Below are 115,343 nucleotides of genomic sequence, written 5' to 3'. Positions count from 1 at the left end.
AAAAGCTGAGATTAAGGAAACACAGTTAATTAAAGAAACTGTTATGCAACTGGAGGAATATTTTAAAGGGGAACGGCAACAATTTTCTGTAAAACTGAATCCTCATGGTACTCCATTTCAACAGAGTGTATGGAAGGAATTATTGCAGATTCCTTATGGAGAGACAAGAAGCTATAAACAGGTGGCAGAGAGGATAGGGAATCCTAGTGCCTCTCGAGCAGTAGGAATGGCGAATAATAAGAATCCGATTTTTATTATCGTTCCCTGCCACCGTGTAATCGGTGCTACTGGAAAATTGGTCGGTTATGGGGGTGGACTTGATATAAAAGAGAAGCTTTTGGGACTGGAGTTTGAACGGATTACAAATTAAAGGTGATTCGAGCAGATTGCATTGATTCGTTTAGAATCAGTTTTATTTTGGCTTATAAACGGTCTTTGATAGTCTATAATGAAGTATATCTAATTGCATGAAAGAGACAATAAGGAGTCAGAAATGGAGAAACAATATTTTTTGATTGGTGAAGTGTCAAAGCTTACAAATACATCCGTTCAAACACTACGGTTTTACGATAAGATTGGCTTATTTAAACCTTCCTATACCGATCCTGATAACCAATACCGATATTATAGCAATACGCAGCTGTTTTATTTGGATATCATTAAATCACTGAAGCATGTCGGAGTCCCGTTGAGTGAGATAAAATCTGTATTACAGTTATCAGCGGGGGAGATGGCTGAATTTTTAGATGCGCAGGAAAGTAAAATTGAGCAGCAGCTGCGTCGGCTGGAGGATGTTAAGGCCATTCTGCGTTATAAGAAGAAGCAAATACTAAATCAACCCTCTCCTGAACAATTAGAAAAAGTGTATATAAAAAAATATGATAAACAGCGTATTCTTACTTATAATCAGGCACCTTCATCTGCCACTATTATTCCAGTAAAAGAATACGGCCATTTAATGAAAGTATTAGAAGACCATGGGACGGTATTTGATAGTGTCTATTGTGCGACGTATCCATTAAAAAAATATGATTCTATGCTAGATTGGCAATATACATCTATCTTTACACCAGTTCTCACGGACGAGGAAATCACGGTCTCAAATAAATATATGGAGATTGGTGAATTACCTGCCGGTGAATACGTATGTATTGCCTTCCATTCAGCAGAAGGAGTATATGAATCCTCTTATGAGACGCTTTATTCTTATATTATAAACAGAAAAATACCAACTGAAAAAATCGTCTATGAGTTGTATATGCCTTTTACCGATACGGCAGTCAATGAAGATGATTTTATCGTTGAATTGAAAGTACGAATAAAATCTACTTGACCCTATAGTAACTATAGGGTTTATTTTTATTAGTAGGAATTATAAACTAGTATACAAGAAAAGGAGTAAAACGATGTCAGGCAGCAAGAATCAGAATAAAGTACTTATCCTTTTATTAAGTAATATGTTTATTGCATTTTTAGGGATTGGCCTTGTAATACCAGTTATGCCTACACTTATGCGAGAACTTAACCTCGATGGCACGATTATGGGCTACCTCGTTTCAGCGTTTGCGGTCGCACAGCTCATTTTCTCACCATTTGCAGGGAAATGGGTGGATTTATACGGACGTAAGCGTATGATTATAATCGGTATGTTTTTATTTGGCATATCAGAGTTGATATTCGGTTTGGGAGAACAGGTATGGGTACTGTTCCTGTCCAGAATTTTAGGTGGAGTTAGTGCGGCATTTATTATGCCTGCAGTAACAGCATTTATCGCAGATATTACCACAATGAAGGAACGTCCAAGAGCATTGGGGTATTTATCAGCAGCAATTAATACAGGCTTTATCATTGGACCGGGAATTGGTGGTTTCTTAGCGGATATAGGTACGCGAGTGCCTTTTTATTTCGCCGCTGGACTAGGGATTTTCGCGGGAATCTTCTCCATTTTAATGTTGAAGGAACCTGAGCGCACAGTAGAAACGAATTCTTCAAAAGAAGTACCTGGCAAGAAAGGATATCATAAGCTATTTACGATTATTTACCTTATTCCGTTCCTAATTATCTTATCATCTTCACTTGGTCTATCTACCTTTGAATCTATGTATAGCTTATTCGTTGATCAAAAATATGGCTTCACTGCTAAAGATATAGCGATGCTCATTACGGTTAGTGCCATATTAGGAGTCATCGCACAAGTATTTTTATTCGAGAGAATTACAAGAGTAATCGGGGAAATATGGCTGGTTAAGCTATGTTTACTGGTAGGAGCTGTTTTTGCGTTCCTTTTAACAAGAGCATCCGCTTATTGGAGCGTGTTGGCGGTAACGTTTATGGTATTCCTTGCTTTTGACTTAATCAGACCGGCAATAACGACTTATCTATCTCGTATAGCCGGAAAAGATCAGGGATTTGTCAGTGGTATGAACTCAGCATTCACGAGTGTTGGGAATATTATCGGACCGGCAATTGGTGGGATTTTATTTGATATTGATCTCATCTACCCATATATTTTTGCGGCTATATTATTGGGAATTAGCTTGCTGATTTCCTTTGTATGGCGTGAAAGGACAACGGAAGTCCAGTCATAGATTGATTGTATTAGAGGCAAACCAGCTGTGTTTTTTTGCGCGGCTGGTTTTATTTTTAAAGTACTTATGGGCAATATCACTGTATTGATTTTCTTAAAACTCATTTTTCTATCTCCTTCAGCATATAATCGTGTAGTGAAGGAGGTCCGCCCAATAATCGGACAAGCATTTTTGAGGTATTATAAAGAGACATAGATAGTAATCGACGTTTCAGTTCAATCGTAAGATTAAGATATAAACTTTTTCAAACGTGATTCACAGAGAGTTTGTCCCTGAATAAAAGCTATACCTTGTCTATTAACCTGTAACCAGATTTATTAAATTCGCAAAGGAGTATGCGATAGATGAAACTACAAATTCGATTAGCCAAGGATTCAGAAACCATGGAGATTATCGAACTATTAAAAGGGGCTGCGTCATGGCTCAAATCTGAGGAAATTGATCAATGGTCTTATTTATTGTCCGGAGGAGAGGATCTCGATATAGAGCGTGCTATTCTCAACAATGAGACCTATGTAGCAAAGTATGAAAATAATCTAATAGGGACCTTTACTTTATCATCTATTCAAAGTGAATGGGATCTCGATTTATGGGGGAATCAAGAGGATAGTTCCTTATATTTACATCGCCTTGCTGTAAATAATGAATATAGAGGGCAGGGACTGGGGTGTAAAATAATTCGGTGGATTGAAGAGAAATTTTCCGGTCGATATATGTATTTAAGACTAGATTGTGTGTCCAATAACCCCAGACTTAACCAGTTTTATCAGGATTGTAGATTCAAATTGGCTGGATCCACCGAAGAATTTAATAAATATGAAAAGTGTATTTAAAAAGGTAAATCAAGAGGAAGCGGTAAAAAGGATTGATAATAAAAGATATTTAGATTTAAAAAAGTTTAAGTATCAAATGTTTGAAGAAATGGTTACGGAATATAGGAATGTTAATTAATGAGTGAACGTATTAATAAGACATTTTTCTGGAAACTAGCCAACTAAAAAAGGACACCCAAATAGGCATCCTTTGAAAAGTTATTACTACCACGGAAATATGAGATAACACAAACATGCAATTATAGCTAAAACTAAGTTATAAAATATGTATTTATATTTTTTTTGTAGTACAGATATAATTGTTGAAATAATAGCAACTACCACTGCCATAGGAATAGTGAATAAAAATACGCCAAGAAAAAAAGTATCGATATAAACTAGAACAGTAAGTATGGCTGTGATGCTTGTCCATAGGATTGGATTTTTAAGCATAATTTAATCCTCCTCGTATAACTTGGTAATTATTATTTCAATATAATATAATATCGAAAACATTACTTCAATAGATTTTTGAAACCAATTTAAAGCTATTTCGTTATATACTACATACAATAATCTATACATAAACAGATATAGAAAAAGAAGGGCACCAATAAATAATAGGATTGAAAACATAATTATTATGCCCCCTTAACAGCAGAATCACTTCTCTTCGATATTCCATAGATGATACCGACAAGTCAGGAAAGAAAGGGAGTCAAATACGTATCGTGATTTACTCATAGGTTGCATAAATATATCTGCTGAGTTGAGACCCTATAATGATAATAATGATAGACACCAGCAGTAATTTGGAAATATACATCTATATGTTTTTCTTCCTAGCCTATATTATAGGAGAGGCTAAGGGCATTTATTTTACTTTCTCCTAGCTTTATGTTGATATTGTATAATGAAGATTACTATGATTGTCCAAAGAAGGAATATTATGATAGTGCTTTAAAGGTATTTCTGATTGGTCATAACACATAACTGATACATAGAAAGGATGGTCCAATTGGAGTCTTGGATAATGGACTTGATGAATCAATTTGGTTATTGGGGAGTGTTTCTCCTAATTGCTTTAGAAAATGTATTTCCTCCTATTCCGTCTGAAGTGATTTTAACGTTTGGAGGATATATGACACATGAAACTCAGTTAACGGTAGTTGGTGTCATATTGGTATCTACAATAGGTTCGGTTTCCGGTGCAATCATTTTATATTTCATTGGCCGATTGCTTGATGTCAGTCGTTTGGAAAAAATAATTGATCGGTATGGGAAGATCCTTCGTCTTACAAAAGAAGACATTTATAAGGCTGATGCCTGGTTTGATAAGTATGGTATTTGGACAGTCTTATTCTGCCGTCTAATTCCCTTAATTCGGAGCCTAATTTCTATTCCTGCAGGGATGTCCAATATGAATTTTCCATTATTCATTTTGTTTACAACAATAGGGACAGTTGTCTGGAATACCATCCTGGTCAACCTGGGAGCAAGTGTGGGAGAAAATTGGCATGAGATTGTAAACTATATGGACACTTTCTCAAATGTAATCTATGTCATACTCATTGTGCTATTTATCCTGTGTATTGTTTGGTATATTCGAAAAAGAAAAGAACGGAAGTAAACTTGAAAAGCCCTTATTCTCCAGATGAAATGGAGGACAAGGGCTTTTATTATTTGTTTGGCATATAGTTTGTTAAAAATGAACTAACTTTTTCTTCATACAATGCTGGATTTATATCATAGGCATTGCCATGCTCTGCTTTCGGTACTGAATAGAGGTCTTTTTCTGATGGAGTAGCCTCATAAAGCTCATGTACCATTTCAACTGGAACAAAGGTATCAGCTTCACCATGGATATAGAGGATGGGTAAATTTGTCTTCTTGACCTGCTCGATAGCTGAAGCTTCTCCAAAAGAGTACCCTGCCCGGATTTTTGTTAACAAACTAGTAGTTTGGATAATTGGGAAGCTTGGAAGATGATACATTCTTTTCAATTGATAGGATAGAACATCTTTGGCAGACGTATATCCGCAATCGGCAATAATTGCTTTTACTTGATTTGTCAGCTCTTCGCCGCTTGTCATTAAGACAGTAGATGCCCCCATCGAAACACCATGCAGGGCGATGTTTGAATCTTCTCCTTTACGATCGATTATATAATCAATCCATTGAAGATAATCCTTGCGCTCTGGCCAACCAAAACCAATATAATCCCCTTCGCTAGCACCATGTCCACGCGCATCCGGCATAAGCACATGATAATTTAAAGTTTCATGATAATATTTTGCGTATGCAGCCATATTCTTAGCCTTGCCTGCGTATCCATGCGCAATAATAACGGTTTGATTGGTTGGTTCATTAGCTTCCAAATAATAGCCTTTTAATTTCAGACCATCCATAGAAGTGATTGATACAGTCTCAAAGTTTGATTTGCTCATCCATGAAAGTGCCTGTTCCAGTAGAGAGTTGTCGGTTGAGACATCTAAATCTGGATTATCATCTAGAAAATCCTTATCAGAACGATAAACGGCTACTTTATAAAAGTAGAAGCTGGCTGCAGTCAGAATGGCTAGTATGAGTATGGTGATAATCGCAATCCACTTTTTCATAGTCCACATCCTTCTTCTAAGTTGTCATAACAACTATCATACATCGAAAGATGACTTTTTGGTATAAGGTTTCTTTATCTATAATTACCTCAATTATCTATAATGCAGTAAGGATTATGTACCAGTGCGCGACTGAATAAGTGGAAGACCTGTTTGAAGGAAAAAATTGAACGTTATCACAGATAGTAGATGTTAAATTTTCCATAAATAAAATGTTCAAACAACCTGTTAAAATATAGATATACAATTTACAAGTCAAATAGGATTTTATAAAGGAACTGACAATGACTCATACAGATAAATACCAACTACGACTTAAAGAATACTTAAAGCAAGCTGGCAATCCTTTGCTTATCAAATTACTCATCAATGGTTTAACAGTAGAAATGACATATCAAAATGGACTTCTTAATAAGGTAATCATGGTTGATCAAAACCATTTTGAAGTGGATGTAACTCAAGTGGTTCGAATCAGTGTAGATGTCCCTGACAAGATTTTGTTTAAGGGATTATTAAAGGTGAGGGCACATGTCATTCACACCTTCTCGGATTTTGAAAAGTTGAATCGAAATGGCCTGTATTTACATCATAAAGATTTAACGAAAAAAATACTCCAGCAGCAGATGGATTATGAGCAAAGAAAGCTAAGGGTCATTGTTTCAAATATTGTTGATATATTCGGCTTGGATAATGACAGTGGTTATAATGAGATTGAACAGGTAGAGTTTCTAAAGAATCAAGGATTTCACGTGGTCTATTATGAGCAAATTGAAAATAGTATTGAAGGAATTCATTTATTTTACGAGACTTTTATGGAGTATCACCGTCAAGAGATAGGCTATTCCGTATCAGGTCTGCAAATACTTTCTGCTGATTCACATGACTGCAACGAAGGGTTCATATTACCTTTTTCATCTGATGAAGCAATTTTAACAGTTGATGATATTTGTCCTGAGGTAATTCCATCTGGAAGGATTGAGCCTATTGTCAGAATAAAAGCGATTGATCTAGCAGGAGAACGTTATTATTCCCTTCGGATGCATGGATTCTCTTTAATCAAGTTAATGGATATTCGAATTGGCGACCAGGTTTTGATGTCGGATGTACAAACTATTATAGGGGTGGAAATAGAAAAACGGACAGGTACAGAAACTTGCTTTGTCCTACCTGAATTTTGCCCTAATTGTGGGGATAAAGTAAAGAATGATGGTGAGCAACTATATTGTACAAATAGCGATTGCAGGAATAAACCGGTATTCAATCGAGAGCAGCATGGAATAAAAGGTAAGACTGTGGTTATAACTGGTACACTTTCAATAAGAAGATATGATTTCAGGAAATTAATTGAACAAGCTGGTGGAGTACTGGCGGGAGCGGTTACGAACCAAACAGATTACTTATTAATGGGGTCAAAAGGGGTAGGGACAGTCAAATATAGAAAGGCAAAATCTCTTAAAGTGCCTATTATAACGGAAGAACAAATTAGATTGATGATTGAATAGGTGAGGGACCAATGAAGCTCATTGGTCTCCTTTATTAATTTATGCGAAGGTTTGAGTGATTTTTCTGGAATAACCAAGAGTGTAAACGCGGATATAGGATAATTCCAGCTATTGATAAAGGCAACCATAATAGAGCATAGGGTACACAAATTTGTCCATAAAGATTAAAAGGAAGGGCACTATAATCCCATATAGATAGCTTTAGCCATATATTTAAAATAAGACCGGCGCATAGCTCTAGGAAGGTCACTAAAAGAGTACCTGCCAAAGCTTTCAGATACAGCGGGATCTTAATTAGAGTCAGGAACCCAAACAGAGTGAAGCAAATACCACCAAGCACCCCCATTGTCCAATGAGTATGTCCCCTCCATATTAGCTCTACTAACAAATAAAGAGCGCCGCCAATAATCCCGAGGTGTAAGGTTTTCATGAGAGTAAAAAACATTTGGACGCCTCCTGAGAAGAAGTTTATATAAGCTACAAGATTATTGGTCTTTTCGTGCTTCATCAGCTGTGTCCAAACGCGTAGAACCATTATTATGTAGTGCTTGATCACGGTCAGATTCAACGCGCTTGCTGTTTCTCAGCTTCTTTTCTTGTCGGTCTTTACCCATATTACTCACTCCTTTTCGTGGATTAAGCTTAGGGTAACCTTTCTTTGGTTTTTCATTACTATTTTTAAAGGGAAAATATACAAGTACAAGTTAGGAGAAATCGTAGGAATAGGGATCGCTAATTTTTATAAAAAAAGATAGGATTCTTGGGTTATCTCCATGAATCCTATCCGAGGTAATTATTAAATAAATAATCCTACAATTGTAGCAGACAAGATAGATGCCATTGTAGCTACGATGAATAGTTTGAAACCAAATGCGCTTACTTCTTTTGCTTTTGCACCATTGATCGCTTGGATAGATCCGCTAATGATACCAATAGAAGAGAAGTTAGCAAATGAAATTAAGAATGTGGAAATAACAGCAACTGCTTTCTCAGACATGTCAGCCATTAAAGGTTGGAATTGTAAAATCGCAGCAAATTCGTTTGCTAACAATTTTGTACCCATTACAGATCCAGCTGTGATCATTTCGCTTGCTGGAATACCCATAATGAAAGCGATTGGAGATAAGAGATATCCTACAATTGTAGTTAAATCAACTCCAACAATTCCGCCAACAATACCATTTAAAAGTCCTAGGATTGCTAAATATGCAACTAGCATTACAGCAACAATTACGACTACTTTTCCACCGTCTAATGCTCCGGCACCAATGGCTTCAAATACATTTTTTGTTTGAACCATATCGTTAATATCGATTTCAGTATCTTCCTTCGTTGCTTTAACTGGTGTCATGATGGAAGTAATGATTAATGCACTGAACATATTAAGGAAAATAGCGATTAATACAAATTTCGCAGGCAGCATTGTCATATAGGATGCAATCAACGCTGCAGATACGCTTGCCATTGCTGATGTTGAAACAATAAATAGTCTGTTTGAATTTAGCTTACCAATTTGACTTTTAATTGCAAGAATTGCTTCTGATTGACCGAAAAATATAGAGTTAACAGCATTGAAGCTTTCTACTTGAGGTAAACCAGTGATTTTTGAAATAAGTCCGCCAATATATTTGATAATATAAGGAAGAATTTTGTAATGTGTAAGTACAGATAATAATGCAGATGTAAAAATAACAGGCATTAAGACATTTACAAAGAATGGAGAACCTCCTTCAGGAATCCATCCACCAATTACGAATTCGATACCTTCCTGGGAGTAACTTAATAATTTATTGAACGCTCCAGCCACTGCATCAACTACCTTTAAACCGACAGTTGTACCTAGTAATAAGAAAGTTAGAACTAACTGGAAGCCAATCATGATGGCAACAGCTTTAAAATTGATATTCTTTTTATCATTGGAAAATAAATAGGAAATTCCTATTAGCAATGCGATTCCGAGAATACCGAGAATAATGCTCATTAAAAAAACCTCTCAATCTTTTTATTTATTTACAATCATTTTGCTCAATGGCAATAAAAATAACCATCAGCCTTGAAGAATTATACTTATATAACAAACTGACTTACAAGGACATATGTCCCAATAATGACTTTAAAATAAATATAAAAATTTTCTAAAAAGTGAGACCGATGATGGAAAATGCTTTGAATCATGTAAAAGAGGTAGAAGTCATTTATAATAAATTTATAAATAGCATCGAGGAGAGAGGGCATTACATGATTAAATTAATAGCAACAGATATGGACGGCACATTTTTAGATGATCATAACCAATTCCCTGAGGATTTTTATGAAGTTTTTTATAAATTAAAAAAGAAAGGGATTATTTTTGGAGCAGCCAGTGGGCGTCAATATTATAATCTTGTAGAGAGATTTCATGATATAAAAGAACAAATGCTATTTATTGCTGAGAATGGAACATATGTTGTATATAAAGGGGAAGAGTTATATTCTCATACACTAAACCTTGAAGAGGCAAGAAAATTTATAAAAATAGCAAGAACCATTGAGGGAGTACATATCGTCCTTTGTGGGAAAAAAGCAGCCTATATTGAAAGGTCGGAACCAGAGGCACTTGCAGAAGTAAATAAATATTATGCCCGATGTGATTTGGTTGAAGATTTAATGCTTGTAGAAGATGAGATTTTAAAGGTAAGCCTTCTTGATTTCAAGGGGGCTGAGCAAAACAGTGCAACCTTCTTTACTTCATTTAAAAAGGATTATCAAGTGACGATCGGTGGCTATTTTTGGATGGATATTATGAATGCGGGTGCCAATAAAGGCATCGCCATAAAGCGAGTACAAGAGCTTTTAAATATACACCATAATGAAACAATGGTATTCGGTGATTATTTAAATGACCTTGAAATGATGCAAAGTGCTTATTATAGCTTTGCGATGGGAAATGCCCATGATCAAATAAAGGACATAGCCAGATTTGAAACAAAAACAAATAATCAGTCAGGCGTGATCGAAACGATTAAAGAACATATACTGATTGCATAATAATTTGATAGATTTAAAGTAGAGTGACTTTGGTAGAAAAGGTCACTCTTATTTTGGTTGGAAATGATTATATATTTACCATCTCAAATATAAAAGCTATACTTCTACTCGTAATTCGTGATGGAATAGGGAAGATTACTGACAAACGAAGGTTAAATAATTGAAGGTGAAACATCTGATGCAAAAAGCTGAAAGAGAGAAGTTCATTTTAAAGTATCTAAAAAAATATGATATGTGCGAGATTTTTTCTGGCATTGATTTAAATGATATTGATGTTGTGCAAATAAAAAAAGGACAGTTGATTTGTTCTAAAGGCGATGAAATCAATGATATGTATTTTCTCGTTGAAGGAAAAGTTAAAATATATACCATAACCCCTGATGATAAACGCTTAATATTGCGGTTCCAAAAATCATTAGGAATTATTGGCGATATTGAATATATACAAGGTACGCTTGTACTTCATACGATTGAAGCTAGTACTGATTGTCTGGTGTTAAAAATACCGTTTCATACCATTAGACATACTGTAGGTAATGACGCAAGGTTTCTGTCATTTTTACTAGACGTGGTTACACGTAGATTTCGTGCTAAAACTGATGCAGCAACATTAAATCTTTTATATCCTGTTGAAGTGAGATTAGCTAGTTTTTTATTATCAACAACTACAGATGGTGAGCGTCCGGTTTATCATGAAGAAGCTGTAGGTTCAAGTTTAAAGGATATTGCGGATATGGTTGGAACAAGCTACCGACATTTAAACCGTATAATAAAAACCCTTTGCAATGAGGATATAATCAGTAGATCGAATGGTAAATTATTTGTTAAGGATCTCAATAGGCTAAAGGAAATAGCAAAAAATAATATTTATGAATAATAAGTGAAGAGTATATTCAAATGAAATATACTCTTTTTTATTTTTGAAAAGCATACATAAACATAAACAGGGAAACCTTGAAGCTTTAGCGTTAAGTAAAGATCGTGTGTATAATACCGAACATTTTTCCAGGAAGCAATAGCAAAAAACGCCGTAATACTAACCGATTTAATGGAAGAGGAAGATTTAATAGGCCACAAATGAATACTCATATATTCGAACGGCTAATAAAGCCGGCCCTTCTGCATCAAGGACAGTATAGAAGAAATATTAGAGCACATACTAAAATAAAATGGGTAATTACCTTATGTAGTGGAGGTAGGAATGATGACTGTTAAAGCAACAGTAAGGATATGCCTGGCAAATCTTGAAGGAATTGAAGCTAGTCTATCAATTTTAGCGTTAAATACAGAACAAAAAGAGACTGCTGCGGATTTGCATCAGGCAATGTTGCTTGTTGGAGAGATTGTTACAGATATTAAAAAAAGAGTCGAAATATTAACAAGCTAAACTCTTTATCATTCGGAGGATGTGTGTTGGAAATGCCAGAATGGTTAGATGTCATAGTAAGATCCGTTCTTTTTTTACTAATTTTATTCTTCATCACCAAAATACTCGGGAAAAAGCAAATAGCCCAGTTATCCATGTTTGAATATGTCACAGGAATAACAATAGGAAATATTGGAGCTGAAGTTGTGACAGGCCTGGATCAAAAAATCCATCTGGGAATCATTGCGATTGTTGCAACAGCAGCTGTTCCTTATGTATCAGGCCGGATCACTCTAAAAAGCAAGAAGTTGCGTGACTTTGTTGATGGCAATGGTACTGTTTTAATGCAGGATGGTAAGGTTTTGGAAGGTAATTTAAAGAAAGAGAAAGTTACTACTGATGAATTACTAGAGATGTGTCGTAAGAATGGTGTTTTTGATATTTCAGAAGTAGATTATGCTGTATTAGAGGCAAACGGAGTATTGAATGTCCTATTGAAAAAAGAAAATAGACCATTAACAGCAAAAGACTTGAATATGAAGGTTCCAAAAGAAAGAGAGCCACAAACGGTTATAATGGATGGAGTAATCTTATCTGAACCACTTATACGGATTGGCAAAAATCAGTCATGGCTGAACAATGAATTAGCTAAAATGAATGTGACATTGGATAATGTATTCATCGGACAAGTAAATACATATGGTGAACTAACAGTCGATTTGTTCGACGATAAGATTCGTGTTCCATCTCCTCAGGAAAGACCCCTATTATATGCCACGATGAAAAAATGCCAGGCAGATTTAGAATTATTAGCACTATCATCAGATGACAATGAAGCAAAACAGATGTATCTAAAAAATAGTAAAAAAATGCAGGAAGCAATTAAAAAGGTCGCTTATATATTAAAGCATTAAGGACAAGGGACATCCAAAACGGAAGTCCCTTGTTTTATTTTTGATATATTTCACAATAAATGTAAAGGGGGAGGGTGATGATGCAAGTAGTAACTAACGAATTAGCAAAGTGGATTGAAGAAGTTGAAACTGACGCATTCTATTCGAGATTATCAAGAATAGAAAAAATTCCGGATAATCCTATGGGTATAGAAATACGGAAGTTCGGTAATGCGATAGCTTTTGTGGCTCAAAATATCCCAGGTCCAGCATTTAACAAAATAAAAGGAATAATGGATAAAGATATTCCTTTATTGAATGAATTGATCCAATTATACAACGATAAAGGGGTTCCAGCGAGATTTGAAATTACCCCTGCACATGCAACATCCATTCTTTATTCGGCCCTTGCAAACCTTGGCTATTTACACACCGATTTTTTAACCAATCTGTATGCTGATCCACAAAAGTTATTAATAGATGGAGATGAAAATTCATCAGTTTCAATACGCGAGTTTAAATCAAACGAATTTGATTTATTTGCAGAGCTGTATATAGACGCTTTCGATATGCCGTTATTTTTAAAGAAAATATCGCCCGCAATAATGAAATACTGTATGGTATGCCTGGATGGAAATTTTATTTAGCTAATTATAAAGATAAACCTGCGGGCATAGGTGTACTATTTATGGGAGAGAGGGGGGCATACTTAGCTGCAGCAGGAACTATACCGCAGTATAGAAATAAAGGAGTTCAGGGAGCTTTAATACAACGACGGATTATAGAGGCAAAACGAAATAATTGTAAGGTAATAGTTGGTCAGGCGAGCTTCGGCGGTATCAGTCAAAATAATATGGGAAGAGCAGGGTTGAAAATAGCCTATACAAAGTCAGTATGGACTCATCAATCATAAGCTATATTGGAGGCACAAATTTGAGCCTTCTTTTTTTATTACCCGGGAAATGTTATTATAATATTTTTTGAAGAATATGGATTGAATGTATGAATAAATAGTCTATAAGTTTAAATTTTAGGGTATAGGGTAATATGCTGTCTTTCCAGTGCAAACTGGAAAGAAAAAGGCAAAAGAGAAGATGGTGAGAGATGAAGAAAAACATTTATAATCATTTAAATGGCAGAAAAATCTTTATTACTCTTTTACTCCTATTTGCTATTTTCTTTTTTGTTCAAATACAGGAAATTACCCTTTATAAGGCCATTATAAATGGTAATTACGAATATATAAAAACAGCTGTATTGGACTCCATTCTATATGTCTACGTTTTCATGCTGTTTATCATGATTATCCAGAACTCATTTACAATTATTCCCCTGATTCTCGTGATTACTATCAACATTACTGTATTTGGATTTTTTAAAGGCTTTATTTGGAGCTGGCTTACAAGTGTTCTGGCGGCAATGATCATTTTTATCTTCATTAGGTATCTATTCACTGATCGTTTTTCGTCGAAAATTTCTCCTGAACAATTACAAAAAATTGAAGATAAAGGTGTTTCTTATATATTGGTTGCTAGAGTTACTCCTTTTATACCAACCAGCATCATTAATATAATTGCAGGATTAAGTTCAATTACATTGCAAAAGTTTATATTAGGTACGGCCGTTGGAAACTTTATTTATTTTTTTATCTTGGCCCTTATTCCAGCAGGTTTATATTCTAGTGGAATCAATGAATACGTGATAGTGGCAATAATCATTTTACTCATGTCTGCATCCTACTTGTTCTCCAAGATAAGAAATAAAAGGAAAAATGATTATACTAAATTAATGCGTAATAAATATTAAAAAGAGGGAAGATGATATACTATCCCTCTTTCTTATTACCTTTTTTTCGTTAATCATTATTAGTGTAAAAGGATTTGTTATTTAATCATAATTAATTGTTTTATGCAATGGCTCTAACTGATATTGTCTATTTTTCGTTGAACCAATTGAGGGGATATTTGGGTGGATACGGAAAAGTCGCAACAAATCCAGCCAATTACTACTCGCCGAGGGAAAAGAGAGAGTCCTTTTTTAAAGACAAATGAGGACATATAACATGCAAATATCTTTTACAAAGCAATAAGGAGGAACAAACGATGATATTAATTGTTAATCGAATAGAAGGTAATTTGGCAGTCTGTGAGAAAACTGATAAAAGTATGGTGGATGTTGAGTTGAGCAAATTGCCTGTTGATGTAAGGGAAGGAGATATCCTTATTGAAAAGGATGGTAACTATAAGCTTGATTTAACGCAGACTGAAAGAAGGAAAAAACGTGTACAAGATCTTTTGGAAGACTTATTTGAATAAATACCTATTTCACTATCTTACGCCGAAAAAAGCTCAAAGCATTTTGCTTTGAGCTTTATTTCCGTGTACAACTACATATTTACTCTGCTAAAGAGGATTCCCTAAACTCAATATAAAACAGATGAGGAATGGGGTTAATTCTCCATTTACCTTAAAACCAGCTTACTTCATCGATTAATCGGTTATGCTCATTGGAGTCTTAATCTCTGCCTCAGTTTCAGGATGTATCCTTCTGTCGAGAGCAGGAACGATCTTGATAAAAATAACAATCCCAGCTACACCGATACCAGTAATAAAAATGGATGTAGCTAAATTGGATAGATACGCACTTAATGTAATCGTTAGAGAACAAATTAAATTGGCCACATTATAGGTTAATCCGTTTACAGCTAAATAAGAGCTCCTCGCATGTTCAGGGGGCAAATTAGCCATATAATTTTGCTGGACGGGCACACGCAATACTTCAGCAACAGTTGCGATGAACATTGCTCCGAATAAGAACCAGATATTATTAGAGTAAGAAATCACAGCATAGCCGGCTACAAAGACAATGCAGCTGGTGATTAATACATTTCGGTCGTTCAAATTAGAAACAAGCTTTGTCGCAAACAGGGCTAAAATTACAACCAAAATCGTATTTTCTGTACGTAAGAACCCGACCATCTCAATCCCGCCAAATTCGATTCCTAATAGATTCTGAATGGATAGATCCTCTGACAGTCTAATACTCATATAGCTTGTTAATTGGAATTCCATTGATAGAACAAAGATTCCTGCTAATACGTATAAGACAAAGAGTTTATCTTTAAAAACAGAATGATAATTTGAAAATAATTGTTTGACATGTTGGGGTGGTGTTTTTTTCTCTGTTTTATTTGGTATGTAGCTTTCTTCAATAAAAAATGTAATTAAGGTCCATGCAATCAATGAAGTAATTGAAAGAGCGAGGAGTAATTCAAAGAAGTATTCTCTAAACATAAATCCGCCAATGGCACCGCCAAAAGCGATGGATAGATTATTTGCCCAATACATAATGGTATACATCGATTTTCGTTCCTCAGGACGGCTGACATCAATCAGCATTGCCTGATTTGCAGGCCCTGCTAAGCCCCAGCATATACTGTTAACAGTCATCATAAAGAATGTAATCAGCGGTTCTGTAAACCATGGTGAATTGCAAATCATCATGGTAACGAATGCTAAAAATCGAAGCGATTCAGCAAATACGATTAATTTTTTTCTGCCGAAGCTATCTGAAAAATATCCTCCAAAGAAATTTATCGCTATGCCGACAAACACATTAATCAGCAATAAAAGTCCCGCCATTTTTACCCCGAAATGTGATGATAAATAAATCGCCATGAATGGAAATATCATACCTCCAATGGCGGAACTTAAAAATGACTCTATAATACGTATTTTAATTGTACGGTGAAACTGTTTAAAACCCATGGTTGACCCTCCCCTTTTCCCATTATGTAATTTTATAACATTCTGATAATATTTCAATATAAATTAAGAAAACATGGAATATTGTTTCTATTTCTTATTCTATTTTTTAAAATGGAAGATTACATCCGTAATTTTACGGATAGAATCTACAACTTTCGATGGAGCATAAAAAAGCCAAATTCACAAATAAGTGAACTTGGCATAAGCATTTTTTTACTTCCTTTTTTCAAGCAAAGTGCAGTTATTCATCCAATGAGTGTACATTTTCAGCTATATCTTTATAAAGCGGATAAACGTTAAAGGCTGGCGTTTTGCTGCTAAGGCTGAGAATACCGATAAAATCAATATGATCCCAATTGCTCATGATAGGGTAGTAGTTCCATTTCCCTTTTTCTGCTACCCCATTATAGGCTTTTGCTGGTTGTCCAAATGGCGAAAAAGACGAAACCGTACTGACTAATCCATCGTTTGGCCACCAGCTTTTATCTATAATGGGTCCATCTTGTGGATTAGTTCTACTAAATTTCCCTAAGAAACTGGTAGGTTGATGGAGAAACAGATGTGTGTAAGCAGATGGTATATGCTGACCTGTCAAAATACTCTTTTTGGAGGTTTGACCGGTGTAGGAGAAATAATAAACATCTGATTTTGTCTCTACCTTTTGATTAAGTACAGCAGCCCCTGGTGTACTTAAATCATATGCACTTATATCAGTACTCTCCCAAATCTTACTGTTAATGACTTTGGAGAGATACGATTTAAAAGACTCCCCGGGTTCTCTGCGAATTCCCCAATGGTCCAATTTAAAATCATATACTAAGTTTTCTTGGCTGATCCCTGTAACACTGGCGACATTAATGATTAGATCTTTAACAAAAGATATTATTCTATTTTCATCATCTGCATATGTTGTACCGTTATGTGGGGTAGCAATGCTGCTCACACTGTGCACCCACGATTTATTGCCTTCAAAAAGAGAGGACATACTTTCATTCGGGTGGACCTGATGATAGTCACGTTCTTCTGCACTGCCGTCTTCTAGAAGATCAACTAAACTGCGTGTTGTTAATCCTCCCATGCTGTGGCCTACAAGGTGAACCGGATGATCAGCATCCCACTCAGGGTAGACCCCTTCATAGGTGCGCCCATAACGTGAGTGTCCATGCTGTTTGGCATGGGACGCTCCGTAATCTACCGTGCCGCCTTTAATATAATAATAGAGTTCTATTGAACGATCATAGTTGCTGGCTACTGGACTGACACTTGCTACAAATGTTTGATGGCCCATGCTTTCTAAGTACTCCGGAACATCCTTTAGTCCGCCCCAATAATTGTAACCTAAAAATTCGCCTTCTCCCCATCCACCTAAACCATGGACCAACACGATAGGATAATCATTGCCTTGGTTTTCAGCGGCACTCGCCTTTGTCTGTGGCAAAAAAGCAAAAAAGCTAATGATTAATCCTGTGACCAAAATAAGATTTGTTACTTTCGATTTCAAACCAATTCCTCCTTAAAATAAAAAGTAGTCCATGACAAAGCGACGGGGTTCGAGTTCTTGCGAAGGAGTATTTTGATAATTCTGTCAATTATTACTATATGTTAGCGCTTACATAATAAGCAAGTGAAAAATTATGAATTAAATATAAATAGGAAATTCAGCCTAACGTTTCCGGATAGGTAAATAAGGGTATTTTACAGCCATATAAAAGTAAAAAGATTCTATAAGGGTAGAAAGTGGGATATGTATGTCGGGAATATTACTAGCATTATTAGCTGCTGTATGCTGGGGCAGCTTGGTATTAATTAGCGTAAAACTTGGTGGAAATGCTTATAGCCAAACATTGGGAATCACATTGGGTGCATTTCTCTTTGCTGTAATTATGTTGTTTTTTTCTGAACCTGTATTTAATCCTACAGTTTGGATTGTAGGGTTGATTTCAGGAGGACTGTGGGCAATTGGGCAAACAGGGCAGTTTATTAGCGTCAAGTATATAGGTGTATCGAAAACAGTACCCATTTCAACGGGCATGCAATTAATCGGAACTTCTTTATTTGGTTTGATTGTTTTTAATGAATGGAGCACGAAGGCTCAAATTATTATGGGGATACTGGCTCTTTGCTGTTTGATTGCAGGCGTGATTCTTAATTCAGTCGGAAATGATAGCGATGAAGAAGGAAGTCAGTTAAAAAAAGGCTTAATCACTCTGACATTATCGTCATTAGGGTATATAGGCTATGTTGTTATTATCAGATGGTATGAAATTGATGGCTGGTCAGCTATTCTTCCGCAGGCTACCGGAATGCTAATTGTTGGTCTTGTAATAGGCTTTTGGAAGCATGCGTTTGATAAATATACAGTGAGAAATATGCTTTCGGGGCTTGTTTGGGCAACGGGTAATATTGCACTTCTTCTGTCAGTTCCAAAAATCGGAGTAGCCACAAGTTATTCTCTTTCTCAAACAGGTATTGTGATTTCCACGCTTGGGGGGATTTTCTTATTGGGTGAGAAAAAGGATAAGAAAAGGTTGATAATGGTCATCGCAGGCTGTCTCCTTGTTATTGCCGGAGGCGTTATATTGGGATATACCAAGAAATAAATAGTCGAGAGGAGAAACGTACTATGTATAAAGATTTAGAAGGTAAAGTTGTTGTTATAACTGGAGCAAGTAAAGGGCTTGGAAAGGCCATGGCCCTTCGTTTTGGGGAAGAGAAAGCAAAAGTAGTTATTAATTATCGTTCAACTGAAAAAGATCTAGATGAGATTGTTCGAATCATTAAAGCCTGTGGTGGGGACGCCATCACTGTTCAGGCGGATATTTCGAAAGAAGAGGACGTTAAAAGGTTAATAAATGAGGCAGTTGAGACATTTGGTATACTTGATGTCATGGTTAATAATGCTGGAGTTGAAAATGAAATGCCTTCACACGAATTAAGCCTTGAAGATTGGAATAAGGTTATTTCCACGAATTTAACAGGATGTTTTTTAGGAAGCAGAGAAGCCATTAAGTATATGGTTGAACATAAGATAAAAGGTTCCGTCATTAATATGTCATCTGTACATGAGCAAATTCCATGGCCCCATTTTGTCCACTATGCGGCAAGTAAAGGTGGGGTTAAACTAATGAGTGAAACGCTTGCCTTGGAGTATGCTCCGAAAGGAATTCGCGTAAATAATATATGCCCGGGTGCAATCAATACACCTATCAATGAAGAAAAATTTAATGATCCCGAAGCGAAGAAGCAAGTCCTTGAACTTATTCCGATGGGGTATATCGGTAAGCCTGAAGAGGTTGCAGCATGTGCAGTTTGGCTCGCTTCGAAGGAATCAAGCTATGTGACAGGATTAAGCTTATTTGTGGATGGTGGAATGACACAATATCCTGGTTTCCAGGCAGGCAGAGGATAAACATTCGGTAAAAAAAAGACCGAGCCCTTTGGATAATTAATAGACAATCGTACATACATTATTGGGATGGTATGTACATAGTCTACTGTATCTGAATATATAAGGGTGGGAGTATTATGCCGATAAGATCTGGTTTAGAATACATCGAAAAAATAGATAATCTTCATTCTTCGATATGGATAGATGGGCAAAAAGTAAATGGTAAAATTTCTGAACATCAAGCTTTTAAAGGAGTCATGAAAAGTCAGGCTGCCTTATATGATTTGCAATTAAAGGAATCCAACCGAGATATCATGACATTTCGTTCACCTGTTACTGGCAATCTGGTTGGGACCTCTTTTTTGGAACCAAAAACAAAAGAGGATTTAGAAAAAAGAAGACTGATGACACAAGTATGGGCTAAATCAAGCGGAGGGTTTTTGGGCAGATCACCAGACTACATGAATACTGTGATGATGTCCTTTGCGTCTGCCGCGGCCATTTTTTCTGAGCAGGATGAACGCTTCACTAAAAACATGCTGACGATATTTGAGAATGCCCGCGAGCAAGATTTATCTTTCACCCATACATTTATTAATCCACAGGTTAATCGCTCATCCTATTATGTTGAAAATTTCACCCAGACGATATCAGCACAGACGACAGAAATAAAGGATGATGGGATTGTTATAAATGGAGCCAGGCTTTTAGCCACACAGGGAGGAATTACGGATGAAATACTAGTGTTCCCTGCCAATGCCGCTGGGCATAATAAAGATTTGGCTTATGGCTTTTCCATTCCAAGCAACACGCCTGGATTGAGATTTATATGCAGAGAACCATTTAGCTACCGTGATTCGGCATTTGATCATCCGCTTGGTTCCCGTTTTGATGAAGTGGATTCCATTGTCGTGTTTGATCAGGTATTGGTTCCCTGGGATAGAGTGCTCTTTTATGAGAATCCTCTTATAGCTCAAAAAATTTATCAGGAAAGCAGCTTCCATTTACTAGCTGCACATCAGGTTACATGCAGAAGAATCATCAAGCTGGAGATGGTATTGGGAATTGCCCAAAAGCTAATTGATTCCATACAGGTGGGGGAGTATCAGCATATACATGAAAAAATAAGTGAAATATATGTCGGATTGGAATCATTAAAGGCTTTGTTGCTTGCATCTGAAGTAAATGCCAAGGCGGATAAGTGGGGAACAATGGTACCGGATGCAAATCCGTTACAGGCATCCATTTTATTGTTTGCTCGTTTGTATCCAAGATGTACGGAAATTCTTCAATTAATCGGAGCGAGTGGGCTTATGGCCATTCCAACAGAAGCTGATTTTTCATCAGAAATCGGTGCGGATCTTGATTTGTATATGCAGGGAGCCATCGTTGGAGCAGAAGAAAAAGTGAAGATTTTTCGGTTGGCATGGGATATATCCATGAGTGCTTTCGGAACGCGACAATCCCTGTATGAACGATTCTTTTTTGGCGACGCAGTCAGATTGGCTTCAGGGCTCTATATGAGTTACCCAAAAGAAAACTATGTTAAATTAATTGATCAATTTTTAGATGAATACTAAGAGGGAGGACAGTTATCGAAAAAACGATAGCTGTCTTTATTTTTGGCTGTTATCGTATAGATTGTTGTTCCTGTATATAAAGGAGTAAATATCCATTTAGTGGTACCATTAGATAAAGAAAGCTACTACAACAAAAGGAATAGATTTGTAGAGTGAGGGAGATTGGTAGGTGTACGAATCTCGATAATAATAGAGAAATATTTATTTAGAGGTGGCGCAATGTTTTTTAGAAAAAAGAGATTTTTTGTTTGTTCGGTATGTGGTTATGATCGTTTACCAGGGCCTTTATATGAAAAGGGTATTCCTGATGTAAGCCTTATTTGTGCTTGTTGTGGATTTCAACCAGGGTACGACGATGAAGATTTAGGATATACATTTGAAAGTTATCGAGAAGAGTGGATAGAAAAGGGGGCTAAATGGTTTTGGGAGAAAGAGAAACCAAAGCAATGGGAGCTCAAGAAACAGCTGGAAAATATTGATATAAAATAGAGCTTAAGGTCGAGTTTGTAAATTTGCATTCTTTATTCTTTATAGAACCGGTGAAGATTAACGGATGAAGGAAATGGAAAACACAAGTAGAATCTATTCAAAGAAACATAAGGGGGAGAATAATGAAAAAAGCACTATTGGTTATAGACGTTCAAAATGGAATGTTTCAAGAAGGTAACGTTGTGTATAAAGGAGATGTCCTGTTAAAAAACTTAAAAGGATTGATTGGTCGGGCACGATCTTCTAAGACACCGATTTTCTATATACAGCATAATGCATCTGCTGGACACCTATTAGAATATAGAACAAAAGGTTGGGAGAATCATCCTGAAATTAATCCAAATAATCAAGATATCATTATTCAAAAAACTACCCCTGATTCATTTTTTAATACTACTTTAGATGATGAACTGAAAAGACAAGGGATTGAACATTTAATACTTGCCGGAATTCAAACAGAAGCCTGTGTTGATACAACTTGCAGAAGAGCTTTTAGTATGGGATATAAAGTCACTTTAGCTTCAGATACACACAGCACTTGGGATCAGAAGACCTTACTGCCCAACAAATTATAAACCATCATAACGGTGTATTACGCTGGTTTGCTGATGTTTACTCAAGTCAAGACATTACATTTAATAGTGCATTGTAAACTTTCAAGTCTACATTAATCCATACATGGAATAGATTGATGATTAACTTGTAGAAAAAAGACTGATTTTTAATAACATTTAGTAATTAGTTGAATGACTTGCAATTCGATTAGGAACTAAATTAGTTATTATCTTAATATTATAGTAGGTATTGTAAATTATCTGTTTTTAATTAATAATTAGAGTATAATTTGTAACGACTTTTTATCGGAAGGGAACCAAATGAAAGTGAGCATTAAAGAGGAATATGAGAAGCTAGATGTTTCCATGGGACAGATAAAGTATGCAAAGAGAATACAAAAATTGTTATGCGAAAGATTGGATATGGAATTGCCAAGCGAGTATGAGCTATCTGAAATTGTGGTGGAACAGGCTTTGTTTACTTATATAGATATATTAGAAAAATATTATCGCTTGGATGGAAAACCGTGGGAAGAGTTTTATGCAATATATCATGGAGTAACTAATGTTCCTAGACAATTAGAGGACTTTAAAGAACAGAAAAAAGGGACTTTGCAACTTTTAAGAAAAAGGGAGAGCTAATCCTCAGCTGAAGTAAAACTTTGAGGAAAAAGAAGCACTTAGCTAATGCTAACTCTCTTTGTGAAAGATTAAACTGAAACTATCGGGAGTACCCGCTCCAATATCAGAGCTGTGATGTAGTGACCCCAATAAGTTAGAAATCTGACTTTTGGGGTGTAATACTGATCAGCTCTTTTTTTGCTATGCAGCTAGGGGCAGTATATTTCAATGGAGTATGGATATTTATGTTAAAGTGAACATGTAGGGAGGAGAGATAGTTGGTTTATTTCGCAAAGACTCAAAGAGTAGCATTATGGTATATAATGCTATTAATGATATTGACAATTTCAATAAATGACTTTTTCGATTGGTTATTATACTTCCAAATGATATTTTCTTTAGTTATTCTTGTTTTATTATGTATCAGATATAAATTTGTGATAAATAATGACTATTTGACGTATCAAATATTGTTTTTTAAATGGCCTTTATATAAAACAAGTATATTTCCCCATCAAATAAAACAGATTAAATTTAAACGAGTCAATTGGTATTCCAAAGGTGCTTTTATGCAAGTTAAAAAAGGACTTACCATCCGAATTGTAAATTTCAATCCCAACGACGTTTTCAAAGAATTAGTTGATTTTGCTAACAAACATGGTATTCCATATTCTAAAACGAAAGATTATATAATTATAGAAAAATAGTCTTATTCCCTAACGAGGGTATTACTTTCATATCAAGGGCTGGTTGATCAGCTCTTTTTTGCTATTCGGTTAAAGGAACAGATTAGTACAAGATGACCAAAGCTAATAAGTTATAAAATATGAGGTGGTAAAATGAAATTCCATCTATTGGGAGAAAAAGCTAAAGTAGAAATAGATATCATAGCTCGTGAATATCCGAATAGCTTTGATTATTGGGATGGAAACTGGGTTATTTCAAACGTGAAAGTTGAAATCCCTGGATATTATGTTGATTTTATTGCTAGTTTAAGAACTGATGACATTAGGGATTTTTTAAATGATTTGAAGTTAATGAATAAGGATTTATCGGGTAAAGCTATATTGAAAAATTTAGATAGCTTTATTTATTTTGAATGTGAAATGGATAAGTTGGGGCATATAGAATGGTCTGGAGAGACTTGTTATCCGACAGGAAGTGGTGCTGTATATCCTTTGAATTTGTATCAAATCAATCATATTTAGATGATTTGATTAAAGAATTAGAGAATATAATCTCTCTATATCCAGTTATAAGTAAACCGTAGCTATTGTATTAACAGGTCAATAGCAGAAAATCAAGGCTGTCATGTTGACGGTCTTTTTTTATGCTCCCCATTAGGTAAGACAGTTTGAAAAATCTGGCTTACCTAATGGGGAGTTTTTCTGTGCTCAAAAAAAAGAACGCTGTATTGATCACATGGGGCGATTCATTTTGGGGCACAGTAAAATAGAATAGTATTATTAAAAAAACGAATTTTAAAAGAGGCGTTAATAGCATCTGTAACAACGTTATCAATAGAGATTGAGCGGCAGAACCCCTTAGAATTCAGGGTTCTGCTTTTATTATATTCATTGTTTACTAGACAGGGAGCAGTTCAATACCGCAGTTGTTTAAGTGAATATTCCTAGCTTTCCAATACGTTCAATAGCTTCTATTAGCCGGTCTTCGTCTACTAATAAGCCGACACGAATGTAGCCTTCTCCGTATTCACCAAAGCCTTTTCCTGCTGCAACGGCTACATCTGCTTTTTCAAGCAAATAATCAGCAAAGCTCTCGCTCTTGAAACCGGCAGGGACAGGAAGCCAAGCAAAGAATGAACCAGTTGGGGCTTCGACTTTCCAGCCGATTTTATTGCAAGCGCCAATGAGGGAATTTCGTCGTCGTTCATAGCGTTCGATTAGCTCTTCTACGCAGGATTGCTCCCCTGTCAAGGCTGCGATTGCCGCTTTTTGTACAGCAGGGAAGAGGCTGACGTAAAGATGATCTTGAATGAGATTGAGTGCTTCGATGATAGCTGGGTTTCCGATAGCAAAGCCAACACGCCAGCCTGCCATATTGTAAGTTTTCGAGAGTGTGTACATTTCAATGCCGACTTCTTTTGCACCCTCCGTTTCAAGAAAACTGATAGGTTTTTGTCCATCAAAGCCAATAGCTCCATAGGCAAAATCATGAAGTACGGTAATGTTATTTTCTTTTGCAAATGATACTGTTTTTTCAAAAAAAGCATGATCTGCGGTAGCTCCGGTAGGATTATTTGGGTAGTTTAAATACATTAGCTTTGCATGGGTCCTTTGTTCTAAAGGGATGCTTTCATAATCCGGCAAAAATTGATTATCTTTTGTTAGTGGAAAAGTTTCATAGTTTACGTTTGCTAATACAGCTCCAGATAAATAGTCGGGATAGCCTGGGTCTGGCAAGAGCATTAGCTCTCTATCGTTGAGCAAGCACATTGGTAGCTCAACTAGTCCGGCCTTCGTTCCAAAAAGGATGGCAACTTCAGTTTTAGGGTCAACCTCGACGTCATATTGCTTGTGATAAAATTGTGCTGCCGCTTCTTTCAACTCTTCCAAACCCCGAAATGGAGAATATTTATGAGTTTGTGCATCTTCAGCCGCCACTTGCAGGGCTTTGACGATATGCGCAGGAGTAGGTTGATCAGGATTTCCTTGTCCGAGATTAATAATGTCTCTGCCTTCAGCTATAGCGCTGTTAACTTTTAGGACAAGTGTTGCAAAAAATTGGACTGGCAGTTTTTTTAAGCGTTCTGAATATGTCATATAATTCACCTTTACGAAGAGAATATAGTTTTGAATATTTAAATAATAGATAAAATTCTATAACCTTTATTTAGAAATGTCTATAGTGAGCTGAAAGAATTTGAATATAGCGGTAGTAAATGGTTATTAGATTTGCTGAGTCATAGATTATAGGGGAACGTTAGATGAAGTGGGTGTGGTAGCTTTTTCAGAAATGATTGTTTTTCGGAAAATGTGAAATGTGGAGACTATACATTAAATGAGCTTGTTTGGCAGATGAAAATAGTGAGCGATGAAAGTGTTATTCAGTCGGCTTGCGAAAATGTAGAGTTTTACATTATCGTCAGTTCAGCCCTACGAAGAAGAATGGGGAGTTTTTTAATCCGATGTATGTGGATTGGAATATTTTATTGAAATTGCAATGATGAAAGCGGTTCAACAGTTTACGTCAAAAAGGTTTTTGTTGACAGACTATTCTGAAGTCTGTAATATCATAAACAAATCAAATAAAGCTATAGCTTATCGAGAGCGACCGAGGGACTAGGCCCTATGACGTCCGGCAACCCCCTTAATAGGGAAGGTGCCAATTCCTGCAGAATGTATTACATTCTGAAAGATAAGTCGAGATAGATGTATTTCGATGCCCCTTTCAGATGAGAGGGGCATTTTTGTTTCAAAAAATGTGTAGAGATAGAGGTTGGCATATGATAAAAATTCAGAATATTAATAAGATTTACAAAACTAAAAGCGGTATAGTAAATGGAGTTGACAACGTTTCCTTAACAATTAAAAAAGGCGAGATATTCGGGATTGTCGGGTACTCAGGAGCAGGTAAAAGCTCGCTGCTACGCTGTATTAATTTGTTGGAGCGTCCAACATCGGGAAATATCACAGTTGATGGAATTGATCTGGCTAAGTTGAGAAGCAAGCAATTGCGTCATGCACGCTTAAAAATCGGGATGATTTTTCAGCACTTTTATCTTATTAGCCAGAAAACAGTTTTTGAAAATATAGCTTTTTCTTTAAAGGCAGCAAAAGTGCCGCAGACTCAAATACAAGACCGAGTAGAAGAACTGTTGAAAATGGTCGGATTAGCTGAAAAGCGTGAAGTGTATCCTTCGCAGCTAAGTGGGGGACAGAAGCAGCGTGTAGCGATTGCAAGGGCGTTGGCGAATAACCCGACAGTACTCCTTTGTGATGAGGCGACCTCAGCACTAGATCCGACGACAACGAAATCAATATTGAATTTGTTGAAAAAAATCAATAAGGAGCTCAATATTACGATTGTGTTGATTACACATGAGATGAATGTAGTAAAGGAAATTTGTAATCGAATGGCGATTATGCAGGATGGCAAGGTCATTGAGGAAGGCTCGGTGTATGATATTTTTGCTAAACCCCATGCCGATCTTACGAAGGAATTCATTAACAGTGTTGTTTCGTTCGATATACCTGACGCTATTTACCAAAGTTGCAAGGGTCCGATTGTCAAGGTGACGTTTAGGGGAACGGTTGCCGGTGAGGGAGTCATATCGGATACGCTTCAGCAATTTAATGTAAAAGGCAATTTTCTTCATGGCTCAATTGAATATATTCAGGAATTGCCTTTAGGTATTTTTATCATGGAGCTTCGCGGACAGAAGGAAGAGATTAATAAAGCGATATCTTATATAGAAAGTCGAGAGGCAGAAGTGGAGGTGTTCCAACATGGGCTTTGATTTCAACCACTTTATAGAGCTTATTCCTGAAATTAACACAGCATTTTTGCAGACGATTTACATGATTTCCATTTCTTTAGCTGTCGCAATCGTGATTGGTTTACCAGTTGGAATTCTATTATATGTGACAGAAAAGGGTTTATTTTGGGAAAACAAAACGGTTCAGAGGATATTAGGATTTGTCGTCAATTTGGTCCGATCAATACCATTTATTATTTTATTGGTTGCTCTTATGCCATTGACCGAATTTGTTGTAAAGACAACGATTGGACCAACAGCTGCTAGCGTATCGCTGTCAGTCGCAGCTATTCCGTTTTTTGCGAGAATCGTTGAAACGTCTTTACGAGAAATTGATAAAGGTGTTATTGAAGCCGCGATAGCAGCTGGTGCGACACCGTGGATGATTATTAAGGAAGTACTATTGCTCGAAGCGAGATCAGGTATCATTTCGGGTATTACACTTACATTAATTAGCTTGATTGGGTTTTCTGCTATGGCAGGAACGGTCGGTGGTGGCGGTATTGGTGATTTAGCGATTCGCTATGGGTATTATCGCTATGATAATACCATTATGATTGCAACTGTTATTATTTTAATCGTATTGGTTCAGGTTATCCAACTTGCCGGTGATTTCATCGCAAAAGTTATAGATAAAAGATAATAGAAAAGGGGAATTATTTCATGAAAAAGGGGTTAACAGCATTTATTTTATTCTTAGTGGTAGGTACATTGGCAGCTTGCAGCGGCAATGAAAGCATTGAGGATGCAAGCTCAGAGTCAAAGGATATTAAAATTGGAGCTACTTCTGGTCCTTATAGTGATATGGCAACGAAAGCAATCAAGCCAGGCTTGGAAGAATTGGGATACAAAGTAGAAGTGGTGGAGTTCAGTGATTATATTCAACCGAATAAAGCGTTAGATGGTGGAGATATTGATGCGAACCTTTTTCAGCATACTATTTACTTGGAAAACTTTGAAAAAGAGAACAGCATGGATTTGACAGGGTTAATTAAAGTACCGACTGCGCCGATGGGTATTTATTCAAACACGTATAAATCTTTGGATGAAGTGAAGGACGGAGCGACGATTACAATTCCGAATGATCCGGTAAATGCAGCTCGCGCATTCAATACACTTCAAGATGAAGGATTAATTGTAGTAGATGAAAATGCAGAACCCCTTAAAGTTTCTGAAAAGGACATAATCGAAAACAAGAAAAACTTAAAATTCCAGCCGCTAGAGTCAGGACAGCTACCTCGATCTATTGACAGTGCAGATTTATCAGCAGTACCAGGAAACTTCGCATTAGCTGCAGATATGGACTTATTAAGTGCATTAGCGCTTGAGAATATGCTTGATCCGTATCGAAATTTAGTGGCTGTAAAGGCTAATAATGATGATTCACAGCTAGCTAAGGATATTTTATCAGTGGTAGAATCTGATGAATTCGAAAAAATAATCGATGAAGAATTTGTCGGCTTCGGCAAGCCTGAATGGATGAAATAATAAGAAAAAATGTTCTCAGTTCTCTCTTTGTTTTATGTATAAATACTAAGGCTGTATATCCCTTAGATTAAACAACTAATTCGTAAACAATACAAAACCATAGAAGGAGCATGGCGGGTGTAAGGTTAGACATACAGAATATATAAAGATAACACTTCCCACTTTATTAATGTTTTTAACAGCAAATAGAAATGAGTGATGAAAATGACTGTTTTTTCAGTTCATGGTGCTCCAAGTGAATATATTTTGAAAGATAACGCTTTAGATTTATTGGAAGCTAAGCTGCTGGAACGCAATCTCCGCAGAGTTCTTGTGGTTCGTGGCAAAAAGTCCTGGGAGGCAGTAAAGCCGTATTGGCCGCAAATGGCAGAGGTAGAATTGGAAGAATATACGTACGGAGGTGAGTGCTCATTTGCCGAAATCGAGGCGGTTACTAAGCTGGTCAAGCATCATTCATTGGATGCGGTAATAGGTGTCGGAGGCGGAAAGATACTCGATCTTGTTAAGGCGGTTTGCGATGCGACTGAAAGGCAGTCCATTCTCATTCCGACATTGGCATCTAATTGTTCGCCATGGACGCCTTTAAGCGTTATATATGATGATTCCGGAGCTTTCATTCGTTATGATATATATCCGGTTTGTACCAGTCTGGTGCTAGTGGAGCCGCAAATTTTAGTTGATGCTCCAATAGAAATGGTAATTGCCGGTATTGGAGATACTCTTGCGAAATGGTACGAAGCGGATGTACAGATGGTTGTAATTGATAATAAGACTGTTCCACTGCAAATTGCTCATTTTGCTGCAAGAGAATGTAAGGATTTATTGCTAAAATTCGCCCGTGGAGCTGTTGAAGCTGCAAAGGCTGGGGAAGTAAATGATGATTTCGTCAAAGTAGTGGAAACGATTATTATGTTTGGTGGCATGGTTGGGGGCTATGGTGATTATTACGGTCGAATTGCTGGCGCTCATTCGATTCACAATGGTTTAACGGTACTTGAAGAAACTCATCACGCCTTGCATGGTGATAAGGTGGCATATGGCATTTTAGTTCAGCTAGTGCTGGAAGACAAATGGACAGAAATTGAAGAGCTTCGACTGTTTTATGAGGAGTTGGGCCTTCCATTATCCTTAACAGATTTAGGTGTGGAAGATATAACGGAAGCGCTGATTGCTGAGGTTGCTGAAAAAGCAACAGTTACGGGTGAGTCGATTCATGTAATGTCAATTGGATTGGTTACAGCTGAGAGGGTAGTGGAAGCAATTCAGAAGTTGGAGCAATTTGTTTGTGAGAGTGAGAAATCTTGCTAAAGTTGTTTACATAAACGGTCATCATCCACTCTAGGAATTAGAAGGTGTTTTAGGATTAGTTGATTGTGCAGGTTTCTTAGTAGACAGTTAAAAAGCTGTCTACTTTTTTTATTAGTCGTTAGCAATAATGTTTATGAAAACAGCCTTATCTTTACATGTAAATAAAGTTGTTTTTTCCTAATTAAAATGCTTATCTGGCTGCATAGTTTATTACCAAAATTATAAACTTGTTTATTTGTATAAATGAACCCTAAAATGGATAGGGAAATTTACTATTAAACGAAGGAAGTTGATTATGGAATTCACCAAGTATGCGAGTAAGAAACACACCGTACAGCAAATTGCAGAAGATCTGCTACATGTTACTCAACAGGCAGCTATTGCTTCATATCCCTGGATAGGAAAGGGAAATAAGATTGAAGCAGATGGTGCAGGGACAAGGGCTATGAGGCATCATTTAAATACAATCGATATGTGTGGAAGAGTCGTAATTGGTGAAGGAGAAATGGATGAAGCGCCAATGCTTTATATCAATGAAATGCTGGGAAATGGGAACGGTCCGGCAATTGATATAGCTGTTGATCCGGTGGAAGGTACTACGTTAATGTCTAAAGGGAAAAATCATTCAATGGCTGTGTTGGCTGCTGCGAAAAGTGGAAGCATGCTTCATGCTCCTGATATGTATATGAAAAAGATCGCAGTTGGGCCAAATGCAAAAGGATGTATTAATATAAATGCCTCCTTAAAAGAGAATATGCAATCAGTTGCGAAGGCCCTTGGAAAAGATGTAAGAGAATTGACCATTATGATTCAGGACCGCGACAGGCATAGTACTTTAATGGCACAGGTTCTCGAACTGGGAGCGAAGTTGAAGTTATTCTCTGATGTTGATATAACGGGCGCTATAGCAACTGGAATCGATGGAATGGATATTGATATGCTTGTCGGTACAGGCGGAGCTCCAGAGGGTGTCATCACTGCAACTGCACTAAAATGTCTGGGAGGAGATTTTCAGGGGCAGCTAGTTCCTATGAATCAGGAAGAATATAACCGATGTGTACAAATGGGTATTGAAAATCCAACTAAAATTTTCGAGCTGGATGAAATTATTCGTACAGATGATTGTTTATTTTCTGCAACGGCAATCACCGACGGTATGTTTTTGAATGGAGTCAGGAAGTTACCAAGCGGGAAAATGAGTACCCACTCCTTGTTACTGGTAGGCGCAAATACAAGAAATACAAAATTTATCCATACACACCACCATTAATGCTTTCTAAAAATAAAATCCTATAAAAGCAGTGATGATATGCTTTTATAGGATTTTTTTATTTCAAGGTTGATCAATACTTTCAAATCTTAATCCCGAATTAAATTAATCCTTTGCAAGAATCATTTTTGAGAGTAAAAAGGTAAAAGGAATCGCAATAATAGTAGCGATTATAGGTGCTATATTATCATGTATGGAAAGCAACTGGACTAAAATATAAATGGCAAGCGTGGACACTAAGATATTAACGACATAGGTTAATGGGAATTGAAGGAATTTTTTTAAAGTTGGTTTCGTTCGATAGGTAAAATAGGAATTCAGATAAAAGGAGCCAATCATACTGATAAAAAAACCAAGTAAATGGGCAGTCATATAGTTCATCTGAAACACTTCTTTAAAAAGTAAATACAAAATATAATAGTTGATTGTATTTACAATGCCAACCATATTAAATTTCCAAAATTCCTTTTCAAATAAAATCATCGAGTACAACCAGCTTTCTTCGCTTTTTTCTAGGTTCTCTTATTATACTCAATTTAACAGTCAGCTAAAATATTCCATAAAAATGGATAAGGGTTATTAGTGATAGATGCGAAGTAAATGACTGATTACTATATGGATATAAAAAGAAGTAAGACCGGAAATGGTCATTCGCGGTCTTACTTAGTTACTGGTTAAATAGATGAAACTCTTTCCACCAATCCATTCCAATATCCCGATAAAAATTTAATTTTGTTAAGTTATAGGAGTTAGGTTGATTCAGTAAATATTTTTGAAACTCATCAGCTTGCTTTTTTTGTTCCTCCGTAACAGAACGATGGTTATCGAGTAATACGTGACCTAGTTGATGCAATAAATGGGAGTGGACATTTTTTATCGCATCTTTAGGTGTGTACTTAGCGGCATAGTGCAGGGACTTAAGATAATGGCTTGCTGATTTTTCAAAATCATTAAGTAAGTAATTCATCTTCCCGATTGATTCATGAACACGCATTTTATCCATGTCTGTTTTAGCCAGTGATAAGGCTGCTTCATATGTATCTCTAGCTTTTTGCAGGTTATTCACTTTTATATATTGATCAGCCAAAAGGATTGTAGCAGGAAACACCATTTTACTGACCCTCTTTGGCATTTTACCCGAGATGGATTGCAGGGCGGTTTCTAAAAGCTTAATAATTGTATCCGTTTCTGTGTTTTCATCAGCATTAAGTGCTTTATATAAAAGTTCTTCAGTTGGGTTGGTATGGTGAAACTTATTCAAGATACTCATATAGCATCACCTTTCAGAAAATTTATTATATTAATATAATTATAACATGTTATTCCTGTTTTCATCTTTCCTAATTTAATTAAAAATGCGAACTTCATTGTGCTGGAATGTAAGAAACACGATTTTAAAATAGCTATACTTAGAGCCATATGAATCGTTTCACAGCCAAACCGACAAGCAGGATAAGTTAGACACGATTCAATCTATTAACAAGGATACTGAAAAAAGAAAGGATACTGATAAAGAGTAAGGAATTAATGGAGATTACTCTACCCATTGCTATAGAACGGGTTTGCTCAAGAATTATGACAGGTAAAATTACAGAAGTTATAACACCTCCTATGTGGGAGAGGAGTTGTCCCGAAAATAAGGACTTAAAAACGTGATTGTAAAGGGATTGAAGTGCGTATTTTTTGGAAGCAATTTATGGATTAGAGACTATGAAAATATTCCCTTTACTTTAAATTACCATATAATTCAAATGAATAGGGGATAAAACAAAAAAAGCCCAATAGACTTTTCTATTGGGCTACTAATTTGCTATTCTTCTATTTTCCACCAAACATATCGAAAAGACCTTTGGCTACACTGCCTTCATCGCTTGACCCGCCTCTAGACGGCATAGCGGAAAACACTCTGCTTGCAAGGCGGCTGAAGGGGAGTGATTGAACCCAGACTGTTCCAGGACCCTGCAATGTAGCAAAAAACAGACCCTCTCCGCCAAATAACGCGGTTTTAATACCTTTGGCAAATTCAATATCGTAATCGACATTTCTGGTCATTGCAACGATACAGCCGGTATCTACTCGTATTTTTTCTCCTGGAGCTAATACTTTTTGATGTAATGTCCCTCCGGCATGCACGAAAGCCATCCCATCACCCTCGAGTTTTTGCATGATAAATCCCTCACCGCCAAAAAAGCCAGCCCCAATTTTTTTCTGGAATTCTATACCTACTGATACACCCTTCGCAGCTGCTAAAAAGGAGTCCTTCTGGCAGATTACCTTTCCATCCAATTCACTTAAATCCAAAGGAACGATCTTTCCCGGATATGGAGAAGCAAAAGATACATGCTTTTTTTGAGTTCCTTCATTTGTAAAGGTGGTCATAAATAAACTTTCTCCAGTCAGGACTCTTTTTCCGGCACTGAATAATTTGCCCATCATTCCAGATTGGGAAGAAGAACCGTCACCGAAAATGGTTTCCATTTGAATCTGCTCATCCATCATCATTAAGCTTCCGGCCTCGGCCACGACTGTTTCTTTCGGATCTAATTCCACTTCTACAAATTGCATATCGTCTCCGTATATCTTGTAATCAATTTCATGGTTGTTCATTGCCAAACACCTCCAAATTGATAAATCTCTTCAGTTAAAGTGTAATCCAAAACAATTGAGGATGCGAGTTTGGTATACAATCAATTATTGCTTTTTTTCGCCCTTTTTTGTCCAGGGAACCACCAATTCCATTTGCCCAGCAATTTCATTAGAGAAGGAACAAGGACCATACGGACAAGGGTGGCATCTATAAAAATAGCTAAGGCCACACCAACCCCGATTTGCTTTACCGGTACAATATCTGTAAAAGCAAAGGCACCTGTAACAGCAATCATTATGGCGGCTGCCGAGGTGATAATTTTGCTTGTTGTAGTTAAGCCTTCAAGGGTAGCTTTATCGTTATCTCCAGTTTCGAGATAAATCTCTTGGATACGGGAGATTAAGAAAACTTCATAATCCATACTTAATCCAAAAACAATTGCAAAGGTTAAGATAGGTATCATTAGTGCAATTGGGTTAGGATCAACTCCTAAATTCCCGTGCTGGAAAATCCATACAATGATACCAAAGGCAGCTCCAAGGGAAAGGATATTCATCAGAATAGCTTTCACCGGAATGAGTACAGACCGGAATGCAACTAATAAAATCAAATAAGTAGCCCCGATAATCAGTAATAAACCTTTTGGGACCTGCTCCAGGATTTCATCAAAAATTTCTTGTGTGAATTTTGCCTGACCGCCAATAGTGTGAGTCAGCTCTGGATGTATGTCTTGATTCTCAGCCTCTCGAACCCAATCTTTTGCTTTCGCGGTTTTGTATGCTGCATCGAGTTTAACCGTTATGTGGGTTGTATCTTCGTTCACTAGCTTTTCGAGGACAGGAGCCATTTTTTCTCTAGCCGCATCAGATTGTAAGGTTTGATATAACTCTTCAGCGGAGTTTGTGTTTGTATACGTAAATATTGAATCAACTTGATCGACAAGCTCATCTTCCTTAAGCTCATTTATAAATGCTTCTATGTTCTCAAGGGATTCCTTTGATAATATGTCCTCTTGATTTTTTGTTTCTAAAACAATCGGTACGTTTGACTGATTGCTTGGAAGGAAAGAGTCTTCAAATTTTTCATATGCAATTCTTGTTTGACTGTCAGCCGGCAAAGAATCAGCATTAGGTATTTCTAAATCAATATTGCGAATAGGGGTGGCTGCAATCATTAAAATGAGTAAAGCGGCTAAGGCCATAATTATAGGGCGTTTCATTACGAAGTTTGCGAAACTTCTCCATTTACTGTCCGAGTTTTCTTTAGTTTTTAGAATCATAGCTTTGTTAATGTTTTTACCGATAATGCCTAATAAGGCCGGCAGGAAGGTAAGGGCAGAAATGACAGAAATGAAAACAGCGACTATACCGCCGACAGCTATACTTCGGAATATATCAATATTAATGAAAAACATCCCTGCAAGACCAAGAACAACACAGGTTCCAGAAAAAGCAATTGCTTTCCCGGCAGTTTTGTTTGTAATGCTCACGGCTTTACTGACTTCATGATGCTGCAGTTCTTCTCTGAATCGATGGATGTAGAGAAGGGCAAAATCAATGCTGACTGCTAACCCAATCATGGGAACAACATTTAAAACAAACACGGAAAGATTAATACTCTGACCAATAAAATAAATAATCCCCATCGAGGATACAACGGCTACAATCCCGGTCATCAGGGGAATGGAAGCAGCAACCAATCCTCCAAAAGCTAATAACAATACAATCATGGCGATTGGAATCCCAATCATTTCGGCATTTTTTAAATCAGTTTGAGATGCTTTGCTCATATCTTCTTCAATGACATGGCTACCAGTCAGAGAAGCGGATATATCCTGGCCAGCAATCTCTTGGTTTAAAGCTTTAATATAATCTGCAGGTTCTTGTGTGTCTTCGTCAAAAGAGATAGAGGCATAGGCAATCTCCTTTTTATATTGTGAATCATTTTCTAAGGGGGATTCTACTGAGCTAAACCCGTCGATTTTTTTCACATCATTCAATACTGAGTTTATCTTTTGTTTAAAATCCTTTTCCTCTAAATTATCCTTATTTTCAAATAAAATGATATAAGGTGAGGCTGATTGGCCGAACCGATCCTCTAATAGCTCATTTGTTTTATCATAGGAGGACTCTTCCATCTCAAAGCCGCTGCCTTGCAGAATACCAGGCATTTTTAGAGCGAAGAATCCCATTACCAATGTGAAAATAATCCAAATCACTAAGATTATTTTACGATATGTATACATCATTCAATAAACCTCCTCTTTTAGCTCTATGTGCCACAATTCTCTATACCCATGTATACAAGATATATCCTCCCGCTATATAACATTTTAAACTTTAAAAGCAGTTTATCATAGGTTTTACCCGGTAAGTATAATGAAATAATTATCACTATAAATATGAAAAGATAGTGTATTTAGAAGCTAAGTGGGGAAATACTAAAACAACAGTTACATAACAAACTTAGGAGGAGACATTATGAAGAAATTATCATTAATCATGTGTATGTGCGTTTTAACAGTATTTGCAGCAGGGTGCAATAATAATGATGATGCACAAAAAGATAATCAAGCAAATGACAATCAAACAACAGAAAATAACAATGCGAATGATACAGCGACAGACAATAACAACGCAAACAATCAAGCAACAGACAATAATACGGGTACTAATACAAATGATTCAGCTTATTCTTTTAGAGATTTTGATCTTGAAGTGAAATACGAAAATAATAAGGATTATGAGGTTAGCTACGAAAATGATAACGATGGAGTAGAAGCTTCGATTGAAGATGATCGAAATAATGAGCGAGTAAATGGTAATGATGCAGTTGACCGCTTAAATCCTATATTTAAAAAATTAGATATTGATTCTAATACATCACAGGATGATGTTATATCCAAAGTTATTTCAGCATTTGAATTAGATGATAATTATCAGGCGATTGATATAGATATTTCATTTAATGACGGAACAGAAAAAGAATATAGAAATAATAAGTAATTGATATACGCAATCAGAGCATCCCTTAAGATTAAAAGGGGATGCTTTGTTTTTATGTAGATTTTATTTTTTATTATTTAGGGTGTAAGAAATGCTTTTTCCAATCAGTTGGGATAAGTAAGGGGGTTAATTGTCTTTTTAGAGAACGAAAGAGCAAAGGCTATTATAAAAAAAGGGAGTATGACAGTCAGACTAAGGTAATCTTTTTATGAATAGTTAATTTCCCATTGCACAGCTTTGAATGTTAGGTATAAGATGTAAGAGGCAAAACTATCTTCAAAGGAGTTGAAATTATTGAGTAACTACGATTCGAGTGACCCAGACACGAGCTTGCCTGAGGAAACCAACAGTGCTTTTTATAAAAGGTGGGGAAAGATAATTGTCATTCCATTAAAAAGAGTTGTTGCTTCCTCATAATGAGAGGAGGTTAAATCAATGTTAGAATATTATATCTCAGATACAGATAGTAAATTACAGAAAATTGATGAACTGAAAAAAGGGTGCTGGGTCAATATGGTTGCGCCAAGTGAAGCTGAAATCAAGTTAATTTCGGATCGTTTGGATATACCGGAAGATTTCATTAAAGACCCATTGGATGATGAAGAAAGGTCTCGGCTTGAAAGAGAAGATAATCATATATTAATCATTGTAGACTTTCCATACATTACGTATGATGATGGGGGATTCCCGCTTTATGAAACTCTCCCAATTGGTCTGATTGTAACGGACGAATGCTTTATTACAATCTCACTCATTGAAAATCCCATTATTACTGATTTTGTGAGTAAGAAAATGAAGGGATTTTTTACGTATAAAAAGACAAGATTTGCTCTTCAAATACTGTTTAATATCTCTAGCTATTACTTAAGATATTTAAAACAAATCAATCGTAAAACAGATGACATCGAAAAAGAATTACACCAATCTATGAAAAATGAAGAGCTCTATGCATTCCTTTCATTAGAAAAGAGTTTGGTGTATTTTACGACATCGCTAAAATCCAATAAAATCGTATTGCAAAAACTTTTGCGGTTGAATCATTTGAAAATGTATGAAGAGGATAAGGATCTTTTAGAAGATGTCATTATTGAAAACACCCAGGCGATTGAGATGGCTGAGACGTATCATTCCATTTTAACGAGTATGATGAACACATTTGCTTCAGTTATTTCTAATAACCTGAATATCGTAATGAAATTTTTAACTTCCATTACAATTATTTTATCATTCCCGACCATTGTAGCAAGTATATATGGGATGAACGTTAATTTACCATTTCAAAATAACCCGTATGCGTTTATAGGTGTTATTTGTGTTGCCCTATTGTTATCATCCATTACAACTATAATATTTTGGAAAAAGAGATACTTTTGAAGATAGCAAAAGCTATCTCTTTTTTTGGGGTAAGCTAAATATGTTGAGTCTCTTTCGTGAAAAAGATAAAATATTGTTTTGTGTTCATAATTGATTTGTTTGGTAACATGTTCTGTACAGTTCGATAAAAAAGTGATATAACATTTTTCTGCACTAATGTATGGACTATTTCATAAAGGTGTAAAAGTATGGGGTGAATTATTTTGGAACTTAGAGAGTCAATGGCAAAAAGGGTAGCCTGGATTAGTATTTGGAGCAATATAATTCTTACGGTTGGAAAAATCGTAATCGGAATAATCGCAAGCAGTGATGCCTTATTCGCGGATGGGATACACTCAGCAGCAGATGTTTTTGCAGCGGTTATCGTATTATTGGTACTTAAAGTTTCAAATAAACCTGCGGATCTTGAGCATCCATACGGACATGGCAAAGCTGAAGTAATTGTTTCCGGGGTAATTGGAATCTTGTTATTATTAGTATCCCTTTATATTGTGTATGAAGGTGTAGCGGGATTTTTCCATCCTATTGAAACCCCAAGTATGATTGCCTTCTGGATTGCTTTATTTTCTTATGTAGCGAAAGAATGCTTATTCCGTTATTCCATGAATGTCGGTAAACGGGTAAACAGTAAAGCGATTGAAGCGGTAGCATATGATCATCAGGCGGATATAGTGGCATCATTGGCTGCAGCAATAGGTATACTTTTATCTTATCTTGGGGATCAATTAGGAATCACCTTTCTCTTGTATGGGGATAAAGTGGCAAGTATATTTGTAGCCTATTTGATTTTCAAAATTGCAAGGGAAATGCTGACAGAAGCCTTCCATATTCTAATCGAACGCAATGTACAGCCGGAAATGATGGAGCAATTTGAGGCTGTTATCCTTAGTTTTGATGAAGTCAGACGTATTGACCGAATAAGGGCAAGAGAACACGGTCACTACATAATAATGGATATTCGTATCTCAATTGATCAAGATAAAACAATTAAAGAAGGTCATGACCTATCAAGAGAGATTAAGAACTCTCTAAAGGAGAAATTTGACCATATTGAAGAAGTGCTCATTCATTTAAATCCATACTTTCCGGAATAAACGAAGGCCAATTTACATGTTAATTGTAAATTGGCCTTTTTTCGTTCTGTCCCACCGCATATTTTAGTTATCCAACGTTCAAAATTTAATTAACATTAAAAAACCGGACAGCCATCTCACACCTGTCCGGTTTTTTTGTTATATCGAAGTATATTGAAAGACAAAATTGAGCGTAAATAAAAGAGCGATAATATAAAGTGGTACTGAAACATCGCGCTTTTTCCCTATAAATAGCTTAATTAATGGATAAGCTATGAAACCAATAGCCATTCCGTTGGCAATGCTGAATGTCAATGGTATTAAAACAATTACCAATAAAGCAGGGAAGCTTTCAGTTAAGTCATTTAAATCGATTTCTGCGATATTTTGAATCATTAATGCCCCAATTAAAATCAAAATAGGGGATATAGCTGCATTTGGAATGATTTTAATTATAGGTAATAAAAACAATGAAGCTAAAAAAAACAAACCTGTAGTCACTGCAGTTAAACCGGTACGTCCGCCTGCTGTAATTCCAGCAGCTGTTTCGACAGTGGCAACAGTTGGGCTAGATCCAAATATACCGCATGTCAGGACAGATATAGCATTCGCTTTAAGTGCTTTATTATTTTTTTCTGGTTGCTTAATTGATGCGGTATGCGCATGAATTAAACCAATATTTTCAAAGGTTACAACCATGGCCATTGAAAAAGAAGTTAACAGAAAACCGATTGAGAAGATATTGGTAAATGACATGGCTCCAAAAACTTCTCCATACGAGTTAAATGATGGTTGAGTCCATTCAAACCCATCAAGGTTTACCACTCCAAGAAAGATGGCCAGGATGGTGATGATAGCGACACTGATTAGGAGATTTCCAGGAATATTACGAGTAAATAGAATAAAGGTAATTATAAGACCAAGAATGGTTAACAAGGTTTCCGCATTTGTTAAGTCACCAAGAGCAACAATAGTTTCAGGTGAGGAAACGATAATTCCGCTTTGCTCAAACCCTATAAACATTAATAAAATTCCAATCCCAACTGTAATTCCTGCTTTTAAGGAATGCGGGATTGCTTCAGTAATTTTTTTAGCTAACGGTGTGAACGCAATAAGCATGAAAAGCACACCTGAAAGAAAAACAATTCCAAGTGCTTCCTGCCAGCTATAGTTACCATTGATAACGATTGTATATGTGAACATTGCGTTAATTCCCATGCCCGGGACGACGATGATGGGAGTATTACTCCAAAGTCCCATAATCATGCAACCGAATACACAGGTAAGTATAGTTCCAATCATAGCTGCGTCATATGGTATTCCGGCTTCTGATAGGATTTTGGAATTGACAATTACGATATAAACAATGGTGATAAAAGAAATAAAGCCAGCGAGGATTTCACGTTTTATGGTAGTACCGTGCGCATCCAATTTAAATAATTTTTCCATGATGTGTCGTTCTCCTTTTTAAAAAGCTACCTTCCCATGCTATCATTGTGTGTAATATATGAAAAATATTTATTTTGTATGATAAGTATATCTTTTTGATATAACGGAAATGAGGACAGGATATGGATATAAAACAGTTACGCTATTTTGTAGCCATTGCAGAAGAAAAACAAATTACTAGAGCGGCAAAACGATTGCATATGGCTCAGCCGCCGCTCAGTCAACAATTAAAGAGAATGGAAGATGAATTAGAAGTTGTCCTTTTTAATAGGAAAGGAAACACTCTTGAATTAACTCAGGCAGGAGCCTCTCTCTATCAAAAAGCAGTGGATATCATTAGAGTATTTGAAGAAATGATAACTGAAACGAAAGAAATGGTGGAAGGATTAAGTGGTAATCTCCGCATTGGAGTAAATACATTTTCTGATTATCAATTAGCAGGTTATCTAAATGACTTTCATCAAAAATATCCTAATGTTTATTACACCGTTTATCAAGGGAATTCAGTGGAATTGACGAAAATGATTAAGGAGGGGCTGCTTGACATTGGATATGTCATCTTTCCAATTGAGTCTCATGAGGTGAATATACTGCCCATTAAAACAGAGCCATTTGTTTATTTAACAAATGAAAAAATAGAGAGCTCTGAAACAATCGTTTCTTTAAAAAGCATTAGTAAAAAACCATTAATTCTACCAAGCAATGAAGGATTAGGAATCTACAAAATGATTGTCAGTGAATTCTCAAGGCTGCACATAAAACCGTTAGTGAAAAGCGAATGCTCAGACATCAAGCTATTACTTCAATTGGTAAAGCAGGGATTTGGGGTCACTGTTGTACCGGAATCAGTTGTAAAGACATATGATACACACCAATTATACAGTTATCAGCTTCAAGAAAAAGATTTAACATCTACGGTGGGTGTTATTTGGTCCAAAGAAAGATATCTGGCAAAGACAGTGGAAAATTTCCTGAGTATGATTAAACAAAGAACAGCGGGAAGTCCAGTTACTGAATCAAGTGATAATAACCAGTATTGATAAAGGTATTCTCTTTTTTTTATAATTTTCAAAAAAACCAATTCGTTCAACTGTGTATTCCAACAAGGAGTGGTAAAATAGTAACGAATGGGAATGATGTTTTAAAGGAGCTGAAAGAATGAATTTTGAACAAAAATTAAACAAATATGCAGAATTGGTTGTTAAAGTGGGAGTCAATATTCAAGAAGGGCAAATTTTGGTAATCTCATCCTCAATTGAATCAGCATCGTTTACACGCCAAGTTGTTAAAAAAGCTTATGAAGCCGGTGCAAAGCATGTATACGTGGATTGGGCTGATGAAGAGGTTAGCAGAATCAAATATGAATTGGCTCCAGATGAAGCCTTTAATGAATTTCCGCAATGGATAGTGGCTCAACGAGAGGAGTTGGTAGAAAAAGGTGGTGCTTTCCTATCAATTGTTTCTCAGAGTCCTGACCTATTAAAAGGAATCGATCCGAATCGAATTGCTAGCTTTCAAAAAGCGGCAGGCACTGCATTAAATAAATTTAGACAAGCTACACAATCTGATAAAGTGAGCTGGTGTGTAACAGCTGCTGCAGGGAAGGCCTGGGCTGACAAGATTTTCCCTGATTCCGAAAACAGTGTGGAATTACTTTGGGATGCGATTTTTAAAGCAGTCCGAGTAGATAGTGAGGATCCAGTTGCTGCTTGGAAGGAACACGATGAAACCCTGCGTACAAAAGCAGACTATTTAAATTCAAAAAAATATAAAGTTCTTCATTATAAAGCGCCAGGAACAGATTTATCCATTGAGCTGTCTGATAAACATATATGGTGCGGAGCCGGTAGTGTGAATTCAAAAGGTATATCGTTTATGGCTAATATGCCAACAGAGGAAGTCTTTACGGTTCCTTATAAAGAAGGCGTGAATGGAACTGTTACAAGCACGAAGCCTTTAAGCTATGGCGGAAATGTCATTAACAATTTCACGTTAACATTTGAAAAAGGAAAAGTTGTAGATGTAAAGGCAGAAACAGGTGAGAATGTTCTTAAGAATCTTCTTGACTCTGATGAAGGATCTCGCTATCTTGGTGAAGTTGCCCTAGTACCTCATCAGTCACCAATCTCTGATACAAATATTTTATTCTATAATACTCTCTTTGATGAAAATGCATCCAATCACTTGGCTATTGGCTCAGGCTATGCTTTTTGTCTTGAAGGAGGCAAAGAGATGAATGAAGATCAATTAGCGAATGATGGTGTCAATATAAGTATTAATCATGTTGATTTTATGATTGGTTCTGCTGAAATGGACATTGATGGAGAATTGGCGGATGGAACAAAAGAACCTATTTTCCGAAAAGGGAATTGGGCGTTCTAAACAAAGCTGGAGATAGAGCCGGAACATAAAAGTTCCGGTTTATTTGTATTAGTTCTTTTCTAATAGTATATTGCTGATATCTCAATAAAAAAAGACAGCTTTTGTGCTGTCATTACTTTGTTTGAAGCCCCTAGCTAGCATACTAAAAAAATATATTAAATTTTATTTAAGATTTTTTTCAATTCGGTCAAGACGTTGTTTAGTCTCCTGTATATCTGTTTCTATCAGCTTTAGTTTTTGCTCAACTATTTTACTGTTAGTTAGATAACGCTTAAAAATCTTAACAATATATATAATAGCGATAATAATTAAAATCATTACCGCCAATAGAAAAAAAGGTAAAACATTCGTAAAGATATCTACAAAATTCGATGTTTCCACCTCTGGCTTTACTGTTTCCACTATAGTGTCACTCCTTTACATAGTATTTTTCTATAAGTCCATTAATTCTACATTAAACATTGTTATGGATTAACCTCACTTCAACCTGAGTTACTCTTTCTATGATCCCAAAGGGTTAAAATTTCTTTCTCAATTTCCTGCGTAATATCATATGCACCTTTAGATTTGTTAGAACATATTACGGCTGTGATTGACATCTTAGGATAAAATGCCGAATGGAAACTAACTCCCGGGTCATAACTCATAATATGATATTTGAAAATCTCATCATTATGTTTCTCTATCCATACTCCGTAATAGCTGGTGAATTGTTATACCCTTTTCAAAGTTCGGGAATTGAATATTAAGACAATCTTCTAATTTCATCTCCCATTTCTGTGTTTTGGTTCTTATGGTTGTTTATGCTTAGTGAAAAAGCTGAACAAAGCAAAAATATGAATGCTAACCCAACTCCAACTAACATTGAATATCCGAAAATGTTTTTTAGCGCCATACCACCTGCGATACTTGCAACAAATAGCAACAGAAACATCACTGTGTAGTTCTTCAATTTAAACACCGCCTTACCAATATTATACAACAATCAGTAGGAAAACAGATTTTTATAAAAAGTATGACATCTAATGTATTAAAACATTATATTAATGGGAATGTTTTTTCTAACGAATAAATACGATATAATGGGGAATAACCGAATATGAGGAGAGGAGGATACAATTGAAATCAAAATTACATTTTTGGACATTGGAAATCTTGTTACTGTTATTGATTATATTCGTAAGTACAAAAATTTCCTTCTTATTTAATCCGATTGGGATCTTCATATCTACGCTTTTTTTCCCAATTTTGATTTCAGGATTTCTGTTTTATTTATTAAATCCACTTTTAAAATTTATGATAAAGCGGAAAGTACCAAAAATCATTGGAATCTTGATCGTATACATAGCCCTGATTGGTTTATTTATATTTGGTGGAGCAACAGTTGGGCCAATCGTTTCGAATCAAATAACAGATATAGTCGAGAATACGCCTAAAATCATTGATGATATTGGAAGAATCATTGAGGATGCATCTGATTCCCCTTTGGTTAATTATGTAATTCAACAGGATATAGTTAAAATAGACGAACTGAAGGACAGATTGCTTGAATTCACAACCACTGTGACAAAGAATATAACGACTGGAGTCTCGGCCGTCTTCTCCTTTATCACAAATCTGACATTAATTATCATAACAGTTCCGTTCATCTTGTTTTATATGTTGAAGGATGGGAATAAACTTCCCAATGCAATCATGAGATTTTTACCATCTTCTTTTAGGAAAGAAGGAATGGTTATTATTCAGGAAACCTCTGAGACATTGGCAAGCTATATACAGGGACAAATTATTGTCTGTATTTTTGTCGGTACGTGTTGTTTTATCGGTTTCTTAATACTGGATTTACCATATGCACTGACGCTGGGATTAGTAATTGCAATTACAAACATTATTCCTTATGTAGGCCCGTTTATTGGGGCTGCACCGGCAGTGGTAGTCGGTCTATTCCAATCGCCGCTAACAGCTATTTTGGTCATCTTAGTGATTGTAATAGTTCAACAAATTGATGGTAATCTGATTTCTCCGTTGATTATTGGGAAATCACTTAATATTCATCCATTGACCATTATCTTGATATTATTGGTTGCAGGAAGTTTAGCTGGTATAATGGGGATGATATTAGCCGTGCCGACCTATGCTGTTGTAAAAACGATCACCAAAAATATTGTAAGGCTCTATAGATTGTATAAGACGAAAACGACTGTTATAACCGAGTAATGATTGAGCAGGACCTGTTAAGGTTCTGCTTAATTTTGTTTTCCTGAAGTAAATAAGCTAGCTCGAAAGGATCTTGTAGCTAATCAGGAAAAGAGGCATACATTATAAAAACCGCTTCTCTAAGGAAATTAAATTCCAATTTGGAGAAGCGGTTTGTTGGTTGGTGTTCTATAAATAATTTAAATATTAAGAGAAGAGGACATTATCTTCTTCAGCGACGTTTTTTTGTGGTATACCGATTATCTGATATTCTTTAACCTTTTGCTTAATTTCAACATAATGGATATGATGGTCTTCCATATCGATGATGGTTACTTCATATCCTTCGAGGTCAATCGTATCCCCCAACTTGGCATCATAATTTTCGGTTAGAACCCATCCGCCGATTGTATCAATATCTGAGTCATCCAAATTAGTTCCAAGCAAGTCATTAATTTCACTGATAAGTACTTTTGAATCAACGATATAGGAGCCGTCTGGATTTTTACGAATCTCAGGTATCTCGTCAGCATCGAATTCGTCGCGGATTTCTCCAACAATTTCTTCAACTATATCTTCAATAGTGACTAAACCTGAAGTTCCGCCATACTCATCCATCAGAACAGCCATGTGAATGCGTTCAGTTTGCATCTTGACTAATAAGTCATGAATCGGCATGGTATCTAAGACACGGATTATCGGCCTAATGTAGGGATCAAGAGTGACAGTTGTCACCTGTTTATGCTGGACGATATCTGTCAGTATTTCTTTTACATTTACTAATCCAATGATGTGATCCTTATCTCCATCAATAATAGGATAACGAGTGAATTTCTCAGCATGAAATACATCAATAAATTCCTTTACGAGGTCATCTTTTGATAAGGAAATCATTTCTGTTCGTGGTACCATAATTTCTTTTGCAATTCGGTTATCAAATTCAAATATATTGTTCACATATTTAAACTCAGATTGATTAATTTCGCCGCTCTTCAAACTCTCAGACAAAATAATTTGCAGTTCTTCTTCTGTATGTGCAATCTCATATTTTGATGCGGGTTCAACTCCGACTGATTTGGCAATCAGCCTTGCTGACCCGTTAAGAGCCCATATAAAAGGATACATGATTTTATAGAAAGTCATAAGTGGCTTTGAAGTAAGAAGAGCAATTGATTCCGCTTTTTGAATGGCAACAGTCTTTGGTGCCAATTCACCAATGACTACGTGAATAAATGTAATTAACATAAAAGAGAGAATGATGGTCAGTGTTTTGGCAACAGCATCCGGTAATGTCAAGAATGATATTACTGGAGATATGATAGTGGCAAAGGTTTCTTCTCCGATCCAGCCAAGTGCCAGTGCTGTCATCGTTATGCCAAGCTGACAGGCAGACAAGTATTCATCCAGATTTGTGATGATTTTTTTTGTACTTATTGCCTTTTTATTTCCTTCTTCAAGTAATTGATCTATCCGTGAAGAACGAATTTTAACAATTGCGAACTCCGATGCAACAAAAAATGCGGTTAATGCAATCAAAATGGCTATAAAAACCAAATTCCATATGTCCAATAAATTTCCTTTAACCGTTTATGACGGTCAAGGAGTCACCTCCTGTAGTAATAAGCTGCTATCAGCTAAATGGTTTAAATATAAAAGATCGACTATATGAATGTTTTTGGTCATCAACTTCCCATGTGAATCACCCCTTGGATTATAAAAGAGAAGTATTTGAAAAAGAGTTATTACTATCCATTATATTAAATTTATAAATGAATAGCATTTGTTTTTATTCCTAATTTAATAATTTGACTATATTTTCAATAAATATGAAATTTGGGACTATCTTTTTTTCAGCAATTTAGTAAAATTTAAGTTGTGGAATTATTTACATAAGTAACATAATTATAGTGTTATTTACATAAAATCAGTTAGTAAATAAAACAGATATAAATGTCAAATAAAATGCTTGTATTTTGGTTTGAGGGATTAATATAAGGGTATATTTGTATGGATTAGTATAAATTAGAGGTGGAGATAGTGTGTATGGATATCGTATCTAAATTTAAGGTGCAGGGAGTTATCATTGAAAAGACAAAATCACGTAATGAAATATTTTCAAATGTATTTATTTCAGGGTTCTCTGATTTGGGTCATGAATTAATGGCTGAGGAAGCATCTGAGTCCAAGAAGGAAGTAGAACTAAAAAGTCATTAATCAATCTCATACATACATATTAGTTAAAAATACGATCATTTCACAGAAGACGCATGTATGCGTCTTTTTTTGCTGTTGTATGAGGATATGCAGAAAAGACGGAAATATAAAAATTTATATTTATGTGATCAAGGGACAAAACGAGGAAAAACAGGCCCTCACTCAAGCTAAGAGTAAGATTGTACACACCTCCCTGTAATTCTTTCCATTGTCATCTTAGGAATAATCTACTATTATTATATAGAAATAAGAAAAACCATTCTAATTTGTGGGGTGTTTTTTCGTTAAATTCTCCTTTTATGTGGAGTATAGTAGATTTTTTCTAATAGATAATTGAAGGAGGGCATCTATGAACCTTACAGTTAAAATTATATTAGGATTGTTTTTTGGTGCGATTGTTGGATTGATGCTTAACATTTTTTCACCTCAATCATTTGAAATCTTAAATGCTTTAGTATTTTCACCAATCGGCAGTCTGTTCATTAACGCTATTACCATGCTGGTTGTTCCTATTGTACTTATCTCAATTACTCTAGGTACGGCGGGTTTAGGGGATCCTAAAAAACTCGGCAGAATTGGTGGTAAAACCATTCTTTATTTTCTTTCAACGACTGCATTTGCTATCACAATTGGTATATTCCTGGCCTTAGTCATTAAACCAGGGAACGGAGGTAATTTTGATATTGCCTCAGCTGAATATACAGCCACTACAGCCCCTTCTATAACTGAAACTCTCATTAATATCATTCCAAAGAATCCAATTCAGGCAATGGCGGATGGAAATATGCTTCAGGTAATTGTAATGTCTATTTTCTTTGGGATCGCAATTACGGCTCTTGGAGAAAAAACAAAAGGTATTATCAACCTTTTGGAGCAAGGTAATGAAGTACTGATGTATTTAGTTAACCTAATTATGAAGGCAGCACCTTATGCAACATTTGCCTTAATAGCAACTGCTGTCGGAAGCCAAGGTCTTCCGGCTATTAAAAATATGGGTCTTTATATGATCGTAGTTCTTTTGGCATTATTGGCTCATACAATTGTCATATACGGGGGAGCGATTGCAATATTCGCGAAACGTAATCCAATAGAGTTTTTCAAAAAGTTTTTCCCAGCTATGACAGTCGGGTTTAGTACTTCGTCGAGCAGTGCAACTTTGCCGGTAGCTATGGAGCTTACACAAAAAGAGCTGAATGTACCAAAAAGTATCAGCAGCTTTGTGCAGCCGCTTGGCGCTACCATTAATATGGATGGAACTGCTATTATGCAAGGGGTTGCTACTGTATTTATTGCCCAGGCATATAGTGTGGACCTTACAATGACGCAATTAATTACTGTCATCCTGACAGCTGTTCTTGCAAGTATTGGAACAGCAGGTGTGCCGGGTGTAGGATTAATCATGTTGACTATGGTTCTTGGCCAGGTTGGCCTTCCAGTTGAGGGTGTAGGCTTGATCCTCGGTATTGATCGCTTACTTGATATGACGAGAACAGCAGTTAATATTACTGGAGATGCATCTTGTGCTGTAATTATTGCCGAATCTGAAAAGAAACGTGAAGAAAAAGAAGATAAAGCAGATACAATAAAAATAGAAGAAATGACTGCTTAGTTAGATTTGGATTAATAATACTTGCTAATGTATGGAAAAATTAGTACGATGTAAGAAATGAATAGTATTCCACAAGGGGAGCCTATGGCTGAGAGTGAACGATCGAGTTCTGACCCTTCGAACCTGTTAGTTAGCACTAGCGTAGGAATGTGGCTGAATGAATGTAATGTAAGCAATGCGAGCCATTTTTGTGCGAGCATTGCTTTTTTGCATTTTTGGATGCCCGATCAAGATGGAGGTTACGATTCAGGAGCTCTTGATTAGAAAGGGGAAGTAAGATGAGAAACAAACGATTATTATTTATGGTGGAGATTGCTGTTTTTTCTGCTTTGGCATTTATTTTTGATTTGTTGGCCACTGTTGTATCTTTTAGTTTATGGCCGCAGGGTGGCAGCGTGTCAATCGCTATGGTACCTGTTTTTTTAATGGCTTATCGATGGGGTGTTAAAGGTGGCGTAACCACAGGATTACTGTTGGGTTTGCTACAAATTCTATCAGGAACTGCTTATATCATGCATCCTGTACAAGGTTTTCTCGATTATATTGTCGCTTATACGGTTGTTGGCTTAGCTGGGATTGTATTTAAATATGCAGATAGAGAACGAATTGGCAAAAAGGATATTAAAACATCAGGTATTATTGTTTTAGGAATACTACTGGGAAGTACGATGCGTTTTTTTGCACACTTTATTGCTGGAATGGTTTTCTTTGGAACTGGCGCAGCAGATGGCCAATCAGTCGCAGTTTTCTCATTGTTTTATAATTTATCCTATATGCTGCCAAGTGTTATTGTAAGCGGAATGGTAATGATGCTATTATTTGCAGCAGCACCACGGGTTATCTTGCGGAAATCTGTACATCATTCCTAAAAAGATTAATAATTTGAATTTAGGGCTCTCGACATAGTCGAAAGTCTTTTTGAGTTTTTCTAATTCCATGTACTTGAACCCGACCCATCTTGGCTTCGCTCCTGAAAGAGTTATAGTTCTATCGTCCTTTTTAATTAATAGAAAGCAGTTTATTGTAAAAAGAAGAAGAGAATATAAAAAAATTAGTAAATTTATACATAATAATACCTATCTTCCATTTATTTCTATTATAATGATAGTAGTGAACATTAAATTTGGAGTATAAATATTATATTTTATATTGATGGGAAGTGGGATGATTATGAGTAAGGATGAAATTATTCGTCTAATATCTGAACGTATGCGATTAATCCGTGTGGAAGTTGATTATACACAAGACAAGATGGCCGAAATAATCGGTATTTCTAAAAAAACATTGGTACAAATTGAAAAAGAGCGTAATGAAGCAAGTTGGACTACTGTCGTGGCTGTCGTTTCATTATTTCGTGAAACATTAACAGTGCAGACTTTATTTGGCGGGGACCCTCTCGAGGTCATTGAAACGGTTTCAAGAGAAAGAATTGATTACAGGAAAGAAAAAATGCTTGGCGGTAAGGTATGGTGGAAAGATATTCTTAATGATGGCGGGTATGTTCTGCAGCAAAATATGATTAGTGAGCACTATCGTATTTTAGATGGGGATCAGTATCGAATCTATAGTTCATTAAACGAGAATGATGCACATAATAAATATAAAGAATTGGTTAATAAAGTGTTGCAATAATACTCTGATATTGAGAGATTCCTGTTGAACGTACGTGTGTATGAAGTTGCCTGGAATGTCTCTTTTTTTAGATTTGGATTTTCTAGCAAAATAAATGGCCTCCTTTTGCTCTCTATGAGGCAGGAGGCCTTATATAGTTAAGGAACAATTAATTATTTTGCCACTAACACAGGACATGAGGCATTTTTAATGATTTTTTCAGAGATATTGCCGAGAAACAATTTACGAAGACCGGTAGTGCTGCTATTGCCGACAATAATTAAATCGACTCCCTCTTTTTCAGCATATTGAAGAATCATATCATCAATTGTCCCTTCAAGTACTACAAAATGTGAATGGATAAGATTATTACCTTCCAAGCTGTTTACATAGCGTTCAATTTCCTCAAGTCGATTGTTATTCGCAGAGTTATTGTTTATTAAAGAATTAGTTTCTGGAACGATTGCCTGCCCCTGGCTGGAGTCTGCGTAAAATGTGCTATTGGTTGAGGCTACAAATGTATTCTCAGGAATTAATCCTTCATTATTTTCTTCATAAACATAAACTACTGATAATAAGGAGTTCTCTTTACTCTTACAAAAATTTAATCCCATTGATAAACCCAATTTAGCCGAATCTGAGCCGTCGAACGCCACCAATATATGGTTAAACATATAACTCAGTCCCTTCATTTTATTTGCACTCGTTATTATTTATCCTTTATTTGGCTTTTGGAAACATCAGGCAAGGGAACCTGTCAATCCAATATCCTATATAGTGACCTTATGCCTTAAAAGAGTAGGTATGTTATTTTTGGGATAATTTGGAAAATTAGTCTTAATTTGTTGTGAAATAGGGTCAAATCAAGATTACCTATTTAGAAGTTCGAAAAATAGATAAATATGCCAAAAGACCAATGGTCATACCAGCAAATATCTTGTATTCTTGTATTATAGAAAAAAGAGGTGATGAGGATGTTAGATGAAAAACAACCCCAGGATATTCACCCAATTATTAAAAAATGCTTAACTCACTTGGATGTTTTGGGAGCAGATGTAAAATTAAAGCAAATTGTTTATATGTATATGGAAACATTGCATAAAGAAATTGGAAACTCGAATAATGAGATTAACAAGTGAAAGATATAGGTAAACCTAAAACAACTGTCTATCAGTTGTTTTTTATTTTTTGTGTATAATATGTAACAATGGATAGAAATTTAGTTGATTTTTAGAGAGGATGAGAATTGGATGGGTTATAAGTTTTTAAAAATATTTGACCATTCTCGTTTAGTACACATTCTTCTGCTTGGTCTATCGTTCATAGCCCTTATCATAAGTTCATTCCTTTATCTGCTCTTAAATCAGGAAGTTGATTTGTCTCATCTGAAAACTGAGCTTATGCAGCCAACCATCATTTATGATATGGATGGAGAAGAGGCTAGTAAAATTTCAGCAAATAAGACAGAAGGGGTTTCAATTAATCAGATTCCAGAGCATGTGATTGATGCTGTTATATCAATAGAAGACCGACGTTTTTATGAACATAGTGGGATTGATTATATAGGGATTATTCGAGCAGCATATGAGAATTTCACTGCAGGAACTGTTGTTCAGGGTGGAAGTACTATCACGCAGCAACTAGCAAAAATAACACTTTTAACGCCTGAACAAACCTTGAAGAGAAAGCTGAAGGAGGTTTCGATAGCCAGCCAGATTGAACGTGAATACTCAAAAGATGAAATCATGGAGATGTATTTAAATCAAATTTATTTTGGGCATGGCGCTTGGGGAATTCAAAATGCCAGCAAAGTATATTTTGGAAAAGAAATCGAAAAGGTCAATCTATCTGAGGCAGCTTTGTTAGCTGGTTTAATACATGCTCCCTCTGTTCTGGATCCTTATAAAAACTTTGAGGCGGCAAAAAAAAGGCAAGAAGTAGTGTTGGTTCAGATGGAAAATAGTGGGTTTATTACGAGTGAAGAGAGGGAATCAGCAGCTGAAGAAGAAATAAGTTTCACAGAGTTAAGCGATCCCTTAAAAGGAATGTTTCCCTACTATGTTGACCAGGTGATTATGGAAGCTGACAAAACATATGGAATAAAGCAGGACGAGTTGTTAACAGGTGGATATAAAATATACACAGAACTAGATCAAGGTATGCAGGAAGATATGGAAGAAGTATATAAACAAGATGATTTGTTTGCAAAAGGTTCAAATGCAGATGAATTAGTACAAAGCAGTGCCGTTTTGCTTGATCCAAAGACTGGCGGTGTCAGAGCCCTTATTGGGGGAAGGGGAGAGCATGTTTTTCTTGGATATAACAGAGCGACACAATTAAAAGCCCAGCCAGGTTCAGTGATGAAGCCCCTCGCAGTTTATACACCTGCCCTTGAAAAAGGATATAAACCTACAGATTTGATTAAAGATACGGAGATGGAATTTGCAGGAGGTTATTCACCGAAGAATTATAATGATCAGTATGAAGGAGAAGTTCCGATGTTCGAGGCTGTGTATAAATCGAAAAATATCCCTGCAGTCTGGCTTTTGAATGAAATAGGCATACAAGCTGGAATGGATTATGCAGAGAAATTTGGCATTAAACTTGGAAAGAATGACCGAACACTGGGTCTTGCTTTAGGTGGGCTAAACGAGGGAGTATCTCCACTGCAGATGGCTTCAGCCTATTCTGTATTTGCAAATGGAGGTGTACGTCAGGAAGCACACCTTATCCGGAAGATTGTAGATGCGAGCGGCAAAGAAGTTGCTGTCTTTAAAGGGAAAAAAATTAAAGTAACGACCAAGGAAGTAGCAAAAAATATGACTGCCATGCTAAAGGGTGTGGTTGATTATGAAGGTGGAACTGGAACAAATGCAAAGGTTGAAAATAGAGATATCGCTGGAAAAACAGGTTCAACTCAGGTAGATAATGTGTCTAGACAGGACGCGGTAAAGGACCAATGGTTTGTCGGTTATTCTCCCAACCTCGTTGGTGCCGTGTGGATGGGCTATGATAAAACAACAGCCAATCAGTATCTTTACAAAGATAAAATAAGCGGTGCAAATATTGTTTTTCAGGAAATTATGACAAAAGCCTTACAAAATGTCGAAAATCAAACATTTGATGTTCCAACAATAGATGATATGGAAAAGGAAGTAGAAAAGAACCGTTTTAAAAACTATTGGATTGAGCAAAAGGAAAAGATTCAGAAAAACTTTGATGAATGGATCAATCGCTGGAAAAATTAATTAAAAAATAAGTTGCCTTCCATATTCAATAGGAATGAAAAAAGCCCATTTGAAATCGTAAATTTTACGGTCTCAAATGGGCTTTTCTACTATGCTGTAATTAAGACATAGAGGGTGTTAACTCAGTATTTTCTGTCAGACATATTGTTTCGATTTGCTCAATTGCCCCTTGAGCATTTTCGCCTTTAACAAGGACTTTAACATGTGCATCCGTACCTAATGTTAGGAAAAAAGCTGTTAAAGAAGAAATATCCTTTACGTTAATTTCTTGTGTATTCCTTACCAATTTGATTGTTCCATTAAAGTTTTTCGCATATTGTGCTATACACATTAATTGTGGAAGTGTTATTTGTTTTTGAATGGAAAGTTCAGAAGAACCGATTTCATATTTTTGCATTTTGTCTCACCTTTTCCTCTGTTATTGAGCTAATTTATATACTATTTACCCTGTGTTAAATTAATTAAACAAAATATAGATAACGTGGGAAATTAATGATGGATTGAAATCAACATGAGTGATAGTCATAGAATTGTAAAATATTTTCATTTTTTAACCGGTCAGCCCAGAGTTAAATGTGCTATTTTTATCATTATAAGGATATGAGGAGGTAGGGAAAATGATTGATTATACTGTAACGCTTGCTATAGCTAGTATCATGACTTTAGGCTTTTTTATCGGGCACATGCTTTGGGATGCGTAAACCTAATATCTCCTAAAAGCTAACAGTCAAGGGGATTAGATTTAAGCGCTATCATTTGACCATCTGCTATAATAGAGAGTATGTTCTTAATAGTAAGATAATACTTTATAGGGGATGATGAAGGTGGAATATCGGATTGAAAAAGATACGATGGGAGAAGTGCGTGTTCCAGCTGATAGCTATTGGGGGGCTCAAACAGAGCGTAGCCGCAACAATTTTAAAATTGGACAAGAATTAATGCCAATTGAGATTGTATATGCCTTTGCCCACCTAAAAAAAGCCGCTGCTTATTCCAATTTTGATTTAGGTAATTTATCGGAAGAAAAAAAGAATGCGATATCATACGTATGTGATGAGATTATCGCAGGAAATTTAAATAGTCAATTTCCTCTAAAAGTTTGGCAAACTGGAAGTGGAACCCAAAGCAATATGAATGTGAATGAAGTAGTAGCACGTAAAGGGAATGAATGGCTGGAGAATAATGGGTTTGAAGCAACGCTGCACCCTAATGATGATGTAAACATGTCTCAAAGCTCCAATGATACATACCCAACGGCTTTACATATTGCAGCTTATGAAACTATACATAAAAATGTTTTGCCTGAAATTATTGCTTTTAGGAAAGTACTTCAAGAAAAAGAGCAGGAGTTTATGGGAATTGTTAAAATTGGACGTACTCACCTGCAGGATGCTACACCATTAACACTTGGCCAGGAAATAAGCGGATGGAGATTCAGTTTTGAACGTTCAGAACAGATGATTAGGGAAAGTGCCGAGAAGCTGCTTAGCCTTGCGATAGGAGGTACTGCTGTTGGTACAGGCATTAATGCCCATCTCGAATTTGGGGATAAAACAGCGGGATATATATCTGAACAAACCGGTTATAACTTCATTTCTTCACCAAACAAATTTCATGCATTGACCAGCCATGATGAGATTGTTTATGCGCATGGTGCATTAAAAGCTTTGGCTATGGATGCGATGAAGGTGGCCAATGATATACGCTGGTTGGCAAGCGGCCCTCGCAGTGGTATTGGGGAGATTACCATTCCTGCAAATGAACCTGGGAGTTCGATTATGCCTGGTAAAGTAAATCCGACGCAAAGTGAAGCTTTAACAATGGTAGCTGTTCAAGTATTGGGAAATGATACATCCATTGGATTTGCTGCAAGCCAGGGGAATTTCGAATTAAATGTATTTAAACCCGTGATTGCTTATAATTTCCTGCAATCTGCCAGATTATTGTCAGATTCGCTTAAATCCTTCAGGGTTAATTGCCTGGTTGGACTTGAGGCTAATATTGAAAGCATTCAAAAAAATGTAGAGTCCTCCCTTATGCTCGTAACGGCACTAAACCCGCATATAGGCTATGAGAAAGCAGCTGAAATTGCTAAGCTTGCCTTTAAAGATAACAGTACGTTAAAAGAAACAGCCTTGAAATTGGGTTATTTAACTGAGGAAGAATTTGATCAATGGGTAAATCCAAAAGATATGGTCAAACAAAAATCCTAAAAACATTCGTAACCCCCTTCCGAATTGTTCGGAAGGGGGTTTTAGCCATTTTATATGAAATTTTTAATTAAGATTGAGATCTGCCGCTGATTTGTTGTTCACCCATACGAACAAGTCTTTTTGTGATTTCCCCTCCAACAGATCCGTTTGCGCGAGCTGTTGTTTCAGCACCAAGTTGTACTCCAAACTCAGTAGATATTTCGTATTTCATTTGATTGATTGCTTCTGCTGCACCTGGAGCAACCAATTGATTAGAGTTATTGTTTGAGCTGTTTTGAGCCATGATGTTAATCTCCTTTAAAAAAATGATTTATTTGGCTGGGTCAGTCGGATTTGAACCGACATACAGGAGATTATCGTATGAAATCTCCTAAGCCCTAAACGGCTTGACCCATTGATGTGAGTGCGTCTTTCTACTAGCTAGTATGGAAGGTCACACTTTAATTTATACATAGATATAAAAAGGTAAAAGCTGGAGTTGATAAGATTCGTAAGGGTGTACAAGCAGGAAAATATTATCTGGATTCCATGAACATAAAAAATCTCATGGGTGAAACGCTAAGGAAAAGAAAAGGTTTGGAGAGGATAATATGGAATGTCCTTTATGTAATGGTCTAACTTCTATAGAATACTTATGTAAAAATTGTGATATAAATATGGAGGACTTTGGGAAGGTAATGGATTACTATGACGACTATAGTGCATACCTGGAAACCAATATACAAAAACAAACGGACGGAGATCCTCAATCGGTAAGACAAAATATATGCAAACATCTTTTATCCTGCAGTCAATGTGGAAACGACGAGGTAGTATCTATTCACGAAATGTATATTTGAGAATAATTATAATTCCTGAAAACTGAATTAAAGCCATATCAGGAAACAAAAAAGCCAAAATCCCGAGAGATTTGGCTTTGAGTTTTTATAATTAATTATGGGCGAATTCTTAACTCAGTGTCTTTATCAAAGAAGTGTGCTTTGTTGATATCTAATCCTAATTTAATGGTATCCATTGGACTGATATCAGAACGGGAATCGATACGTGCTACGATGGATTGACCTTCAATTTGAGTATAGAGCATCGTTTCAGCACCCATTAATTCTGCCACTTCAATTATGCAGCTGACTGTAGTTTCTGGGGATGCATCCATGAATATAGGTTCATCATGGATATCCTCAGGACGAATGCCAAGGACAACGTCTTTACCTATATAGTCTTGTTTACGCAAATAGCTTAATTTACCTTCAGGTACGGCGATGCGAGTGCTGCCGGTTACAAAATATCCATCTTCTAATTTCCCATTAATAAAGTTCATGGCAGGAGATCCGATAAATCCACCTACAAAGATGTTTTCTGGATTTTCATAAACGTCTTTCGGTGCACCGACTTGTTGGATGAAGCCGTCTTTCATAACTACCAGACGAGTAGCCATTGTCATTGCTTCTGTTTGGTCATGTGTTACATAAATTGTAGTTGTATTTAATCTTTGATGAAGCTTAGCGATTTCAGCACGCATTTGTACGCGCAATTTAGCATCCAGGTTAGACAAAGGCTCATCCATAAGGAAAACTTTTGCGTCACGAACGATAGCACGGCCCAATGCAACACGCTGACGTTGACCGCCGGAAAGAGCTTTTGGTTTACGATTTAAATATTCCTCGAGACCAAGAATACGTGCTGCATCTTTAACGCGGCGATCGATTTCAGCTTTATCAAATTTACGAAGCTTTAGTCCAAAAGCCATATTATCATATACACTCATATGAGGATATAATGCATAGTTTTGGAAAACCATTGCAATATCACGGTCTTTTGGAGGTACATCATTCACGCGTTTATCATCAATATAGAAGTCACCTTTAGAGATTTCTTCTAATCCGGCGATCATACGTAAGGTTGTGGATTTACCACATCCAGATGGACCTACGAAAACGATAAACTCTTTATCTTTTATGTGTAAATTAAAATCGGTTACTGCAGTTACCTTATTATCATAAACTTTATAAATATTTTCTAATTTTAACTGAGCCATCTTTAAATGTCCTCCTTGATAACTATGTAATAATGAAACCCTTTTCACAAATAATTTTACTAGTCTAATAGTTAAAAATATATGTTCAATTTGCACAAATAAAATGATTATGAAATGGGCTGGTTGCACTTATAGTTAATTTGTATTCTCCAGTAACCGGATGGCTAAATAGGCACATAAGCTGTCTTCGAATTTTCGAACATCGAGATTGGTAATTTCATAAAATTTATCAAGACGATATTTTAGACTGTTACGGTGAAGAAAAAGCTGTTTTGCAGCAACAGTAGCATTGGCATTAGCTTTAATGTAAATCATAATAGTTTGGAGTAGATCTTTTTCATTTTCTAAAGTGCCGAGTAGATTTTTAGCTAGAGTTATACATAAAGTTTGATTTTTACCTAGTAATAAAAGATCCAAAAAAGCTGAAGAAAAAGTAATGACTTTATCTTTTGAGTTATACAGACGTATGGTTTTAAAGCAAGTATCTTCTGAAGAAAAATACGTTATGATTTCATTCGAAAGCGGATAATTATTTCCTATAAATAAACGGAAATGTGCGTATAAATCGCTTTCAAGGGTATGAATGACAGCATTAAAATCTTGATTTGTGAGCAAAGTGGATTTGGTGTTTTCTATAATGACTCCGCTAGATGGGTCCTTCCAGCAAATGACCGGGTCATGAAAAAAGCCATTTATAGCATCGGAGAAGTCTGTAATATTAATATCATTGTTTGGAAGATTATAATGAATAAAGCGGTATGACCCATCTTCAATTTTCGGCAATGGTGCAGAATCCTGTTGGTATAATAATTTGTGCCAATGCATTTGCTGGGCAGATCTATTAAGTTCTTCAGTATGAAGCAAAAAGGGTTCTAAAAAAATATTTAATAGAGCCAATTGATCAGATGATACAGACCTTTTTGGAATACCGATATATTGATTCGCATTTTCTATGTACCAATAATAGGATTGATCCTCCAACGGATATGAAACACGGATTGCGTTGGGAAAGAGTATAAGTAAGTCAGTGTTCATGAGTAATCCTCCAAATATTTTGTATCATAGTCTATTGATTATCATATACATGATAAAGCATCAATTCGTGTACTCTAGATTCTAATTCTGCTTTAGCATAGTCAGATGGTTGTGTTTCAATCCAGGTAATAGAACCATCTTTATGGTAAACTCCTTTATACCGTTTTTTTTCAAAGTAGAAGGAAAACTTCCAACCAGGTATTTTTTCTGTTTCATATAATGATTTCCATTCAAAATGATTAATCAATAGATTGCACCTCAAATCTAAATTTAATAGCAATAATCATAATTATACACTTTAAATAAGCATTTATATCCAATTACAACCTCGTATAAGGAAAGCTAGCATCAAAATCTTTGAAAAATGGACACCGATGGTTGCAATTTAATAGTAGAAAAGACTAAACTATTTCTTACAAACAGGAAGTTTTAAAAAGGAGCTACTTATGGGTACATTTATAACGATTATCACAGTGGTTGTAGTAGGGGCCTTAATAGGCGGTATTACAAACGCCTTGGCCATAAAAATGCTATTCCACCCCTACGAGGCTATTTATATCTTTGGTAAACGCTTGCCATTTACGCCTGGGTTAATACCGAAAAGACGAGACGAATTGGCTGAGCAGATGGGGAAGATGGTTGTAGAACACTTAATCACTCCAGAGAGTATTAAAAATAAACTGCTTACTGGTACTGTCAAAGTGGAAGCTAAGAGAATTGGAGAAAATATATTAGATAAAACAATTTTTTCTGAGATCTCTATAGAAAAGGCGCTTGAAAAAGCTGGGTTGGCTGACATTCCGGATTTAATCGTAAGAAAAATTGAATCGCATTCAACAAATTGGTTAGAGGATTGGTATTTGCAGCATAAAAATAAACCTATAGCAACCTTTATACCAGCAAGTGTTGAGGAGAAAATAGAGAACAAAATACCGGATGTATCTCATTATATCTTGGATAAGGGAATCGCTTTTTTTGCCAGCAATCAAGGTAAGGAAAGACTTCAAAAAATGGCAGATGATTTCATGAGGGAACGGGGAAAACTCGGTGGAATTATGCAGATGCTATTAGGAAATGTAAATCTTGGCGAGAAACTTCAGCCGGAGATTATTAAATTTCTCTCAAATCCTGGGACTAGGGATACGCTGACACAACTCCTGCATAGTGAGTGGCATAAAATAAAACATAAGCAGATTTCAGACGTGGAGGAATTCTATTCATTGGATGAAATGAGAAGTTTACTCTATAAAGGAATTATAACCGGCTATAAAAAAGTGGATTTATCGAATCTGACACTTAATCAGATAACTGGTGAATGGAATGAGACCATCAAGGGAAGATTGCTGCCAAATGTTATTGAAGAGGTTGCAGCGATTTTAATTGAAAAAGTACCAAGCATAATGGAAAAATTGAAACTAAAGGAAATTGTCCGTGATCAGGTTGCTTCTTTTCCGGTGGCTCGTCTGGAAGAAATGGTACTGTCTATCACAAAAAGTGAATTGAAAATGATTACGTATTTAGGAGCCCTATTAGGAGGCTTGATTGGAGTTTTCCAGGGAATCTTTATGATTTTGATGAATTAAAACCATTCCAGTAAACATACAATGGATGTATAATGCTTTCGATAATGGTATAGTAAGAGAGACTTCAGTGTAATAGAAAACAGGAGGTATATGATGTCAGTTAATTTATATGATTTAGCGTATACAGTAGAAAAAGGAATACGTGAAAGTGCAGAATACCAAGAACTAAAGAATCAATACAATGCGATAATGGCTGATGAGCAAGCAAGAACGATGTTTAACAATTTCAGAGATATTCAGCTAAATCTTCAGCAAAAACAAATGATGGGTCAGGAAATTACTGAAGAAGAAGTAATGCAGGCTCAAAAAACTGTTGCGCTTGTGCAACAACATGAAGCGATTTCTAAATTAATGGATGCTGAACAAAAAATGAGCGTCATCCTTACAGATCTCAATCGTATTATCACAAAACCATTGGAAGACTTGTACGGAACACAATCCTAAGCATATATGGAACCGATTAGTGTCGAATCTTCTCTGCCAGTTAGATTTATTTAATTGGTGAAGGGAAGTTCAGGGCGCTAAATCGGTTCTTTTTTCTTTATAACTGTTCTATTTCTGCCAAAATCCTCATACAGAATGTATATGGGCATCATGAAAGGTGGATTGGACATCATGGTATATAAACTGTTAATGATTAATATGGATGGTGCACTATTATCTTCAAAAGGAAAACTCCACACTCATACAAGAGAATCAATTGAATACGTTGCTAAAAAGGGAGTAGAAGTAGCTCTGATGACCTCTGAAAATTATGACTATACACAAAGAACCGGAAAAGCTCTTAGATGTAATCCGCATATTATTGCGCATCAGGGTGGCTTTATTTTGGAGAATCTTCATAATCCGATTTTTGTTAAGCGAATACCTGAGAACACTACCCTCGATATCATTCGTTTTTTAGAAAAATTAAGCGGGCACATCCGTTTAATTCATGAGGATATGACAATCGGAAATAGAATGGATCTTCCAACACCGCTCTTTGCAAGAATCAAATGGACGCCGGGAGAGACCAATATATATGCCCAGCAATTTGTAGATTCTCTAGATGAGTATTTACGCACCCATCCGATGTCTCCATTGCAAATTGATATATATATAGATAAGAAACAGGACAGAATAGATGCAAAGTCTGGTCTTGAAGCGATGTTTGAAAACGTAATGATCCAGGAGAGTCATCCGAATAAACTTGTGATTTTACCAGAACAAGTCACAAAAGAGAAGGCTTTTAACTACTTATTAAAAAACAGGGGTATAGCAGCAAATGAAGTGGTCTTAATTGGCAGTGATCAAGATGAATCGGAGCTGGTAAGAAATGTGGGACTTGGTGTAGCTGTGGCAAATGCTGATGCAGCGGTAAAGCGCTCAGCCAAATGGATTACCCGCAGTAATGATGAACTGGGTGTGGCCTATCTCATTAAAGAGGTATTCAGAAGACAGCATCCAATTGGCTTCTTAAAAAAGATGAATATCAAAACTGACTAAATAGGTGTTGAAGGTGTTTTTTACCACCTACCAAAAGGATGGCTCCTCTGGGGTTATCCTTTTTTATTGGGCTTCGGTAATAAATATTGTCGGTTTAGGGTTTCGTTATGATGATAAAGGTGCTATGTAGGGCTGAAACAGTTTTCTTGGCAATTAAATTATTAATTCTTGGCAAGAGATGTAGGATATTCAGCCCAACGAGGATGAATCCAGCCGAATTGAGCATAGATTCAGCTTAACTTCGTAATAATCCGGCCGATTCAGCTGAAAATCCAGCCAAACTCCGTAATAATCCAGCCGATTCAAACAATAATCGAGCCAAACGCCTAAATGGGGCCATTCCTTTACTCTTTTGATGGAATCCAGCTTCGGCTTCTAGGAACTCAAGTCATCAGTAAATACTCAGCGGAGGCCTGCAGGATTTAGTTCACAATGATCTTTCTACGCGATGTGGTGCTTCTTAGTCTTTGCTCAATAGGACCCTTCCTCTCAGTACTCTTCTTATGCTTGTCGCTCCTAGGCAGTCTCCTAAGCTTTTTTATTGGCTGAATAGCTTCATTCCCAAATAGTCATGATAAGGAAGAGATGGTTTATTTGTGATTGACCGCTGTCTTGATGTTCAGTAAACTGATATGGATTGAATTTTTGAAAAGGGGATAGGCATGCGTATTTTAATAAATGGCATTGAGGATGAAAGGCTGTATCGGCCCTTATCTTTAATTGCGGACTTATTTTTTGAAGAGGCAACACTGCTTAATAGCGATGAATCACCATCGGATTTATCAATTACATTAAAACAAGAAATGATTAATCATACATTATATACAAAAGCGATACTAGAGGATTCTACATCTAATAAAGTACATGAATCCACATTTGAAAGAGATGTCTTGAATCAGACGGATGAAAAGGCTCTTTTTAAGCAAAAAAAGCATTCCTATTCTTATGTTTTTTTAAAGGTTTTGGAACAACATACAGGAATGATTCAGAAGTGGGGATTGTTGACAGGTGTTCGTCCCACAAAATTGTGGCATCAATATGTGAAAAAGAATATAGATGCATCTGTTGCCAAGAGAGAGCTGAGCGCCTCCTACTCCATTACAGACGAGAAATTAAATTTACTGGAGGAAATTGCTGACCGTCAATTAGAAGTCATTCCAGATTTATATGATTTGAAAAGGGAAGTGAGCATTTATATAGGAATTCCTTTCTGCCCTACTAAATGCGCCTATTGTACATTCCCCGCTTATGCAATTAATGGACGTCAGGGAAATGTAACATCATTTCTGGGTGGACTGCATTATGAAATGCGAGAAATCGGTAAATGGCTGAAGGACAATCATATAAAAATTACTACTATTTACTTTGGCGGCGGTACACCTACGAGTATATCAGCTGAAGAAATGGACATTCTTTACGAGGAACTATATGAATCATTCCCTGATATTAAAAATGTACGGGAAATTACGGTGGAAGCAGGTCGGCCGGATACGATTACACCGGAAAAATTGAAGGTCTTAAAAAAATGGAATATTGATCGAATCAGTATTAATCCACAGTCCTATACACAGGAAACATTGAAGGCGATTGGGCGACATCACACGGTAGAGGAAACAATTGAAAAATATAAACTGGCTAAAGAGGCCGGTATGAATAATGTGAATATGGATTTAATTATAGGGCTTCCGGGTGAAGGTGTCCCTGAATTAAAGAATAGTTTACACGAAACAGAAAAATTGATGCCGGAATCATTGACTGTTCATACGTTATCCTTTAAACGGGCTTCTGAGATGACGAGAAATAAAATGCGCTATAAGGTTGCGGATCGTACGGAAGTAGAACAAATGATGAATGAAGCTGAAAAGTGGACTGCAGCCCATGGATACCATCCATACTATTTATACAGACAAAAGAATATACTGGGTAACCTGGAGAATGTCGGATATTCATTACCTGGAATGGAGAGCTTGTATAATATCCTGATTATGGAGGAGCAGCAAACGATCATAGGACTTGGATGTGGGGCAGCAAGTAAATTCATTGATCCTGATACTGGAAAAATCACGCACTTTGCCAACCCAAAAGATCCAAAATCCTATAATGATAGTTATGAGCATTATACAACTAAAAAAATTGATTACTTAAAAGAATTATTTTTGCGCTGAAATTAACAAACCGAGTTCTTGTTTGGATGAAGAACTCGGTTATTTTTTCTTCTAATATACAAATAATTCTAATAAATTACACCTTTTTTGTGTTAAAACGCTTACATAAACCTTTATAATAAATATATATCAAATTTGAAAGGGGATTTTGCCAGTGAAACCTGCCTCTATTATCAAGAGCGTGCTTGTGGAAAAGGAAGGCACTGTAGCTACCGTGTCATTAAACCGTCCTGAAGTATTAAATGCTCTTAATAAAGAGATGCTTGTTGAATTAAACAAGGAATTAAAAGCATTGAGTCTTGATGAGGAAATTACAATTATTATTCTTAAAGGAAATGGCAACGGATTTTGCTCAGGCGGCGATATAAAATCGATGTTTAATTTAGGCAGTGAAAAAGATTTTTATGGAATAATGGATTGTATTAACGAACTAGCCATGGCCATGTATACGATGCCAAAATTAACAATTGCAGCAGTTCACGGGGCAGCAGCGGGACTTGGATTCAGCCTTGCCTTGGCCACTGACTGCATTATTGCAGAGCAGGAGAGTAAATTAGCCATGAATTTCATTGGGATCGGCTTGATTCCTGATGGCGGAGGGCACTTCTTTCTAGAACGAAGACTGGGAGAATTGAAAGCTCAGGAAGTAATCTGGGAAGGTAAAGTGATGAGCGCTGAGCAGGCATCAGAAATTGGATTGGTTGATCTGGTAACAACGAACAGCCTTGAGGATGAGGTTCAGAAAAAGATAAAAGAATGGCAGGCAAAACCAATTTTGTCTATGATCCGGACGAAGAAAATTCTTGCTGAAACAAATCGTCCTAAGCTATTGAAGATGCTTGAATTGGAGAAATACTCGCAGTATGTGATGAGACAAACAGAGGATCATGAAGAAGGTATCAAGGCGTTTGTTGAGAAAAGGAAGCCTAATTTCAAAGGAAAATAAAAAGGTTTGTATGATCCCGTTATAAAAGGATCATACAAACCTTTTCTTATCTATGGAATAATAGTAGCTTGCCAAGCGGTGAGGTGAACCGATGTGTCTTTTCTTCGTATTCTTTTTCAGCTACAAGCTTTTGTCCCAGTTCTTTTGCGCTTTCATCATTCTCTGCCTGAATCGATTCTTCTAAAATCTTTTCACCATCTGCTTCAAATACGGTTAATTTATAGATTTTCATCTTTATTCCTCCTAAATTTAGCTGATCAGCAGTTGATATTATTTTCGCATAAAGAGTTAAAATTTGTAAAGTTTAGAATTACCTTTCAATTTATCAGGTGGATATATTAGAATATATATAGACATAAAAATTGATAAAAGGGGGAAATGCTTTTTGACTTTATTGGTAAATAACGTAGTGAAGCAATTTGGTGAATTCACAGCTGTAAATCATCTTTCTCTTGATGTGGAAGAGGGAACGATGTTTGGTATGCTTGGGGCAAACGGGGCTGGTAAAACTACAACTTTTCGAATGATTCTTGGTTTATTGGATCCTACAGAAGGGAGCATCAGTTGGAAGGGGAAGAAAATTGACTATTCCACAAGCTCGACGATCGGTTATCTTCCTGAAGAGCGAGGGTTGTATCCAAAGATTAAAACGGGTGAACAATTAATTTATCTGGCTCGGTTGCGGGGAATGAACCGATCCGATGCCATGCATGAAGCAAAAGTCTGGTTGGACCGCTTTAACGTTCCGGAATATTTCGATAAAAAAGTTGGTGATCTTTCCAAAGGTAATCAACAAAAAATACAATTTATTGCGTCAGTTATACATAAACCTGAATTGTTAATTTTGGATGAACCATTTAGCGGTTTGGACCCTGTAAATGTTGAATTATTAAAAAAGGCAGTCCATGATTTAAGGAAGAATGGGACGACTATCGTCTTTTCCAGCCACCGTATGGAACACGTAGAGGAATTATGTGAACAGCTCTGCATACTTAAGCAAGGAGAGGCAGTCGTTAATGGTTCACTAAAGGATATCAAACGATCGTATGGCAAAAAGAATGTAGTGGTACATGCTGATTTTGATCTTAAATTCCTGACTGATTATCCTGGTGTGACAAAAGCAGTAGAAGTCACGGAAGGAATTCATTTGCAAATTGCAGATGAGAAGAATGCCGAATTAATCTTACAGGATACAGTTAAGCGTGGTTTCATACGTAAATTCGAATTGGAAGAACCATCCTTGAAGGATATCTTTATTGAAAAGGTTGGTGCTCAATATGAATAAGTTTTGGATTATGACATTTCAGACGTATATGTCAAAGGTTAAAAGTAAGTCATTTGTCATTTCGACTGCAGTTATTTTATTAATGGTTCTCGCCTTTACAAACCTGGATCGAATAGTCGGTTGGTTTGATAAAGGTGATACAACAATTGGGATAGTGGAAAAGTCAGGTGATTTTTACTCTGCACTAGAAAAGCAGCTTGACAGCAGTGGAAGCGAATTAAGCCTGAAAACATATAAATCGGAAAGTGAAGCAAAGAAAGCTGAAGAAGAGGGAGATTTGGAAGGATATTTATTGCTTGAAGAGCAAGACGGTATTCCAATAGGTGTCTATAAGGCCCAATCCATCGCCAATTCAAATGAGAGTACAGAAATTCAAAATGCTCTGCAGCAAATACAAACAAGTATTTTAACAAAGCAGGTTAATATAACGGATGAACAGTTGGCAGCTATCTACAAGCCTGTCTCCTTTGAGGTTGTTCCATTAAATAATCGGGCGAAATCAGAGGAAGAGCTTAATCAGGCTCGCGGCCTAGTCTATGTGATGATCTTTGTAATTTATTTCTCTGTTGTTGTGTATGCCGGTATGATTGCTAACGAAGTGGCCATTGAAAAATCATCTCGTGTGATGGAGATTTTAATTTCAAGTGTGTCACCCATTCAGCAAATGTTCGCGAAAATCACTGGAATTGCTCTGCTGACATTGACACAGCTTGCCATATTTGTGCTGGTTGGATATTTATCATTTAAAAGCAGCAGTGGGATGGGAGAAATTTTCGAGGCTTTTGGCTTTGACAATATGAAAGCGAAGACGATTGTTTATGCGGTTATATTTACCTTCTTAGGTTATTTATTATATGCCACAATGGCAGCGTTCCTTGGTTCTTTAGTAAGTAAGATTGAAGATTTGCAACAAATGATCATGCCAATGACCATGCTGGTTGTCCTGGCTTTCATGCTTGCCATGACTGGGCTTGGCAATCCGGAAGCAACATTTATAAAGGTCTCTTCCTATATTCCGTTCTTCACACCTATGCTTATGTTTATGCGTATAGGAATGCTTGAAATATCCAATATCGAAATTGCGATAAGCATTGGTATTCTGCTTGTGACGATTGGATTATTAGCCTATTTTGGAGCTAAAGTCTATAAAGGCGGAGTTTTAATGTATGGAAATTCAAGCTCATTTAAAGATATTAAAAAAGCACTTGATTTAACAAACAGCAATAAGTAAACAAGGACTCACTTCCAAATGGGAAGTGAGTTTTTTATGGTTCTTAGTAGGATATTTGATTTGCTTAAATAAAGGCATCCTTTGCAATCACCTGGCTGATTACGGGGAGGTAACAATTATCTAATAATATTTGTATATGAGATAATTAAATTTACGTTTTTTTTGATTAAAAGAACAATCGTTTGTAGTAAAATGGCATGGAAGGAGTGTGGTACAGTGCGAGGCGTAAAATTTATACATGCAGCTGATTTGCATTTGGGCAGCGTTTTTTCAGGATTTCAGCATATGCATAGTGCCATTTATGAAAAAATAAAAAACAGCGGATATTCAGCATTAACAAGGCTCGTGGACACGGCAATTCAGGAAAGAATTGATTTTGTTATTTTTGCTGGAGATATTTATGATAATGAAGAACGAAACTTGAAAGCACAATTGAAATTTAAGGCTGAAATGGAAAGATTGGAAACCTATTCGATTCCTGTCTATTTAATTCATGGAAATCATGATTACATGAATGGGAATTACTTTGATATAAGCTTACCAGCGAATGTTCATCTGTTTGGACGCGAAGTAGAAGTTAAACAATTTATTAAAGAAAATGATGCAACTGCCGTAAATCTTTATGGATTCAGTTACGACAAGCGTCATATACATGACCGGGTTATTCAGGAGTATAAAAAGGCAGACGATGGTGATTATCATATTGGTATTTTACACGGTAATTTAGATGGAGAGAGTGCTCATGGAAACTATGCTCCTTTTACCAGAAGTGAACTGCTTAGTAAGCAATTTGATTACTGGGCTCTGGGGCATATCCATAAACGAATGGAAATCCTGCAGGATCCACCAGCCATTTATCCAGGATGCTTGCAGGGGAGAAATAAAAAAGAGACAGGTGAAAAAGGGTTCTATATAGTCTCTATGTCAGGGTCAGATACTTCTTTAGAATTTGTACCTGTATCGACAGTCGAATGGAAAACAGAAACCATTCAGGCAGATCATATTTCATCTGTAAACGAACTTATAGCTGAAATGGATAAAATAAAAGAGGGTGCGTATGAGCCGGATAAGTCTATTCTGCTGAATATTATGATCGATGCATCTGATTGCAAAATGAATCCTGAATGGCTGTTTGTGGATATGGATCATTTACTTGAAGGTCTCCAGGATGAGGAGATGGATGAGATTTCTGTATGGATCCATTCCTGTACACTGATTCCACCCCGCTATGCAAGCAGAGGCGGAGAGCTGTCAGATACATTTATTGATGAACTTTTGAGGACAACTGCCAATATGAATTCTGAGCAGTATCTGAAATACGGCGAAGCTCTCTTTACTCATTCTGCGGCAAGGAAATATATAGAGCCATGGGAGGATAGCGAGTGGCAGCAAATCTTGGACGAGGCAACGCTTGAATTAGTAAAGCGCCTGAATCGTTAAAAATGAGGAGAAAATGCTTTGATTATAAAGAAAATACATATATATGGATTTGGTAAATTTGTAGACTACAAACAAGAATTAACATCAGATATAAATGTATTCTACGGAGAAAATGAGGCTGGTAAATCAACAATTTTTTCCTTTATCCATGCAATGTTATTTGGATTCCCTGCCAAGAACCAAATAATAACCTCCTATGAACCAATGGGGAGCAGCCGGTATGGTGGAAAATTGGTCATTGAGCTCCCTGAAATAGGTGAAATAACGATCGAAAGAGTTAAAGGACACCAGGGTACAGAATGTAGAGTTTATAACAGATTCGGAAGTTTAGGGGGAGAGGAGAAAATAAAAGAATGGTTGAAGGGAGTCGACCGAAACTTCTATGAATCTATATACTCCTTTAATCTAGACGGCTTGCAGGATATTTATCGTTTGGAAGAAGATCAATTGGGCAAATATCTCTTTTTTGCTGGCATGAGTGGCAGCGAGAGGCTTTGGGAGATGGAGGCAGGCTTGCAAAAGCAAATGGACAGTCTCTTTAAGCCAGGTGGAAAGAAGCCCATTCTGAATCAAAAGCTGGCTGAATTAAAGCAAAGCTCCCAGGCAATTCAAAAAGCAAGGGAGAAAGAGAAAAGCTATAATACCTTTTTGAGCGAAGAAAGGGAACTAAGTAAAGAAATTTCGCTCACTCAAGAACAAATAGAGCGGATAAAAACGAACTTAATTCATTTAAAGGACTGGAAGAGACTGTTGCCATCCATTCAGGAGCTTGCTTCCATTGAAGCGCGCCTGTCAGAATTAAAAGAATCTCCTTTTCCGGTAAATGGGATGGGGCGCATGGAAAAGATAGAGGCTGAAAGGTCGGCAAAGGAAACATTTCTGCAAACGCAGTTAAATAAATTGAAAGTACTCCAGAATGAAAAGGATTCCCTCCAAGTCAATGAACAGTGGCTGGCAAGTGGGGAAAGGGTACGTCAAGCTGAGCTTTATAGTGATAAATTGATCATCCTACTCGAAGAAATCAGAACTCAATCGATTGAATTAGAGCATATAGAGGATAAAATCATTAAGCTTCAGGGAGAATTACATACACAATTTGATCCTGTTATGGTTGAAAGCTTTGATACAAGTATCTTTCGGAAAGAAGAAATTAAACAGATAGAATTAGAGAAGCATACACTTGCCAAGAAGAAGATGGAGCTTGATGCTCAGCTTGAAAAAGAACGAGTCAAATTGGAACAAATCGAGCAAATCATTGAAATTTATGAGAGAAAATTGCTTCCCGAAAATGAAAGAGAAAAGCTTAAAAGAATAGTAGAGCAGTATGAACATGCTGACAAGGCTGCACAGGAAGAAAAGTCAGCCAAGGAAGTGATCCATCGATTAAAGCAACGAAGGAATCAAGCATTGGAATCAGAGAAAAAGGGTAAGAAAAAACAGACAGTTATTCTGGGCTCAGTCTTATTGGCTTCCATTTTGGCGGTTCTTTTATTAATCTTAGGCGGACAGCTTAGCGTTGCGCTGATTGTGGCGGTTGTTGGTATCGTACTCGTTATATATATAAATTCGATGAATGGCAATCAATTGCAATCAGAGGAATTAGCGAAAGAAATTAACTACTATGAGGAAATCGTAAAAAATTCATCTTCGATTTCAATTGATGAACAAAGCTACAGAATGCAAAAAAGTATGCTTGAAGAGGATACGGTAAATCGAGAAAAATACAAGCTGGAATCACTGCGCAAAGAGCAACAGGAAGCAATATTTGACAGTTTAATTGATTCCTTTGAAGAATGGGAAAAAGAGTTGGCGCTTTGTAAACATAAATTGATTACGCTCGGAAATGAATGGTCATTACCTAATGAGGTGTCATGTACGATGCTTTCAGATGCTTTTGAGCGAATTGAACAAATTAAAAACCTTATGTTGGAGAAGAGCAAGCTCATTTCATTACTTACTTATACAGAGGAGAAAAAGGATGAGTATATCCGCTATATAGGGAAGCTTTCAGAGGAATTTGGTGTTACGGGCACTCAAAGTATCGAGCAAATAAACTTCTCTGTTGTTCAGAAGTATAATGAGAATGAATTGGTCAATAGGCAAAAAAATAGTATGCTCGAAAAAATACAGGAGCTCGAGGAAGAAATTATACCTTTAAAGGACTTGTGCAGACAGCTAAATCAAGAAAAGCAGCAATTGCTTCAGGAAGCTGATTGTCATGAAGTGGAAGAGTTCTACCAGCGTGGTAGAGATGACGAAGAAAGAAGTCAGCTCAGCATGGCAAAGAGACAATTGATTGGGCAGCTGGGACGTTATGCAGATCTCAATCAGTACCATTCTGTTACAGACTTGATTTTAAAGGAAAGAATTGAGGAGAATGAGGCTGAGCAGTCTTCCTATGAATCGACATTAAACCGGTTACGAAAAAGACTTGCAGAGGTAAAGTACGAGATAAATAGGCTTGAGGAAGATGGAAAAGTAGAGGTGTTGCTTCATAACCATCAGCTTTTAAAACAGGAATTTCAAGTGTTGGCTAAGAAGTGGACAACGCTCAGCCTCATGAAGGGGACTCTGGCTGAGTCTATAACGACGTATAAAGAAGAAAAACTGCCTGCAATTATTGAACAAGCTAATGGGTATCTACGTAACCTTACGAATGGAAGATATGAAAAAATCCTATTCTCAGAAAATGGTGAGGGACTCTCTTTATTGGACCATAGGGGATTAGAGGTTCACTCGGAAAATTTGAGCAGAGGGACGGCAGAACTTACTTATGTATCTATAAGGCTTGCTTTAGCGGGTACGATTGATGGAAGAAAAGAATGGCCGCTGATCATGGATGATACGTTTGTCAATTTTGATGATAAGCGAACGGAAAGAATGATTTCTCTATTAAAGCATATTAGTAAAGAGGGGAATCAGGTTCTCTTTTTTACCTGCCATGATCATATTGCTGCGATGTTTAATGGGCAGAATATCATCCAATTAACAAGATGATTTTTAATATTAATTTGCCTTCGCATGATATAATAAATATTGGAATGGACCGGGGAGGGATATACATGAAGGGAATTGCCCATCATGAAGTTGGAGATACGATAGATCTTCATCTATTCATAAAGAATGCTATAAAAGGAACAGCAAGTAATGGAAAACCTTTTTTATCTTTAATTTTCCAGGATAAAAGCGGAGAAATAGAAGCAAAGCTTTGGGATGTAAAACCTGAGGATGAACAGCTGTATATGCCGGAAGCAATCGTACGGGTAACAGGAGATATACAAAATTATAAAGGTAAGCTTCAGCTTCGGATTCGATCAATTCGCCTAAAGTACGATAATGAGACGGTCAATATTGCTGATTTATTGCCGACTGCTCCTCTTGGAAAAAATGAAATGTCTGAAACGATTACAAAATATATATTCGAGATGACGAATCCTAATATACAGCGGATTACTAGACATTTGGTTAAAAAATATTTTAATGAGTTTTTGGAATATCCTGCTGCCACGAAAAATCACCATGAATTTTTCTCTGGTCTGGCATATCATGTTGTATCGATGTTAAACTTAGCAAAATCAATTGCTGAGCTATACCCATCATTAAATAAAGATTTATTATATGCGGGAGTCATCCTTCATGATCTCGGAAAAGTGAAGGAACTATCAGGACCAATTGCGACTACTTACACAGTGGAGGGCAACTTGCTTGGCCATATTTCCATTATGGTGAATGAAATCGGTAAAGCTGCTGATGAATTAAATATTCAGGGGGAAGAAGTTCTTATTCTTCAGCATATCGTTTTAAGCCATCATGGAAAAGCGGAATGGGGAAGTCCGAAACCGCCATTGGTTAAAGAGGCGGAGGTTCTGCATTATATTGATAATTTGGATGCGAAAATGAATATGATGGATCGTGCGCTTGATCGGGTAAAACCGGGAGAATTTACAGAGCGAATCTTCCCTCTCGATAATCGCAGCCTTTATAAACCGAATATCAAATAGATTATCGATTTTAAAAATATGCTTTCCTTTAAGTGGAAAGCATATTTTTTTTTAAAAAGCATATAGTTTTAAAAAGGATGCTTAATCCTTAAGGAGGGGGAGGACAAGCTTGTCAATTTTTATTGGAGTAATCATAGCTGGTATCTTCTTTAGTGCCTTTATGACCATAAAATCAATCAGGGAAGAGCAAAAAGTTGATGAATCGTGGATTGAACAGGAGGGGAATGTTTATATAGAAAGAATGGAAGAAGAAAAAAGAAAAAGAGCAATGGCACAATAAAAACTCGACCAAACCGGTCGAGTTTTCTGTTTCACCTATTAGAATGCATCTTTTAAATCTTTATCTTTTACTTCAACATCAGCATCATCAATCACTTTTTGAATAGCTTCTTGAGCTTTTGCGGAATCTAGCTTGGTCATTTTAACGTTTCTAGTTACTTCATCTTTGGATTCTTCAAAAGAAGGATTGTCATTTTCTTTCTTCTCTGTTACTTGAATGATATGGAATCCATGCTCAGTTTGTACAGGATCAGAAATTTTGTTGACTTCAAGGCCGTATGCAGCATCTTCAAATGCAGTTACCATTTGTCCAACCCCAAACCAACCAAGGTCTCCACCTTTATCTTTATTGGCTGTATCTGTTGAATATTCTTTTGCCAAATCCTCGAATTTTTCACCTTTATCAAGCTTAGCCTTTACTTCTTTCGCTGTTTCCTCATCTGCTACAAGAATATGGCGAGCTTTTAAGTCGATTTTATATTTGTTATTATAGTAATCCTTAAGTTCTTTATCTGTTACTTTGATTGTATCAAGAGCGGCTTTTTCCTGTAAAAGATTGAATTTCACAGATTCTTTAAAAGCTTCTTCATCTTTAAAGCCAGACTGTGCCAAAGCTGCTTCAAAATTTTCGCCAAGATTTTCTTTGGCTTCTTCAACCTGTTTATTCACTTCTTTATCTGTTACTTTATATTTATCAGAGAGAACTTTTTTATATACGAGTTCTTTTACTGCTTGATCCCCGTATTGATCTTTTAGTTGTTGATAAAGCTCCTCTTTAGTAACATTTCCTGCTTTCGTTTCTACCACTGCTTCATCAGATTCATTATTGCAGGCTGCAAGACTGACAAGTAAAGCTGCTGATGCCAACGTAATTAACCATTTCTTCATCCATTACACTCCTTTTAGCGTGTTGCCAAGTAAAAGTATTTCATAACAAGCCTAACTATAACACAAAAATTCTGTTAAAAAAAGGATAAGCACAAATGTTATTTGATAATTATAATAATTGGAACAATCTTACTTAAATTCTAATCAGCGTTTTCATGGAATCTCATGTGTTTTTAAGTCTGTTTAGGGTCTTCATTAAAAATCATTTATTTAAGCAAAAGGCCCATTCCTTTTTGTGGAAATTGAATATGATACGGTAGCAGCTCAAAAGGAGGTGTGATCATGAGTCAAGGATTTGGTGGAGGATTTGCTTTCATCGTAGTTCTGTTTATTCTACTCGTGATTGTTGGTGCATCATATGTGTACTAACTAAGTAAGTATGTAACTGAAGGGAGGATACAACATGTCTGGTGGATACGGCGGAGGTTTCGCTTTATTAGTAGTTTTATTTATCTTGTTGGTTATCATTGGGGCATCTTGGATTAACTAATTCAAGATTTGCAAAAGATTGCTGTACGAACGTGGCCATGAGTACCAATTGGGCGTATGCAAGCTGAAATCATGTATATTCTCAGGCAACTATGGAGAAGAATTCAGACATTTGCAAAATCCTCTAAAAGGTCACTTATGATCTATAGGTTGAACGAAAGACGAGTGTGAGTAACACTCGTCTTTTATATGGTGTAGAATATTTCAATATAAGTAGAGATTAACAGGATGGTAATAAGGATATTGATTGTTCGAAAAAATTTGGCCTGTTTAGCTTCTGGCAATTCCTTTTTAGTACAGAAGCTGTCTGATAATTTATTGATATAATACAAAATAAAAAGTGCAAATAATGAAAACCAAATGAGAGGTATCATCCTGTTATCCTCCTTGACGCTAGTATCTCTCTAACATTATCAAAAAAGTATCAATTCTGTAAAGAATATGAATCGTTAGAACATTAATTACTCGGGAAATTAAGAGGGGGAAGAAAACGAGGGATATATAAAACATTGTGATTAAATACACAAGCCCATTCAAGATAAAAGCGGAGGTATGATAGATTAGTGTCCGCTTTTATCTATTATTATTGAATGGGCTCTTTTTGATTTTCAATTTTTTCGAGAATTCCATTTTCGTCTGTGAATTCATTCTCAAGATTTGCAAATGATTTTTCGAATATATTCATAAAGTCGTCACCATAGATATTTTTAACAATCGCCATCATTTCCATCATATCAGGGAATTTTCCGTATAAGTCTTTTAAAGGTTGAGCACCTAAATAGACGGAGTTCTTGGATGAATCGAATACGCTTACGATTTCAAGCAATAGTTCGTTCCCTTCATCTGTAAGCTCAATATAGGTGTTACGTTTGTCATTTTCCTTTTTTGAAAATCTGAGAAGACCACGTTCTTCCAGCTTTTTTGAAAAGTTAAAGGCTGTAGATACATGCATAACACCGAACTTGGCCACATCAGATATGGATGCTCCCTTAAGATGATAAGCAATCCATAGAATATGATGTTCATTGATATTTAAATTATAGGGTTTAATCCACTGCTGCCAGTCTTTTTCAATTGCTTTCCAGAGAGCTTTGCTAAGCTGAGCAACCCGCTGGGTAAATAGCATGGCTTCTTTGATGGAATTTAAATTTTCAGTCATAATACGCTCACCTACTTTTCTCAATTTATCTTACTGATTTATTATCCTTATAAAATATTAAATAACAAAAATGGTAATTTGCCAAATTTTTAGTTTTTTTACCGAGATTTTCTTGGCGCTGAGTTATTTTGTAGTGAGCGGAGATATAGCTGTTTCAAGCTCCTGGATGGCTGTTTCAACATCATTAATTTGGACTTGAATAGCACTTGTGTGTGCCTGGCTGTCTTGTTTCCATTCTTCCAATGCTTCTTTTACACCTTTTACGAACGCTTGAATCTGTGTCTTGCTGACCGCGGTTGCAGATACGGATTCGTTCTTTAACTGGACGATACTTCTTTTTACATCCTGAAGAAGGTCCATAGTCTCATCTTTCGATTGTTTAAGCTTCAATCTGAGCTCTTGTCCGGATGAAGGCGTGCTTAACAATACTGAGACTCCAGCTACTGTAAACCCGGAAATAAAACCTATTAATAATGATTTTCCTTTCATTGCTATTCACCTCAATTTTATCTTTCCATAACAGATTTCTACATAAAGTTAAAATACCCTTTAAAATTATTCCTTATATTTAACAATTCCTTTTTTTATATTATTTTAAACGTAAAAAGCTATTTTCGGAAACTATTCTTGGAAAAAAATTCATTTATTTTAGGTTATACCTTATTATTCATCCAGTATTATGTTATTTCATATAAATATTGAATGTGCATACAATTAGATATGTAGATGAAAAGGAGGAGGAGGAAGTGTCATTATTTTTACTCATATTAATTCTCTTCAGTGGGTTTATAAGTATATTGTTTTACTCAATCATTTCTCTGGGAAAAGGAGGCGTATATCCAGCTAGACGTGTACTAAAGAAGAGGATTCATATGAGTGGAATATGGGCTTCAGTTCTTCTTTTGGTATTAATCTTAATATGGAAGTTGTAGATAGTAGAGGAACGTAAAAAGAGGATGTTAACCTTTTATGGTTTGCATCCTCTTGTTCTATTAGTTAACTGCTATATTCGAGCGTTTTAAAATGCCGCTGGCAATGGGGTGTATAAGGGCCATTACGACAGTATTAACAACTGTTGCAGGTAAGACTACGCCAGCTGCCAAAGCTAGAAATGGTCCAGGTAATCCAACGATCAGATAGGCCGATCCAAGAAATAGCATGCCGGATACCAGTGTACCTATAAAAGTCAGTACAAGTGAAAAGGCAAAGGTTTTGCCTAACTTTTGAACGATACTAAAAATAGCATATATAAGTAAAGCAGTGAAAAATTTATCAATCAGATTTGGAATTAATCCTCCAGGGAAAGTAGTGGTCAATCCGGATATGACCCCGGTTACGCTCCCTAACAGTACCGTGCTTTTCAAATCAGGGAATAAAAATATCCCTAGGAACATCATAATCAGCATAAGGTCTGGCTTCATCCCAAACACAATTCCCGGCATGACAGTGTGCAATACAGTACCAATTCCAACTAGCAGTGATAAAGTCACCAAATTCTTCGTATTCACTTCTCATCTCTCCTATTCTAAGCTTATCTCATTTTCTTCTCCGATTGTGCACTCGTTGCCAACCGCGAAAAGGTTATATAGAGTATATCACCCATTAGCAATATTTAACACATGTTAATGCTTATTTTTAAAATTATTCATGAAGTCGGCCAGCTTTTGGCAGTGCTCAATCGGAACTGCATTATAGATAGATGCCCTGCATCCTCCAATGGAACGGTGGCCCGCCAAACCGACGAAGCCAGCATTCTTGGACTCTTGAATGAATAGGTCGGATAATTCTTTAGTAGGAAGAGTAAAGGTGATGTTCATGGTTGAGCGGCTATCTTTCTCGGCATGGCCACTGTAAAATCCGTTACTCTCGTCTATTGTCTGATAAATGATCTGGGCTTTTTGTGAATTTATTTTTTCTATTTCGTCAACACCGCCTTTATCTTTTGTCCACTCAAGGACTAAGGCCAATAAATAGATGGCCAAAGTCGGCGGTGTGTTATATAAAGACTTTGAAGCCGCATAAGTATCATAAGAGAGCATGGTTGGTAATTGCTGATGTTCTTTAATTAAGTCATCCCGGATAATCACGACTGTGACGCCAGATGGACCTAGGTTTTTTTGAGCACCTGCATAAATCAGTCCAAAATCAGTTATGTTAATTCGCCTGCTTAAAATGTCGCTGGACATATCTGCAATCAGAGGAACTGTATTTGTTTTGGGGAATTCCTGCCACTGAGTGCCGTAAATGGTATTATTACTGGTGATATGCAGATAGGCAGCATCAGGTTTCAAAGAAATATTGTTATGTTCAGGAATACGCTTATAATTTATATCCTTAGTGGAAGCGGCAATTTCTGTGTGTCCAATTTTACGAGCCTCTTTTAAAGCTTTTTCAGACCAGGATCCAGTCAAAATATAGCTTGCGCATTTATCGGGTGAAAGAAGATTCATAGGTACCATAGAAAATTGAAGACTAGCTCCGCCTTGTAAAAATAGTACTTCATAATTATCAGGAATATCTAATAGCTCTTTCAATAAATGGGTAGCTTTTGAATGCACTTTGTCATATTCTTTGCTGCGATGGCTCAATTCCATAACAGACATATGGCTGCCTTCAAAGTTCATCCACTCCTGTTTAGCCTTCAATAATACTTCTTCCGGTAATGCAGCAGGACCGGCATTAAAATTGTAAGCACGTGTCATGATTATTCCCCTTCCGATATCGCGATTCTTTACTTAATTCCCTATAATACTTTTCAGTACTAAAGTGAGTGAATTCCACCATATTCTACAACAAAAGGAGATAAAAATAAATAAATAATCAGACTATTAGGTTAATTGCAGGGGGCGTGGAGATAACTTGTTAGGATCAACACAGGTTAATGGAATAAATTAAAACTCTAATATGGGAGATTCTATCTTGAGGGTTTTATGAAATTAGATGTAGAGTTTTATAAGGCTTAAGACTTATCTTAAAATACTTCTGAGGCTCATTTCTATTATCTTGTTGCTAACTTATGATAGATAAAAAGAAAGTGGGTCATAAAAAGTAATGAAGAAAACTAAAAAAAGATATCGAATTTGGATAGTTTTAAGAAATATTTTATTCTCCATTCTAGCAGCGTTTGTTATTTGGATTACCTTTAGTAATATTATGACAGTATATGAACAAACAAAATACCAACCCATAGGGGAAGTAGTTGAAGTGGATGGTGAAAATATACACATTTATACAAAGGGTGAGGGCGCTGACACAATCGTTTTATTAAGCGGGCTCGGAACAGCAGCACCAGCATTGGATTTTGACCCTTTAATAAATGAAATCTCAAAAAATAATAAAGTAGTAGTGGTAGAGCCGTTTGGATACGGATGGAGTGATATAACCAAAAAAGAACGGACAGTTGAAAACATTGTAGAGGAAATAAGAGTAGCCTTAAAAAAATCAAACATACAAGGCCCGTATATTCTGATGCCTCATTCAGTTTCAGGAATTTACAGTATGTATTTTGCTAATACATACCCAGGGGAAGTTAAAGGTATCATAGGAATCGACCCGACATTACCACATGCTTTAGAATATTTTAGTGAGGATGCACCTAAAATGCCTAAGTTTTTAAAATATCTGGCACCAACCGGAATCGCTAGATTAGCATTGTATATTAATTCTCAAGTTTTTTTACCTATTGCAGATGACGGCACCTATTCCAAAAAAATTTAAAAATGACCAAGGCACTTTCCGCATGGAAGGGTTACAACAAAAACGTTGTTGCTGAAGCCAATGAAATAAAAGAAAATATTGATAAAACCGTTGATATGAAGTTACCATCTACTATTCCAGTCTTATTCTTTACAACGAAAGAAGAAAAGGGATTAGAGGATGGCAAGAATAACGTGTCTTTTTATCAGACACAATTAACTAATCATCCTGCTAGTAAAGTTGTAGTCTTACAGGGTCATCACTATCTTCATTGGACACGTTCTAAGGAAATGAACAAAGAAATTAATGAATTCACAAGTTCATTTTCTGTTGAGCAATAACAACATGCGAAGGCCATTGAAGGGGCTTTAACTGAATAAGGAATACAGTCGTTCTATATAGGGGTGGCTGTTTTTATACCTCGCGTAGGAAATTGATAGTAATGTTTGAATTTAGACAAGCAATGAGGAGCATTTGATTTCTTGTCCTTAAACTATCTGGGCATTTTAGTTCAATAACAAGTACAGCCACTTCCTGTATGGAGGTGGCTGTTTTCACACTCAGAAAAAATATTAAACAATAGCAACAATTCTTACGAAACAGCCTTTTAAATAACAGCCTTATATTGGCTTACTCCTTAGAGAAGGCTGCATGATTTCTTGACCAATAGCGTATGCTCCACGAGATGCCATTTTATCATAGTGTTTATATAAAGCATGGAATCTACCGTTGTAGTTTTGTTTCCATGGCTTTTTCTTTCCGCAAAAGTGGAGAAACACGGTGTGATGGATTACATAATCCATATCCATCTTATGATTGGACATTAATTTATAATAATTGTAGTATCTGGCGTCATAGTTATAAATCGTTTCTTCTAAATTTTTAATATATTTGGAGTAAAGTGCGTTTAATATATCCTGATCAGGCAAAATTAATTTTTTCTTATTTTCTTCTACAAATTTAAAAATCTCATCCTCGTTTATTACTTTTCGCTGTTCTTTTAAATTCATTAACAATACACCTGAATTGTAATAAGCATCTATTTCATAAGGGGATAAACGGATTTGATTAATTCCTTTTACTGATATTTTATTATGACAGGCAGCAGCAAATAAATTATTGCCTAGGTCCATCTCATAAAGGTCATCAACAGAGTTTAGAACAAGAATATCCGGATCCAGGTACAGGATTCGGTCCAAATTTTTCGGTAGGAACTTGAAGGCCAATAATCGATAGTACATTTCTTTTGTATAATGCATTAAAACCGGTGCATCTTGAAAATGTCCATCATCCACCTGAACACTTATAAGCTCACTTCCATTTCTATGGACAAATTGTTCTAAGGAATGAATCTCTTCTGTTTTAATATCCGTATGCATAATAAAAATTTTAAAGGTTTTATGTGAGTTATTTAGGAACAAGGACTGAAGCATTACTTTAAGTGGTTTTAAATAAGTGGAATTTAGCGTTACCAGTATATTAATCACTGTAAATCATCCTTCCAATTGCATTTATATAGGCTTGTAAGAAATACACCTTTTTTATCTGAACGATTATGTAACATCTACATCTAATAATAAATAAATAAATAATATAAAAATAGTATAGTATATTTTTAAAATATTTCTCAAATCATTATTTCGACTTACTATACCGTTTTATTGTAATTCTAACAATTGAGTTAACAGTTATTTTCAAAAAACACCTGTATCTTAAAATGAACATTGGTTGTTTGAATGTATACTAATAAGACAGACAGCCTTCTTAGCTGTAAAATTAAAAAATGGCTCCCCTATTGAAAGGAAGCCATTTTTCTTATTATTGTATATGCTGATTGATTGATGCAGCAATATTAGCGAGGTCTTCGCCCGTATATTCACTTGTATGTGTTTTCCAAACAGCGCCAAACCCATCGTTTTGTCCATAGCGTGGAATCAAGTGGATGTGGAAGTGGAATACGGATTGTCCAGCATGTTCACCATTATTATTTAGAACATTCATTCCGATCGGTTGATATTCCTGCTTCAAGGCACGAGTTATTTTTGGAACTACCTGGAACACATGGCTTGCTATTTCAGGAGTTAATTCATAAACATTTTCTTTATGTACTTTTGGGATGACGAGAGTATGTCCCTTTGTGACCTGGCTTATATCTAAAAATGCCATCACATGCTCATCTTCGTATACTTTTGCAGAGGGGATATCACCTTTAATAATTTTACAAAATATACAATCTTCCATGGTTAACATCCTTTCTATTTATTGATTCATTATGTATTAGTGTAGCACAGACAAAAACGGGAAAAAAGGAAAGGGACGCAACATATAATGTTACGCCCCTAAGTCCTCGAGGGGAAGCTTAATTCCTGGATATTCTTACAGAATCTTCTCTGACAATTACTCCAATCGTTTAGATGAAGCAATTTTGTCGTTTTCCCATGTTATGTCCAATGCAACCATCCCCTTAACACTTGGAATTATTGATCCCAATTTCAGGTTCTAGGCCTTTAGCGAACACCCCATTTTCGAAAGAAGTACACTGATCAAACCCTAGGTTAAAGCCTTACGTTATCGCGAACCAACACCCCATTTATCAATGAAGTAAAGTGAATGTTGTTCCCCTCTGATTATAGATTGCCCATGTTTTTTCCTAATATACATATTAAATGTCCAAAAAAGTTCCACATTTACTTTTAGCGTTTTCCGTTTTAGGAACCGTTTGTTACAATGATAGGGAGAAAAAGAAAAGGAGACTGTCTCTATGTCATTGCTTGAAATTAATCATATAACAGGCGGTTACACAAAAACACCTGTATTAAAAGACGTGAGTTTTGAAGTGAAACCCAATGAACTTGTCGCATTGATTGGATTAAATGGGGCAGGGAAATCAACGATCATCAAACATATTATTGGTTTAATGACACCGAAAAATGGCGAAATCAAGATAAATGGAAGCCAGTTTAAGGATGATAAAGACAACTATCGCAAACAATTTTCATTTGTGCCTGAAACCCCTATCTTATATGAAGAACTGACTTTGGAAGAGCATTTAAAATTGACTGCTATGGCCTATGGTATAGAAGAGTCTGTTTATCAAGAAAGAGTCGAAAAGCTATTAAAGGAATATCGAATGGAAAAAAGGCTGAAATGGTTTCCGGCTCACTTTTCCAAAGGGATGAAGCAAAAAGTAATGATCATGTGTGCATTTCTTGCTGAGCCTTCTTTATATATTGTTGACGAACCATTTGTTGGGCTTGATCCGATTGCCATCCAATCCTTATTGGATATGATGAAGGATATGAAAAATCAGGGGGCAGGAATCTTAATGTCTACCCACATCTTGGCTACGGCTGAAAAATATTGTGACTCCTTTATCATTCTTCATGAAGGTGAGGTACGGGCTAAAGGAAATATTGAAGATTTACGCAATCAATTTAACATGCCTGGAGCTTCCCTGGATGATATTTATCTGCAATTGACAAAGGAAGATCGCCATGAATAGGGAAACATTGTGGAAGGACCGTTTTAATAATTATCTGAAGGAGACAACTAAATACTTGCGGTTCATATTTAATGGACATCTGGTCTTTGTAATGATTATTCTGCTGGGAGGAGCGGGGTTCTATTACAGTGAATGGCTTAAAACATTAAGTCCTGATTTTCCAACCGTATGGATTATGGCGATTCTCTTAGGATTAGTTACAACAATTAGCCCGGTTTCAACGTTTTTCCGCGATCCGGACATAGTGTTCTTACTGCCAATCGAGTCAAAATTATCATCCTATATAAAAAAATCGATCATATTTAGCTTAGTCATGCAGGGCTATATTCTTATCATGGTTCTGGCTGTATTAATGCCAATGTATATGCAAACAATGCAAGAACAAACGGTATCCTTCTTGTGGATGCTCCTATCTTTGTTGATTGTAAAGGGGATTAATCTTTGTTCGCGCTGGTTCGTTTTGTACTATAGGGAAAAAAGTGCATCTTTCGTTGATGGATTAGTCCGTTTCGTCCTAAATGCGGCTTTTGTGTATTTTCTTGTTAAGAATGAGTCTTTTCTTTTTATGGGAATTGTCCTCCTTCTTTTAGGAGGGCTTTGCTTCTATTATTGGAAAAGCACAAGAGAGGAAAGTTTACATTGGGAAAAGCTGATTGAGCTAGAGAATGGAAGAATGGCTGCTTTTTATCGAGTAGCAAATTTGTTTACGGATGTTCCAAAATTACGTGAAAAAATCTCAGAGAGAAGATGGCTTGGTGGTGTTATGACTCTTCTTTCGGGTAAGTCTAACAATCCATTCAGCTATTTATATGCCAGAACATTTGTAAGAGCGAATGACTATCTAGGTTTATTTGTGAGGTTAACTTTCATTGCGGCTGTTTTATTCCTGTTTACAGATCTGGGATGGGGAACATTATTTATCGCGATTCTCTTTTTATATATAACAGGTTTACAGCTCCTGCCAATCTGGCATCATCATGATCAAAAAATGGTGATGGATCTTTATCCATTGCATACAGATTATAGAAGGAAGGCTGTTCTTAGACTGCTCATTACCGTTCTAGTTATTCAAAATTTAATTTTCTTTATGACGGTTCTGATTGGTGCAGGAGTTAAATTGGCAATTGTAACATTAGTGAGTGGTTTTGCGTTCATTTTCATTTTCAGACCGTATGCAATGAAAAAAATGTGAGTGGCATTGGAGGTTTTGTATGTCATCTGAACGGTACGAGGAAAGAGCCAAGCAGGATTTGATGTTATGGAAGAAGAAAATCAGCGCTAAGCCAAGTATGGCAATGCGTATCTCCAAACAGGCCCAAACGGCAATTAATCAAAAGATACCTCAAAAAGTACATGATATAATTAGCTCTTCTATTAAAACAATGGTGGACGGCGTATTATACGGTTCAACCTATTTTAAGAAAGTAGACCATGTTGGGAATACGCTCGAGGAAAAGGAAGAGCTGGCTCAATCTATGCTGAATATATATAGAAGAACAGCAGTCATTGAAGGAGCGGGAACAGGGGCAGGAGGAATATTGCTTGGTCTATCGGACTTTCCACTGCTTCTATCTATAAAAATAAAGTATCTATTTAGTATCTCTCAGCTTTATGGTTTTGACCCAAGAAAATGGGAGGAAAGAGTATTTATCCTGTTAGTATTCCAGCTTGCTTTTTCTTCTTTAGAAAAAAGGAAAGAGCTTCTCCCAGTGATTGAAGACTGGGAAAACAAAAAAGGATTGTACCAGGAAATTGATTGGCAAAGCTTTCAGCAGGAGTACCGGGATTCGATTGACTTTATAAAAATGATGCAGTTGGTGCCGGGAATCGGCGCAATTGTAGGAGCCTGGGCCAATCATCAGCTGCTTGAACAATTGGGTGAAACGGCAAAACACGCTTATCAAATGAGATGGTTTACTGAAGAGGAAATGGGCTGAAAATAAAATTATTAAGCTTAAAAACTGGCATCGATTAAAGATATGCCAGTTTTTTCTGTTTTTTCATATTAAAATGTCGAAGATAAAATTTGCTGGTGGAAGTAAGGGGATTAGAAATAGCGCCATTCCTGAAAACCGATGGCTGCACTGCCCAAGGTCTTTGCGGCAATTAACATGGCTTTCTCATTAAAATCGAATAAAGGATGGTGGTGTGGATAAGGGTGATCTGTGTTCTCGGGAGCAGCGCCTGTAAAAAACATAGATCCTCTGACCTGTTGAAGATAGTACGAGAAATCCTCTCCTACCAACAGGGGTGTAAGTTTTTTTATGTTTTCGCATCCGACGATTTCGGTTGCCTTATATTCAATATAGTCAGTCTCTGATGGATGATTAATGGTTGGAGGATATCCTCTGAAGTATCTCAGTTCATATTGGCAGTTATTTGCCAGGCAGACACCTTGAACAATTCGTTCAATTTCCTCAATAATTTGTTCTTGAATTTCTGATTCAAAGGTTCGGACAGTACCTTCTAAAAAGGCTTTATCAGGTATGATATTAAATGCTTCCCCAGCTTTAAATTTCCCGATTGTTAAAACGGCTGCTTCCATTGGATCAATTCTTCTGCTCGTTATAGTTTGCAGGAGAGATACGATTTCTGACGCAATGACCAATGAGTCTTTTGAAGTATGAGGCTCTGCCCCATGACCACCCTGACCGTATATGGTCACTTTAAACCGATCGGCAGTGGCGGTGATTGGGCCAGGGCTTATATAAATAGATCCAGTAGGGAATGGAGACCAAAGATGTGTTCCAAAAATGGCATCTACACCATCAAGGCAGCCATCTTCAATCATAAATTTTGCCCCACCGGGAGCAAGTTCTTCTGCATGCTGATGTATAAAGACATATGTTCCTTCCAACAGATGCTGCATTTCTTTAATCGCTTTGGCCAATATTAGCAATAAAGCTGTGTGTCCGTCATGGCCGCAGGCATGCATGACTCCAGGGACTGTTGAGCGGTAAGAGACATTTTTTCCATCCTGGATGGGGAGGGCATCAAAATCTGCACGCAGGGCAACTGTTCTGCCAGGGGATTTACCATGTATGGTCGCCACAATCCCGCCACCTCCAACATTGCTTCGGATAGGGACATTTAATTCTTTATAAAAATTTTTTATGAATTGTACTGTTTTCTTTTCATGAAAGGAAAGCTCAGGGTGCTTATGCAAATAACGGCGAATGGCCACCATTTCTTTGAAATCATCTTCTAATCTTTGAAATAGCTCCTTTTCCATATAATCCCCCTAATTAAATGACATGGTTTCCTAGTATCCTTATTTACATAATTAACCATTATTAAACTAAATTTAGTAAAACTTCTATAAGTTTAGTAGATTGACATTTTAAAAAAGGATAAAAAATGATTAAGGAGCCAAATAGATGATATGTCAGTATGGTTATCATTGTAGACGGTTTTCAAATATGATATTTGCCTTTCCCTACTTGTTTTCTTCTTTGTAAGCATGAAAGGTGACAGTGTAAGGACTGCCTGTAAACAATACCTGTGTGTTAAAAAGACTGGACTTATTTGGGACTAGTGCACTTGTATCCCCTTTTGCATAGGCCTGTTCGTTCTTCCAGTTTGTCAAAACAACATAGGTATCAGATTTGATAGGGCTAAGTATACGCATCGCATGGATCCCAGTTTCATTTTTGATAGACACTAATTTATTTTTAAGGTCAAATTCAAATGCAGGCCGATCTTCAATAGAAACAGGTATATTATGTAGGGCATAAAATCCTTCTTGTTTAAGTGGACCGAATCCATCCAAAACTTCGAACTTTCTTGCTGAAGAAAAGATTGTTTTCTGATCCGTTTCATGAATCAGAGCGGCAGTTTTAGGATTGTTCAATAAAATAAGAGGTAAATTTGCTCGTTTATCTTGTATCCTTTTTAAAAAGCTGAAGGTTCCTGTCGTTATATAGAAGTTCATTATTTGCCCCCTGATTAGATATTTTAGTATAATGGAGTCGTTAGTTAATAGTAATTATTCTAATTTGTAACATTTTATTTACCCATTATTAGTTAAGTCATAACCTACATTGCTGTTAGGTAAGGAGCATTTAACTATAATGGTTTAAATTAAGTCTATTTTTTGACAATTTTTTCACGATTATATACAAGGAAAGGCTGAAAGGATATAGTTGTTATTGATGCCTAAACGATGTAATTCAGGAAAAAAATATAAAATATATAGTAAAAAAGAGGGGCGGAGCTGCTTTGAGACAAAAATTCAATGATACCTTCCTAAAAGCAATTAATAAAGAGAAGGTAAATCACACTCCAGTATGGTATATGAGACAGGCGGGAAGATCTCAGCCTGAATACCGAAAAATTAAAGAAAAATATTCCTTATTTGAAATTACTCATCAACCTGAATTAGCAGCCTATGTAACTCGACTACCGGTTGAACAATACGATGTAGATGCAGCTATTCTATATAAAGATATTATGTCTCCGCTGCCTGGAATTGGTGTACAGGTTGACATTAAATCAGGAATTGGTCCGGTTATCGACAATCCAATTCAATCATTAGCCGATGTCGAAAAGCTTGGTGAATTAAATCCAGAAGAAGATGTTCCTTATATTCTCGATACGATTAAACTGTTGACTGAAGAACAATTATCCGTCCCGTTAATCGGATTTTCAGGAGCTCCTTTCACAATCGCAAGTTACATGATTGAAGGCGGTCCTTCTAAGAATTATACAAAAACAAAAGCATTTATGTATACCGAACCAAAGGCATGGTTTGCATTAATGGATAAGCTGGCAGATACCATTATTATCTATGTGAAAGCTCAAGTAAAAGCAGGAGCAAAAGCAATCCAAATATTTGATTCATGGGTCGGTGCCTTAAATGTTCAAGACTACCAATACTATATTAAACCAATTATGAATCGGATATTCACAGAACTTAGGGAAGTGCGAGTTCCTTTGATTATGTTCGGTGTGGGAGCAAGCCATTTGGCTAAGGAATGGAATAGCCTTCCACTTGATGTTGTCGGTCTTGACTGGAGGCTGTCCATTACTGAAGCAAGAAATATCGGAATAAACAAAACAGTAATGGGAAATCTTGATCCGGCATTGCTTACTTCATCCTGGGATGCCATTGAGAAGAAGGCAAAAGAGATTATCGAACAGGGATTACAGGAACCGGGTCATGTATTTAACCTTGGACATGGGGTCTTCCCAGAGGTAAATCCTGAAGTTCTAAAACGCCTGACTGCATTTATACATGAGTATTCTGCAACTATCATCACATCAAAAGGAGAGGCTGAATAATGGCACATACAAAGAAAAAAATCGGTTTATTAGTAATGGCATACGGTACACCTTATAAGGAAGATGATATTGAGCGTTATTATACACATATTCGTCACGGAAGAAAGCCGTCTGAAGAAATGCTTGAAGACTTGACTTCAAGATATCGTGCGATTGGCGGGATTTCACCGCTTGGAAAGACAACGGAAGATCAGGCAGCTCATTTGGAAGCAGCGCTAAATAAAGTACAGGATCAATATGAATTTGTAGCTTATATAGGTTTGAAACATATTGAGCCATTTATTGAAGATACTGTTGAAAAAATGCATGCTGACGGAATCACGGAGGCAGTTAGCATTGTGCTTGCACCTCATTATTCCACTTTCAGCATTAAATCATACAATGGACGTGCAAAAGATGTTGCTGATAAATATGGCATGAAAATTACTTCAGTTGAAAGCTGGTACAAAGAACCAAACTTCATTAAATATTGGGTTGACCATGTAAAAGAAGCATTTAATCAAATGACTCCGGAGGAAAGATCAGCAGCGGTATTAATCGTATCTGCACATAGCTTACCTGAAAAAATTAAACAGCTAGGCGATCCATATGAACAGCAATTAGAAGAAACAGCAAAACTGGTTGCTGAAGGAGCAGGCGTTGAAAACTATGCGGTTGGTTGGCAAAGTGCCGGAAATACACCTGATCCATGGCTTGGACCGGATGTTCAGGATTTGACAAGAGATCTTTATGAACAACATGGATATAAAGCGTTTGTCTATACACCGGTTGGCTTTGTGGCTGAGCATTTGGAAGTTCTTTATGACAATGATTATGAATGTAAGGTGGTTACGGATGAGATAGGCGCAACATACTATCGCCCTGCCATGCCGAATACGCATCCTGATTTCATCAATGCCATGGTTGATGCAGTTATGAAAAAAATGGAGCTTAACTGATAACCAACAATGAAAAGAAGGCGATAAAATTGGATTCAACGAAACAAAATATTGCAATCATTGGTGGTGGAATCGCGGGTCTGACGGCAGCCTATTACCTTGATAAAAAAGTAAAGGAAGACAATCTTCCATATAATGTAATTCTAATAGAGTCTACAACTAGGCTTGGCGGTAAAATGCAAACGGTAGAACGTGACGGTTTTGTCATTGAAAGAGGCCCAGATTCATTCTTGGCTCGAAAGAAGAGCATGACAGAATTGGCGAAAGAAGTGGGTCTTGAAAGCACGATTGTTCCAAATTCAACAGGGAAATCTTATATTCTCGTAAAGGATAACCTTCATCCAATTCCGGGTGGATCGGTTATGGGGATTCCTACGGAGATAGGGCCGTTTATTACAACGGGGCTGTTTTCTCTATCAGGTAAAATGAGAGCAGCTATGGATTTTATCCTGCCGCGTTCTAAAGAGCCAGGCGATCAGCCATTAGGGAAATTTTTAAGGCGCCGTCTTGGGGATGAGATAGTGGAGAATCTGGTTGAGCCTCTTCTTTCAGGAATTTATGCAGGCGATCTCGACAAGTTAAGCACAATGTCCACGTTTCCTGATATGCTAAAATTGGAGAAGAAATACAGAAGCATTGTATTGGGTACAAAAAAGAACCGTCCTAAAAAACCAGTATCACAAGACAATAAATACGCAGGAGATAGCAAAATTGGTATGTTCCGAACCTTTAATAAAGGGCTGCAATCATTGACGGATGCCATTGAAGCAAAGCTTCCAGCAAATCAAATCCTTAAAGGGACAAGAGTTGATGGGATTATTAAAACAGGTGAAGGATATATGCTGACATTAAATAATGGGGATCGGTTACCTGTCATTTCAGCTATATTGGCTACTCCCCATCAGGCTGTTCCGCAAATGCTGCCGGATTATGGGATGTTTGAGCCGTTTAAGGTAATACCTTCCACATCGGTTGCAACGGTATCAATGGCATTTGATGCAAGCGCGATTAAAGAGGATATTGATGGAACAGGATTCCTTGTATCAAGAAACAGTGATTATACGATTACGGCTTGTACATGGACTCATAAAAAATGGCCGCATACTACGCCTCATGGCAAGGTTTTACTGCGCTGTTATGTAGGAAGAGCCGGTGATGAGGTAGTCGTAGACTTATCAGACGGTGAAATTGAACAAATTGTATTGGATGATTTAAACAGAATCATGCAAATTACTGAAAAACCGGATTTCACCATCGTCACTCGTTGGAATGAAGGGATGCCTCAGTACGAAGTCGGTCATTTAGATCGTTTAAAAATGATTAAAGAAAGAATGGACAAGGAGCTTCCGGGAATTTATCTGGCCGGAGCATCCTATCATGGTATTGGAATGCCTGATTGTATTGATCAGGGGATTGCTGCCATGAATCAGGTCCTTACATTTATTAAAGAAAAAAATCTATAACTTTACAAAATAAACAAATCCGATTAATTCCTCTTATTATGGAGAAGAATTAATCGGATTTTTTATATCTTTTTATTGGGCTCTGTTCGTAGATATTGTTTGCCAATTAAACTTACTTCTTATTTAACTATCGGGGGAAGGATTAGCTGGATAGCTAGCTAATTGCAGGAATTTGCCTATAAGGAAACGAATTACCTATCTATTATAAATAATAAGTGAGGAATATTTATGCTGTTTCAAAATGGTAATCTAAAGGTTCGAAGATTAGAAAAAAAGGATAAATATCTATTGGTAAAATGGCTATCACACCCAACGGTTCTCGAATTTTATGAGGGTAGAGACAACCCATTTAATTTAGAAAAAGTTGAAAAAGCTTTTTATCCACCTGAAGATAGTGAAGTGAGATGTATTGTGGAAATCGATGATACCGAAATTGGATATATTCAATTTTACCAATTGGATGATGACACAAAAAATGACTATGGATTTTTTCAAGAAAATGTTTTTGGTACTGACCAATTTATTGGGGAAATAGATTATTGGAATAAAGGGATTGGAACATTACTTGTATCATCTATGGTTTATTTTTTAACTGAAGAAAAAGGAGCTGAAAGAGTAGTGATGGACCCTCAATTAAGAAATACAAGGGCTATCAGATGCTATGAAAAATGTGGATTTAAAAAGGTTAAAATACTGACTAAGAATGAATTGCACGAAGGAAAATTTCAGGACTGTTGGTTAATGGAGTACCATAAATAATTTTCCCCCTTCAACTATGTGGGGTATTAATCCAAGACGGATTAACGCCCTTTTTATAATACGAAGGACAGTTTAGTTCAAAGGGGATTTTATTAATATCAGTGAATACATTAGATAATTCTATAGTGGTTAATTAAAATAAAGATAACGCTGGCGATTGCAAATAAGGTGTCGCACCCTAGGAGTTAGTTTTACTCTAACTTTTCGGATATGGCACCAAAATAGTCTCTTTTTATTAAGCTATTAGTAATAACCTCTACGAACAGCATTTTGTTTTATAAAAAAGAATCAGCTGAAAAATATTTAATTCTCTTTCAATGCTGCATCCTCAAGATCATGTGAAGATTGTATTAATTTTGTTAAATAGATATTACCTGCCGTTTCACCGATTATTAATAGTATGATAAAAAATATAAAGGCCAGCATCCAGGTTATCATATTCAATCACTCCTTAGCTTCTGAAGTACTATATATGAGTCCTATTACAGCTTTATACCCACATTCAGAAGGAGGCAATCACCTTGAATAATAAAATTGGAGATATGACGATGATTCAATCCCTAGCGGCAACGGGGGAGAACAGATAGCTGTGTAAAAACATAGGCTATCTATTATTTAGAAGGGATTGCATTTTAGAACCTAGTTATTTCTTATCTAAATACAATGAAGACAGTCTAATAACGAAGAAACGCTCAAATGATGTGAACCACCGTTTGAGCGTTTCTTTATAAAGACTGTTTTCATAGAGATTGCTGTTATTGTTACTATTAATCTGAGATGTAAAGGAAGGGCTATACTTGTTATCAACAAACGCTACATCCATGATAGGAATAAAAGATATAGAATTATTTCATTAATGTTTCCCCTGTTAAAATTTTATATAGGTCTGTTGAATCTTGCTTTGATAATTTTATATATTTATCGCTATCGGTAACTATCTCTATATTTTCATTATTAGAGCTAATCCATAGTAGATAGGATGCTAATTTTTCGGAGCTATCTTTATTATTCTTGGAGCGTTTTTAGGACTTATTACAATAGCAAATGGAATTCTTATAGTGTTGATTGGAATTATAAGATGGATTATTGTCTTTTTTCAAAGGGGAGATTAACAATTCTTTCTTCTATAGAACCGAAATTCGAATTGATAAAGGGTTTAAAGCAGAAGCAGACCATTGTTTAGCTATATGTTGAAAAGTTAACATCAATAAAGGATTTCTTACTATAGGAACTCTTATCAAGTGAATTTATAAATGAATGATTTATTTATGTTTTCTTTAAAAATAACCTAAAAAATAACCAGCCATATATAATTGGCTGGTTTTTTGCAAATCGCAAAATAGAGGGAATTTAAAAAATCAGGGACTGTATGAATACAGTCGATATGAGCACCCCAGGATTAAAGGGGATTGCTGCTAACATTATTTAAAGACTATTCAGATACATGACGCAGGCATTTATCACAGACGATTCCGTAGCATTCGTGCTGTTCTTCAATGTTTTCACCGCATTCTGAACATTTCTTAGGGGGCAAATTTCTGAAGAATTCCATAACGTTTCGTACCATGTTTAAAACCTCCGTTTTTTTAATTGATTTATAACAGATAATCCATTTTCGAATCTGTTATATAACTGCTTGATAATGTCATTGTATTATAACAGATATGGAAAGTCAACACTGTTTTAAGACAATTTTGAAAAAGATGAAAAAATAGGCTAATTGTTATATATTGAGTGTGAAGCTATATTAGATTTTGCGAAGTCATAACCATGAAATTGGTTATAATTGCATGCAATTAATGGAAAAGGACAGATTATGAGAAAGAACGATAGGAATTTTATAGCTTATAGATTTCGTTACAGCCATTTGCCAACAAACAATATAAAGTTAGATTGATTTTTAATGGGGGGATAAAATGCGTTTAACAGTTATCGGGTTTTGGGGCGGCTATCCTGGGAAGAAAGAAGCCAGTTCGGGTTATCTGATTGAGCATGAAGGATTTAAATTGCTGCTTGATTGTGGAAGCGGAGTATTATCTCAGTTACAGGAATACATAAGACCAGGCGATTTGGACGCCGTTCTTTTATCACATTTTCATACAGATCATATTGCAGATATAGGGGTCCTGCAGCATGCATTATTAATCGATCAAATGGTAGGAATTGAAAAAGAGCCATTGCCTATATATGCTCATACGGAAGATAAAGCTACAGCTGTTACTCTGACATATAAAAGCCAGACTGTATGGGAACCTATTGTGGAAGGGAAATCTGTTCAAATTGGTCCTTTCCATGTTAAGGCACTTAAGACGAAGCATTCCGTTCCATGCTATGCTTATGTTATTGAAGCAGGGGGCAAAAGATTGGCTTATACGGCAGATACAGCCTATTTTCCTGAACTCGTGTCTTTTTTCAGGGATGCGAATGTTTTACTATGCGAGTGCAATTTTTATGAGGGCATGGATATGGCTGAAAGGGCCGGTCATTTAACCAGCATTCAAGCCGGAGAAATAGCCAGGGATGCAGCAGTTCAAACCTTAATCTTGACCCATTTGCCGCACTTCGGGAATCAGAATGATCTGGTAAAGCAAGCCGCAAAAGTCTATAAGGGTGAGATTGATTTAGCCAAGACTGGTTTACAAATTTATATTTAATTTTAGGGGGATTGAGTAATGCTATTTTTAGATAATAGAGGAATAACAGATCCACGTATTAATTTGGCAATTGAGGAGTATGCATTAAAACATTTGGATATTGATGAATCATATTTATTATTTTATATTAATCAGCCATCCATTATTATTGGAAAGAACCAAAATACAATTGAGGAAATCAACAGTGATTATGTAGAAGAGAACGATATTATTGTTGTCCGCAGACTTTCCGGCGGCGGTGCGGTTTACCATGATCTCGGTAATTTGAACTATAGCTTTATCACTAAAGATGATGGTGAAAGCTTCCATAATTATAAGAAGTTCACTGAACCTGTGGTGGAAGCATTGAAGGAACTAGGCGTAAATGCTGAATTAAGTGGTCGTAATGATTTAGTAGTTGGAGAACGCAAAATTTCAGGAAATGCTCAATTTGCCACTAAGGGAAGAATGTTCAGCCATGGAACATTAATGCTTTCCAGTGAAATTGAAAATGTGGTTTCGGCCTTAAAGGTGAAAGAAGATAAAATTAAATCAAAAGGAATAAAATCCATTCGCTCAAGAGTTGCCAATATTTCCGAGTTCCTGTCTGAACCATTGACTATGGAAGAATTCCGCCAAAAGCTACTTGAACATATTTTTGGTGGAATGGAGAATGTACAAGAATATCAATGGACTGATGAAGACTGGAAAAAAATTATGGAAATCTCTGAAGAACGTTATCAACAATGGGATTGGAATTATGGAAAATCACCTAAGTTTAATATTCAGCATTCTCATCGTTTCCCAGTTGGACAAATAGATGTTCGCTTAGAGGTAGCTAAAGGTAAAATTGAGGAATGCAAAATATTTGGTGACTTCTTTGGAGTGGGTGATGTAGAAGAAATCCAAAAACGATTAGTTGGTGTTAGATTTTCAAAATCTGAACTAGAAAATGCATTGAAAGATGTGAATATCAGTCATTATTTTGGAAATATCACAAAAGAGGATTTTGTTAATCTTTTATATTAAATAAAAAGTGAAAATACTTTCTATCAAAAAGCTTCTAATGGGTTAAATCCGTTTGAAGCTTTTTATTTATACAAATAACTATATCAATAAAAATACGATATTTTTGTGAAAACATAAAGGTTATAGGTAAATTATCCTGTTTATGAATATTGTGAATGTAGGGATTGCTTAATCTATGATTTCGATTAAATAGTTGCTTATACCTAGTTCTTTTTCTATAATAAAAATTGGGTGTATTTAGAATATTTTAACAAAACTTACACCTTTCTAACAGGGGAGGGAATAATATGAATTTATCAACCCAACTTCTAGAAACGGCAGAAAAGTTTAAGACAAAACCAGCTTATATTTTTATGGATCAGGAAACGAGTTATGCTGAATTGAATGCAGCTGTTACACGGTTTGCTGATGGTCTTCAGAGTTTAGGGGTAAACAAAGGAGATAATGTTGCTCTATTATTGGGTAATTCACCGCATTTCATAATTGGTTTATATGGATTAATGAGATTGGGTGCAACGGCTATCCCGATTAATCCAACGTATACACCAGATGAAATAGCCTACATATTGAAAAATGGTGATGTAAAAGCAGTAATCACATTGGATTTGCTGATTCCTATGTTTGATAAGATGAGAAAGATACTGCCAGATATTAATCATGTGATTGTTTGTCCGTCCGGTACAGGACCAGATGAATTGCCTCAGAACCTATCTATCAGCGACAAAATGAAACCGTTTACAGATATACTCAAAATTGCTACCGGACAATTTTCTGCCCCGAAAGTGGAGGAAGATGAAACCGCCCTTATTTTGTACACCTCAGGGACGACCGGTAAACCAAAGGGTGCTATGCTTACGCATAAAAATCTCTATAGTAATGCCCGGGATGTAGCAGATTACTTACAGATCAATGAAGATGACCGTGTTATTACGGTGCTGCCAATGTTCCATGTATTTTGTTTAACGGTTTCTTTAAATGCGCCACTAATAAATGGAGGTACATTAATCATCCTGCCTAAATTCAGTCCACAAGAAGTGTTCAGAGTGGCCGAGAAATATGAAGTAACCCTTTTCGCAGGTGTGCCTACTATGTTCAATTATCTATTGCAATATCCCGAGGCTAATCAAGATAGCTTTAAAACTCTCAGGTTCTGTATTTCCGGAGGTTCAGCTATGCCGGTTGCGTTATTAACAAATTTCGAGAAGAAATTTAATGTTATTGTGTCAGAGGGATATGGTCTTTCAGAAGCATCTCCAGTTACCTGTTTTAACCCAATTGATCGCCCTAGAAAACCTGGCTCTATTGGAAAATCCATCATTCATGTTGAGAATAAAGTCGTAAATGAATTGGGTGAAGAGGTTCCAGCGGGTGAAGTTGGGGAATTGATTGTTAAAGGTCCAAATGTCATGAAGGGCTATTATAAAATGCCAGAAGAAACTGCAGCTACCATTAAGGATGGTTGGTTATATACTGGTGACTTAGCTCGTGCAGATGATGAAGAATATTTTTATATTGTTGATCGGAAAAAAGACATGGTTATTGTCGGTGGCTTTAATGTTTATCCTAGGGAAGTTGAAGAAGTTTTATTTGCACACCCCGAAGTATCGGAGGTAGCTGTAATAGGGGCTCCGGATCCGAATCTTGGAGAAGTCATCCGATGTTTTGTAGTATCCAAAAGCCTAGATTTAACGGAAGAGCAATTAATCAACTATTGCCATGAGCATTTAGCAAAATATAAAGTACCTACATCGATTGAATTTATGGAGGAGCTTCCTAAAAATACGACAGGTAAGATTTTACGCAGAGCTTTAAGAAATACTGTGCTGCAGCAAACAAAATAGAAAAACGAACTTTGGACCCGCAGTGATGCGGGAATTTTTTTTGCTTAATCCGTATTTATCTATCATTTTTATGGGTCTTATCCTGCTAAAACTAATCAACCTACTCACCCAGCTAAAAAACAGCATATTATAGTTTAAGTTTCAATTTTTACAGATATGCCGCTGCTTTATTGTCTGAATATTCTATATTATTTATTGCAATTCTAAAATTTTCAGGCTATAATTTAACGAATAAAAGCATAAAAGCGATAAAGGGTGGGGGAGCATATCATGAAATGGAAAAGTTTATTGGCAAGTATAGCTGTAATATCAACCATTGCACTTGCAGGCTGTGGTTCGGATGAAAAATCGTCCGGCGAAGGTGAGAAAAATGGAGAAGGAAAACAGTATACAGTAGGGATTTCTCAATTTGTTGAACATCCATCGCTTGATGAGGCCACAAAGGGCTTTAAAAAGGCTCTTGAGGATTCTGGGTTGTCCATTAAATATGATGAACAGAATGCTCAGGGGGAGTTAAATAATAATCAAACGATTGCTACTAATTTAGTGAGTGAAAAAGTCGATTTAATCTTTGCTAATGCTACTCCAAGTGCTCAAACTGCAGCCAATGTTACAAAGGATATACCGATTGTATTTACATCTGTTACAGATCCAGTAGGGGCAAAATTGGTATCCAGCATGGAAGCACCGGATAAAAATGTGACGGGAACAACAGATACTCACCCTGAAGCGATCCCTAATACAGTGAAGTTGATAAAAGAAATGGGCTATACGAAAATAGGAACGATTTATAATGCCGGTGAGCAAAATTCGGAGGTTCAGGTCAAAACTGTTGAAGATGAAGCAAAGAAAAATGGAGTGTCTGTTGAAAAGGTTTCTGTTGCAAACACTTCTGAAGTAAAGCAAGCTGCAGATTCTTTGGTGGGTAGAGTAGATGCTATTTATATCATTACAGATAATACAGTTGTATCCGCACTCGAGTCTGTGATCCAGGTTGCAGAAAAAGAAAGTATTCCTTTATTTGTTGGAGAATTGGATTCAGTCAAAAGAGGTGGCTTTGCAGCATATGGCTTCAATTATTATGATATCGGCTATCAGGCGGGGGAACAAGCTGTGCAATTACTGAAGGGTGAAAAAGAGGTGAAGGACTTGCCTGTTGAAGCACCGAATGATTTGAAATTAGTTATTAATAAATCAGCCGCTGAAAAAATGAAGATAGATCTTACTAAAATTAAAGAGGAAGCTGAATTTCTGGAATAAGGTTCTTCAGCCGTAATTAATCCAAACAGAAAGGAAGGTTAATACGTGTTTGCATCTGTTTTTGGTTCGGTGGAAGCCGGCATTATTTATAGCATTATGGCCTTAGGTGTTTACTTATCATTTCGAATTCTTAACTTTCCTGATATGACAGTGGACGGAAGCTTTGTAACAGGGGCGGCCGTCGCTTCCATTTTAATTACAGGCGGAACAAGTCCTATCCTTGCTACGTTTTCGGCGATATTTGTAGGGTTCTTTGTAGGAATAATTACGGGGTTACTGCACACAAAAGGGAAGATTAATCCACTGTTATCGGGAATTTTAATGATGATTGCCTTATATTCTATTAATCTAAGAATTCTAGGTAAGCCAAATGTATCCTTATTATCAGAGGATACAATTTTTACTCAGCTTGGTACATGGTGGGCGAGTCTTGGAATTGATAACTGGATTGCATCACTTTTCACAAACATTGGATTAGAAGGCTATATTCCGCATACATGGTCTATCGTATTACCGATGATGTTATTTGTTATCGTAGGCAAGATGTTGCTGGATGCATTTTTGAAAACAGAGATAGGCCTTGCCATTCGAGGAACTGGAGATAATGAGCAAATGGTGCGCAGCTTTTCGGTTCATACAGATATGACGAAAATGCTGGGACTTGGAATTGCCAATGCGCTGGTCGCTTTATCAGGAGCTTTTGTTGCACAGTATATTGGATCTGCTGATGTCGGAATGGGGATTGGAATGATTGTCATTGGGCTTGCATCCGTTATTATCGGGGAAGCAGTCTTCGGGTCCAAATCCATAGCGAGAGCTACCCTAGCAGTTATTGGCGGTGCGATTTTATATCGATTGGTTGTAGCCTTTTCCCTTAAAGTGGAGTTTCTTGAAGCGGGAGATATGAAACTAATTACGGCTGTAATTGTTATTATTGCTTTTCTTATTCCAAAATGGATAGACAGTACGAAAAAATCCCGGAAAAGACGCAATCGAATGAAAGTCTTGAATGCTGAAGCAGTTAAACCTAGTATAAATGAGAATGGGGGAGAGCAGCTTGCTGCAACTAAGTCAGATATTAAAAGTGTTTAATGAAGGCTCTCCTGATGAAAAAATGGCATTAAATCAGATTAATCTTGAATTGAAGCAAGGGGATTTTGTGACGGTAATTGGAAGTAATGGAGCGGGTAAATCCACACTTATGAATTTAATTTCAGGGAAAATCCTGCCCGATTCAGGAAAAATCATCCTTAACGGAACCGATTTGACGTATGCGGGGGAACACCGCCGTGCCCGAAAAATAGGAAGGGTCTTTCAGGATCCTCTGGCAGGTACTGCTCCGACGATGACAATCGAAGAAAACCTGGCCATTGCCTATGCAAGAACAAAAAGAGCAGGGCTCAGTTTCGGAGTTACAAATAAGCGCAGACTGTTTTTTAAAGAAAAACTAGAGGAGCTTCATTTAGGTTTGGAGAACCGATTATCTGCGAAGGTCGGCTTGTTATCAGGAGGGGAAAGACAGGCGCTATCCTTATTAATGGCTACTTTTACAGAGCCGGATATACTCCTCCTTGATGAGCATACTGCAGCACTCGATCCATCACGGGCTCAGCTTATAACCGAACTTACGAAAAAAATCGTAAAAGAACATAAATTGACAACCTTAATGGTAACCCACAATATGCAGCAGGCCCTTGATTTGGGCAATCGATTAATCATGATGGATAGCGGTGAAATTATTTATGAAGCAGATCAAAACTCTAAACAAACGTTAACCATTGATCAGTTATTGAATGAATTCCAAAAACTAAAACGGAATACGCAAATTTCTGATAGGAGCTTGTTGGGATAATAGATGTATAGGAGTAAACAAACAGAAACAGCAAGCATTATGCTTGCTGTTTCCATCTATTTTAGCCAACCTTTCTTGTTGGAACAAATGTTTCTTTGTATGTATCTTCCCACAAATCAATTCGGCTCTGGATATGGATTTCATCGCGCATGCTTTCATGATGCTTTTCGATTTTTTTGGTGATTCTCTCTCTCCAGAAGCTTTTGAAATTTGGTTGAATCGTCATAGAATGCTCTACACATACATGGTTATTGTTTTCGTGGAATACGACTAAAACCTGGCAATCTTTATAGGAATGGCCCATTTTAGAGAAAACTTCATCTAAGTGATTAACTGAAATTATTTTTTGTAAACGTTCTTGTTCGTCTGGATCAGGATGATGCAGAGTGTTTGGACAAATATGTGCTACTTTGCCAACTTCATCAATAACTACTCGTACATATCCTAATGTTTTTTCATTACCTTGCATAAGTATCCCTACTTTCATCTTCATCATAAATCCATTATATGAGGGATGAATGTAATTCTACAATATTCAAAAAATTCCAATACAAAAGATAAGTTCGATAAGACAGACTTTTGGTATAACCATTAAAAGAATAAGTAAAATACGTAAATCTCTTACAGAAGCTTGGTAGATAAGAGTAAAAACCCTTGAATTATTAGGAATAGCTTATTTTATCTTGACGTAAGAGACTAAGAAAGGAGTATGTCATGGAGGTGCAGGTTGCCGAGCGCAGTGTATCGGATTTTAAGGAGGGGATTCAGGCAGGAATCAGTATTGCGATAGGATATTTTCCAATCGCGCTAACATTTGGTCTGCTTGCCAAATCATCGGGACTAACATTTGGGGAAGCCTTAGCTATGAGTATATTGGTATATGCAGGTGCTTCTCAGTACACAGCATTAAATTTGCTGTCACTCGGTACAGGTGTAATTGGTATTATTGTCGCTACATTTATTTTAAATATACGGCATTTATTAATGGCGACATCCATTCAGTTAAAATCTGTGAATGATCCTTTATGGAAAAAGATTATTTATTCATTTGGTATTACAGATGAAACGTTTTCGGTCGCATCCTTTAAAAAGGGGAAAATAACAGCGGGCTATATGTTCGGCCTTGGAGGAATTGCTTATGTAAGCTGGGTTCTCTGTACGGGAGTTGGTTATTTGTTCGGAGCCAGTTTGCCCCATGCCTTACAGGAAAGTATGAGTATTGCCCTCTATGCGATGTTTATTGCTCTGTTAATGCCAGCATTGGCGAAAAGCCGTAAAATCCTCCTCCTTGCTGGTATGGGAGCAATCTTTAACACAATATTATCTGTAACGGGTCTTTTATCCACCGGCTGGTCAATTATTGTGGCAACGCTTTTATCAGCCTTTCTGGTTGAATGGATGTATACGTTGATTGGCAAAAGGAGGACAAGTGAATGACGGCATCTAGTTTTATACTTATATTAGGGATGGCCCTCGTTACATACATACCAAGAATGCTGCCTTTTGTTTTGTTTAAAGAAATGAAGCTCTCTCCATTTTGGGAAGGTTTTTTACAAAACATCCCCTATGCAACGCTGGGTGCATTGATTTTTCCTGGTGTGCTTTTTATACAGGAAAACATTTGGATAGGATTAATCGGTGGGATGTCAGCTATCATTCTTTCTTTGCTTGGAGCCAATGTCATGCTTGTAGTGGTGGGATCGATTAGTATTTTAACAGTCTTGTCTATCTTTTTATAATTTTATTCGCGTACCTAAAAGGGGGACTCTCTCTCCCCTTTTTTTCTTTATTTTCAATTATTAGTTTGTCAGATTTAGATTTATTCCAGTATATATATGGCTGGTTTTTTATTGTTAAATTATGGGTTTTTAATTATGATTAATCACAATACCTAGTATAAATATCAAATTGCTTTAGGGAAGGGAAAATACATGACTTTTTTGCATGGGAAAATAGCTTTAGTAACAGGTGCGAGTGGTTCAAGGGATATTGGGACGGCCATTTGCAGAAAACTAGCTTCACAGGGAGCTGATATATTTTTTACATACTGGAAAGCAGAACAAGAATGGCCTGAAATCTTTTTTAATGAAATACAAACTAACGGAGTCCGTTGCAAAAGCATGGAAATTGACCTGTCAGATGCAAATGCAGCCTCCGAAACAATTAAGCGTATTTCAGAGGAATTAGGTGTACCTTCCATATTGATTAATAATGCAGCCCATTCAACAAGAGATGGGTATCTAAATCTGGACGCTAAAACTTTGGATGACCATTATGCCGTTAATATGAGGACTACTTTTCTGTTATGTACAGAATTTGCTCGATGTTTTAAGAATGCTGGATATAAATCAGGCAGAATTATTAATATGACATCAGGTCAGGACTTGGGTGCGATGCCTGACGAATTAGCTTATGCAGCCACAAAAGGAGCTATTTCAGCGTTCACTCGGTCATTGTCCGCTGAACTGGCATCATTAGGAATTACAGTCAATGCTGTAAACCCTGGTCCTACTGATTCAACATGGATGACAGATGAGATTCGGGAACATCTTTTACCTAAGTTTCCAATGGGACGTATAGGTGTACCTGAAGATGTAGCCCGTATGATTGGCTTCCTTGCTTCTCAAGAAGGAGAGTGGATAACCGGTCAGATTATACATTCAGAGGGAGGATTTATACGAGGTTGAAAAGAAATAGTAGATTCATATTGGAGATATAGATGAAAATAAATAAACAGGAATACCATTCAAATAGCTTAATCTTATTAAGTTTTAAAAAGAGAAAGGGGCTCAATTATACATATGTATAAGAATCATGAGTTAATTATTCGGCCAATCAGAGAAGAAGATTTATATTCTTTATGGGAATTAGTTTATAAAGAAGAATCTCCTGAATGGAAAAAGTGGGATGCCCCCTATTTTGAACATAAGTCTATATCCTATGATGATTACTTGAAGAAAAGGGATAAGATTATCAATCAAGATTACTACTGGGGAATAGAAGTAGATGGAAAAATAATTGGTACAGTCAGTTATTACTGGGAGCATGAGCCGTCAAAGTGGCTAGAAATGGGCATTGGTATATATAATCCTCAATATTGGAATGGGGGATATGGTACGAGAGCTTTAAAATTATGGATTGACCATTTATTTAAAACGATGCCTTTAGTTCGTGTAGGGTACACAACCTGGTCTGGTAATCAGCGAATGATCAAAGTTGGAGAAAAATTAGGTATGCAAATGGAAGCAAGGTTAAGAAAATGCCGTTTCTATGATAACGAATATTACGATTCAATTAGAATGGGCTTATTGCGAGAAGAATGGGAAACTATTAAATAAAATCAAGAGCTGTCAACCAGTTCTTTTTTGTTTTCGATAAAGCTTTGGTTTTTGGAAGGTATTTCATATCTCAATGTAGAATCAAATAATTGAGAAATTTGTCGAATCAGAGGTGAGTCAATGGGTGGATTTAATAAAATAAGTCCAATTGAAGCCGGGCAACGGTTTATTAAAATTTATTTTCCAAACTGTCAGGGTGCTCTATTGGCAGGGAGCGTTGTTCGGGGTGAAGCAACTGAAACATCTGACTTGGATATCGTTATTTTCGATAAAAATATCAGTTCATCCTATCGAGAGTCATTAGTTGAATTTGGATGGCCTATTGAAATGTTCGTATATAATTTAACCTCTTATAAACTGTTTGTTGAAAGTGACTGTGAAAGGGCAAGACCTTCACTGTCAAGAATGATTTCTGAAGGGATAATCTTAAAAGATTGCGGAATAATCGATTCGATTAAAAAAGAGGCTAAAGAAATACTGGCTAAAGGTCCAGAAGAATGGACAGCCGAAATAATCAATACGAAGCGTTATTTTATTACGGATGCACTCGATGATTTTAAAGGCTGTACGAATCGGGCAGAGGAACTCTTTATAGCCAATACACTTGCTGAATTGGTAAGTGAATTTATCTTAAGAGCAAACCGTCAATGGATTGGCACATCAAAATGGGTAGTTCGTTCTCTAATATGATGAATTATTTGCAAACCAATTTGTAGAAGCATTTGATTGTTTTTATAAGACAGGAGAAAAGGATCAAGTAATCCATTTAGTTGAAAATATATTAGAACCTTTTGGAGGGGAGTTATTCCATGGCTTTTTACTGGGGGAAAAATAAAGGAAGTCGGAATTACTAAAGAATAGAGTAGAACAGGCAAATTGCAAGATAAAATGACTAAATATTCAGAAATAAGAGGTGGATTATGGATCCGTTCACGATTAAAGAAATTAAATCAGTAAATGAAATAGTTGAAGCATTCCCTGTGATGAAGCAGCTGCGTACTCATCTCGATGAAAACTCCTATCTTGAACTCGTCTTGGATGCACAAGAAAGCGATAGATACAAAATGTTTGCTTTGGTTGATGCGGGTGAAATAGTTGCGGTAATTGGTTTTAAAACGATGATCACTCTTTATTATGGACGATTTGTTTGGGTATGTGATTTGGTTACGGATATAAATAAACGTTCCAAAGGATATGGTGAACAATTACTTACATATGTTCATCAATGGGCTAAGGAAAACAATTATGAAACGATATCCTTATCATCAGGATTGCAGCGTAAAGATACCCATCGTTTTTATGAAGAGCGGATGAACTATGACAAAGTAAGTTATGTATTTAAGAAGTCTTTAAATTAGAGATGTTCTATATATCTAGACCAGTATTAAGGGGAGGTGGTAATCATGATAGAACTAAAGTATTTTGAACGCTCTGATTTTAAACAGCTTATCAATTGGATTGATTCGCCTGCATTTTTACTTCAATGGGGTGGCCCTGGGTTTAACTATCCCTTGAATGATACTCAATTAGAAAAGTACATGGAGAATGCCAATCATGCTAACTCAGAAGCTCTGATTTATAAAGTGGTTGATCAAGAAACAGGCAACGTTATTGGACATATCTCTTTGGGGAGAATTGATAGAAAAAACGAATCTGCAAGAGTTGGAAAAGTCCTAATCGGTGATAAAAACACAAGAGGTAAAGGGATCGGTCAGCAAATGATTAAAGAAATACTTAAAATCGCATTTGAAGAACTTCACTTACATAGGGTTAGTCTTGGAGTATTTGACTTTAATGACTCTGCCATTGATTGTTACGAAAAGGCAGGATTTGTAAAAGAGGGTTTACATAGAGATGCAAGTAAAAATGGCGATGAATACTGGAGTTTATGGGAAATGAGTATTTTAGAAAATGAATGGCTGGAGATTAAAAACGTATAGTAGAAGAGATAGTTTATACTTTAGATGAATACAAAATGGCAATTTGTGGTGTAATCGGTAATGAGATTGTAATTAAATCTATTAGAAAATGACCAACCAGCTGTTCATTCATAAGTTGAGGAATGAACAGTCAAAAAAGTCATACCTCGTCTTAGCTGAAGATGATTTTTAATAATCCTATTTTTGTAGACGGAGGTATTTTCAAAATGAAACAAAGTTTACTCGGAGCTGTTTGTTTATCCTTGGCCGCCAGTTTGTGGGGCGGTATGTACGTAGTGAGCAAATATGTTTTGGATTTTATTCCGCCATTGACGCTAGTATGGCTAAGGTATGTAGTTGCATTTGTTGTTTTGTACGCTATTTTAAAGACCATTCAAGTCAAAAGTAAAACTCGTGAAACGATACAGATGAAAGATTGGCTGCTGCTGGGGTGGATTGGGTTTATAGGTTACTTTGTATCAATTGCTTTTCAATTCATTGGTACTAAATTATCCGATGCCCATACGGGATCTTTAATAACATCAGCTACACCAGCTTTTATGGTTGTTTTTGCAACGCTTATTCTGAAGGAAAAGCTAACGGGCAGAAAAGTTATCTCGGTCATACTCGCATCAATCGGAGTCACCATTGTTATTGGATGGGATACAAAGGCTGGAGATTATTTTTTAGGTAGCATGATATTAGTGGGAGCTGCCATTACCTGGGCTTTATTATCCGTCTATGTAAAAATTGCCTCTGCGCGTTTTACGTCATTAACAATCACTACCTATGCGGTCATGTTTGCGCTTGTGTTTACAACACCTGTAATGATATGGGAACTTCAATCAAATGCTGCTGACTATGATAGTGCTTTAGTTATCATGGGGGTTATCTATCTGGGGGTAGTTTCAACTGCGGGAGCGTTTTTCCTTTGGAACAAAGGATTAGAAATGATGGATGCAGGAATCGGCTCATTATTTTTCTTTTTTCAGCCACTGGTTGGTTCTTTCTTAGGGTGGCTCATACTAAATGAAAAGTTGGGCATTAATTTCTTTGTAGGTGCCATTTTAATTATTGCTGGTGTTGTAATAGTTACTTTTCAAAAGGAAAAACAGGTGTAAATTCTTTCAAGAGGGCAAGTTATCTTGCTTTCTTTTTTACAGCTAAGGTGAATAAAAATAATGAGGAGTGAAAGATAGAATGTCATTTGAAATATATAGTATGGCACAAGAACAAGCAGAAACAATTGCTTTCACCTGGCATTATGATAGTGAATATTCTTTTTATGATTTGGAAGCGGATAAAGATGATTTAGAGGAATTTTTAGATGTTGATAAACGAGGTAACTCTATGTTCGCTGTATCAAAAGATGAAGAATTAATAGCTTTCTTGAGTATTCACAGAATTGACGATAACACGGTTGATATCGGTTTAGGGATGAGGCCTGATTTAACTGGAAAAGGGATGGGATTAGAATTTTTAAAGGAAGGTATGGAGTTTATTAAATTTGAAGCGAACCCTCAAAAAATCACCTTATCAGTTGCTACATTTAATCAAAGAGCAATTAATGTATATAGAAAAGTTGGATTTAAAGATGTTGAGATTTTTATGCAAGATACAAATGGCAGCACTTTCGAGTTTTTAAAGATGGAATATATATGTTAAATTTTGTTGTTTTATATTGAGAAACGAGTATCGTAAAGAGCGTTGTCTTTGAGCTTTCAGATAGAGTAAGTTCGATGAGGAGGAGATTTTTATTATAAAACGTATCATTGAACATTTTGGATTGCAGGTAATATCAATGAATGAAGTTGAAGATTCCTTTAGTTCAAACGTCTATAAATGTGAGTTGCTTAGGGGAGCGACGGTTTTTATTAAAATTCCTTATACAAAGTTAAAGTTTCAGCGGGAATTGGAAGCTTATGAGATTTTAAAAGGAAGAATTGCGATTCCTGATATGCTAGATTGTTGGTTTGGAGATGAGGAGTGCCCTAGTGCTTTTTTGCTTTCCGAATTAAAAGGACAACCTTTAACACCTGTGGCTTCACCCAAAGCAGTATATCATGTTGGAGTTATACATGCTTCAATGCATTCTATTCAGCTGCCGATAACGAACGAGTTGATTGCCATACAAAATGAATTCCCGAATTGGTCCGACTTTCTTGAATCAAAATTCTATAGTTTTGCTGTGGATGTAAGAGATGTATTGGATGAACATTTATATGAACAGGCTATAGAAAAGTTTGAAATCATGAAACGGCAACTCCCTGCCCCAGACGGACCAAGCTTAGTACATATGGATTTTCGCCCCGCCAATATTATAGTGGACGACAATCAAGTCTCAGGAATCATCGATTTTGAATCCGTACGATTTGGTTCAACAGAAATCGATTTCACTAAAATTTATCGTGATATTTTAAGCTGCGATCATACCCTCTACCAGGCATATAAAGAGGGCTATAAAAGTATCCGACCTTTAATTGATTTAGATATTGTATTGCCCTTTTATCGATTTACAGATGCCTTCAATAGCATTGGGTGGTGTAAGAAGCGTGGAATGGAAAAAAACGCTGCATTTCTTGAAGAAAATTTAGCGATTTTGAAAAAACTTTTACCATCAAATAGAAGTGAAGGTAAGTAATAAAAAGCTGCCCTATGGACAGCTTTGCTTTTACCGAAGTACATCTCCCTCATTATTAAAAAACGTAGAGCCAGTAGAGGTATGTCCATTAATCCATTCCTGCGAGATTTTTGATACATTAGCCCAATTAGGGATTTTTGCATTATGCTCTGCGATCCAGCTTAAGCAATATTGGGGATCAATATTTTCTTCATAGCATTGGGTTAAAAAAGTCTGGATATTGGTTTCTGTACAATTTTCAAAGGAGCCGCAGGTATGAGATAAAATTTGCTCCATTTTTATTTGAATAGAATCCTTGCTAGAGTTAGTCATCCAATTGCTCCTTTCATTTAGAAAATATAATCTGATTGTTCGTCTTGTGACTTGATATTTGAACCATGGCGGTCATTTACAGTAGGTATATGCTTTAAAGGAGTATCACCGTTTTTTGATGTCGTTTCCTGATTTCGTACCCGGAATTTAGATTGATCTTGATTATTCTTCATTTACTCTCACCTCCATTGTCTAACATTTGAAGAAATACAGAAAAATATTCAATTTCAAGCGCAAAATGTTAAGATACCTCACCAGAAATGAGAATGCTACACCTAATTTGAAAATAAATATTAGATAGTAAAAACACAATTAGTAGATAAAGGGCTATAAAATAAGCGGATTAAAATAATAAGCGTTAGTAAAGGGACTGATTAAATGGATGTGAAATTAAAGGAACAATTAAAGGAATTAGAGGAAAGCCATATTGGATTTGAAGTTCGTAAAAGTCGTGACAAGCTGGATAAAATACTGGCAGACGATTTCTTTGAGATTGGCAGTTCAGGGTTTATGTTTGATAAAAAAGCCTGCCTGGAAGATGGAGTGGTTTTAACTGAGATGTCACTCTATAACTATACTATTTATCCGTTAGCGCCAGATGTTGTTTTATCTACTTATTTCATTGTTGATAAAACTCGAAATCGTAACACCTATCGAAGTTCAATATGGAAATTGATTGGTGGCAGATGGCAATTATATTTTCATCAAGGAACTATCTCACCTTTACAATTAAATGAGGTTCTTAAAAATTCTAATTGAATTAGGATAGTTTCGTCTCAATAGAATAGCTTAGCTATTTCTCTTTAAATAAAAGGATTTTTAAAAACTTGATTGGAGGTAAATTGTGAGGTACTGTAATATGCCGTTTCATTAACACTGTATTCTATGCTTCTCCGCAAGAGCTCCTCCTATATAGGAAGTGGACAATCCAATCATTAAATATAAGGAGGATAACTAAATGGAGAATGGACAATTAATTGATATTAAAGGGAAAAAGATATATGTGGAAATTAGCCATAAAAAATGTGATAAAGCGATTTTATATTTACACGGAGGCCCCGGAGAAGGCTGCTTCTATTTTACCTATCACCAAAAGACTCGTTTAGGAGATAAATTTAAACTAATAGCATTTGATCAAAGAGGGGTATGCAGGTCTGAAGGCATAAGTAATGGAGAAGCATTTAGTCTTGATGATTTGGTTGACGATTGTGAGGGAATTCGGCAATTCCTTGGAATAAAGAAGTGGTCTATAATAGGTCATTCTTTTGGAGGTTACCTGGCAGTACTTTATGCATCACGGTATCCTAACTCCATAGAAAAAGTGATTTTTGAAGGACCAACATTTGATTTTGGACTAACAGCTAAAGCGCTTCTTAAAAAAACGGCTAGTTTATTTGAAAAATATAAGATGGTCGAGAATGAATTAAAGTGTATAAAACTTTATAATGACGCCACTCTTTCACCACGAGAACTGGTAGAGGGATATATGGAGATTGGTGAATTTCTAGAAGAAAATAGGATGGAAATCTATACTCATAATTTTAATAATCCAACTGATACAGGCGTATATTCAGATGGTCAGTGGGATAACTTCTATAATAAATCAGCAATCCATTTCGACCGCTTAAGAGATGAAGGAAAGATATTTGAGTCAGTTTTTCCTTTGTTGAAAAAAATCAATATCCCCTGTCTCTTAATTTTAGGAGAGCATGATGCTGTGACCTGCCCGATTCAAGTTCAAACGTATATAACCGAGGTTAAACAAGGTGAAATATATACGGTGAAATATAGCGGGCATACACCTCATTATGAAGCTGCAGATGAATTCTGTGATGTGGTAACAGACTATCTAACAAAATAAGATGTAATGAAAAGGCTGCTAAATTGAAGGTGAACCCAAAAGTTGACTTTTGACTCTAACTTTTAGGGCGTACATCAATTGCAGTCTTTTTATCATGCGTTTTGTTGCATATACAACAAAATATACTATAATAAAAGTAATAGCATAATTTAAGTGCTTAAAGTAATGGAGATGTATTTATGAAGGAAATTCTACGGGAAATAGGCATGATTGCCAGGGCTTTAGATTCGATTAGTAATATAGAATTTAAGGAATATGACCTTACTAAAGGGCAATATTTGTACCTGGTCCGCATTTGTGAGAATCCTGGTATCATTCAAGAGAAGTTAGCTGAGATGATAAAAGTGGATCGAACCACGGCTGCACGAGCTATAAAAAAACTTGAACTGAATGGTTTTATTGAAAAGAAAGCTGATCATCAAAACAAAAAAATAAAAAAGCTCTTTCCAACGGAAAAAGGGGCAAAGGTTTACCCATTTATAAAACGAGAGAATGATTATTCTAATAAAGTAGCATTAGCTGGATTATCTGAAACAGAGATAGATATTATTTTTGATCTCCTTCAAAGAGTTAGAAAAAATATTGAAGTAGATTGGGAATTTGTGAAAAAAGGAAATAAGAGAACGTATTGATTACATAAAGGAGACATCCATAAAATGAATGTAAATATACAAAAGTGCAATCATGAAGATATACAGATCCTCCAAGAAATTAGTATTCAGACATTCACTGATACATTTAAGGATCAGAATTCGCCTGAAAATTTAAAGGCCTATTTAGAAAGGGCATTTAATCGCGAACAGTTAGAGACGGAATTATCCAATGCTTCCTCTGAATTTTATTTCATCTATTTCTGTGAAGAACTCGCAGGCTATTTAAAGGTCAATTTCAATGATGCTCAAACTGAAAGAATAGCTGATGAGGCACTAGAAATTGAGCGGATTTATATAAAGTCAAAATTTAAAAGAAGCGGATTGGGCAACTATCTGATGGATAAGGCAGAGGAAATAGCCATTGGACAAAAGAAGAAGCTTATGTGGCTGGGCGTTTGGGAAAAGAATGAGATTGCTCTTAATTTTTATAAAAAAAGAGGATTTGTTCAAATAGGAGCTCACTCCTTCTATATGGGTGATGAAGAACAAGTCGACTTTATCATGAGTAAATCATTGATATAACTATTTATAGATCCTTTCATGATTAAAAACGATGAAGTGGAGTGTTGTGTGATGGTGAAATTTATTGTCGATACTGAATTTTGGGATGTTTTCCCGGATGCTCAAATTAATATGTTAATTGTTAGAAATATTAATAATCGAGGTTCGGAAGAAAACCATGATGATTTCTCTGAACTACTTAACAGAGCGGCTAAGGAGGCTACTCAGTTTCTGACAGAAGATACATTTAGCCAAAATCAAGTTGTTGATGAATGGCGTAAAGCATTTGGTAAATTTAAAACGAAAAAGGGTACTCGTTCATCGATTGAAGCATTGCTAAAGAGAGCCAATCAAGGTAGAGAGTTTACACCAATTAATCCTTTGGTGGACATCTATAATAGTGTTTCTCTAAAATATGCTGTTCCCTGTGGCGGAGAAGATTTAAATTGTATCACTGGGGACTTACGTCTTGGGAAAGCAAAAGGAGGAGAACCATTCTTGCCACTTGGTGCTGATCAAGATTCCCCTGCTTTACCGGAGGAAATCATCTATTATGATCAGGACGGAGCTATTTGCAGATGCTTAAACTGGAGAGAAGCTCAAAGAACGATGCTAACTGATGACACAACGGATGCTGTCCTATTCATTGAATCCATTAACAAAGAACAAGCTGAACGTGCTAATCTAGCCATGAATGAATTGAAGCAATTGATTGATTCGTATTTCAACACTATAAGTACGGATATGATATTGACGGCAAAAGATTCAGCTTTTGAATTTTAATATTTTTACATATCTTGAATCATATCTTTTTAACTCTTCTTTGTTCTTTTCATAGACGAACTTAAGGAGGAATATCACGATGTTCATACCTGAGTGCTTTACTATCGATGACAAAGAAACCATTTATGATTTTATTGAAAAATACAGCTTCGCTACTCTTTTTTCACAGCATAACGGCGAACCATATGCTACGCATTTACCCCTAATATTAGATAAAGATCAATTTGCCTTATATGGCCATATGGCGCGTGCAAACAAACAGTGGGAAGAAGCAGGAAAACAGCAGGTCCTTGCTGTTTTCCATGGCCCTCATTGTTATATTTCTCCTATTTATTATGAAACTATTAAATCAGTACCTACTTGGGATTATGTTTCTATTCATGTATATGGCAGAATGGAGATTGTGAGTGAAAAGAATGTCATCCATCACACCTTAAATAGCCTGGTTAATAAGTATGAAAAGGCAGATAGCTCATACCATTATCTAGACTTAGATTCCAGTATAATCGAAGGTATGATAAGAGAGCTTGTCGCCTTTAAGATTATTATTACCAAAATAGAAGCACAGGCAAAGCTGAGTCAAAATCATCCTGTGGAGAGACAAGAGTTAATTATTAAACATTTGGAAAACAATCCGGATCAAAATGATAAACAAATCGCAGCTTTAATAAAGAGAAATTTAATTAACAATTGACTGAAGGTAATAGTGGGAAAATTTGATTTTCTTAGAGAGCATTTGTCCATATGGATTAATGCTTTTTATTTGGACAAAAGATTTCTCTTATTAATAATGGATTTGATAGGATCTTTAATTTTTGGTTCTAATATAAGCTACAATAATTGCTGATAGGAACAAGGAAATACTAGGAAATATGATGTTCCATTCTGAAAATGAAATATCAGGATATTGATAATAGTATTTAGAATGCCAAACTTCAAAGATCAGGTTGGCTATTAAAGTCACTAGCGGGCCAATAAAAATTTTATTGGTTATGGCTGAGACTAATACGCCTAATCCAATCACAATGGTTGGGACAATAACTAGCTGCAATAAAAAAGGATCCATAGTGTCAAGAAAACTCATATTTATATTCTCCTCAAGACAACGGTGTATATGAATCTCATAAACGCTAAGAATAGATTGTATTAGGTAAAGAGATACAAATATACAATAGAATTATAAATAAATGAAAATCGTTACAATAAGTGAGGTTAAAAAGTATGCAAGAGAGCCAAAGAAAACATAGGAAGGATTAAACTTACTTTGAGTTCCTTCTGGTCGTAGGCCAGTACTGCCTTGAATTTGAACATCAAGACTGCGACTTGTGTAGCCGCCAGTTGAAGTAAAAAAATAAATAATTATTGTAGAAAAGAAGCCAACAAACACACTGTAATCAAAGAAAGAAGCATCAAGCGATGAGGTTAATGCAAAGTTAATAATTCCAATGATTAAAAAGGTACCTATAAAAATAATATATTTTCTGATTATATTCACCTCCATAATTTAATTATATATTATTTGGGAAATTATGTTACTTCATACTTTCTACAGTATGTAAACAAATAGTAATAATATGAAGTTTAAGGCTGAATGATTCAATTTTGTTGCTTGAGGTTAAAATAGGTTCAAATAGATGGCTAGAGACACTAATTCAACACTTAGGAGTGTGTTGAGTTAGTGTCTTTTTGTTTGTTTGCAGGAAGGATTTTTATGTGATTTATATATCTAATGGTCCAGGTTAATACAAGAAGGATGTTGCGTGTAATTGAAGAATTATTTAATCATCACACATTTGAAGGATAATGATATGAAAGAAATTAATACCGAAAAAATCCATCCATTAATACGGAATCTTCTTTCCTATGCGACATCAGAATTTAGGATTGACGAGGAATACAATAAATATTTAAAATCTCCAAATCGAAAATTATTTGGTTTAGAATGCAATGGGAAATATGTTGGGTGCATAGGATTTGAAATGATTAGTCCAAAAGAATGTGTCATTTCACATATTGCTGTATTTCCGGAACAAAGAGAAAAAGGGATTGGCAGAAAAATGATAAATTTCCTGTCCAATCAATTCTGTCTTATCTCTGCTGAAACGGATAAGGATGGGGTGGATTTTTATCGTAAATATGGCTTCATGATAACAAGTTTAGGAGAAAAATATCCGGGTGTGGAACGATTTCAATGTGAATTTAGAAATGAAAGTATTTGTTAAACTTGCTTGGTATGAATCTAAGAGAGATTGATAATTTTTTTGAAATGAACGAAAAGGAACCGCAATGTTCCCATAAGTTACAATTGAAGAGGAGTTTATGATGGAAACA

123 protein-coding genes, 3 pseudogenes and 2 riboswitches (2 of these 128 only partly in view) are annotated in these 115,343 nt (G+C 36.3%); of the genes and pseudogenes, 86 read left to right on the top strand and 40 right to left on the bottom strand.

The annotated features are described in order from the left end of the window. From A8L44_RS04465 to A8L44_RS04435, 5 genes are all read left to right on the top strand, one after another. On the top strand, positions 1-370 hold the 3' portion of the coding sequence (locus A8L44_RS04465) for a methylated-DNA--[protein]-cysteine S-methyltransferase (RefSeq protein ID WP_066102096.1). 104 nt of this gene lie to the left of the window's left edge; the window shows 370 of its 474 coding nt (coding positions 105-474); the start codon falls outside the window, past its left edge; it ends in the stop codon at positions 368-370. 123 nt (positions 371-493) lie between these two features. Continuing rightward, the gene (locus A8L44_RS04460) at positions 494-1,333 is read left to right on the top strand and encodes a MerR family transcriptional regulator (protein WP_066102093.1); all 840 of its coding nucleotides are present in this window, start codon (positions 494-496) and stop codon (positions 1,331-1,333) included. 73 nt (positions 1,334-1,406) lie between these two features. Next, a complete protein-coding gene (locus tag A8L44_RS04455) occupies positions 1,407-2,588 on the top strand; it encodes an MFS transporter (RefSeq protein WP_066102090.1) in 1,182 nt (393 codons plus the stop codon). 344 nt (positions 2,589-2,932) lie between these two features. Continuing rightward, a complete protein-coding gene (locus A8L44_RS04450; protein WP_066102086.1) occupies positions 2,933-3,421 on the top strand; it encodes a GNAT family N-acetyltransferase in 489 nt (162 codons plus the stop codon). A gap of 997 nt (positions 3,422-4,418) precedes the next feature. After that, the gene (locus A8L44_RS04435; protein WP_066102076.1) at positions 4,419-5,030 is read left to right on the top strand and encodes a DedA family protein; all 612 of its coding nucleotides are present in this window, start codon (positions 4,419-4,421) and stop codon (positions 5,028-5,030) included. Between the two features lie 49 nt (positions 5,031-5,079). Here the strand turns inward: A8L44_RS04435 and A8L44_RS04430 are convergent, their stop codons facing one another. Then, positions 5,080-6,018, bottom strand: a complete 939-nt coding sequence (locus A8L44_RS04430) for an alpha/beta hydrolase (RefSeq protein ID WP_066102073.1) — start codon at positions 6,016-6,018, stop codon at positions 5,080-5,082. 284 nt (positions 6,019-6,302) lie between these two features. Between A8L44_RS04430 and A8L44_RS04425 the strand changes: the two genes are divergently transcribed. Further along, positions 6,303-7,520, top strand: coding sequence for a BRCT domain-containing protein (locus A8L44_RS04425; RefSeq protein WP_066102070.1), 1,218 nt, complete (start codon positions 6,303-6,305; stop codon positions 7,518-7,520). Between the two features lie 34 nt (positions 7,521-7,554). Here A8L44_RS04425 and A8L44_RS04420 read toward each other — a convergent pair whose 3' ends face one another. The 3 genes from A8L44_RS04420 to A8L44_RS04410 all read right to left on the bottom strand — a co-directional run bounded on the left by A8L44_RS04420 (position 7,555) and on the right by A8L44_RS04410 (position 9,501). Continuing rightward, the gene (locus A8L44_RS04420; protein ID WP_066102067.1) at positions 7,555-7,965 is read right to left on the bottom strand and encodes a putative ABC transporter permease; all 411 of its coding nucleotides are present in this window, start codon (positions 7,963-7,965) and stop codon (positions 7,555-7,557) included. A gap of 40 nt (positions 7,966-8,005) precedes the next feature. Further along, positions 8,006-8,134: a YpzI family protein gene (locus A8L44_RS04415; protein WP_066102064.1), complete on the bottom strand. Its 129-nt coding sequence runs from the start codon at positions 8,132-8,134 to the stop codon at positions 8,006-8,008. Positions 8,135-8,316: 182 nt separating this feature from the next. Next, a complete protein-coding gene (locus tag A8L44_RS04410; protein ID WP_066102060.1) occupies positions 8,317-9,501 on the bottom strand; it encodes a NupC/NupG family nucleoside CNT transporter in 1,185 nt (394 codons plus the stop codon). A 257-nt stretch (positions 9,502-9,758) separates the two neighbouring features. Between A8L44_RS04410 and A8L44_RS04405 the strand changes: the two genes are divergently transcribed. The 8 genes from A8L44_RS04405 (at position 9,759) to A8L44_RS04375 (ending at position 15,121) form a co-directional block, all read left to right on the top strand. Beyond that, entirely contained in the window at positions 9,759-10,547 is a 789-nt protein-coding gene (locus A8L44_RS04405; RefSeq protein ID WP_066102422.1) for an HAD family hydrolase, read from the top strand. Between the two features lie 178 nt (positions 10,548-10,725). Then, positions 10,726-11,424, top strand: a complete 699-nt coding sequence (locus A8L44_RS04400; protein WP_066102056.1) for a Crp/Fnr family transcriptional regulator — start codon at positions 10,726-10,728, stop codon at positions 11,422-11,424. A gap of 324 nt (positions 11,425-11,748) precedes the next feature. After that, positions 11,749-11,934, top strand: coding sequence for a DUF1657 domain-containing protein (locus A8L44_RS04395; RefSeq protein ID WP_225983653.1), 186 nt, complete (start codon positions 11,749-11,751; stop codon positions 11,932-11,934). Positions 11,935-11,966: 32 nt separating this feature from the next. Further along, positions 11,967-12,827 carry a DUF421 domain-containing protein gene (locus A8L44_RS04390; RefSeq protein ID WP_066102419.1) on the top strand — a complete coding sequence of 287 codons (861 nt, stop codon included), beginning with the start codon at positions 11,967-11,969 and terminating at the stop codon, positions 12,825-12,827. Positions 12,828-12,904: 77 nt separating this feature from the next. Further along, the gene (locus A8L44_RS04385) at positions 12,905-13,453 is read left to right on the top strand and encodes a hypothetical protein (protein WP_077247975.1); all 549 of its coding nucleotides are present in this window, start codon (positions 12,905-12,907) and stop codon (positions 13,451-13,453) included. A gap of 41 nt (positions 13,454-13,494) precedes the next feature. Then, a complete protein-coding gene (locus A8L44_RS18425) occupies positions 13,495-13,719 on the top strand; it encodes a hypothetical protein (protein WP_077247974.1) in 225 nt (74 codons plus the stop codon). A gap of 191 nt (positions 13,720-13,910) precedes the next feature. Next, entirely contained in the window at positions 13,911-14,612 is a 702-nt protein-coding gene (locus A8L44_RS04380; RefSeq protein WP_066102049.1) for a TVP38/TMEM64 family protein, read from the top strand. A 296-nt stretch (positions 14,613-14,908) separates the two neighbouring features. Next, positions 14,909-15,121, top strand: coding sequence for a DUF3006 domain-containing protein (locus A8L44_RS04375; protein WP_066102047.1), 213 nt, complete (start codon positions 14,909-14,911; stop codon positions 15,119-15,121). 174 nt (positions 15,122-15,295) lie between these two features. Here the strand turns inward: A8L44_RS04375 and A8L44_RS04370 are convergent, their stop codons facing one another. Further along, a complete protein-coding gene (locus A8L44_RS04370; protein ID WP_066102042.1) occupies positions 15,296-16,573 on the bottom strand; it encodes an MDR family MFS transporter in 1,278 nt (425 codons plus the stop codon). A gap of 241 nt (positions 16,574-16,814) precedes the next feature. Next, positions 16,815-18,074, bottom strand: a complete 1,260-nt coding sequence (locus tag A8L44_RS04365; protein ID WP_066102039.1) for an esterase/lipase family protein — start codon at positions 18,072-18,074, stop codon at positions 16,815-16,817. Positions 18,075-18,321: 247 nt separating this feature from the next. Here A8L44_RS04365 and A8L44_RS04360 point away from each other — a divergent pair, with 247 nt between their 5' ends. The 7 genes and pseudogenes from A8L44_RS04360 to A8L44_RS04325 all read left to right on the top strand — a co-directional run bounded on the left by A8L44_RS04360 (position 18,322) and on the right by A8L44_RS04325 (position 24,413). Then, positions 18,322-19,173 (top strand): GRP family sugar transporter, encoded by an 852-nt coding sequence (locus A8L44_RS04360; protein WP_066102037.1) that lies wholly within the window; start codon positions 18,322-18,324, stop codon positions 19,171-19,173. 23 nt (positions 19,174-19,196) lie between these two features. After that, positions 19,197-19,982, top strand: a complete 786-nt coding sequence (locus A8L44_RS04355) for an SDR family oxidoreductase (RefSeq protein ID WP_066102035.1) — start codon at positions 19,197-19,199, stop codon at positions 19,980-19,982. A 116-nt stretch (positions 19,983-20,098) separates the two neighbouring features. After that, positions 20,099-21,541: a 4-hydroxyphenylacetate 3-monooxygenase, oxygenase component gene (hpaB, locus tag A8L44_RS04350; protein WP_066102032.1), complete on the top strand. Its 1,443-nt coding sequence runs from the start codon at positions 20,099-20,101 to the stop codon at positions 21,539-21,541. 219 nt (positions 21,542-21,760) lie between these two features. After that, positions 21,761-22,030, top strand: coding sequence for a hypothetical protein (locus A8L44_RS04345; protein ID WP_066102029.1), 270 nt, complete (start codon positions 21,761-21,763; stop codon positions 22,028-22,030). Positions 22,031-22,152: 122 nt separating this feature from the next. Continuing rightward, positions 22,153-22,682: pseudogene (locus A8L44_RS04340) on the top strand (cysteine hydrolase family protein). 223 nt (positions 22,683-22,905) lie between these two features. Then, positions 22,906-23,226, top strand: coding sequence for a hypothetical protein (locus A8L44_RS04335; RefSeq protein ID WP_066102026.1), 321 nt, complete (start codon positions 22,906-22,908; stop codon positions 23,224-23,226). Between the two features lie 818 nt (positions 23,227-24,044). Next, positions 24,045-24,413 carry a WapI family immunity protein gene (locus A8L44_RS04325; protein ID WP_066102021.1) on the top strand — a complete coding sequence of 123 codons (369 nt, stop codon included), beginning with the start codon at positions 24,045-24,047 and terminating at the stop codon, positions 24,411-24,413. Positions 24,414-24,821: 408 nt separating this feature from the next. Here the strand turns inward: A8L44_RS04325 and A8L44_RS04320 are convergent, their stop codons facing one another. Then, a complete protein-coding gene (locus A8L44_RS04320) occupies positions 24,822-25,988 on the bottom strand; it encodes a pyridoxal phosphate-dependent aminotransferase (RefSeq protein ID WP_066102018.1) in 1,167 nt (388 codons plus the stop codon). 495 nt (positions 25,989-26,483) lie between these two features. Then, positions 26,484-26,590, top strand: a riboswitch (SAM riboswitch). A gap of 81 nt (positions 26,591-26,671) precedes the next feature. Between A8L44_RS04320 and A8L44_RS04315 the strand changes: the two genes are divergently transcribed. The 5 genes from A8L44_RS04315 (at position 26,672) to glpX (ending at position 31,769) form a co-directional block, all read left to right on the top strand. Then, positions 26,672-27,685: a methionine ABC transporter ATP-binding protein gene (locus tag A8L44_RS04315; RefSeq protein ID WP_066102017.1), complete on the top strand. Its 1,014-nt coding sequence runs from the start codon at positions 26,672-26,674 to the stop codon at positions 27,683-27,685. Then, positions 27,675-28,346, top strand: a complete 672-nt coding sequence (locus tag A8L44_RS04310) for a methionine ABC transporter permease (protein ID WP_066102014.1) — start codon at positions 27,675-27,677, stop codon at positions 28,344-28,346. Before A8L44_RS04315 ends, A8L44_RS04310 begins: the two co-directional genes overlap by 11 nt. Before the next feature lie 20 nt (positions 28,347-28,366). Further along, complete coding sequence (locus A8L44_RS04305; protein WP_077247973.1) at positions 28,367-29,191, top strand: MetQ/NlpA family ABC transporter substrate-binding protein; 825 nt, start codon at positions 28,367-28,369, stop codon at positions 29,189-29,191. Between the two features lie 204 nt (positions 29,192-29,395). Beyond that, positions 29,396-30,499, top strand: a complete 1,104-nt coding sequence (locus A8L44_RS04300; RefSeq protein ID WP_066102011.1) for an iron-containing alcohol dehydrogenase family protein — start codon at positions 29,396-29,398, stop codon at positions 30,497-30,499. A gap of 295 nt (positions 30,500-30,794) precedes the next feature. Beyond that, positions 30,795-31,769 (top strand): class II fructose-bisphosphatase, encoded by a 975-nt coding sequence (gene glpX, locus A8L44_RS04295; RefSeq protein ID WP_066102008.1) that lies wholly within the window; start codon positions 30,795-30,797, stop codon positions 31,767-31,769. A 105-nt stretch (positions 31,770-31,874) separates the two neighbouring features. Here the strand turns inward: glpX and A8L44_RS04290 are convergent, their stop codons facing one another. The 4 genes from A8L44_RS04290 to A8L44_RS04275 all read right to left on the bottom strand — a co-directional run bounded on the left by A8L44_RS04290 (position 31,875) and on the right by A8L44_RS04275 (position 36,604). Next, positions 31,875-32,252, bottom strand: a complete 378-nt coding sequence (locus A8L44_RS04290; protein WP_066102005.1) for a GtrA family protein — start codon at positions 32,250-32,252, stop codon at positions 31,875-31,877. A 184-nt stretch (positions 32,253-32,436) separates the two neighbouring features. Beyond that, positions 32,437-33,039: a tetratricopeptide repeat protein gene (locus A8L44_RS04285; RefSeq protein ID WP_066102001.1), complete on the bottom strand. Its 603-nt coding sequence runs from the start codon at positions 33,037-33,039 to the stop codon at positions 32,437-32,439. Between the two features lie 548 nt (positions 33,040-33,587). Next, a complete protein-coding gene (locus A8L44_RS04280) occupies positions 33,588-34,376 on the bottom strand; it encodes a TIGR00266 family protein (RefSeq protein ID WP_066101999.1) in 789 nt (262 codons plus the stop codon). An 80-nt stretch (positions 34,377-34,456) separates the two neighbouring features. Further along, complete coding sequence (locus tag A8L44_RS04275; RefSeq protein ID WP_066101996.1) at positions 34,457-36,604, bottom strand: MMPL family transporter; 2,148 nt, start codon at positions 36,602-36,604, stop codon at positions 34,457-34,459. Between the two features lie 232 nt (positions 36,605-36,836). Here A8L44_RS04275 and A8L44_RS04270 point away from each other — a divergent pair, with 232 nt between their 5' ends. The 4 genes from A8L44_RS04270 (at position 36,837) to A8L44_RS04260 (ending at position 39,829) form a co-directional block, all read left to right on the top strand. Beyond that, entirely contained in the window at positions 36,837-37,361 is a 525-nt protein-coding gene (locus A8L44_RS04270; protein ID WP_066101994.1) for a YusW family protein, read from the top strand. A gap of 294 nt (positions 37,362-37,655) precedes the next feature. Then, on the top strand, positions 37,656-37,778 hold the full coding sequence (locus A8L44_RS19315) for a hypothetical protein (RefSeq protein ID WP_258187980.1): 123 nt from the start codon (positions 37,656-37,658) through the stop codon (positions 37,776-37,778). A gap of 18 nt (positions 37,779-37,796) precedes the next feature. Then, positions 37,797-38,735 (top strand): magnesium transporter CorA family protein, encoded by a 939-nt coding sequence (locus tag A8L44_RS04265; RefSeq protein ID WP_066101990.1) that lies wholly within the window; start codon positions 37,797-37,799, stop codon positions 38,733-38,735. Positions 38,736-38,935: 200 nt separating this feature from the next. Continuing rightward, positions 38,936-39,829, top strand: a complete 894-nt coding sequence (locus A8L44_RS04260) for a cation diffusion facilitator family transporter (protein ID WP_225983708.1) — start codon at positions 38,936-38,938, stop codon at positions 39,827-39,829. Between the two features lie 138 nt (positions 39,830-39,967). Here the strand turns inward: A8L44_RS04260 and A8L44_RS04255 are convergent, their stop codons facing one another. Further along, entirely contained in the window at positions 39,968-41,257 is a 1,290-nt protein-coding gene (locus A8L44_RS04255; RefSeq protein ID WP_066101987.1) for an NCS2 family permease, read from the bottom strand. Between the two features lie 122 nt (positions 41,258-41,379). Between A8L44_RS04255 and A8L44_RS04250 the strand changes: the two genes are divergently transcribed. Next, positions 41,380-42,297 (top strand): LysR family transcriptional regulator, encoded by a 918-nt coding sequence (locus tag A8L44_RS04250; RefSeq protein ID WP_066101984.1) that lies wholly within the window; start codon positions 41,380-41,382, stop codon positions 42,295-42,297. 118 nt (positions 42,298-42,415) lie between these two features. Continuing rightward, on the top strand, positions 42,416-43,639 hold the full coding sequence (locus tag A8L44_RS04245; RefSeq protein WP_066101980.1) for an aminopeptidase: 1,224 nt from the start codon (positions 42,416-42,418) through the stop codon (positions 43,637-43,639). A gap of 162 nt (positions 43,640-43,801) precedes the next feature. Here A8L44_RS04245 and A8L44_RS04240 read toward each other — a convergent pair whose 3' ends face one another. From A8L44_RS04240 to A8L44_RS04235, 3 genes and pseudogenes are all read right to left on the bottom strand, one after another. Further along, positions 43,802-44,041, bottom strand: coding sequence for a hypothetical protein (locus A8L44_RS04240; protein WP_066101977.1), 240 nt, complete (start codon positions 44,039-44,041; stop codon positions 43,802-43,804). An 80-nt stretch (positions 44,042-44,121) separates the two neighbouring features. Continuing rightward, positions 44,122-44,337: pseudogene (locus A8L44_RS19145) on the bottom strand (hypothetical protein); the annotation flags it as partial. A 47-nt stretch (positions 44,338-44,384) separates the two neighbouring features. Further along, positions 44,385-44,591, bottom strand: coding sequence for a hypothetical protein (locus tag A8L44_RS04235; RefSeq protein WP_066101973.1), 207 nt, complete (start codon positions 44,589-44,591; stop codon positions 44,385-44,387). Between the two features lie 167 nt (positions 44,592-44,758). Between A8L44_RS04235 and A8L44_RS04230 the strand changes: the two genes are divergently transcribed. Next, positions 44,759-45,856, top strand: coding sequence for an AI-2E family transporter (locus tag A8L44_RS04230; protein WP_066101969.1), 1,098 nt, complete (start codon positions 44,759-44,761; stop codon positions 45,854-45,856). A 186-nt stretch (positions 45,857-46,042) separates the two neighbouring features. Here the strand turns inward: A8L44_RS04230 and A8L44_RS04225 are convergent, their stop codons facing one another. Then, positions 46,043-47,404: a hemolysin family protein gene (locus A8L44_RS04225; protein WP_077247972.1), complete on the bottom strand. Its 1,362-nt coding sequence runs from the start codon at positions 47,402-47,404 to the stop codon at positions 46,043-46,045. A gap of 474 nt (positions 47,405-47,878) precedes the next feature. Between A8L44_RS04225 and A8L44_RS18855 the strand changes: the two genes are divergently transcribed. The 4 genes from A8L44_RS18855 (at position 47,879) to A8L44_RS04210 (ending at position 51,290) form a co-directional block, all read left to right on the top strand. Next, a complete protein-coding gene (locus tag A8L44_RS18855) occupies positions 47,879-48,049 on the top strand; it encodes a hypothetical protein (protein ID WP_175354230.1) in 171 nt (56 codons plus the stop codon). 349 nt (positions 48,050-48,398) lie between these two features. Beyond that, positions 48,399-49,658 (top strand): dicarboxylate/amino acid:cation symporter, encoded by a 1,260-nt coding sequence (locus A8L44_RS04220; protein WP_066101967.1) that lies wholly within the window; start codon positions 48,399-48,401, stop codon positions 49,656-49,658. Positions 49,659-49,722: 64 nt separating this feature from the next. Continuing rightward, a riboswitch (TPP riboswitch) is annotated at positions 49,723-49,823 on the top strand. A gap of 113 nt (positions 49,824-49,936) precedes the next feature. Continuing rightward, on the top strand, positions 49,937-50,527 hold the full coding sequence (gene thiT / locus A8L44_RS04215) for an energy-coupled thiamine transporter ThiT (RefSeq protein WP_066101964.1): 591 nt from the start codon (positions 49,937-49,939) through the stop codon (positions 50,525-50,527). Positions 50,528-50,828: 301 nt separating this feature from the next. Next, complete coding sequence (locus A8L44_RS04210) at positions 50,829-51,290, top strand: helix-turn-helix domain-containing protein (protein ID WP_066101963.1); 462 nt, start codon at positions 50,829-50,831, stop codon at positions 51,288-51,290. A 152-nt stretch (positions 51,291-51,442) separates the two neighbouring features. On the opposite strand, the gene A8L44_RS04205 is transcribed toward A8L44_RS04210, so the two are convergent. Then, positions 51,443-51,943: a universal stress protein gene (locus A8L44_RS04205; protein ID WP_066101960.1), complete on the bottom strand. Its 501-nt coding sequence runs from the start codon at positions 51,941-51,943 to the stop codon at positions 51,443-51,445. Positions 51,944-52,243: 300 nt separating this feature from the next. On the opposite strand from A8L44_RS04205, the gene A8L44_RS18850 reads away from it, so the two are divergent. Next, a complete protein-coding gene (locus A8L44_RS18850; protein WP_175354229.1) occupies positions 52,244-52,408 on the top strand; it encodes a hypothetical protein in 165 nt (54 codons plus the stop codon). Positions 52,409-52,519: 111 nt separating this feature from the next. Further along, the gene (locus tag A8L44_RS04200; protein WP_066101956.1) at positions 52,520-54,517 is read left to right on the top strand and encodes a transglycosylase domain-containing protein; all 1,998 of its coding nucleotides are present in this window, start codon (positions 52,520-52,522) and stop codon (positions 54,515-54,517) included. Between the two features lie 100 nt (positions 54,518-54,617). Here A8L44_RS04200 and A8L44_RS04195 read toward each other — a convergent pair whose 3' ends face one another. Continuing rightward, on the bottom strand, positions 54,618-54,914 hold the full coding sequence (locus A8L44_RS04195) for an HPr family phosphocarrier protein (protein WP_066101953.1): 297 nt from the start codon (positions 54,912-54,914) through the stop codon (positions 54,618-54,620). A 427-nt stretch (positions 54,915-55,341) separates the two neighbouring features. Between A8L44_RS04195 and fumC the strand changes: the two genes are divergently transcribed. Beyond that, positions 55,342-56,730, top strand: coding sequence for a class II fumarate hydratase (fumC, locus tag A8L44_RS04190; RefSeq protein ID WP_066101949.1), 1,389 nt, complete (start codon positions 55,342-55,344; stop codon positions 56,728-56,730). 67 nt (positions 56,731-56,797) lie between these two features. Here the strand turns inward: fumC and A8L44_RS04185 are convergent, their stop codons facing one another. From A8L44_RS04185 to A8L44_RS04165, 4 genes are all read right to left on the bottom strand, one after another. After that, complete coding sequence (locus A8L44_RS04185; RefSeq protein ID WP_066101945.1) at positions 56,798-57,013, bottom strand: alpha/beta-type small acid-soluble spore protein; 216 nt, start codon at positions 57,011-57,013, stop codon at positions 56,798-56,800. 651 nt (positions 57,014-57,664) lie between these two features. Further along, positions 57,665-58,765 (bottom strand): ABC transporter ATP-binding protein, encoded by a 1,101-nt coding sequence (locus A8L44_RS04175; RefSeq protein WP_066101941.1) that lies wholly within the window; start codon positions 58,763-58,765, stop codon positions 57,665-57,667. 135 nt (positions 58,766-58,900) lie between these two features. Further along, positions 58,901-59,800 carry a PucR family transcriptional regulator gene (locus A8L44_RS04170; protein WP_066101938.1) on the bottom strand — a complete coding sequence of 300 codons (900 nt, stop codon included), beginning with the start codon at positions 59,798-59,800 and terminating at the stop codon, positions 58,901-58,903. A gap of 31 nt (positions 59,801-59,831) precedes the next feature. Continuing rightward, on the bottom strand, positions 59,832-60,047 hold the full coding sequence (locus A8L44_RS04165; RefSeq protein WP_066101936.1) for a YheE family protein: 216 nt from the start codon (positions 60,045-60,047) through the stop codon (positions 59,832-59,834). A gap of 199 nt (positions 60,048-60,246) precedes the next feature. Here A8L44_RS04165 and A8L44_RS04160 point away from each other — a divergent pair, with 199 nt between their 5' ends. The 5 genes from A8L44_RS04160 to A8L44_RS04140 all read left to right on the top strand — a co-directional run bounded on the left by A8L44_RS04160 (position 60,247) and on the right by A8L44_RS04140 (position 65,979). Then, entirely contained in the window at positions 60,247-61,383 is a 1,137-nt protein-coding gene (locus A8L44_RS04160; protein ID WP_066101932.1) for a DUF445 domain-containing protein, read from the top strand. Between the two features lie 93 nt (positions 61,384-61,476). Further along, on the top strand, positions 61,477-61,827 hold the full coding sequence (locus tag A8L44_RS04155; protein ID WP_066101929.1) for a YlbF family regulator: 351 nt from the start codon (positions 61,477-61,479) through the stop codon (positions 61,825-61,827). Between the two features lie 171 nt (positions 61,828-61,998). Then, on the top strand, positions 61,999-62,868 hold the full coding sequence (locus tag A8L44_RS04150) for an HAD hydrolase family protein (protein ID WP_066101926.1): 870 nt from the start codon (positions 61,999-62,001) through the stop codon (positions 62,866-62,868). Positions 62,869-63,530: 662 nt separating this feature from the next. Beyond that, on the top strand, positions 63,531-65,033 hold the full coding sequence (locus A8L44_RS04145) for a coproporphyrinogen III oxidase (protein ID WP_066101923.1): 1,503 nt from the start codon (positions 63,531-63,533) through the stop codon (positions 65,031-65,033). 154 nt (positions 65,034-65,187) lie between these two features. Further along, complete coding sequence (locus A8L44_RS04140; RefSeq protein WP_066101920.1) at positions 65,188-65,979, top strand: enoyl-CoA hydratase; 792 nt, start codon at positions 65,188-65,190, stop codon at positions 65,977-65,979. 46 nt (positions 65,980-66,025) lie between these two features. Here the strand turns inward: A8L44_RS04140 and A8L44_RS04135 are convergent, their stop codons facing one another. Further along, positions 66,026-66,211 (bottom strand): YhzD family protein, encoded by a 186-nt coding sequence (locus A8L44_RS04135; RefSeq protein ID WP_066101916.1) that lies wholly within the window; start codon positions 66,209-66,211, stop codon positions 66,026-66,028. A 153-nt stretch (positions 66,212-66,364) separates the two neighbouring features. Here A8L44_RS04135 and A8L44_RS04130 point away from each other — a divergent pair, with 153 nt between their 5' ends. The 6 genes from A8L44_RS04130 to A8L44_RS04105 all read left to right on the top strand — a co-directional run bounded on the left by A8L44_RS04130 (position 66,365) and on the right by A8L44_RS04105 (position 74,216). Beyond that, positions 66,365-67,264, top strand: a complete 900-nt coding sequence (locus tag A8L44_RS04130; protein ID WP_066101915.1) for an ABC transporter ATP-binding protein — start codon at positions 66,365-66,367, stop codon at positions 67,262-67,264. Then, positions 67,257-68,495 carry an ABC transporter permease gene (locus tag A8L44_RS04125; RefSeq protein ID WP_066101908.1) on the top strand — a complete coding sequence of 413 codons (1,239 nt, stop codon included), beginning with the start codon at positions 67,257-67,259 and terminating at the stop codon, positions 68,493-68,495. The genes A8L44_RS04130 and A8L44_RS04125 overlap by 8 nt, the downstream gene beginning before the upstream one ends. Before the next feature lie 216 nt (positions 68,496-68,711). Continuing rightward, the gene (locus A8L44_RS04120) at positions 68,712-69,935 is read left to right on the top strand and encodes a metallophosphoesterase family protein (RefSeq protein WP_066101903.1); all 1,224 of its coding nucleotides are present in this window, start codon (positions 68,712-68,714) and stop codon (positions 69,933-69,935) included. 18 nt (positions 69,936-69,953) lie between these two features. After that, positions 69,954-72,932, top strand: coding sequence for an ATP-binding protein (locus tag A8L44_RS04115; RefSeq protein ID WP_066101897.1), 2,979 nt, complete (start codon positions 69,954-69,956; stop codon positions 72,930-72,932). Between the two features lie 65 nt (positions 72,933-72,997). Next, positions 72,998-73,936, top strand: a complete 939-nt coding sequence (yhaM, locus tag A8L44_RS04110) for a 3'-5' exoribonuclease YhaM (protein ID WP_066101894.1) — start codon at positions 72,998-73,000, stop codon at positions 73,934-73,936. 109 nt (positions 73,937-74,045) lie between these two features. After that, positions 74,046-74,216, top strand: coding sequence for a sporulation YhaL family protein (locus A8L44_RS04105; protein WP_066101891.1), 171 nt, complete (start codon positions 74,046-74,048; stop codon positions 74,214-74,216). Between the two features lie 38 nt (positions 74,217-74,254). Here A8L44_RS04105 and A8L44_RS04100 read toward each other — a convergent pair whose 3' ends face one another. After that, on the bottom strand, positions 74,255-75,103 hold the full coding sequence (locus A8L44_RS04100; RefSeq protein ID WP_066101888.1) for a peptidylprolyl isomerase: 849 nt from the start codon (positions 75,101-75,103) through the stop codon (positions 74,255-74,257). Positions 75,104-75,385: 282 nt separating this feature from the next. Here A8L44_RS04100 and A8L44_RS04095 point away from each other — a divergent pair, with 282 nt between their 5' ends. After that, positions 75,386-75,472, top strand: a complete 87-nt coding sequence (locus A8L44_RS04095) for a YjcZ family sporulation protein (RefSeq protein ID WP_066101885.1) — start codon at positions 75,386-75,388, stop codon at positions 75,470-75,472. Positions 75,473-75,506: 34 nt separating this feature from the next. Further along, positions 75,507-75,593: a YjcZ family sporulation protein gene (locus tag A8L44_RS04090; RefSeq protein WP_066101882.1), complete on the top strand. Its 87-nt coding sequence runs from the start codon at positions 75,507-75,509 to the stop codon at positions 75,591-75,593. A 184-nt stretch (positions 75,594-75,777) separates the two neighbouring features. Here the strand turns inward: A8L44_RS04090 and A8L44_RS04085 are convergent, their stop codons facing one another. The 5 genes from A8L44_RS04085 to serC form a co-directional block, all read right to left on the bottom strand. Further along, positions 75,778-75,966 (bottom strand): hypothetical protein, encoded by a 189-nt coding sequence (locus tag A8L44_RS04085; protein ID WP_066101879.1) that lies wholly within the window; start codon positions 75,964-75,966, stop codon positions 75,778-75,780. A gap of 209 nt (positions 75,967-76,175) precedes the next feature. Beyond that, the gene (locus A8L44_RS04080; RefSeq protein ID WP_066101876.1) at positions 76,176-76,751 is read right to left on the bottom strand and encodes an HTH-type transcriptional regulator Hpr; all 576 of its coding nucleotides are present in this window, start codon (positions 76,749-76,751) and stop codon (positions 76,176-76,178) included. A gap of 123 nt (positions 76,752-76,874) precedes the next feature. Then, entirely contained in the window at positions 76,875-77,240 is a 366-nt protein-coding gene (locus tag A8L44_RS04075) for a YtxH domain-containing protein (RefSeq protein WP_066101873.1), read from the bottom strand. 503 nt (positions 77,241-77,743) lie between these two features. Then, positions 77,744-78,259, bottom strand: a complete 516-nt coding sequence (locus tag A8L44_RS04065; RefSeq protein ID WP_066101867.1) for a tryptophan transporter — start codon at positions 78,257-78,259, stop codon at positions 77,744-77,746. 114 nt (positions 78,260-78,373) lie between these two features. Then, positions 78,374-79,453: a 3-phosphoserine/phosphohydroxythreonine transaminase gene (serC, locus tag A8L44_RS04060; RefSeq protein WP_066101865.1), complete on the bottom strand. Its 1,080-nt coding sequence runs from the start codon at positions 79,451-79,453 to the stop codon at positions 78,374-78,376. A 349-nt stretch (positions 79,454-79,802) separates the two neighbouring features. Between serC and A8L44_RS19435 the strand changes: the two genes are divergently transcribed. Both A8L44_RS19435 and A8L44_RS19430 read left to right on the top strand, forming a co-directional pair. Then, positions 79,803-80,468: an alpha/beta fold hydrolase gene (locus tag A8L44_RS19435; protein WP_368072418.1), complete on the top strand. Its 666-nt coding sequence runs from the start codon at positions 79,803-79,805 to the stop codon at positions 80,466-80,468. A 2-nt stretch (positions 80,469-80,470) separates the two neighbouring features. After that, the gene (locus A8L44_RS19430) at positions 80,471-80,788 is read left to right on the top strand and encodes a hypothetical protein (protein WP_368072417.1); all 318 of its coding nucleotides are present in this window, start codon (positions 80,471-80,473) and stop codon (positions 80,786-80,788) included. Between the two features lie 279 nt (positions 80,789-81,067). On the opposite strand, the gene A8L44_RS04050 is transcribed toward A8L44_RS19430, so the two are convergent. Both A8L44_RS04050 and A8L44_RS04045 read right to left on the bottom strand, forming a co-directional pair. Next, positions 81,068-81,934, bottom strand: coding sequence for a glycosyltransferase family 8 protein (locus tag A8L44_RS04050; protein WP_066101862.1), 867 nt, complete (start codon positions 81,932-81,934; stop codon positions 81,068-81,070). Between the two features lie 331 nt (positions 81,935-82,265). Continuing rightward, entirely contained in the window at positions 82,266-82,688 is a 423-nt protein-coding gene (locus A8L44_RS04045; RefSeq protein ID WP_066101859.1) for an HIT family protein, read from the bottom strand. Between the two features lie 520 nt (positions 82,689-83,208). Here A8L44_RS04045 and A8L44_RS04040 point away from each other — a divergent pair. The 3 genes from A8L44_RS04040 to A8L44_RS04030 are packed head-to-tail and all read left to right on the top strand — an operon-like array spanning position 83,209 to position 85,886. Next, on the top strand, positions 83,209-83,949 hold the full coding sequence (locus tag A8L44_RS04040; protein ID WP_066101856.1) for an ABC transporter ATP-binding protein: 741 nt from the start codon (positions 83,209-83,211) through the stop codon (positions 83,947-83,949). Continuing rightward, a complete protein-coding gene (locus tag A8L44_RS04035; RefSeq protein ID WP_066101853.1) occupies positions 83,942-85,141 on the top strand; it encodes an ABC transporter permease in 1,200 nt (399 codons plus the stop codon). Before A8L44_RS04040 ends, A8L44_RS04035 begins: the two co-directional genes overlap by 8 nt. A 19-nt stretch (positions 85,142-85,160) precedes the next feature. Continuing rightward, the gene (locus tag A8L44_RS04030) at positions 85,161-85,886 is read left to right on the top strand and encodes an EcsC family protein (protein ID WP_066101850.1); all 726 of its coding nucleotides are present in this window, start codon (positions 85,161-85,163) and stop codon (positions 85,884-85,886) included. A gap of 110 nt (positions 85,887-85,996) precedes the next feature. On the opposite strand, the gene A8L44_RS04025 is transcribed toward A8L44_RS04030, so the two are convergent. Beyond that, positions 85,997-87,181, bottom strand: coding sequence for a M20 metallopeptidase family protein (locus A8L44_RS04025; protein ID WP_066101847.1), 1,185 nt, complete (start codon positions 87,179-87,181; stop codon positions 85,997-85,999). 204 nt (positions 87,182-87,385) lie between these two features. Then, entirely contained in the window at positions 87,386-87,880 is a 495-nt protein-coding gene (locus A8L44_RS04020; RefSeq protein ID WP_066101844.1) for a hypothetical protein, read from the bottom strand. 287 nt (positions 87,881-88,167) lie between these two features. Between A8L44_RS04020 and hemE the strand changes: the two genes are divergently transcribed. The 4 genes from hemE (at position 88,168) to A8L44_RS04000 (ending at position 92,389) form a co-directional block, all read left to right on the top strand. Continuing rightward, a complete protein-coding gene (gene hemE / locus A8L44_RS04015; RefSeq protein ID WP_066101841.1) occupies positions 88,168-89,229 on the top strand; it encodes a uroporphyrinogen decarboxylase in 1,062 nt (353 codons plus the stop codon). Then, complete coding sequence (gene hemH, locus A8L44_RS04010) at positions 89,229-90,167, top strand: ferrochelatase (RefSeq protein WP_066101838.1); 939 nt, start codon at positions 89,229-89,231, stop codon at positions 90,165-90,167. Before hemE ends, hemH begins: the two co-directional genes overlap by 1 nt. Before the next feature lie 29 nt (positions 90,168-90,196). Continuing rightward, positions 90,197-91,630, top strand: coding sequence for a protoporphyrinogen oxidase (hemY, locus tag A8L44_RS04005; RefSeq protein ID WP_066101833.1), 1,434 nt, complete (start codon positions 90,197-90,199; stop codon positions 91,628-91,630). Positions 91,631-91,858: 228 nt separating this feature from the next. After that, positions 91,859-92,389, top strand: coding sequence for a GNAT family N-acetyltransferase (locus A8L44_RS04000; RefSeq protein WP_066101830.1), 531 nt, complete (start codon positions 91,859-91,861; stop codon positions 92,387-92,389). A 303-nt stretch (positions 92,390-92,692) separates the two neighbouring features. Here the strand turns inward: A8L44_RS04000 and A8L44_RS19310 are convergent, their stop codons facing one another. Together A8L44_RS19310 and yhfH are read right to left on the bottom strand one after the other, a co-directional pair. Beyond that, the gene (locus tag A8L44_RS19310; RefSeq protein WP_257468976.1) at positions 92,693-92,827 is read right to left on the bottom strand and encodes a hypothetical protein; all 135 of its coding nucleotides are present in this window, start codon (positions 92,825-92,827) and stop codon (positions 92,693-92,695) included. A 994-nt stretch (positions 92,828-93,821) separates the two neighbouring features. After that, a complete protein-coding gene (gene yhfH, locus A8L44_RS18420) occupies positions 93,822-93,956 on the bottom strand; it encodes a protein YhfH (protein WP_077247967.1) in 135 nt (44 codons plus the stop codon). A 349-nt stretch (positions 93,957-94,305) separates the two neighbouring features. Between yhfH and A8L44_RS03995 the strand changes: the two genes are divergently transcribed. The 6 genes from A8L44_RS03995 (at position 94,306) to A8L44_RS03970 (ending at position 101,004) form a co-directional block, all read left to right on the top strand. Further along, positions 94,306-95,043, top strand: coding sequence for an MBL fold metallo-hydrolase (locus tag A8L44_RS03995; protein WP_066101825.1), 738 nt, complete (start codon positions 94,306-94,308; stop codon positions 95,041-95,043). Between the two features lie 18 nt (positions 95,044-95,061). Continuing rightward, the gene (locus tag A8L44_RS03990) at positions 95,062-96,051 is read left to right on the top strand and encodes a lipoate--protein ligase (protein WP_066101822.1); all 990 of its coding nucleotides are present in this window, start codon (positions 95,062-95,064) and stop codon (positions 96,049-96,051) included. A gap of 287 nt (positions 96,052-96,338) precedes the next feature. Beyond that, on the top strand, positions 96,339-97,892 hold the full coding sequence (locus tag A8L44_RS03985) for a fatty acid--CoA ligase family protein (protein WP_066101819.1): 1,554 nt from the start codon (positions 96,339-96,341) through the stop codon (positions 97,890-97,892). Between the two features lie 270 nt (positions 97,893-98,162). Beyond that, the gene (locus A8L44_RS03980) at positions 98,163-99,152 is read left to right on the top strand and encodes an ABC transporter substrate-binding protein (RefSeq protein WP_066101818.1); all 990 of its coding nucleotides are present in this window, start codon (positions 98,163-98,165) and stop codon (positions 99,150-99,152) included. A gap of 45 nt (positions 99,153-99,197) precedes the next feature. After that, positions 99,198-100,244 carry an ABC transporter permease gene (locus A8L44_RS03975; RefSeq protein WP_077247966.1) on the top strand — a complete coding sequence of 349 codons (1,047 nt, stop codon included), beginning with the start codon at positions 99,198-99,200 and terminating at the stop codon, positions 100,242-100,244. Beyond that, positions 100,210-101,004, top strand: coding sequence for an ABC transporter ATP-binding protein (locus tag A8L44_RS03970; protein ID WP_066101815.1), 795 nt, complete (start codon positions 100,210-100,212; stop codon positions 101,002-101,004). The genes A8L44_RS03975 and A8L44_RS03970 overlap by 35 nt, the downstream gene beginning before the upstream one ends. A gap of 61 nt (positions 101,005-101,065) precedes the next feature. Here the strand turns inward: A8L44_RS03970 and A8L44_RS03965 are convergent, their stop codons facing one another. Further along, positions 101,066-101,473 carry a hypothetical protein gene (locus tag A8L44_RS03965; protein ID WP_066101814.1) on the bottom strand — a complete coding sequence of 136 codons (408 nt, stop codon included), beginning with the start codon at positions 101,471-101,473 and terminating at the stop codon, positions 101,066-101,068. 245 nt (positions 101,474-101,718) lie between these two features. On the opposite strand from A8L44_RS03965, the gene A8L44_RS03960 reads away from it, so the two are divergent. The 10 genes and pseudogenes from A8L44_RS03960 (at position 101,719) to A8L44_RS03915 (ending at position 108,902) form a co-directional block, all read left to right on the top strand. Then, on the top strand, positions 101,719-102,441 hold the full coding sequence (locus A8L44_RS03960) for an AzlC family ABC transporter permease (RefSeq protein ID WP_066101810.1): 723 nt from the start codon (positions 101,719-101,721) through the stop codon (positions 102,439-102,441). Next, positions 102,438-102,743: an AzlD domain-containing protein gene (locus A8L44_RS03955; protein ID WP_066101807.1), complete on the top strand. Its 306-nt coding sequence runs from the start codon at positions 102,438-102,440 to the stop codon at positions 102,741-102,743. The genes A8L44_RS03960 and A8L44_RS03955 overlap by 4 nt, the downstream gene beginning before the upstream one ends. Positions 102,744-102,935: 192 nt before the next feature. Continuing rightward, entirely contained in the window at positions 102,936-103,691 is a 756-nt protein-coding gene (locus tag A8L44_RS03950; RefSeq protein ID WP_066101804.1) for an SDR family oxidoreductase, read from the top strand. Positions 103,692-103,805: 114 nt separating this feature from the next. Next, positions 103,806-104,342, top strand: a complete 537-nt coding sequence (locus A8L44_RS03945; protein ID WP_066101801.1) for a GNAT family N-acetyltransferase — start codon at positions 103,806-103,808, stop codon at positions 104,340-104,342. Between the two features lie 138 nt (positions 104,343-104,480). Next, positions 104,481-105,177 (top strand): annotated as a pseudogene (locus A8L44_RS03940) (nucleotidyltransferase domain-containing protein). 85 nt (positions 105,178-105,262) lie between these two features. Further along, a complete protein-coding gene (locus A8L44_RS03935; protein ID WP_066101797.1) occupies positions 105,263-105,700 on the top strand; it encodes a GNAT family N-acetyltransferase in 438 nt (145 codons plus the stop codon). 45 nt (positions 105,701-105,745) lie between these two features. Then, the gene (locus tag A8L44_RS03930) at positions 105,746-106,282 is read left to right on the top strand and encodes a GNAT family N-acetyltransferase (RefSeq protein WP_066101794.1); all 537 of its coding nucleotides are present in this window, start codon (positions 105,746-105,748) and stop codon (positions 106,280-106,282) included. A 206-nt stretch (positions 106,283-106,488) separates the two neighbouring features. Then, complete coding sequence (locus A8L44_RS03925) at positions 106,489-107,382, top strand: DMT family transporter (RefSeq protein WP_066101791.1); 894 nt, start codon at positions 106,489-106,491, stop codon at positions 107,380-107,382. A gap of 79 nt (positions 107,383-107,461) precedes the next feature. Further along, positions 107,462-107,926 carry a GNAT family N-acetyltransferase gene (locus tag A8L44_RS03920; RefSeq protein ID WP_066101788.1) on the top strand — a complete coding sequence of 155 codons (465 nt, stop codon included), beginning with the start codon at positions 107,462-107,464 and terminating at the stop codon, positions 107,924-107,926. Positions 107,927-108,062: 136 nt separating this feature from the next. Further along, positions 108,063-108,902 (top strand): phosphotransferase family protein, encoded by an 840-nt coding sequence (locus A8L44_RS03915; protein ID WP_175354228.1) that lies wholly within the window; start codon positions 108,063-108,065, stop codon positions 108,900-108,902. 30 nt (positions 108,903-108,932) lie between these two features. Here the strand turns inward: A8L44_RS03915 and A8L44_RS03910 are convergent, their stop codons facing one another. Further along, positions 108,933-109,214, bottom strand: a complete 282-nt coding sequence (locus tag A8L44_RS03910; protein WP_066101781.1) for a hypothetical protein — start codon at positions 109,212-109,214, stop codon at positions 108,933-108,935. Between the two features lie 17 nt (positions 109,215-109,231). Then, positions 109,232-109,387 (bottom strand): hypothetical protein, encoded by a 156-nt coding sequence (locus A8L44_RS18845; RefSeq protein ID WP_175354227.1) that lies wholly within the window; start codon positions 109,385-109,387, stop codon positions 109,232-109,234. Positions 109,388-109,592: 205 nt separating this feature from the next. Between A8L44_RS18845 and A8L44_RS03905 the strand changes: the two genes are divergently transcribed. The 6 genes from A8L44_RS03905 (at position 109,593) to A8L44_RS03880 (ending at position 113,706) form a co-directional block, all read left to right on the top strand. Then, a complete protein-coding gene (locus tag A8L44_RS03905; protein WP_066101778.1) occupies positions 109,593-109,973 on the top strand; it encodes a nuclear transport factor 2 family protein in 381 nt (126 codons plus the stop codon). Positions 109,974-110,172: 199 nt separating this feature from the next. Then, entirely contained in the window at positions 110,173-111,075 is a 903-nt protein-coding gene (locus tag A8L44_RS03900) for an alpha/beta fold hydrolase (protein WP_066101774.1), read from the top strand. 179 nt (positions 111,076-111,254) lie between these two features. Continuing rightward, complete coding sequence (locus tag A8L44_RS03895; protein WP_066101766.1) at positions 111,255-111,707, top strand: MarR family winged helix-turn-helix transcriptional regulator; 453 nt, start codon at positions 111,255-111,257, stop codon at positions 111,705-111,707. Positions 111,708-111,731: 24 nt separating this feature from the next. Continuing rightward, positions 111,732-112,250 carry a GNAT family N-acetyltransferase gene (locus A8L44_RS03890; RefSeq protein WP_066101763.1) on the top strand — a complete coding sequence of 173 codons (519 nt, stop codon included), beginning with the start codon at positions 111,732-111,734 and terminating at the stop codon, positions 112,248-112,250. Between the two features lie 51 nt (positions 112,251-112,301). Next, positions 112,302-113,012: a B3/B4 domain-containing protein gene (locus A8L44_RS03885; protein ID WP_066101760.1), complete on the top strand. Its 711-nt coding sequence runs from the start codon at positions 112,302-112,304 to the stop codon at positions 113,010-113,012. A gap of 79 nt (positions 113,013-113,091) precedes the next feature. Further along, positions 113,092-113,706 (top strand): FMN-binding negative transcriptional regulator, encoded by a 615-nt coding sequence (locus A8L44_RS03880; RefSeq protein WP_066101757.1) that lies wholly within the window; start codon positions 113,092-113,094, stop codon positions 113,704-113,706. A 114-nt stretch (positions 113,707-113,820) separates the two neighbouring features. Here A8L44_RS03880 and A8L44_RS03875 read toward each other — a convergent pair whose 3' ends face one another. Both A8L44_RS03875 and A8L44_RS03870 read right to left on the bottom strand, forming a co-directional pair. Next, the gene (locus A8L44_RS03875; protein WP_066101756.1) at positions 113,821-114,096 is read right to left on the bottom strand and encodes a hypothetical protein; all 276 of its coding nucleotides are present in this window, start codon (positions 114,094-114,096) and stop codon (positions 113,821-113,823) included. A 93-nt stretch (positions 114,097-114,189) separates the two neighbouring features. Further along, the gene (locus A8L44_RS03870; protein WP_139063794.1) at positions 114,190-114,507 is read right to left on the bottom strand and encodes a hypothetical protein; all 318 of its coding nucleotides are present in this window, start codon (positions 114,505-114,507) and stop codon (positions 114,190-114,192) included. A 271-nt stretch (positions 114,508-114,778) separates the two neighbouring features. On the opposite strand from A8L44_RS03870, the gene A8L44_RS03865 reads away from it, so the two are divergent. Further along, on the top strand, positions 114,779-115,234 hold the full coding sequence (locus A8L44_RS03865) for a GNAT family N-acetyltransferase (protein WP_318839203.1): 456 nt from the start codon (positions 114,779-114,781) through the stop codon (positions 115,232-115,234). Positions 115,235-115,334: 100 nt separating this feature from the next. Then, on the top strand, positions 115,335-115,343 hold the 5' portion of the coding sequence (locus tag A8L44_RS03860) for a GNAT family N-acetyltransferase (RefSeq protein ID WP_175354226.1). It continues 492 nt past the right edge of the window; only the first 9 of its 501 coding nucleotides appear in the window; its start codon is at positions 115,335-115,337; its stop codon lies beyond the right edge, outside the window.

The sequence above is a fragment of the Bacillus sp. FJAT-27986 genome, from assembly GCF_001685035.1.
Taxonomy (GTDB): domain Bacteria; phylum Bacillota; class Bacilli; order Bacillales; family Pradoshiaceae; genus Pradoshia.
The sequence above is the reverse complement of the archived record's forward strand: the minus strand, read 5'-3'. Positions and strand labels throughout refer to the sequence as shown.

Coding starts and splice junctions, on each gene's coding strand:
- A8L44_RS04460 (WP_066102093.1), top strand. CDS start 494: ATGGAGAAACAATATTTTTTGATTGGTGAAGTGTCAAAGCTTACAAAT.
- A8L44_RS04455 (WP_066102090.1), top strand. CDS start 1,407: ATGTCAGGCAGCAAGAATCAGAATAAAGTACTTATCCTTTTATTAAGT.
- A8L44_RS04450 (WP_066102086.1), top strand. CDS start 2,933: ATGAAACTACAAATTCGATTAGCCAAGGATTCAGAAACCATGGAGATT.
- A8L44_RS04430 (WP_066102073.1), bottom strand. CDS start 6,018: ATGAAAAAGTGGATTGCGATTATCACCATACTCATACTAGCCATTCTG.
- A8L44_RS04425 (WP_066102070.1), top strand. CDS start 6,303: ATGACTCATACAGATAAATACCAACTACGACTTAAAGAATACTTAAAG.
- A8L44_RS04420 (WP_066102067.1), bottom strand. CDS start 7,965: ATGTTTTTTACTCTCATGAAAACCTTACACCTCGGGATTATTGGCGGC.
- A8L44_RS04415 (WP_066102064.1), bottom strand. CDS start 8,134: ATGGGTAAAGACCGACAAGAAAAGAAGCTGAGAAACAGCAAGCGCGTT.
- A8L44_RS04410 (WP_066102060.1), bottom strand. CDS start 9,501: ATGAGCATTATTCTCGGTATTCTCGGAATCGCATTGCTAATAGGAATT.
- A8L44_RS04405 (WP_066102422.1), top strand. CDS start 9,759: ATGATTAAATTAATAGCAACAGATATGGACGGCACATTTTTAGATGAT.
- A8L44_RS04400 (WP_066102056.1), top strand. CDS start 10,726: ATGCAAAAAGCTGAAAGAGAGAAGTTCATTTTAAAGTATCTAAAAAAA.
- A8L44_RS04395 (WP_225983653.1), top strand. CDS start 11,749: ATGATGACTGTTAAAGCAACAGTAAGGATATGCCTGGCAAATCTTGAA.
- A8L44_RS04390 (WP_066102419.1), top strand. CDS start 11,967: ATGCCAGAATGGTTAGATGTCATAGTAAGATCCGTTCTTTTTTTACTA.
- A8L44_RS04385 (WP_077247975.1), top strand. CDS start 12,905: ATGATGCAAGTAGTAACTAACGAATTAGCAAAGTGGATTGAAGAAGTT.
- A8L44_RS18425 (WP_077247974.1), top strand. CDS start 13,495: ATGGGAGAGAGGGGGGCATACTTAGCTGCAGCAGGAACTATACCGCAG.
- A8L44_RS04380 (WP_066102049.1), top strand. CDS start 13,911: ATGAAGAAAAACATTTATAATCATTTAAATGGCAGAAAAATCTTTATT.
- A8L44_RS04375 (WP_066102047.1), top strand. CDS start 14,909: ATGATATTAATTGTTAATCGAATAGAAGGTAATTTGGCAGTCTGTGAG.
- A8L44_RS04370 (WP_066102042.1), bottom strand. CDS start 16,573: ATGGGTTTTAAACAGTTTCACCGTACAATTAAAATACGTATTATAGAG.
- A8L44_RS04360 (WP_066102037.1), top strand. CDS start 18,322: ATGTCGGGAATATTACTAGCATTATTAGCTGCTGTATGCTGGGGCAGC.
- A8L44_RS04355 (WP_066102035.1), top strand. CDS start 19,197: ATGTATAAAGATTTAGAAGGTAAAGTTGTTGTTATAACTGGAGCAAGT.
- hpaB (WP_066102032.1), top strand. CDS start 20,099: ATGCCGATAAGATCTGGTTTAGAATACATCGAAAAAATAGATAATCTT.
- A8L44_RS04345 (WP_066102029.1), top strand. CDS start 21,761: ATGTTTTTTAGAAAAAAGAGATTTTTTGTTTGTTCGGTATGTGGTTAT.
- A8L44_RS04335 (WP_066102026.1), top strand. CDS start 22,906: ATGAAAGTGAGCATTAAAGAGGAATATGAGAAGCTAGATGTTTCCATG.
- A8L44_RS04325 (WP_066102021.1), top strand. CDS start 24,045: ATGAAATTCCATCTATTGGGAGAAAAAGCTAAAGTAGAAATAGATATC.
- A8L44_RS04320 (WP_066102018.1), bottom strand. CDS start 25,988: ATGACATATTCAGAACGCTTAAAAAAACTGCCAGTCCAATTTTTTGCA.
- A8L44_RS04315 (WP_066102017.1), top strand. CDS start 26,672: ATGATAAAAATTCAGAATATTAATAAGATTTACAAAACTAAAAGCGGT.
- A8L44_RS04310 (WP_066102014.1), top strand. CDS start 27,675: ATGGGCTTTGATTTCAACCACTTTATAGAGCTTATTCCTGAAATTAAC.
- A8L44_RS04305 (WP_077247973.1), top strand. CDS start 28,367: ATGAAAAAGGGGTTAACAGCATTTATTTTATTCTTAGTGGTAGGTACA.
- A8L44_RS04300 (WP_066102011.1), top strand. CDS start 29,396: ATGACTGTTTTTTCAGTTCATGGTGCTCCAAGTGAATATATTTTGAAA.
- glpX (WP_066102008.1), top strand. CDS start 30,795: ATGGAATTCACCAAGTATGCGAGTAAGAAACACACCGTACAGCAAATT.
- A8L44_RS04290 (WP_066102005.1), bottom strand. CDS start 32,252: ATGATTTTATTTGAAAAGGAATTTTGGAAATTTAATATGGTTGGCATT.
- A8L44_RS04285 (WP_066102001.1), bottom strand. CDS start 33,039: ATGAGTATCTTGAATAAGTTTCACCATACCAACCCAACTGAAGAACTT.
- A8L44_RS04280 (WP_066101999.1), bottom strand. CDS start 34,376: ATGAACAACCATGAAATTGATTACAAGATATACGGAGACGATATGCAA.
- A8L44_RS04275 (WP_066101996.1), bottom strand. CDS start 36,604: ATGATGTATACATATCGTAAAATAATCTTAGTGATTTGGATTATTTTC.
- A8L44_RS04270 (WP_066101994.1), top strand. CDS start 36,837: ATGAAGAAATTATCATTAATCATGTGTATGTGCGTTTTAACAGTATTT.
- A8L44_RS04265 (WP_066101990.1), top strand. CDS start 37,797: ATGTTAGAATATTATATCTCAGATACAGATAGTAAATTACAGAAAATT.
- A8L44_RS04255 (WP_066101987.1), bottom strand. CDS start 41,257: ATGGAAAAATTATTTAAATTGGATGCGCACGGTACTACCATAAAACGT.
- A8L44_RS04250 (WP_066101984.1), top strand. CDS start 41,380: ATGGATATAAAACAGTTACGCTATTTTGTAGCCATTGCAGAAGAAAAA.
- A8L44_RS04245 (WP_066101980.1), top strand. CDS start 42,416: ATGAATTTTGAACAAAAATTAAACAAATATGCAGAATTGGTTGTTAAA.
- A8L44_RS18855 (WP_175354230.1), top strand. CDS start 47,879: ATGGATATCGTATCTAAATTTAAGGTGCAGGGAGTTATCATTGAAAAG.
- A8L44_RS04220 (WP_066101967.1), top strand. CDS start 48,399: ATGAACCTTACAGTTAAAATTATATTAGGATTGTTTTTTGGTGCGATT.
- thiT (WP_066101964.1), top strand. CDS start 49,937: ATGAGAAACAAACGATTATTATTTATGGTGGAGATTGCTGTTTTTTCT.
- A8L44_RS04210 (WP_066101963.1), top strand. CDS start 50,829: ATGAGTAAGGATGAAATTATTCGTCTAATATCTGAACGTATGCGATTA.
- A8L44_RS04205 (WP_066101960.1), bottom strand. CDS start 51,943: ATGTTTAACCATATATTGGTGGCGTTCGACGGCTCAGATTCGGCTAAA.
- A8L44_RS18850 (WP_175354229.1), top strand. CDS start 52,244: ATGTTAGATGAAAAACAACCCCAGGATATTCACCCAATTATTAAAAAA.
- A8L44_RS04200 (WP_066101956.1), top strand. CDS start 52,520: ATGGGTTATAAGTTTTTAAAAATATTTGACCATTCTCGTTTAGTACAC.
- A8L44_RS04195 (WP_066101953.1), bottom strand. CDS start 54,914: ATGCAAAAATATGAAATCGGTTCTTCTGAACTTTCCATTCAAAAACAA.
- A8L44_RS04185 (WP_066101945.1), bottom strand. CDS start 57,013: ATGGCTCAAAACAGCTCAAACAATAACTCTAATCAATTGGTTGCTCCA.
- A8L44_RS04175 (WP_066101941.1), bottom strand. CDS start 58,765: ATGGCTCAGTTAAAATTAGAAAATATTTATAAAGTTTATGATAATAAG.
- A8L44_RS04170 (WP_066101938.1), bottom strand. CDS start 59,800: ATGAACACTGACTTACTTATACTCTTTCCCAACGCAATCCGTGTTTCA.
- A8L44_RS04160 (WP_066101932.1), top strand. CDS start 60,247: ATGGGTACATTTATAACGATTATCACAGTGGTTGTAGTAGGGGCCTTA.
- A8L44_RS04155 (WP_066101929.1), top strand. CDS start 61,477: ATGTCAGTTAATTTATATGATTTAGCGTATACAGTAGAAAAAGGAATA.
- A8L44_RS04150 (WP_066101926.1), top strand. CDS start 61,999: ATGGTATATAAACTGTTAATGATTAATATGGATGGTGCACTATTATCT.
- A8L44_RS04145 (WP_066101923.1), top strand. CDS start 63,531: ATGCGTATTTTAATAAATGGCATTGAGGATGAAAGGCTGTATCGGCCC.
- A8L44_RS04135 (WP_066101916.1), bottom strand. CDS start 66,211: ATGAAAATCTATAAATTAACCGTATTTGAAGCAGATGGTGAAAAGATT.
- A8L44_RS04125 (WP_066101908.1), top strand. CDS start 67,257: ATGAATAAGTTTTGGATTATGACATTTCAGACGTATATGTCAAAGGTT.
- yhaM (WP_066101894.1), top strand. CDS start 72,998: ATGAAGGGAATTGCCCATCATGAAGTTGGAGATACGATAGATCTTCAT.
- A8L44_RS04100 (WP_066101888.1), bottom strand. CDS start 75,103: ATGAAGAAATGGTTAATTACGTTGGCATCAGCAGCTTTACTTGTCAGT.
- A8L44_RS04095 (WP_066101885.1), top strand. CDS start 75,386: ATGAGTCAAGGATTTGGTGGAGGATTTGCTTTCATCGTAGTTCTGTTT.
- A8L44_RS04090 (WP_066101882.1), top strand. CDS start 75,507: ATGTCTGGTGGATACGGCGGAGGTTTCGCTTTATTAGTAGTTTTATTT.
- A8L44_RS04085 (WP_066101879.1), bottom strand. CDS start 75,966: ATGATACCTCTCATTTGGTTTTCATTATTTGCACTTTTTATTTTGTAT.
- A8L44_RS04080 (WP_066101876.1), bottom strand. CDS start 76,751: ATGACTGAAAATTTAAATTCCATCAAAGAAGCCATGCTATTTACCCAG.
- A8L44_RS04075 (WP_066101873.1), bottom strand. CDS start 77,240: ATGAAAGGAAAATCATTATTAATAGGTTTTATTTCCGGGTTTACAGTA.
- serC (WP_066101865.1), bottom strand. CDS start 79,453: ATGACACGTGCTTACAATTTTAATGCCGGTCCTGCTGCATTACCGGAA.
- A8L44_RS19435 (WP_368072418.1), top strand. CDS start 79,803: ATGAAGAAAACTAAAAAAAGATATCGAATTTGGATAGTTTTAAGAAAT.
- A8L44_RS19430 (WP_368072417.1), top strand. CDS start 80,471: ATGACCAAGGCACTTTCCGCATGGAAGGGTTACAACAAAAACGTTGTT.
- A8L44_RS04045 (WP_066101859.1), bottom strand. CDS start 82,688: ATGGAAGATTGTATATTTTGTAAAATTATTAAAGGTGATATCCCCTCT.
- A8L44_RS04040 (WP_066101856.1), top strand. CDS start 83,209: ATGTCATTGCTTGAAATTAATCATATAACAGGCGGTTACACAAAAACA.
- A8L44_RS04035 (WP_066101853.1), top strand. CDS start 83,942: ATGAATAGGGAAACATTGTGGAAGGACCGTTTTAATAATTATCTGAAG.
- A8L44_RS04030 (WP_066101850.1), top strand. CDS start 85,161: ATGTCATCTGAACGGTACGAGGAAAGAGCCAAGCAGGATTTGATGTTA.
- A8L44_RS04025 (WP_066101847.1), bottom strand. CDS start 87,181: ATGGAAAAGGAGCTATTTCAAAGATTAGAAGATGATTTCAAAGAAATG.
- A8L44_RS04020 (WP_066101844.1), bottom strand. CDS start 87,880: ATGAACTTCTATATAACGACAGGAACCTTCAGCTTTTTAAAAAGGATA.
- hemH (WP_066101838.1), top strand. CDS start 89,229: ATGGCACATACAAAGAAAAAAATCGGTTTATTAGTAATGGCATACGGT.
- A8L44_RS04000 (WP_066101830.1), top strand. CDS start 91,859: ATGCTGTTTCAAAATGGTAATCTAAAGGTTCGAAGATTAGAAAAAAAG.
- A8L44_RS19310 (WP_257468976.1), bottom strand. CDS start 92,827: ATGATAACCTGGATGCTGGCCTTTATATTTTTTATCATACTATTAATA.
- yhfH (WP_077247967.1), bottom strand. CDS start 93,956: ATGGTACGAAACGTTATGGAATTCTTCAGAAATTTGCCCCCTAAGAAA.
- A8L44_RS03995 (WP_066101825.1), top strand. CDS start 94,306: ATGCGTTTAACAGTTATCGGGTTTTGGGGCGGCTATCCTGGGAAGAAA.
- A8L44_RS03990 (WP_066101822.1), top strand. CDS start 95,062: ATGCTATTTTTAGATAATAGAGGAATAACAGATCCACGTATTAATTTG.
- A8L44_RS03985 (WP_066101819.1), top strand. CDS start 96,339: ATGAATTTATCAACCCAACTTCTAGAAACGGCAGAAAAGTTTAAGACA.
- A8L44_RS03980 (WP_066101818.1), top strand. CDS start 98,163: ATGAAATGGAAAAGTTTATTGGCAAGTATAGCTGTAATATCAACCATT.
- A8L44_RS03965 (WP_066101814.1), bottom strand. CDS start 101,473: ATGCAAGGTAATGAAAAAACATTAGGATATGTACGAGTAGTTATTGAT.
- A8L44_RS03960 (WP_066101810.1), top strand. CDS start 101,719: ATGGAGGTGCAGGTTGCCGAGCGCAGTGTATCGGATTTTAAGGAGGGG.
- A8L44_RS03955 (WP_066101807.1), top strand. CDS start 102,438: ATGACGGCATCTAGTTTTATACTTATATTAGGGATGGCCCTCGTTACA.
- A8L44_RS03950 (WP_066101804.1), top strand. CDS start 102,936: ATGACTTTTTTGCATGGGAAAATAGCTTTAGTAACAGGTGCGAGTGGT.
- A8L44_RS03945 (WP_066101801.1), top strand. CDS start 103,806: ATGTATAAGAATCATGAGTTAATTATTCGGCCAATCAGAGAAGAAGAT.
- A8L44_RS03935 (WP_066101797.1), top strand. CDS start 105,263: ATGGATCCGTTCACGATTAAAGAAATTAAATCAGTAAATGAAATAGTT.
- A8L44_RS03930 (WP_066101794.1), top strand. CDS start 105,746: ATGATAGAACTAAAGTATTTTGAACGCTCTGATTTTAAACAGCTTATC.
- A8L44_RS03925 (WP_066101791.1), top strand. CDS start 106,489: ATGAAACAAAGTTTACTCGGAGCTGTTTGTTTATCCTTGGCCGCCAGT.
- A8L44_RS03920 (WP_066101788.1), top strand. CDS start 107,462: ATGTCATTTGAAATATATAGTATGGCACAAGAACAAGCAGAAACAATT.
- A8L44_RS03915 (WP_175354228.1), top strand. CDS start 108,063: ATGAATGAAGTTGAAGATTCCTTTAGTTCAAACGTCTATAAATGTGAG.
- A8L44_RS03910 (WP_066101781.1), bottom strand. CDS start 109,214: ATGACTAACTCTAGCAAGGATTCTATTCAAATAAAAATGGAGCAAATT.
- A8L44_RS18845 (WP_175354227.1), bottom strand. CDS start 109,387: ATGAAGAATAATCAAGATCAATCTAAATTCCGGGTACGAAATCAGGAA.
- A8L44_RS03905 (WP_066101778.1), top strand. CDS start 109,593: ATGGATGTGAAATTAAAGGAACAATTAAAGGAATTAGAGGAAAGCCAT.
- A8L44_RS03900 (WP_066101774.1), top strand. CDS start 110,173: ATGGAGAATGGACAATTAATTGATATTAAAGGGAAAAAGATATATGTG.
- A8L44_RS03895 (WP_066101766.1), top strand. CDS start 111,255: ATGAAGGAAATTCTACGGGAAATAGGCATGATTGCCAGGGCTTTAGAT.
- A8L44_RS03890 (WP_066101763.1), top strand. CDS start 111,732: ATGAATGTAAATATACAAAAGTGCAATCATGAAGATATACAGATCCTC.
- A8L44_RS03885 (WP_066101760.1), top strand. CDS start 112,302: ATGGTGAAATTTATTGTCGATACTGAATTTTGGGATGTTTTCCCGGAT.
- A8L44_RS03880 (WP_066101757.1), top strand. CDS start 113,092: ATGTTCATACCTGAGTGCTTTACTATCGATGACAAAGAAACCATTTAT.
- A8L44_RS03875 (WP_066101756.1), bottom strand. CDS start 114,096: ATGAGTTTTCTTGACACTATGGATCCTTTTTTATTGCAGCTAGTTATT.